This is a genomic window from Caulobacter hibisci, assembly GCF_016135805.1.
GTDB classification, from domain to species: domain Bacteria; phylum Pseudomonadota; class Alphaproteobacteria; order Caulobacterales; family Caulobacteraceae; genus Caulobacter; species Caulobacter hibisci.
Genome location: NZ_JADWOX010000002.1, coordinates 227591 through 339796 on the forward strand (window position 1 = coordinate 227591; position 112206 = coordinate 339796).

100 protein-coding genes, 2 tRNA genes, 2 pseudogenes and 1 riboswitch (1 of these 105 running past the window's edge) are annotated in these 112206 nt (G+C 68.8%); of the genes and pseudogenes, 44 read left to right on the forward strand and 60 right to left on the reverse strand.

Annotated elements, in window-relative coordinates; genetic code table 11:
• The 4 genes in view from I4Q42_RS04165 to I4Q42_RS26300 are tightly spaced (at most 10 nt apart) and all read right to left on the reverse strand, a layout consistent with a single transcriptional unit that may run on beyond the window.
• Positions 1–1456, reverse strand: the 5' portion of a protein-coding gene (locus tag I4Q42_RS04165; protein WP_198574805.1) for a VirB4 family type IV secretion/conjugal transfer ATPase. Its footprint begins 1010 nt before the window's first position; the window shows 1456 of its 2466 coding nt (coding positions 1–1456); the start codon lies at positions 1454–1456; its stop codon lies beyond the left edge, outside the window.
• A gap of 10 nt (positions 1457–1466) precedes the next feature.
• Positions 1467–1751, reverse strand: coding sequence for a type IV secretion system protein VirB3 (locus tag I4Q42_RS04170; protein ID WP_198574806.1), 285 nt, complete (start codon positions 1749–1751; stop codon positions 1467–1469).
• A gap of 8 nt (positions 1752–1759) precedes the next feature.
• Positions 1760–2056, reverse strand: a complete 297-nt coding sequence (locus I4Q42_RS04175) for a TrbC/VirB2 family protein (protein WP_198574807.1) — start codon at positions 2054–2056, stop codon at positions 1760–1762.
• The gene (locus I4Q42_RS26300; RefSeq protein ID WP_269816448.1) at positions 2053–2592 is read right to left on the reverse strand and encodes a lytic transglycosylase domain-containing protein; all 540 of its coding nucleotides are present in this window, start codon (positions 2590–2592) and stop codon (positions 2053–2055) included. Before I4Q42_RS26300 ends, I4Q42_RS04175 begins: the two co-directional genes overlap by 4 nt.
• Before the next feature lie 270 nt (positions 2593–2862).
• On the opposite strand from I4Q42_RS26300, the gene I4Q42_RS04185 reads away from it, so the two are divergent.
• The 8 genes from I4Q42_RS04185 (at position 2863) to I4Q42_RS04220 (ending at position 14948) form a co-directional block, all read left to right on the forward strand.
• Complete coding sequence (locus I4Q42_RS04185) at positions 2863–3795, forward strand: intradiol ring-cleavage dioxygenase (RefSeq protein ID WP_232792847.1); 933 nt, start codon at positions 2863–2865, stop codon at positions 3793–3795.
• 42 nt (positions 3796–3837) lie between these two features.
• Positions 3838–5250 (forward strand): phospholipid carrier-dependent glycosyltransferase, encoded by a 1413-nt coding sequence (locus I4Q42_RS04190; protein ID WP_198574809.1) that lies wholly within the window; start codon positions 3838–3840, stop codon positions 5248–5250.
• Positions 5251–5336: 86 nt separating this feature from the next.
• On the forward strand, positions 5337–6362 hold the full coding sequence (locus I4Q42_RS04195; protein WP_198574810.1) for a LacI family DNA-binding transcriptional regulator: 1026 nt from the start codon (positions 5337–5339) through the stop codon (positions 6360–6362).
• A gap of 322 nt (positions 6363–6684) precedes the next feature.
• Positions 6685–8877: a TonB-dependent receptor gene (locus tag I4Q42_RS04200; RefSeq protein ID WP_198574811.1), complete on the forward strand. Its 2193-nt coding sequence runs from the start codon at positions 6685–6687 to the stop codon at positions 8875–8877.
• Positions 8878–8960: 83 nt separating this feature from the next.
• A complete protein-coding gene (locus I4Q42_RS04205) occupies positions 8961–10937 on the forward strand; it encodes a glycoside hydrolase family 3 protein (protein ID WP_198574812.1) in 1977 nt (658 codons plus the stop codon).
• A 12-nt stretch (positions 10938–10949) separates the two neighbouring features.
• On the forward strand, positions 10950–13142 hold the full coding sequence (locus tag I4Q42_RS04210; RefSeq protein ID WP_198574813.1) for a beta-glucosidase family protein: 2193 nt from the start codon (positions 10950–10952) through the stop codon (positions 13140–13142).
• 14 nt (positions 13143–13156) lie between these two features.
• Positions 13157–14722: a carboxylesterase/lipase family protein gene (locus tag I4Q42_RS04215; RefSeq protein ID WP_232792848.1), complete on the forward strand. Its 1566-nt coding sequence runs from the start codon at positions 13157–13159 to the stop codon at positions 14720–14722.
• A 1-nt stretch (position 14723) separates the two neighbouring features.
• Positions 14724–14948 carry a hypothetical protein gene (locus tag I4Q42_RS04220; RefSeq protein ID WP_198574815.1) on the forward strand — a complete coding sequence of 75 codons (225 nt, stop codon included), beginning with the start codon at positions 14724–14726 and terminating at the stop codon, positions 14946–14948.
• On the opposite strand, the gene pip is transcribed toward I4Q42_RS04220, so the two are convergent.
• The 19 genes and pseudogenes from pip to I4Q42_RS04310 all read right to left on the reverse strand — a co-directional run bounded on the left by pip (position 14945) and on the right by I4Q42_RS04310 (position 41028).
• A complete protein-coding gene (gene pip, locus I4Q42_RS04225; protein WP_198574816.1) occupies positions 14945–16030 on the reverse strand; it encodes a prolyl aminopeptidase in 1086 nt (361 codons plus the stop codon). The genes I4Q42_RS04220 and pip overlap by 4 nt on opposite strands.
• A 110-nt stretch (positions 16031–16140) precedes the next feature.
• Entirely contained in the window at positions 16141–19290 is a 3150-nt protein-coding gene (locus tag I4Q42_RS04230; protein ID WP_198574817.1) for a TonB-dependent receptor, read from the reverse strand.
• A 588-nt stretch (positions 19291–19878) separates the two neighbouring features.
• Complete coding sequence (locus I4Q42_RS04235) at positions 19879–20718, reverse strand: nitroreductase family protein (protein ID WP_198574818.1); 840 nt, start codon at positions 20716–20718, stop codon at positions 19879–19881.
• 8 nt (positions 20719–20726) lie between these two features.
• Positions 20727–21167 (reverse strand): 4Fe-4S dicluster domain-containing protein, encoded by a 441-nt coding sequence (locus I4Q42_RS04240; RefSeq protein ID WP_198574819.1) that lies wholly within the window; start codon positions 21165–21167, stop codon positions 20727–20729.
• A complete protein-coding gene (locus I4Q42_RS04245) occupies positions 21164–22756 on the reverse strand; it encodes an FAD-binding protein (protein WP_198574820.1) in 1593 nt (530 codons plus the stop codon). Before I4Q42_RS04245 ends, I4Q42_RS04240 begins: the two co-directional genes overlap by 4 nt.
• Positions 22757–22931: 175 nt before the next feature.
• Positions 22932–24356, reverse strand: coding sequence for an MFS transporter (locus tag I4Q42_RS04250; protein ID WP_198574821.1), 1425 nt, complete (start codon positions 24354–24356; stop codon positions 22932–22934).
• A gap of 210 nt (positions 24357–24566) precedes the next feature.
• A complete protein-coding gene (locus I4Q42_RS04255; protein WP_198574822.1) occupies positions 24567–25436 on the reverse strand; it encodes a TauD/TfdA dioxygenase family protein in 870 nt (289 codons plus the stop codon).
• 228 nt (positions 25437–25664) lie between these two features.
• Complete coding sequence (locus I4Q42_RS04260; RefSeq protein ID WP_198574823.1) at positions 25665–26732, reverse strand: aliphatic sulfonate ABC transporter substrate-binding protein; 1068 nt, start codon at positions 26730–26732, stop codon at positions 25665–25667.
• Positions 26733–27130: 398 nt separating this feature from the next.
• Positions 27131–28057 (reverse strand): ABC transporter substrate-binding protein, encoded by a 927-nt coding sequence (locus I4Q42_RS04265; RefSeq protein WP_198574824.1) that lies wholly within the window; start codon positions 28055–28057, stop codon positions 27131–27133.
• On the reverse strand, positions 28057–29058 hold the full coding sequence (locus I4Q42_RS04270; protein ID WP_198574825.1) for a zinc-binding dehydrogenase: 1002 nt from the start codon (positions 29056–29058) through the stop codon (positions 28057–28059). The genes I4Q42_RS04265 and I4Q42_RS04270 overlap by 1 nt, the downstream gene beginning before the upstream one ends.
• Positions 29059–29148: 90 nt before the next feature.
• Positions 29149–31455 (reverse strand): TonB-dependent receptor, encoded by a 2307-nt coding sequence (locus I4Q42_RS04275; protein WP_198574826.1) that lies wholly within the window; start codon positions 31453–31455, stop codon positions 29149–29151.
• 176 nt (positions 31456–31631) lie between these two features.
• Positions 31632–32297: an LLM class flavin-dependent oxidoreductase gene (locus I4Q42_RS04280; RefSeq protein WP_408611055.1), complete on the reverse strand. Its 666-nt coding sequence runs from the start codon at positions 32295–32297 to the stop codon at positions 31632–31634.
• Between the two features lie 61 nt (positions 32298–32358).
• Positions 32359–32979, reverse strand: a pseudogene (locus I4Q42_RS26545) (LLM class flavin-dependent oxidoreductase); the annotation flags it as partial.
• A gap of 100 nt (positions 32980–33079) precedes the next feature.
• Positions 33080–33997: a LysR family transcriptional regulator gene (locus I4Q42_RS04285; protein ID WP_332873018.1), complete on the reverse strand. Its 918-nt coding sequence runs from the start codon at positions 33995–33997 to the stop codon at positions 33080–33082.
• Positions 33998–34290: 293 nt separating this feature from the next.
• Complete coding sequence (locus I4Q42_RS04290) at positions 34291–34623, reverse strand: hypothetical protein (RefSeq protein ID WP_198574829.1); 333 nt, start codon at positions 34621–34623, stop codon at positions 34291–34293.
• Between the two features lie 75 nt (positions 34624–34698).
• A complete protein-coding gene (locus I4Q42_RS04295) occupies positions 34699–36975 on the reverse strand; it encodes a PAS domain S-box protein (protein WP_198574830.1) in 2277 nt (758 codons plus the stop codon).
• A gap of 314 nt (positions 36976–37289) precedes the next feature.
• Entirely contained in the window at positions 37290–39524 is a 2235-nt protein-coding gene (locus I4Q42_RS04300) for a xanthine dehydrogenase family protein molybdopterin-binding subunit (RefSeq protein WP_198574831.1), read from the reverse strand.
• Positions 39524–40537, reverse strand: a complete 1014-nt coding sequence (locus I4Q42_RS26465) for an FAD binding domain-containing protein (RefSeq protein WP_198574832.1) — start codon at positions 40535–40537, stop codon at positions 39524–39526. Before I4Q42_RS26465 ends, I4Q42_RS04300 begins: the two co-directional genes overlap by 1 nt.
• Positions 40534–41028 (reverse strand): (2Fe-2S)-binding protein, encoded by a 495-nt coding sequence (locus tag I4Q42_RS04310; protein ID WP_198574833.1) that lies wholly within the window; start codon positions 41026–41028, stop codon positions 40534–40536. Before I4Q42_RS04310 ends, I4Q42_RS26465 begins: the two co-directional genes overlap by 4 nt.
• A gap of 119 nt (positions 41029–41147) precedes the next feature.
• On the opposite strand from I4Q42_RS04310, the gene I4Q42_RS04315 reads away from it, so the two are divergent.
• On the forward strand, positions 41148–42251 hold the full coding sequence (locus I4Q42_RS04315; protein ID WP_198574834.1) for a catalase family protein: 1104 nt from the start codon (positions 41148–41150) through the stop codon (positions 42249–42251).
• 2 nt (positions 42252–42253) lie between these two features.
• On the opposite strand, the gene I4Q42_RS04320 is transcribed toward I4Q42_RS04315, so the two are convergent.
• Complete coding sequence (locus I4Q42_RS04320) at positions 42254–44554, reverse strand: FdhF/YdeP family oxidoreductase (protein WP_198574835.1); 2301 nt, start codon at positions 44552–44554, stop codon at positions 42254–42256.
• A 92-nt stretch (positions 44555–44646) separates the two neighbouring features.
• On the reverse strand, positions 44647–47994 hold the full coding sequence (locus I4Q42_RS04325; RefSeq protein ID WP_198574836.1) for a DEAD/DEAH box helicase: 3348 nt from the start codon (positions 47992–47994) through the stop codon (positions 44647–44649).
• A gap of 180 nt (positions 47995–48174) precedes the next feature.
• On the opposite strand from I4Q42_RS04325, the gene I4Q42_RS04330 reads away from it, so the two are divergent.
• The 4 genes from I4Q42_RS04330 to I4Q42_RS04345 all read left to right on the forward strand — a co-directional run bounded on the left by I4Q42_RS04330 (position 48175) and on the right by I4Q42_RS04345 (position 53459).
• Complete coding sequence (locus I4Q42_RS04330; protein ID WP_198574837.1) at positions 48175–49407, forward strand: DUF2252 family protein; 1233 nt, start codon at positions 48175–48177, stop codon at positions 49405–49407.
• Positions 49408–49474: 67 nt separating this feature from the next.
• Complete coding sequence (locus I4Q42_RS04335) at positions 49475–49732, forward strand: GlsB/YeaQ/YmgE family stress response membrane protein (RefSeq protein ID WP_198574838.1); 258 nt, start codon at positions 49475–49477, stop codon at positions 49730–49732.
• Positions 49733–49900: 168 nt separating this feature from the next.
• Positions 49901–51415, forward strand: a complete 1515-nt coding sequence (locus tag I4Q42_RS04340) for an ATPase domain-containing protein (protein ID WP_198574839.1) — start codon at positions 49901–49903, stop codon at positions 51413–51415.
• The gene (locus I4Q42_RS04345; RefSeq protein WP_198574840.1) at positions 51408–53459 is read left to right on the forward strand and encodes a hybrid sensor histidine kinase/response regulator; all 2052 of its coding nucleotides are present in this window, start codon (positions 51408–51410) and stop codon (positions 53457–53459) included. The genes I4Q42_RS04340 and I4Q42_RS04345 overlap by 8 nt, the downstream gene beginning before the upstream one ends.
• Positions 53460–53772: 313 nt before the next feature.
• On the opposite strand, the gene I4Q42_RS04350 is transcribed toward I4Q42_RS04345, so the two are convergent.
• Complete coding sequence (locus I4Q42_RS04350; protein ID WP_198574841.1) at positions 53773–54045, reverse strand: hypothetical protein; 273 nt, start codon at positions 54043–54045, stop codon at positions 53773–53775.
• Positions 54046–54360: 315 nt separating this feature from the next.
• On the opposite strand from I4Q42_RS04350, the gene I4Q42_RS04355 reads away from it, so the two are divergent.
• Both I4Q42_RS04355 and I4Q42_RS04360 read left to right on the forward strand, forming a co-directional pair.
• The gene (locus I4Q42_RS04355; protein WP_198574842.1) at positions 54361–54651 is read left to right on the forward strand and encodes a hypothetical protein; all 291 of its coding nucleotides are present in this window, start codon (positions 54361–54363) and stop codon (positions 54649–54651) included.
• A 96-nt stretch (positions 54652–54747) separates the two neighbouring features.
• Complete coding sequence (locus I4Q42_RS04360) at positions 54748–55092, forward strand: CsbD family protein (RefSeq protein ID WP_198574843.1); 345 nt, start codon at positions 54748–54750, stop codon at positions 55090–55092.
• A gap of 51 nt (positions 55093–55143) precedes the next feature.
• Here I4Q42_RS04360 and I4Q42_RS04365 read toward each other — a convergent pair whose 3' ends face one another.
• On the reverse strand, positions 55144–56061 hold the full coding sequence (locus I4Q42_RS04365) for an NAD(P)/FAD-dependent oxidoreductase (protein ID WP_198574844.1): 918 nt from the start codon (positions 56059–56061) through the stop codon (positions 55144–55146).
• Positions 56062–56074: 13 nt separating this feature from the next.
• Positions 56075–58276, reverse strand: a complete 2202-nt coding sequence (locus I4Q42_RS04370) for a catalase (protein WP_198574845.1) — start codon at positions 58274–58276, stop codon at positions 56075–56077.
• A 240-nt stretch (positions 58277–58516) separates the two neighbouring features.
• On the opposite strand from I4Q42_RS04370, the gene I4Q42_RS04375 reads away from it, so the two are divergent.
• A complete protein-coding gene (locus tag I4Q42_RS04375; RefSeq protein WP_198574846.1) occupies positions 58517–59410 on the forward strand; it encodes a glycosyltransferase in 894 nt (297 codons plus the stop codon).
• Here the strand turns inward: I4Q42_RS04375 and I4Q42_RS25870 are convergent.
• From I4Q42_RS25870 to I4Q42_RS04390, 4 genes are read right to left on the reverse strand one after another with little or no spacing between them, the layout of a single operon-like run.
• Positions 59407–59988: a class I SAM-dependent DNA methyltransferase gene (locus I4Q42_RS25870; protein WP_232792850.1), complete on the reverse strand. Its 582-nt coding sequence runs from the start codon at positions 59986–59988 to the stop codon at positions 59407–59409. The genes I4Q42_RS04375 and I4Q42_RS25870 overlap by 4 nt on opposite strands.
• On the reverse strand, positions 59985–60743 hold the full coding sequence (locus tag I4Q42_RS25875) for a PIG-L deacetylase family protein (RefSeq protein ID WP_332873019.1): 759 nt from the start codon (positions 60741–60743) through the stop codon (positions 59985–59987). Before I4Q42_RS25875 ends, I4Q42_RS25870 begins: the two co-directional genes overlap by 4 nt.
• Positions 60737–61840: an acyl-CoA/acyl-ACP dehydrogenase gene (locus tag I4Q42_RS04385; protein ID WP_198574848.1), complete on the reverse strand. Its 1104-nt coding sequence runs from the start codon at positions 61838–61840 to the stop codon at positions 60737–60739. The genes I4Q42_RS25875 and I4Q42_RS04385 overlap by 7 nt, the downstream gene beginning before the upstream one ends.
• A 1-nt stretch (position 61841) precedes the next feature.
• Positions 61842–62414, reverse strand: coding sequence for a ferritin-like domain-containing protein (locus I4Q42_RS04390; RefSeq protein WP_198574849.1), 573 nt, complete (start codon positions 62412–62414; stop codon positions 61842–61844).
• A gap of 314 nt (positions 62415–62728) precedes the next feature.
• Between I4Q42_RS04390 and I4Q42_RS04395 the strand changes: the two genes are divergently transcribed.
• The 5 genes from I4Q42_RS04395 to I4Q42_RS04415 all read left to right on the forward strand — a co-directional run bounded on the left by I4Q42_RS04395 (position 62729) and on the right by I4Q42_RS04415 (position 66587).
• A complete protein-coding gene (locus I4Q42_RS04395) occupies positions 62729–63073 on the forward strand; it encodes a hypothetical protein (RefSeq protein ID WP_198574850.1) in 345 nt (114 codons plus the stop codon).
• A 51-nt stretch (positions 63074–63124) separates the two neighbouring features.
• Entirely contained in the window at positions 63125–63868 is a 744-nt protein-coding gene (locus I4Q42_RS04400) for a hypothetical protein (protein ID WP_198574851.1), read from the forward strand.
• A gap of 146 nt (positions 63869–64014) precedes the next feature.
• Positions 64015–65166: an extracellular catalytic domain type 1 short-chain-length polyhydroxyalkanoate depolymerase gene (locus I4Q42_RS04405; protein WP_198574852.1), complete on the forward strand. Its 1152-nt coding sequence runs from the start codon at positions 64015–64017 to the stop codon at positions 65164–65166.
• Between the two features lie 156 nt (positions 65167–65322).
• Positions 65323–66138, forward strand: coding sequence for a TIGR02587 family membrane protein (locus I4Q42_RS04410; RefSeq protein ID WP_198574853.1), 816 nt, complete (start codon positions 65323–65325; stop codon positions 66136–66138).
• Positions 66138–66587 (forward strand): hypothetical protein, encoded by a 450-nt coding sequence (locus I4Q42_RS04415; protein WP_198574854.1) that lies wholly within the window; start codon positions 66138–66140, stop codon positions 66585–66587. Before I4Q42_RS04410 ends, I4Q42_RS04415 begins: the two co-directional genes overlap by 1 nt.
• 12 nt (positions 66588–66599) lie before the next feature.
• Here I4Q42_RS04415 and I4Q42_RS04420 read toward each other — a convergent pair whose 3' ends face one another.
• Genes I4Q42_RS04420 through I4Q42_RS04435 form a run of 4 tightly spaced genes read right to left on the reverse strand, consistent with a single transcriptional unit; the run spans position 66600 to position 70786 of the window.
• Positions 66600–66905: a hypothetical protein gene (locus tag I4Q42_RS04420; protein ID WP_198574855.1), complete on the reverse strand. Its 306-nt coding sequence runs from the start codon at positions 66903–66905 to the stop codon at positions 66600–66602.
• On the reverse strand, positions 66902–69445 hold the full coding sequence (locus I4Q42_RS04425) for a cbb3-type cytochrome c oxidase subunit I (RefSeq protein ID WP_198574856.1): 2544 nt from the start codon (positions 69443–69445) through the stop codon (positions 66902–66904). The genes I4Q42_RS04420 and I4Q42_RS04425 overlap by 4 nt, the downstream gene beginning before the upstream one ends.
• Complete coding sequence (coxB, locus tag I4Q42_RS04430; protein ID WP_198574857.1) at positions 69442–70407, reverse strand: cytochrome c oxidase subunit II; 966 nt, start codon at positions 70405–70407, stop codon at positions 69442–69444. The genes I4Q42_RS04425 and coxB overlap by 4 nt, the downstream gene beginning before the upstream one ends.
• Positions 70397–70786 carry a c-type cytochrome gene (locus tag I4Q42_RS04435; protein ID WP_232792851.1) on the reverse strand — a complete coding sequence of 130 codons (390 nt, stop codon included), beginning with the start codon at positions 70784–70786 and terminating at the stop codon, positions 70397–70399. The genes coxB and I4Q42_RS04435 overlap by 11 nt, the downstream gene beginning before the upstream one ends.
• Positions 70787–70972: 186 nt before the next feature.
• On the opposite strand from I4Q42_RS04435, the pseudogene I4Q42_RS26470 reads away from it, so the two are divergent.
• Positions 70973–71419: pseudogene (locus I4Q42_RS26470) on the forward strand (c-type cytochrome); the annotation flags it as partial.
• Positions 71420–71444: 25 nt separating this feature from the next.
• Here the strand turns inward: I4Q42_RS26470 and I4Q42_RS04445 are convergent.
• The 3 genes from I4Q42_RS04445 to I4Q42_RS04455 are packed head-to-tail and all read right to left on the reverse strand — an operon-like array spanning position 71445 to position 75226.
• The gene (locus I4Q42_RS04445) at positions 71445–72155 is read right to left on the reverse strand and encodes a cytochrome b (RefSeq protein ID WP_232792852.1); all 711 of its coding nucleotides are present in this window, start codon (positions 72153–72155) and stop codon (positions 71445–71447) included.
• Positions 72152–72874 carry a cytochrome c oxidase assembly protein gene (locus I4Q42_RS04450; protein ID WP_198574859.1) on the reverse strand — a complete coding sequence of 241 codons (723 nt, stop codon included), beginning with the start codon at positions 72872–72874 and terminating at the stop codon, positions 72152–72154. Before I4Q42_RS04450 ends, I4Q42_RS04445 begins: the two co-directional genes overlap by 4 nt.
• A gap of 3 nt (positions 72875–72877) precedes the next feature.
• Positions 72878–75226: a membrane-bound PQQ-dependent dehydrogenase, glucose/quinate/shikimate family gene (locus I4Q42_RS04455; RefSeq protein WP_198574860.1), complete on the reverse strand. Its 2349-nt coding sequence runs from the start codon at positions 75224–75226 to the stop codon at positions 72878–72880.
• Positions 75227–75394: 168 nt separating this feature from the next.
• Between I4Q42_RS04455 and I4Q42_RS26315 the strand changes: the two genes are divergently transcribed.
• Positions 75395–75523: a hypothetical protein gene (locus tag I4Q42_RS26315; RefSeq protein ID WP_269816449.1), complete on the forward strand. Its 129-nt coding sequence runs from the start codon at positions 75395–75397 to the stop codon at positions 75521–75523.
• A 151-nt stretch (positions 75524–75674) separates the two neighbouring features.
• Here I4Q42_RS26315 and yghU read toward each other — a convergent pair whose 3' ends face one another.
• The 3 genes from yghU to gph form a co-directional block, all read right to left on the reverse strand.
• The gene (gene yghU / locus I4Q42_RS04465) at positions 75675–76532 is read right to left on the reverse strand and encodes a glutathione-dependent disulfide-bond oxidoreductase (protein ID WP_198574861.1); all 858 of its coding nucleotides are present in this window, start codon (positions 76530–76532) and stop codon (positions 75675–75677) included.
• A 592-nt stretch (positions 76533–77124) separates the two neighbouring features.
• Positions 77125–77199 (reverse strand) — tRNA-Val (locus I4Q42_RS04470).
• A 51-nt stretch (positions 77200–77250) separates the two neighbouring features.
• Positions 77251–77976 (reverse strand): phosphoglycolate phosphatase, encoded by a 726-nt coding sequence (gph, locus tag I4Q42_RS04475; RefSeq protein WP_198574862.1) that lies wholly within the window; start codon positions 77974–77976, stop codon positions 77251–77253.
• A gap of 65 nt (positions 77977–78041) precedes the next feature.
• Between gph and glmU the strand changes: the two genes are divergently transcribed.
• The 7 genes from glmU (at position 78042) to I4Q42_RS04510 (ending at position 87305) form a co-directional block, all read left to right on the forward strand.
• Positions 78042–79424, forward strand: a complete 1383-nt coding sequence (glmU, locus tag I4Q42_RS04480) for a bifunctional UDP-N-acetylglucosamine diphosphorylase/glucosamine-1-phosphate N-acetyltransferase GlmU (RefSeq protein ID WP_198574863.1) — start codon at positions 78042–78044, stop codon at positions 79422–79424.
• A complete protein-coding gene (rpiA, locus tag I4Q42_RS04485) occupies positions 79421–80101 on the forward strand; it encodes a ribose-5-phosphate isomerase RpiA (protein ID WP_198574864.1) in 681 nt (226 codons plus the stop codon). The genes glmU and rpiA overlap by 4 nt, the downstream gene beginning before the upstream one ends.
• A gap of 51 nt (positions 80102–80152) precedes the next feature.
• A complete protein-coding gene (gene gor / locus I4Q42_RS04490) occupies positions 80153–81550 on the forward strand; it encodes a glutathione-disulfide reductase (RefSeq protein WP_198574865.1) in 1398 nt (465 codons plus the stop codon).
• A complete protein-coding gene (locus I4Q42_RS04495; protein WP_198574866.1) occupies positions 81547–82809 on the forward strand; it encodes an O-antigen ligase family protein in 1263 nt (420 codons plus the stop codon). Before gor ends, I4Q42_RS04495 begins: the two co-directional genes overlap by 4 nt.
• 83 nt (positions 82810–82892) lie before the next feature.
• Positions 82893–84272, forward strand: a complete 1380-nt coding sequence (locus tag I4Q42_RS04500) for a class II 3-deoxy-7-phosphoheptulonate synthase (protein WP_198574867.1) — start codon at positions 82893–82895, stop codon at positions 84270–84272.
• A gap of 216 nt (positions 84273–84488) precedes the next feature.
• Positions 84489–86279: a long-chain-acyl-CoA synthetase gene (locus tag I4Q42_RS04505; RefSeq protein ID WP_198574868.1), complete on the forward strand. Its 1791-nt coding sequence runs from the start codon at positions 84489–84491 to the stop codon at positions 86277–86279.
• 171 nt (positions 86280–86450) lie between these two features.
• Entirely contained in the window at positions 86451–87305 is an 855-nt protein-coding gene (locus tag I4Q42_RS04510) for an alpha/beta hydrolase (protein WP_198574869.1), read from the forward strand.
• Here I4Q42_RS04510 and I4Q42_RS04515 read toward each other — a convergent pair.
• Positions 87302–88189, reverse strand: coding sequence for a M23 family metallopeptidase (locus tag I4Q42_RS04515; RefSeq protein WP_198574870.1), 888 nt, complete (start codon positions 88187–88189; stop codon positions 87302–87304). The genes I4Q42_RS04510 and I4Q42_RS04515 overlap by 4 nt on opposite strands.
• Positions 88190–88194: 5 nt before the next feature.
• Complete coding sequence (locus tag I4Q42_RS26320) at positions 88195–88821, reverse strand: hypothetical protein (protein WP_198574871.1); 627 nt, start codon at positions 88819–88821, stop codon at positions 88195–88197.
• A 189-nt stretch (positions 88822–89010) separates the two neighbouring features.
• Here I4Q42_RS26320 and panD point away from each other — a divergent pair, with 189 nt between their 5' ends.
• Both panD and I4Q42_RS04530 read left to right on the forward strand, forming a co-directional pair.
• The gene (gene panD, locus I4Q42_RS04525; protein ID WP_198574872.1) at positions 89011–89367 is read left to right on the forward strand and encodes an aspartate 1-decarboxylase; all 357 of its coding nucleotides are present in this window, start codon (positions 89011–89013) and stop codon (positions 89365–89367) included.
• On the forward strand, positions 89367–89828 hold the full coding sequence (locus tag I4Q42_RS04530; RefSeq protein ID WP_198574873.1) for a hypothetical protein: 462 nt from the start codon (positions 89367–89369) through the stop codon (positions 89826–89828). The genes panD and I4Q42_RS04530 overlap by 1 nt, the downstream gene beginning before the upstream one ends.
• Positions 89829–89939: 111 nt before the next feature.
• Here I4Q42_RS04530 and I4Q42_RS04535 read toward each other — a convergent pair whose 3' ends face one another.
• Positions 89940–90680 carry an SIMPL domain-containing protein gene (locus tag I4Q42_RS04535; RefSeq protein WP_198574874.1) on the reverse strand — a complete coding sequence of 247 codons (741 nt, stop codon included), beginning with the start codon at positions 90678–90680 and terminating at the stop codon, positions 89940–89942.
• Positions 90681–90840: 160 nt separating this feature from the next.
• On the opposite strand from I4Q42_RS04535, the gene I4Q42_RS04540 reads away from it, so the two are divergent.
• Positions 90841–90916 (forward strand) — tRNA-Ile (locus tag I4Q42_RS04540).
• A 6-nt stretch (positions 90917–90922) separates the two neighbouring features.
• Here the strand turns inward: I4Q42_RS04540 and I4Q42_RS04545 are convergent.
• A complete protein-coding gene (locus I4Q42_RS04545) occupies positions 90923–91156 on the reverse strand; it encodes a DUF3606 domain-containing protein (RefSeq protein ID WP_198574875.1) in 234 nt (77 codons plus the stop codon).
• Between the two features lie 644 nt (positions 91157–91800).
• On the opposite strand from I4Q42_RS04545, the gene I4Q42_RS04550 reads away from it, so the two are divergent.
• The 4 genes from I4Q42_RS04550 to I4Q42_RS04565 all read left to right on the forward strand — a co-directional run bounded on the left by I4Q42_RS04550 (position 91801) and on the right by I4Q42_RS04565 (position 96301).
• Entirely contained in the window at positions 91801–92247 is a 447-nt protein-coding gene (locus I4Q42_RS04550) for a Csu type fimbrial protein (protein ID WP_232792853.1), read from the forward strand.
• Complete coding sequence (locus I4Q42_RS04555) at positions 92247–92954, forward strand: fimbrial biogenesis chaperone (protein ID WP_198574877.1); 708 nt, start codon at positions 92247–92249, stop codon at positions 92952–92954. The genes I4Q42_RS04550 and I4Q42_RS04555 overlap by 1 nt, the downstream gene beginning before the upstream one ends.
• A gap of 64 nt (positions 92955–93018) precedes the next feature.
• On the forward strand, positions 93019–95331 hold the full coding sequence (locus tag I4Q42_RS04560) for a fimbria/pilus outer membrane usher protein (protein WP_198574878.1): 2313 nt from the start codon (positions 93019–93021) through the stop codon (positions 95329–95331).
• Positions 95306–96301: a Csu type fimbrial protein gene (locus tag I4Q42_RS04565; protein ID WP_198574879.1), complete on the forward strand. Its 996-nt coding sequence runs from the start codon at positions 95306–95308 to the stop codon at positions 96299–96301. The genes I4Q42_RS04560 and I4Q42_RS04565 overlap by 26 nt, the downstream gene beginning before the upstream one ends.
• Here the strand turns inward: I4Q42_RS04565 and I4Q42_RS04570 are convergent.
• Genes I4Q42_RS04570 through I4Q42_RS04615 form a run of 10 tightly spaced genes read right to left on the reverse strand, consistent with a single transcriptional unit; the run spans position 96291 to position 105634 of the window.
• Positions 96291–96752: a tyrosine phosphatase family protein gene (locus tag I4Q42_RS04570; protein ID WP_232792854.1), complete on the reverse strand. Its 462-nt coding sequence runs from the start codon at positions 96750–96752 to the stop codon at positions 96291–96293. The two genes, I4Q42_RS04565 and I4Q42_RS04570, sit on opposite strands and share 11 nt — an antisense overlap.
• 38 nt (positions 96753–96790) lie before the next feature.
• A complete protein-coding gene (cobS, locus tag I4Q42_RS04575) occupies positions 96791–97549 on the reverse strand; it encodes an adenosylcobinamide-GDP ribazoletransferase (RefSeq protein ID WP_232792855.1) in 759 nt (252 codons plus the stop codon).
• The gene (gene cobT / locus I4Q42_RS04580) at positions 97546–98571 is read right to left on the reverse strand and encodes a nicotinate-nucleotide--dimethylbenzimidazole phosphoribosyltransferase (RefSeq protein ID WP_198574881.1); all 1026 of its coding nucleotides are present in this window, start codon (positions 98569–98571) and stop codon (positions 97546–97548) included. Before cobT ends, cobS begins: the two co-directional genes overlap by 4 nt.
• On the reverse strand, positions 98568–99524 hold the full coding sequence (gene cbiB / locus I4Q42_RS04585) for an adenosylcobinamide-phosphate synthase CbiB (protein ID WP_198574882.1): 957 nt from the start codon (positions 99522–99524) through the stop codon (positions 98568–98570). Before cbiB ends, cobT begins: the two co-directional genes overlap by 4 nt.
• Positions 99517–100299 carry an ABC transporter ATP-binding protein gene (locus I4Q42_RS04590; protein WP_198574883.1) on the reverse strand — a complete coding sequence of 261 codons (783 nt, stop codon included), beginning with the start codon at positions 100297–100299 and terminating at the stop codon, positions 99517–99519. Before I4Q42_RS04590 ends, cbiB begins: the two co-directional genes overlap by 8 nt.
• Positions 100296–101282: a FecCD family ABC transporter permease gene (locus I4Q42_RS04595; RefSeq protein ID WP_198574884.1), complete on the reverse strand. Its 987-nt coding sequence runs from the start codon at positions 101280–101282 to the stop codon at positions 100296–100298. The genes I4Q42_RS04590 and I4Q42_RS04595 overlap by 4 nt, the downstream gene beginning before the upstream one ends.
• The gene (locus I4Q42_RS04600; RefSeq protein ID WP_198574885.1) at positions 101279–102136 is read right to left on the reverse strand and encodes an ABC transporter substrate-binding protein; all 858 of its coding nucleotides are present in this window, start codon (positions 102134–102136) and stop codon (positions 101279–101281) included. Before I4Q42_RS04600 ends, I4Q42_RS04595 begins: the two co-directional genes overlap by 4 nt.
• Positions 102133–102738: a cob(I)yrinic acid a,c-diamide adenosyltransferase gene (gene cobO / locus I4Q42_RS04605; protein WP_198574886.1), complete on the reverse strand. Its 606-nt coding sequence runs from the start codon at positions 102736–102738 to the stop codon at positions 102133–102135. The genes I4Q42_RS04600 and cobO overlap by 4 nt, the downstream gene beginning before the upstream one ends.
• Positions 102735–103721 carry a threonine-phosphate decarboxylase CobD gene (gene cobD / locus I4Q42_RS04610; protein ID WP_198574887.1) on the reverse strand — a complete coding sequence of 329 codons (987 nt, stop codon included), beginning with the start codon at positions 103719–103721 and terminating at the stop codon, positions 102735–102737. The genes cobO and cobD overlap by 4 nt, the downstream gene beginning before the upstream one ends.
• Positions 103721–105634 carry a TonB-dependent receptor plug domain-containing protein gene (locus I4Q42_RS04615; protein WP_198574888.1) on the reverse strand — a complete coding sequence of 638 codons (1914 nt, stop codon included), beginning with the start codon at positions 105632–105634 and terminating at the stop codon, positions 103721–103723. Before I4Q42_RS04615 ends, cobD begins: the two co-directional genes overlap by 1 nt.
• A gap of 106 nt (positions 105635–105740) precedes the next feature.
• Positions 105741–105941: riboswitch (cobalamin riboswitch) on the reverse strand.
• Between the two features lie 37 nt (positions 105942–105978).
• On the opposite strand from I4Q42_RS04615, the gene cobU reads away from it, so the two are divergent.
• On the forward strand, positions 105979–106494 hold the full coding sequence (gene cobU, locus I4Q42_RS04620) for a bifunctional adenosylcobinamide kinase/adenosylcobinamide-phosphate guanylyltransferase (protein WP_198574889.1): 516 nt from the start codon (positions 105979–105981) through the stop codon (positions 106492–106494).
• 136 nt (positions 106495–106630) lie between these two features.
• A complete protein-coding gene (locus I4Q42_RS04625) occupies positions 106631–106999 on the forward strand; it encodes a response regulator (protein WP_198574890.1) in 369 nt (122 codons plus the stop codon).
• Here I4Q42_RS04625 and I4Q42_RS04630 read toward each other — a convergent pair.
• From I4Q42_RS04630 to I4Q42_RS04645, 4 genes are read right to left on the reverse strand one after another with little or no spacing between them, the layout of a single operon-like run.
• On the reverse strand, positions 106984–107124 hold the full coding sequence (locus I4Q42_RS04630) for a hypothetical protein (RefSeq protein WP_198574891.1): 141 nt from the start codon (positions 107122–107124) through the stop codon (positions 106984–106986). The genes I4Q42_RS04625 and I4Q42_RS04630 overlap by 16 nt on opposite strands.
• 59 nt (positions 107125–107183) lie before the next feature.
• Complete coding sequence (locus I4Q42_RS04635) at positions 107184–107828, reverse strand: DUF1190 domain-containing protein (protein WP_198574892.1); 645 nt, start codon at positions 107826–107828, stop codon at positions 107184–107186.
• Between the two features lie 8 nt (positions 107829–107836).
• Complete coding sequence (locus I4Q42_RS04640; RefSeq protein WP_198574893.1) at positions 107837–108250, reverse strand: DUF350 domain-containing protein; 414 nt, start codon at positions 108248–108250, stop codon at positions 107837–107839.
• A gap of 28 nt (positions 108251–108278) precedes the next feature.
• Positions 108279–108917: a DUF2491 family protein gene (locus I4Q42_RS04645; protein ID WP_198574894.1), complete on the reverse strand. Its 639-nt coding sequence runs from the start codon at positions 108915–108917 to the stop codon at positions 108279–108281.
• A gap of 145 nt (positions 108918–109062) precedes the next feature.
• Here I4Q42_RS04645 and I4Q42_RS04650 point away from each other — a divergent pair, with 145 nt between their 5' ends.
• The 5 genes from I4Q42_RS04650 (at position 109063) to I4Q42_RS04670 (ending at position 111958) form a co-directional block, all read left to right on the forward strand.
• Complete coding sequence (locus I4Q42_RS04650; RefSeq protein WP_198574895.1) at positions 109063–109500, forward strand: YjfI family protein; 438 nt, start codon at positions 109063–109065, stop codon at positions 109498–109500.
• A gap of 29 nt (positions 109501–109529) precedes the next feature.
• Positions 109530–110264 carry a PspA/IM30 family protein gene (locus tag I4Q42_RS04655; RefSeq protein ID WP_198574896.1) on the forward strand — a complete coding sequence of 245 codons (735 nt, stop codon included), beginning with the start codon at positions 109530–109532 and terminating at the stop codon, positions 110262–110264.
• Positions 110265–110273: 9 nt separating this feature from the next.
• On the forward strand, positions 110274–111434 hold the full coding sequence (locus tag I4Q42_RS04660; protein ID WP_198574897.1) for a glutathionylspermidine synthase family protein: 1161 nt from the start codon (positions 110274–110276) through the stop codon (positions 111432–111434).
• Positions 111435–111605: 171 nt separating this feature from the next.
• Entirely contained in the window at positions 111606–111776 is a 171-nt protein-coding gene (locus I4Q42_RS04665) for a hypothetical protein (protein WP_198574898.1), read from the forward strand.
• The gene (locus I4Q42_RS04670; protein ID WP_198574899.1) at positions 111776–111958 is read left to right on the forward strand and encodes a DUF3606 domain-containing protein; all 183 of its coding nucleotides are present in this window, start codon (positions 111776–111778) and stop codon (positions 111956–111958) included. The genes I4Q42_RS04665 and I4Q42_RS04670 overlap by 1 nt, the downstream gene beginning before the upstream one ends.
• Positions 111959–112206 lie beyond the last annotated feature (248 nt).

Consider the following 112206-nt stretch of genomic DNA (forward strand, 5'->3'; position numbering starts at 1 on the left):
CGAAGATCTCGGCCCCGCGATCCTTGTCGAAGATCACGGTGCGCGGCCGCACCTTCTGGGCCTGGGCGGCCAGGAAGTTCATCACCACCGTCTTGCCCGAGCCCGACGGGCCGATGACCGTAAAGTTGCCGAGGTCGGCGGCGTGGAAGTTGAAGAAATAGGGCGTGGCCGAGGTGGTCTCGAGCACGGTGATCGCCTGGCCCCAGTGCACGCCCTTGGCGCGGCCGGTGGGGAAGCTGTGCAGCGACGCCAGGCTGGCGAAGGCCCCGGTCGAGATCAGCGCCCGGCGCGCGCCATAGGCTTCGTTGCCGGGGAACTGCGCCCAGAACGCCGGCTCCAGGCCCAGGTCCTCGCGCACGGCTACGGCGCCGAGATCGGCCAGGGTGGACTGGCAGGCGGCCGCCGCGCCGTTCAGGCTGGCCAGGTCCGGCGCGCGGACCAGCAGGCTCATCTGGTGCTCGCCCAGGGCCGAGCGGCCGGAGGACAGGTCGTCCTTGGCCTCCACCAGGCCCTGGCGCAGGCTCGCGCCATCGTCGTCGGCAGCGCGGAAGCGGCGCAGGGCGGTGTCGACCCGCTCGAGCCCGATCTGCCGGTCGACGAAGGCGAAGCTCTCCGACAGGGTCATCTCGAAGGGCAGGCGAAGCAGGGCGTCCAGCATCCCCGGCGTGGCGTGGGGCGGGTAGTCCTTCAGCGACAGGATCGCAGAATAGTCCTTGCCCTCGCCGACGTCCGAGCGCTCCAGGGCGTCGAGGCCGAAGCTGACCCGGCGATAGGGCAGGTGCTGGCCGACGTCGCCGGCCGGCCACAGCATCGGCCGCAGCTCGCCGTTGAACAGGGCCGACAGGAACTCCAGCGGCTCCGAGCAGCGCCCGGCCGGGGTCTCATAGCTGGCCAGCACCTTGGGGCCGTAGGCCTGCAGGGCGGCGTTCAGGGCCTCGCGGGCGGCGTCGAGGTCGCGTAGGTCGCGGGCCTCCTGCGCCTGGCGGGCGGTGTCGCCCATGCCGGCGTTCAGCAGGCGGGCGGCGCGGTCCACCAGGCCCGCCTTGCCCCGCGCCGGACGGTGCAGGATGGTCAGGAACAGGTCGTTGACGAACAGGCTGCGGCCGGCCATCCGCGCCTGCCAGCGCTGGTCGATCATCCGGCAGACCGGATCGGAGAAGCTGGCCGTCAGTCCCGCCTGCACCCGCCGGCGCAGGATGTGATGACGGACCACGAAGCGAGAGCCGCCGATCGCCCGCAGCGCCGCCTCGCGCAGGGCCTGGCGATGGTTCAGCTCGTCGGTGTCGGCGGTCTCGAAGGCGAAGCCTTCCAGGTGCAGCACCTGCATCAGCGACCCGTCGCGCAGGCGCACCGTGCGCTCGTCGATCAGGCCGTCATAGGGCAGGCGGTCGCCGGCGCGCTGCTCGCCTTGCGTCCAGGCGGCGAAACCGGTCCAGCGGGGCTTTTCGCGGGTCATGGCCAGGCTCTCAGGGGGCGTAGCTGTTGCAGCGCCAGCGGCGCCAGTTTCCGGCGCGCGGGCACTTGCTCACCCGCGTCAGCCACAGGTCGAAGATCCGCGGCTCCTTCAGGCAGGCGACGTAGCCGACGCCGTGCACCACGACCGCCAGGATCAGCGCCCAGAACGAGCGGGTCACCAGGAAGGCTTCGGTCGTCACGATCCCGTTGATCACGAAGAAGCTGTAGGTGACGCCGGCGAACATCTGTGGCTGGGTCAAGGCGCGAAAGATCGGGGTGCGGGCGAGCTCGGCCATGGCGCGCCTCAGCCCGCCGCGGCGCGGATGCCCGCGACGATGGTGCCGGCCCCGAACAGGATGAAGCAGCCCATCACCACGGTGGCCCCGAACCGCCAGTTCATCCGGCCGGTCAGCATCAGGAAGCCGACCATGGCCACGGCGATCACCGCCACGGCCGTGGCGACATTGCCCAGCATCGTGCCCTGCACCCAGGCCACGGCGTTGGCGATCGGCTGCGAGCCTTGCGGGCTGGCGAAAGCCGGGGCCGAGCCGGCCAGGGCGGCGGCCGTGACGCCGGCGAAGGTGAGGCGGCGGGCGGTCATGGAGCGTCTCCGGAGAAGGCGGCGGCCTTGGCCAGCCGGTCGAGATTGGTCGCCACGTAGGCGCGGGTTTCCTTGAAGGGCGGCACGCCGCCGTACCGGACCACCCGACCGCCGCCGGCGTTGTAGGCGGCCAGGGCCAGGTCCACGGCGCCGTCGAAGCGGTCGAGCTGGGCGCGCAGGTGGGCCGCGCCGCCCATGATGTTCTGCGTGGGATCGGCCGGATCGACGCCCAGCGATCGGGCCGTGGCCGGCATCAGCTGCATCACGCCGATCGCGCCGGCCGGCGACACCGCCATGGCGTCGTAGCCCGACTCCGAGCGGGCCACCGCGTCGATCAGGGCCGGGCTGAGGTCGTAACGTGCGGCCGCGGCCAGTACGGCGTCGCGATAGGGGGCGGGGATGAGAGGCGCCGCGACGCTCGATGCTGGGGCGGTTTCGAACGCCTCCGGCCAGCCGCCGCCGACGCGGCGCACTGCGCCGTCATCCTCGATCTGCAACACCTGGGCGTGGACCGTTCCGGCCATCGCCAGGGTCAAGCCTAGGGCCGTCGCCAACCTGAGCGATTGCTGCTGAAAAGTACGGAATCTTTGCGGTTCCCAGCCCATGAAACCAGTATTGGGAGGTCAAGGCGTCCGCAATTTGTCGTTATGTATTGGTTTTGTATCGCCTTTCGGGGTGCTGATACGCCCGAAATACCCTCCTGGCATATTTCCAGCGAAATACACTGTTTCAAAGGCAGGACGCCGGAGACCGGCCCGAGCAACGCGGGTCGGCGACACCGGGCGCATGGAGGAAACAGCGACATCATGCACGACGACCATCCGATCGAAGAGCACGACCTGGGTCTTCAGCACGACCTGGCGACCATGACCGCCCGCATCGTCGAGCGGCGCCGCATGCTGGCCTGGCTGGCCACCGGCGGCACGGCCGCCCTGGTCGCCGCCTGCGGCGGGGGCGGTGGTGGTTCCAGCTCGGGCGGCTCATCCTCGTCGTCTTCGAGCAGCAGCTCGAGCTCCAGCTCGTCGAGTTCTTCGAGCAGCAGCTCCAGCAGTTCGTCCAGCTCGACCTCGGTCAGCAGCTGTATCGCCGATCCGACCGAGACCAACGGGCCCTATCCCAGCGACGGCTCCAACAGCGTCAACGGCGTGGTGTCGAACATCCTGGCCGCCAGCGGCGTGGTGCGCAGCGACATCCGCTCCAGCTTTGGCTCGTCGACCCACACGGCGCCGGGCGTGCAACTGACCCTGACCATCACCCTGGTCAACACCAACAACAGCTGCGCGGCGCTGTCGGGCTACGCCATCTACATCTGGCACTGCACCCGCGACGGCAACTATTCGCTCTATTCCAGCGGCATCACCGGCGAGAACTATTTGCGCGGCGTGCAGGTGACAGACGCCAACGGCCAGGTGACCTTCACCACCATCTATCCGGGCGCCTATTCGGGCCGCTGGCCGCACATCCACTTCGAGGTCTATCCGAGCCTGGCCACGGCCACGGGCTACGCCAACCGCGTGCTGGTCTCGCAGTTCGCCATGCCCAGTGCGGTCAGCGACACGGTCTATGCCGGCGCCACCGGCTACAGCGCCAGCGTCACCAACAAGGCGGCGATCACCATCGCCAGCGACAACGTCTTCGGCGACAACACCAGCGCCCAGATCGCCGCCCAGACGCCGACGATCACCGGCAGCATCTCGGCCGGCTATACCGGCACGGTCGTCGTCGGCCTGGCGGTCTGACGGATGCAGGCGGGGGCGAGGGAGCGGTGGCTGGCGACCCTGATGGTCGCCGTGCTGTCGGCGCTCGTCCTCGTCCCGCGCCTCGGCCAACCGGCCCAGCCGATCTGGGACGAGGCCTACTACCTGACCTCGACCCAGCGCTATCTGGAGCGCACCGCCCAGTTCGCCTCGCATCCGCCGCTGGGCCTGATGCTGATCGCGGCGGGGGCGCTGGTCGTCGACGGCAACCGCGACCTGCCGACCCATCGCTTGGCCGAGACCAAGTCGGTCAAGGGCGAGGACGTGTCGGTCGGATACAGCTACTGGGGCCTGCGCGCGGCTTCGGTCGTGTTCGGGATCCTGGGCGCGGCGCTGTTCTTCCGTCTGGCCCTGGTCCTCAATGGCGGGCGTCTGGGCGCGGCCCAGGCCTTCGCCAACCTCTACATCTTCGACAACGCCCTGGCCGTGCAGTTCCGGGCCGGGCATCTGGACGCCTTCCAGTCGGTCTTCCTGCTGGCGGCGCTGCTGGTTCTGGCCGTCGCGTCGCGGCGTGTGAAGCCCCGGATTGCCGACGCTCTGGCCTTCGGCGTCTTGATCGGCCTGGCCGCCATGGTTCGGTTGAACGCGGTGGTTCTGGCTCCGATCGGCCTGCTGCTGCCGATCTTGGCGTGGCGCGGACCAAAGCCGTGGCGCGCCGCGGGAGCGCGGGTGCTCGCGCTCGTTGGCGGCGGTCTTGCGGCGGTCGCAGTGGTGATGACGATCCATGTGGCAGTCGCGCCCCTGCCGCCGATGCGCGGCGAGCCGGCCGGCGCGCGGGACACGGCCTTCGTCTCGCCAACCTATCGCGACTTCCTGGAGGGCAAGCGGTCCCTGTCGCCAGCCGTGGTCTGGGCGGCCGGATCCGACTACCGCCGCTTTATCGCCGCCGACTTCGCCGGCACGCCCAAGGCCGATCCCAACGGCTCCTCGCCCCTCGGCTGGCCGTTATCCGTCGGCGCGATCAACTACCGCTGGGACTCGGATGGCCGCACCACGCGCTACCTGCAACTGGTCGGCAATCCGGCGGGCTGGGCGATCGGCCTGCTGGGGATGCTGTTGGCGGCGGGGCTCGTCTGCCTGCGCCGAGGTCTCGACGACGATGCGGTGCTCCGCCGCCGGCTGATGCTGACCCTGCTGGCCGGCTGGACCATGTTCATGACCGCGCACCTGCTGCTGGCCCAGCAGCGGGTCCTGTACCTCTATCATTACTTCCCGGGGCTTCTGATCAGCTGGGCCCTGGCGATCCTGGCCTTCGAGGAGGCCTGCGCCCGCTGGCCAGCCGTCGCGCGCCGCCGCATGCCGTTGCTGGCGGCCGCGACGGGGGCGGTGCTGCTGGGCTTCCTGGCCTATGCGCCTTTCACCTATCACCGCCCCCTGACCCACGCCGGCTGCGCGGTTAGGACCCTGCTGGGGCCGCATGTAGCGGATTGCCGCTAGGGCAGGCGCTCAACGGGCTTGCGAGAGGCTCGTCTCGCCCGCTACCACAGGTCCCGCGGTGGTCCGCGAACGGCCGAGCGGAGCGCATGAGCGACATCACCATCGTCGATATCGCCAAGCAGGCGGGGGTCTCGATCAAGACCGTCTCGCGGGTGATCAATCGCGAGGAGGGCGTCGGCCCCGAGACCCGCGCGCGGGTCGAGGACCTGGTCGCCAAGCTCGGCTACCGCCCCAATGTCTCGGCCCGCTCGCTGTCGAGCCGTCGCAGCTACCTGATCGGCGTGGTCTTCATGCGGGTCGGCGCCTACCACTATGTCGGCGAGGTCCAGGTCGGCGCCATGCGCGCCTGCCGCCGGGCCGGCTATCATATGGTCATCGAGCAGGTCGACGACCTGGGGCAGGGCAGGGGGCCGACCTTCGGCGAGGCGCTGAAGGCGGGACGGTTCGACGGCTTGGTCCTGACGCCGCCGGTCTGCGACGACCCGGAGATCCTGGCGATCATCGAGGCGCAGGGCCTGGCCTATGTCCGCGTCGCGCCGGGGCGCGACTTCGGCCGCTCGCCCTATGTCTTCATGGACGACCAGCAGGCCGCCCACGACATGACCGCCCGGCTGTGGGACCTGGGGCACCGCCGCATCGGCTTCATCGACGGTCCCGCCGACCACGGCTCGGCCCGCCGCCGGCGCGAAGGCTACATGACCGCCATGGCCGAGCGTGGAGCGCGCGTGCGGCCCGAATGGATCGCGGGCGGCGACTTCATGCCGCTGTCGGGCCTGGAGGCCGGCGACCGGCTGCTGGCGCTGTCCGAGCCGCCGACGGCGATCTTCGCCGCCAACGACGCCATGGCCCTGGGCGTGCTGTCGGCGGCGTCGAAGCGGGGTGTTTCCGTGCCGGGCGAGCTGACGGTGGTCGGCTTCGACGATGGTCCGCTGGCCGAGTCGTCCTGGCCCAGTCTGACCACCGTGCACCAGCCGATCGCCGAAATGGCGGAGGCCGCCGCCGAGATGCTGATCGAAGGATTCGGCGACCCGCGCTTCCGCAACCGCACCGCCGCCCGGCAACTCGACTACCACCTCGTCGAACGCGGCTCGTCGTCCAGGCCGGCGTCCTGATCTCGCGCGAGTTGCGGGAATTTATTCCGGTTATGTACTGAAATAGGGGATCATGAATCCCTGGTAAAATCGGTATAGGCGATCAAAATTCCAGACAGCGGTGTCTTCTGAAAATGACGTAGACAACGTTGTCGTATCGTGGTGTCAATCTACGACAACGTTGTCGTCATCGGGACATCCCGCCAGGGCAGCGTTGCTCAAACCCCGGGACAAGGGGTGGAGGAAACATAGCCCGGACGTCCAAAGCGGCGCCGGGACCTGGCTGGAGCCGGCGGCGCGAGAGCGTCGATCCGTCCCCGGCTGCGCAGGAAAGGGGACAGACATGCGCACCATGCTCTTCGCTTCGGCCGCCCTGGCGGTCGTTTGCTTCAACGCGCCCGCCGCCTTCGCCCAAGAGGGCGAGGCCGTGCAGCTCGACGAGGTCGTCATCACCGCCCAGCGGCGTAGTGAAAACCTGCAGAAGACCCCGCTGACCGTTTCGGCGGTCACCGGCGACAAGCTGGAATCGCAGGGGATCAAGACCGTGGTCGACCTGGCCAGCCAGGTTCCGGCTCTGCAGATCACCTCCAGCGGCGCCGGTACGGCCCAGGTCTTCCTGCGCGGCATCGGCAGCACCAACACCACCGAGGTCGGCGACCCGGCGGTGGCCTACCATATCGACGGCATCTATCAGGCCCGCTCCAGCTCGCTGGGCGCGCTGTTCTACGACGTCGACCGGGTGGAAGTGCTGCGCGGCCCGCAGGGCACGCTCTACGGCCGCAACGCCACGGCCGGCGCCATCAACGTCATCACCAAGAAGCCGGTGCTGGGCGAGTATGAAGGCTCGGGCCTGCTCGACGTCGGCAACTACGCCGCCCTCACCACCTCGGGCATGGTCAACGTGCCGATCGGCGACACCCTGGCCGTCCGCGCCTCGTTCCAGCAGAGCCGCCACGACGGCTATGTGAAGTCGATCAAGAACGGCTCGGGGACCGGAGGTAACGATCGCTACGACCAGGACGACAAGTCGGCCCGCCTGCGGGTCTTGTGGAAGCCGACCGACGCCTTCTCGCTGCTGGTCAACGCCGATCACCTGCATCAGGGCGGGGCCGGCGGCGGCGACGGAACCTACGGCACCACCAGGGTCACCGGCGATCCGTGGACCTGCAACTGCTCGACCAATCTCTATCGCGACAACCGCTTCTTCAGCACCAGCGCCGAGGCCAACTGGGACCTGGGTTTCGCCAACCTGACCTACCTGGTCGGCTACAACTATTCGGAGCTGGACCGCACCGGCGAGAACGCCAGCAGCGGTGCGCCCAACTACTTCTGGGGCGAGGATCACACCTGGTCGCACGAGTTGCGCCTGGGCGGCGACACCGGCAAGCTTAAGTGGGTGGTCGGTCTCTATCGCTTCACCGAGAACAACGACGTCGACTTCCGCGTCTTCCTGGCGACCAACTCGTACCTGTCGTTCATCCAGCCCGAGGTCACCGCCGAAAGCATCGCCGTCTTCGGCCAGACCACCTACGAGGTCACCGACCGGCTGCGCGTCACCGGCGGCCTGCGCTATACCGAGGATCAGAAGGGCCGCACCGGCGGCACCTACATCACCAATTCCAGCGGGGCCATCGTCTCGACCGTGGTGGCCAATATCGCCAGCGCCAAGTGGGACGCCACCAACTGGAAGCTGGGCGCCGACTTCGACCTGACCTCGACGTCGATGCTCTATGCGAACATCGCCACGGGCTACAAGGCGGGCGGCTACTACGACGGGGTCACCGACAACGTCTATGCGCCGGAGAAGATCACCTCCTACGAGGCGGGGGTGAAGAACCGCTTCCTCGACAACCGCCTGCAGGTGAACGCGACGGCGTTCCTCTACGACTATCGCGACTTCCAGGTCAGCGCCCTGGGCACGATCGGCGGGCAGGACGCAACGGTCACCCTCAACGCTGACAAGGCCAAGATCTACGGCCTGGAGTTCGAGACCAACCTGGCGATCACCGAGCACGACCGCATCGACGCCACCCTGGGCTGGCTGCACGCCGAATATACCGACTTCGTGCTGCCGCGCGGGGACTCGTTCTCGAACAACGACGCCAACGCCGCGATCGCCGCCTGCTATACGGCCAACTACTCGGCGGCCGCGCCGCGCTCGACCGACTTCTCCGGTTGCCGCATGGCCCGCACGCCGGAATGGAGCGTCAATGTCGGCTACCAGCACATCTGGGAGCCGAGCTTCGGCGGCACGCTCACCGGCCGGGTCCAGAGCCACTACGAAAGCGCCAAGAACCTAGAATATCACGGCTTCGCCCAGAACCGGGAAGGGGCCTTCACCAAGACCGACGTCAGCCTGACCTACGCCAGCGCCGACGACCGGTGGACCCTGCAAGGCTATGTCCGCAACCTCGAGGACGACGCGGTCCGCACCGCTTCGTCGCCCAACTCGACGACGGGCCTGGCCAGCAACGGCGGCGGGGAATTCTACGCGCCGCCGCGCACCTACGGTCTGCGCCTGGGCGTGACCTTCTAGCCTTCCTTGCTTCCCCCTCGCGCCCGGCGGACCCTGCCCGCCGGGCGCGCTTTGTTTTTCGAATTGCCAAGCGAGTTTAGCCGATGATCCTCGACCGCCGCCTCCTGCTCCTGGCCGCTTCGGCCGCGATCCTCGGCGGGCCGGCCTCCGCCGCGCCCAAGCAACCTGAACTGGGCGTTCGCGACGGCAAGGTCATCACCGTCGACGGCCTGAAGTTCCGCGACCTCGATCGCGACGGCAAGCTGGCGCCCTACGAGGACTGGCGGCTGTCGCCCGAAGCACGCGCCGCCGATCTCAGCCAGCGCATGACGCTGGACGAGAAGGCCGGACAGATGATGCACGGCACTCTGCCGGCGACCGGACCGATGGGCGTGGCCGGCATGGGCTCGGGCTACGACATGGCCAAGGCGACGCCGCTGGTCATCGACCGTCACGTCACCACCTTCATCACCCGCCTGGCGGGCGCACCGGCCTTCCTGGCCGAGCAGAACAACGCCATCCAGGCCGTCGCCGAGAAGGGACGCCTCGGCGTGCCGGCGACGATCAGCACCGATCCGCGCCACCACTTCCAGTTCACGGCCGGCGCCAGCGTCGAGGCCGGCGGCTTCTCCAAGTGGCCGGAGGCCCCGGGCCTGGCCGCCATCGGCGACGCCAAGCTGGTCAAGCGCTTCGGGGAGATCGCCCGCCAGGAATACCGAGCCGTCGGCATCCACCAGGCCCTGTCGCCGATGGCCGACCTGTCGACCGAACCGCGCTGGCCGCGCACCAGCGGCACCTTCGGCGAGGACGTCGACCTCGTCGGCAAGATGACCAAGGCCTATATCCAGGGCTTCCAGGGCTCGGACACCGGTTTGGCCAGCAACGGCGTCTCGGCCGTGGTCAAGCACTGGGTCGGCTACGGCGCGTCGGCCAAGGGCTTCGACGGCCACAACAGCTACGGCCGCTACGCCGTCTTTCCCAAGGGCCAGTTCGACCTGCACGTGAAGCCGTTCGACGAGGCGTTCGCGGCCGGTGTCGTCGGCGTGATGCCGACCTACGCCATCCTCCAGGGCGTGGCGCTCGAAGGCACGCCGCTGGAGCCCGTGGCGGCCGGCTTCTCCAAGCAGTTGCTGACCTACCTGCTGCGCGGCAAGCACGGCTTCAAGGGCATCGTGCTGTCGGACTGGGCGATCACCAACGACTGCGGCGAGACCTGCCGCAACGGCTTCCCGGCCGGGGTGCGTCCCAGCTTCGAGGGCTTCTCCACCGCCTGGGGCGTCGAGGACCTGGCCAAGGTCGATCGCTACGCCAAGGGCGTCAATGCGGGCCTCGACCAGTTCGGCGGCGTCGAGGACACGGCCGAACTGGTGGCCGCGGTGAAGGCGGGCAAGATCACGGAAGCGCGGATCGACGAGTCTGTGAAGCGCATCCTGGTGGTGAAGTTCGCGCAGGGCCTGTTCGAGAACCCCTATGTCGACCCCAAGGCCGCCACGGCCGTGGTCGGCTCCAAGACCTTCGTCGCCGAGGGCCAGGCGGCCCAGAGCGCGGCCCTGACGGTGCTGGAGAACAAGAACGGCCTGCTGCCGCTGAAGGCCGCCGGCCGCAAGGTGTGGCTGAAGGGCGTGTCGCCCGAGGCGGCCAAGGCCCATGGCCTGACGCCGGTCGACGACCTGGCCCAGGCCGATCTGGCCATCATCCGCGCGGCGACGCCGTTCGAGACCCTGCACCCCAACTACACCTTCGGCAGCTTCCAGCACGAGGGCGACCTGTCGTTCAAGGACGGCAACGCCGACTACGAGGCCATCAAGGCCGCCTCGGCCAAGGTCCCGACGATCGTCAGCGTCTATCTCGACCGCCCGGCGATCCTGACCAATGTCCGCGACAAGGCCGCCGTGCTGGTCGGCGACTTCGGGGCCAGCGACGAGGCCTTCCTCGACGCCGTCACCGGCAAGGCCAAGGCCCATGGCAAGCTGCCCTTCGAGCTGCCCTCGTCGATGGCCGCCGTCGAAGCCCAGGCCGAAGACGCCCCGCACGACAGCGAAAAGCCGCTCTATCCGATCCACTACGGCCTGACCTACTGAGGACCCGCGACCATGATCCGTCTGACGACCGCCGCCAGCATCGCGGCCCTCTCGCTGGCCTCCGCCGCCTCCGCCCAAACCGCCCAGCCATGGATGAACACCAAGCTCTCGCCCGACGAGCGCGCGGCCCTGCTGGAGAAGGAGCTGACCCTCGACGAGCGCATCGGCCTGGTCCACGGCCCGATGTCGATGCCGATCTTCGGCATAAAGAAGCCCGAGGGCGCGATCGGCTCGGCCGGCTACATCCCCGGCATCTCGCGCCTGGGCGTGCCGGCGCTGGAGGAAAGCGACGCCAGCCTCGGCGTCACCAACCCGCTCGGCGTGCGCCCGGGCGACGGCGCCACGGCGCTGGCTTCGGGTCTGTCGCTGGCGGCGACCTTCAACACCAAGCTGGCCTATGAGGGCGGGGCGGTGGTCGGTCGTGAAGCGCGGGCGAAGGGCTTCAACGTCCAGCTGGCCGGCGGCGTCAACCTGGCCCGCGACCCACGCAACGGCCGCAACTTCGAATATCTCGGCGAGGACCCGTGGCTGGCCGCCAACCTGGCCGCCGCCCAGATCCGGGGCATCCAGGATCAGGGCATCGTCTCGACGATCAAGCACTTCTCGCTGAACGGCCAGGAGACCAGCCGCCACTTCGCCAATTCGGTGATCGACGAGGCCGCCCATCGCGAGAGCGACCTGCTGGCCTTCCAGATCGCCATCGAGAAGGGCCAGCCCGGCTCGGTGATGTGCGCCTACAACCTCGTCAACGGCGACTACAGCTGCGGCAATCCCCACCTGCTCAAGGACGTCCTGAAGGGCGACTGGGGCTACAAGGGCTGGGTGATGTCGGACTGGGGAGCAGTCCACGCCACCGACTACATCCTCAAGGGTCTCGACCAGCAGTCGGGCGAGCAGCTCGACGCCAAGATCTGGTTCGGCGAGCCGCTGAAGGCCGCCGTCGAGAAGGGCGAGGTCCCGGCCGCGCGCCTGGCCGACGCCAGCCGCCGCATCCTGCGCTCGATGTTCGCCGCCGGCCTGTTCGACAAGCCGGTGACGCCGGGCGGCGCCATCGACTACGACGCCAATGCGCAGATCGCCCGTGCCGCGGCCACCGAAGGCGTGGTGCTGCTGAAGAACCGCGAGGGCCTGCTGCCGCTGGCCAAGACCGCCAAGACCATCGCCGTGATCGGCGGCCACGCCGACGCCGGCGTGCTGTCGGGCGGCGGTTCGTCCCAGGTCGTGCCGCCAGGCGGGGCCAAGCGTGTCGTGCCGCTGGGCGGCGAGGGCATGATGGGCCCGTTCCGCAGCCAGTACTTCAACGGCTCCTCGCCGCTGGCCGCCATCCGCAAGGCCGCGCCGGACGCCAAGGTCACCTTCGACGACGGCCGCTACGTCGCCTCGGCCGTGGCCGCCGCAAAGGCCGCCGATATCGTCGTGGTGTTCGGCAACCAGTGGATGGGCGAGGGCGAGGACGCCTTCGACCTGTCGCTGCCCAACGGTCAGGACGAGCTGATCGCCGCGGTCACCGCCGCCAATCCCAACGCCGTGGTCGTGCTGCAGACGGGCGGTCCGGTCGCCATGCCGTGGCTGAACGACGCCGGCGCGGTGGTCGAGGCCTGGTACTCGGGCGCCAAGGGCGGCGAAGCCATCGCCGACGTGCTGTTCGGCGCGGTCAATCCATCGGGCCGCCTGCCGATGACCTTCCCGGCCTCGCTCAGCCAGTATCCGCGCGAAGCCCTACCGGGCCGAGGCCTGCCTGAGAAGACCCAGTTCGACGTGCCCTACATCGAGGGCGCCGACGTCGGTTATCGCCGCTTCGCCGTCACCGGTGACAAGCCGCTGTTCCCGTTCGGCTACGGCCTGTCCTACACGACCTTCGCCTATTCGAACCTTAAGCTGGAGGGCGGCGCGAGCGTGACCGTCAGCTTCGACGTCGCCAACACCGGCCGGCGTGAAGGCAAGGACGTCCCACAGGTCTATCTGACCGGCGCGGCCGGCAAGCCGTTGCAGCGCTTGATCGGCTTCGACAAGGTGTCGCTGAAACCGGGTGAGACCCGTCGCGTCACCGTGACCGCCGATCCGCGCCTGTTGGCCAGCTTCGACGCCAAGGGCCGTCGCTGGGTGGTCACGGGCGGCGACTATCAGGTGGCCGTCGGCGCCTCGGCGGCCGACCTCGCCCTCAAGGGCGGGGCCAAGGTCAAGGCGCGGACGCTGAAGCCGTAAGGGGAGGGATGTCGATGAAGTCCGTTTCGATCCTGGCGCTCGCCGTCAGCCTGGCGGCCGGCGCCGCCCTGGCCGCCGGCCCGGTGGTCAAGACCACCTCCGGCCCGGTCGAGGGCGTGGAGGCCGGTTCGGTCGCCGCCTTCAAGGGCGTGCCGTTCGCCGCGCCGCCGGTCGGCCCGCTGCGCTGGCGCGCCCCCCAGGCGCCCAAGGCCTGGACCGCCGTCCGCCCGGCCGCCGACTACGGCCCCGACTGCGCCCAGAATCCGTTCCCGGGCGACGCCGCGCCGCTGGGCGTCAAGCCGGCCGAGGACTGCCTCTATGTCAACGTCTGGACGCCGAAAGAGGCGATCAAGGCCAAGGCCAGGAAGCCGGTGATGGTCTGGATCTACGGCGGCGGCTTCGTCAACGGCGGCTCCTCGCCGGCGGTCTATGCCGGCGACCGCTTCGCCCGCGACGGCGTGGTTCTGGTCAGCTTCAACTACCGGATCGGCCGCTTCGGCTTCTTCGCTCATCCTGCCCTCAGCGCCGAGAACGCCGACGGCGGCCTGCTGGGCAACTACGCCTTCATGGACCAGATCGCGGCCCTGAAATGGGTGCAGGCCAATATCGCGTCCTTTGGGGGCGATCCTGACAACGTCACGATCTTCGGGGAGTCGGCTGGCGGCATGTCGGTCAACGCCCTGCTGACCACGCCGCTGGCCAAGGGGCTGTTCCACAAGGCCATCATCCAGTCCGGCGGCGGCCGGCCGCGCCTGTTGCCCTCGCTGCCGATCAAGGCTGCGCCGGGCGAGCGTTCGGCCGAGAGCGTCGGCGTGGCCTTCGCCACGAAGGCCGGCGTGACCGGGGAGGGACCTGAGGCTCTGGCCGCCCTGCGCGCTCTGTCGGCGGACGCCGTGGTCGATGGCCTGAACATGGCGACCTCCGGCGTGCCCACCTGGAACGGCGGGCCGATGGTCGACGGCAAGCTGGTCTCCAAGCCGGTGCTCGACGCTTACGCCGCCGGCGAGTGGACCAAGACGCCCGTGCTGGTCGGCGCGACCGGGGCCGACGGCTTCTTCTTCGGCGGCACGCGCGATCAGGTCTTCGCCCCGTTCGGCGACCGGCGCGCCGAGGCTGAAAAGCTTTACGACCCGACCGGAGGCGGCGACATCAAGGTCTATGGCTGGAAGGCCGCCGGCGACCGGATGTTCATCGAGCCCGCCCGCGAGGTCGCTCGCACGCTGTCGGCTCAGGGTGCGCCGGTGTGGTCGTTCCGCTTCTCCTACGTGGCCGAAAGCCAGCGCAAGGACTGGTGGGCCGCCCCGCACGCCACCGAGATCCCGTTCGTCTTCGACACCGTCGACGCCCGCTATGGCGCGGCCCTGACGCCGGCCGACGCGGCCGCCGCCAAGGCCGCCCACGCCTACTGGATCGCCTTCGCCAGCAAGGGCGCGCCCGAGGCCGCCGGTTTGCCGGCCTGGCCGAGGTACGACGCGAAGGGCGATGCGATCATCGATTTCACCAATGACGGCGTGAAGGTCGGACCCGATGCGTCGAAGGCGCGCCTGGACCTCGTCCAGGCCACGACCGCGGGGAAGTGAGATGGCCGCGCGGCTGGCCGACGCGGTGATCGACCGCGACACCTTCCACGCCCTGCGCCGTGTCCTGCCGGCGGCCACCAAGGCCTGCCTGCAGGACACCTTCGGCATCAGCGAGACCACCTGGGTCAAGCTGCGCGACGGCCGCCCGGTCAAGCGGGCGACCCTGGAGCGGCTGCTGGAGCGCTATCGGCGGATGTGTGGGGAGACCAGCCGCAGGGCGGCCTAGATTCTCGGCAACCCGTCCATGATCGCCGTCAGGGCCAGCACCGTCTGGCCCTCCATGGCGCTGTGGCCCGCGTCCGTCTTCACGTAGCTGGCTGGCGGCGCGCCGACCTCTTCCAGCGCCGCGACCAGGCGCGAGGCCTGCGACAGCGGACAGACCTGGTCGAAGCGGCCGTGGACGATATGGATGTCCAGGCCCTTCAGCTTGTCGGCGTTGCGGACGATGTAGTCCGGCTCCAGGAACAGGCCGTTGGCGAAGAAGTGGGCCTCGATCTGGGCGAAGCACAGGGCGAAGTCGGCCTCGCCGAACTTGCCGGCGTCGGCCGTGTCCGGGATCATGTTCGAGATCGTGCCTTCCCAGACCGACCAGGCCACGGCGGCCTCCAGCTGGCGCTGACGCTCGGCGTTGGTCGTCGGGACCATGTCGAAGATCGCCTTGTAGGCGCCCATGATGTCGCCTCGGTCCTCCGGCGCGATTACCTCGACGAAGGCCTTCCACTCGTCCGGATAGGCGATGTAGGCGCCGGGCTCGGTCAGGGCATAGGGTGTCTGGGTGAAGGCCGCGGCGTTGCCCTGGTACATGTAGAGCAGGTCTTCGGTCGCCCCCAGGAAGATGCCGCGCAGGATCAGCGAGGCCACCTTGTCGGCATGACGGATGGCATAGGTCAGGGCCAGGGTGCTGCCCCAGCTGCCGCCGAACACATGCATGCGGCCGGTGATGCCGAGCGCGTCGCGTAGCTTGTTGATGTCGTCGACCAGGTGATCGGTGGTGTTGTGGGTCAGGGCGACCTGAGGACCGGCCGAGGCGACGGTCGGCTGGCTCTTGCCGCAGCCGCGCTGGTCGAACAGGATGACGCGATAGCGCTGCGGATCGAAGAACCGGGCCATCGGCGGGGCGCAGGCGCCGCCCGGGCCGCCGTGCAGGAACATCACCGGCTCACCGTCCGGATTGCCGTATTCTTCCCAGTAGAGCTTGTGGTCGGGCGCTGTGTCGACCTGCAGCAACCCGCTCTTGTTGGCGGTCGGCTGGCCGTACTTCCACTCGGTGGTGACCTTGCTGGTCGTGCGCAGGTTCGAGAAATTCATGACCGGCCCTTCCGTAAGCGACTCCGTTCGAGCGGCTTACCAAATCGGTCGCGGGGACGCTTGCAGCAAATGACCTCGGCCGCGCGCAGGCGCGGCCGAGGCTCTTGGTTCTAGTACTTGTAGGTGAAGCCCATGAAGAAGCGGCGGCCGAAGTAGCCTTGCTCGATCAGCCGGATGTCGCCGGCGGTCGAGATTTCCTCTTCCTTGGTCAGGTTCTTGCCTTCGACGAACAGCTGCAGGCCCTGCGGACCCGGCTTCCAGCTGATCTTGCCGTCGAGATAGCCGGTCGGCTCCTTGAAGACCGGCTGGCCCGAGGTGTCGGCGGCGGAGGACAGGTACTTGGAGCGATAGTTGTAGGCCAGGCGAGCGTTGACGCCGCGCTTGTCGTACCAGAGCGTCAGGTTGGCGCTGTTGTTGGACAGGCCCGGGAAGGGCAGGGGCGAGCCGTCGAGCGTGGAATAGAGCTCGACGTCCTTGGCCTTCTGATAGGTGTAGTTGGCGTCGACGCCGAAGCCCGACAGCAGCCCCGGCAGCCACGTGAACGCGGTCTTGCTGGTGACCTCGACGCCCGAGATCTTGGCGCCGTCGCCGTTGATGTAGGTGTTGTAGTTGTAGAGCGTGCCGTCGCCATAGACGTCGACCTTGCCGATCAGGGTCTTCGACGACAGGTAGAACGACTTGATGTCCTTGTAGAACAGCCCGACCGAGATCTGGGTGTCGTTGTTGGGGTAGTACTCGAACGACAGGTCGTACTGGTTGGCGCGATAGGGCTTCAGGTTCGGGTTGCCGGCCGAGCAGCTGGGCTCGTCGTAGTCGCCGTTGGCGTCAGGCGAGTTGTCGGTGGTGCAGGTGACCGCCGGGATCAGGAAGTCGATCCGCGGACGGGCCATCAGCTGGGCGAAGCCGAAACGAGCCGACAGCTTGTTCGGGATCGCCCACAGGCCGACGTTGAAGCTCGGCAGCCAGGCCGTGTACTCCTTGTTCATCGTGACCTGTTCGTTGCTCAGCACGTAGGTCGTCGAGGTGCCGCCGTTGGTGGTGGCGTAGGTCTCGCTGCGCGTCGAGGAGCCGGTGGCCGTGGTCTTGGTGTGCGCCCGGCGCCAGCCGAAGTTGCCGTTCACATCATAGCCGAACACCGGGAAGGCGTAGTTGAACTTCAGGTACAGGGCGTCGGTCTGTTCCTGGATCCGGTAGGACGGGATCTGGGTGTAGGCGTTGCCGTCGCTGCCGACGGTGGACACTAGGTTGTTCAGGTTGAAGTGCGACGTGTCGAGGTACTGGGTGACCGAGCTGTAGTTCGGATAGAGCCAGGTCGAGGGCAGCGAGCCGCCGCCGTAGTAGAAATTGGAGGGCAGGCTGGTCATGGCGTCGGCGAACACGGCGTTCGAGAACGCCCGCGACCAGCTTTCCGTCGTCGACCAGTAACCGGTGGTGGAGGCGGCCGAGGCGTTGGTCGCGGCGGTCTGGTCGGCGGTTTGGGTGTTGCTGACCGTCGCGGTCGAATTGACGGCGTTGGTGTAGAGCACCAGGTCGTCGGCGGTCGAGTACGCGTTGGAGCCGCCGTCGAGGATGTAGCCGCCGTAGCCGTAGCCCTGGGTCTGGTAGTCGGTGGCGCGGCCGCCGAACTCGATCTTCGGCAGGAACGACCAGCGCGTGTCGTAGTCGAAATCGAGCTTGTACTGCTTTTCCTTGGTCCCCGAATTCGAGGGGCGGTACTGGATCTGCCACTGACGGATCGCCGAGGCGTCCGACGGGCTGTAGCCGGTCGCGAAGGTGAAGGACGGCCTGCCGGTGGTCGGGTCGAGCGTGACCGTCAGGCCGGGGGTGTCGAAGCTGACGCTGACATTGTTGGTCTGGGAAACCGTCGAGGTGTCGGCGTTGGAGCCTTGGAACTGGATGTCCAGGCGGTCGCCCCGATAGTTGGCGCCGAAGTTGTAGTAGTTGCTCTTGCTGTCGTACTGGAAGTCGCGCGACGAGATGCCGAAGCCGTTGTAACCGCCTGCGCCCGAGGTGGTGAGGCAGTTGCCCAGGGTGTACTGGATGACGTTGTGGTTGGCGTCGACCTTGACCGAGCTGGCCGTCGTGTTGCTCGACGAGCATGCGGTGGCGCTGGCGGCGTTGCGCAGGCGGGTCGTCGAGGTGAAGTCGGTGCCGTAGTTGATGTCGTTCAGCGTCTGCGACTGCTCGTTGCGATTATAGCTGCCCCAGATGTCGATCCGGTCGGACACCTTGTACTGCGCCGTGAATTCGGCCGAGAGGCGCTCGTTGTTACGGGTCCAGACGCCATAGCGGGCGACGCGCGGGGAATAGTCGTACCACTGGCTCTGGCAAGCCGTGCGCAGGTTGGTGGTCGAGATCTGGCTGGAGTCCGGCGTCGTCAGGCTGGAGCAGCCGGCATAGGTGGTGACGCCGCTGGCCAGGGCGTTGATCTGCTGGCTGTAGGCGGTGTTGTAATAGCTGACGGTCTTGTCGGCCGACCCGTCGAAGTCGGCGAGGCGGGCCCAGGACGAGTTGCGGACATAGTCGCCGCGGGTGGTGACGTCGTCGTAGGTGACGTTGGCCATCAGGCCCAGGCGCCCGTCGAACAGCTGGGTGGCGGCGAACAGGTTGCCGCGCGGCTTCCAGCCCTTGGTCGTGTCGAGGTTCTGCAGCGAGCCGGTGAGCGACAGGGTCGGCTTCTTGAAGTCGAGCGGCTTGCGGGTGGTGACGCTGACCGTGCCGCCGACGCCGCCTTCGGTCATGTCGGCGGTGAAGCCCTTGAAGACGTCGATCGACTTGACCAGTTCGGAGGCCAGCTCACGGAAGTCGTTGGCCCGGCCGCCGCCGCCGTAGACCGACAGGTTGCCGGCGGTCGACAGGGTGCTCATGCCGTTGATCTCGACCCGGTTCAGGTCGGGCTCGACGCCGCGGATCGACACCGCGTTGCCTTCGCCGAAGTCACGGGCCAGCTGCACGCCGGTCACCCGGCCGAGCGCCTCGCCGACGTTCTTGTCGGGAAACTGGCTGATGTCCTCGGCGACGATGGAGTCGGAGACGGTGCCGGCGCGCTTCTTGCGGCCCATGGCGCTCTGAAGGCTGGCGCGGGTGCCGACGACGACGATTTCGTCGACCTTGTTCTCGACCGTGGTTTCGGGCGCTGCGGCGGGCGCCTGGGCGGCTTGCGCCAGGGCGATCGACGAGCTCGACCCCAGGATGGCGGCTGCCAGGCCCGCGGTGGTCAGCAACTTGGTGTCGAGGCGTGATCTGCGGACGTTCTTCATAACTTCCCTCCGAGAGTGTGGGCGGTGACCGCCCTTGTTCGCGCGGGCTCTTCAGGGCGCCGCGGCGTGTTGGCCGAAAACGAAGACGCGCCAGAGCGTGCGCAGGCCGCTGTGGTCGCGGTCTTGGCGCATGGATCGAAGCTGGCGTGCGGAAACACCGGGCCCGGGCGAACATTGCGCCGACGCGACTTGGCGACGGCGAGGGGGTGGTTCGCGAGCAAAGACAAGCGCGCCGAAGTCTCGGCGTTCATGCCTCGGTGTGTTTGCGATCGTGCGCAGGGGTTATTGCGACGTCGCGTGCGTGAGCGGTCTTTACGTTCGTCGCGGATCTTTTGATCTCTCCGGCGATGCTGGCAATTTTATAGAAGCCGCTGGTTTGTCAATTCATAAGTGGCCGCATAATGACAATATAACGCCATGTTTCATGGTGTCTGTATTTTGGGACGATCTATGGAAATCTATTCGTAATCTATATTGCAAAGTAGAAATGATTTCTGATCTTCGTGCGAGCCACGGTGGCGTCCGTGGAGGTTGCACGACGGGTTCGCCGGGCGGCCTTCTCGATCGGGATCACAGTTGCCGCGGCGCTCAGCGCAATGGGAATCCGAAGCCTTCCAGGGCCTGGCGCAGGCGTTCGCGGCCGTTCAGGGCCTTGGCGTTGCCGACCCGATTGACGATCGCTGCGCTCCAGCCCGTCGCCGCCAGGCCCTGCGAGGTCTGGAAGGCGCCGAGGGTCTCGTCATAAGCCCGCACCGGTGCGTCCTGGGCCGCCAGGTCATAGGTTTCCCGATGCAGCACCGCCGCCTGCGACAGCCTCGGCTTGATAGCGGCCGGGGCGGCGGGGTCGGGATGGCCCACCACGAGGCCGAACACCGGCAGCACCAGCGGCGGCAGGCCGAGCTCCGCCGCCACCGCCTCGGGGCGGTTGCGGAGCGCGCCGATATAGACGGACCCCAGGCCCAGGGACTCCAGAGCCGCCACGGCGGCCTGGGCCGCCAGCGCCGCATCGACCGCGGCCACCAGGAAGCTCTCCAGGTAGTCGAGCGCTTCCTTGCCTTGGCCAGCCTGACGGGTGATGCGCTCGGCCCTGGCCAGGTCGGCCAGCCATACCAGCAGCAGCGGAGCCTGGCGGATATGGGCCTGACCGCCGGCCAGGTCCGCCAGCCGCGCCTTGCGTTCCGGGTCCTCGACCGCGACGACGCTCCACAGTTGAAGGTTCGACGAGGTCGCCGCCGACTGGGCGCTGGCGACCAGGGTCTCCACCACCCCCTCGGCCAGCGGATCGGGCAGATAGGCTCGCACCGACCTGTGGGCCAGCAGGCCCTCGATGGTCGGGTTGAGCAACGCCCCGATCGCGGGGGCTGACTGGCCGTAGCGGGCGCTCAGCAGCGGATGGTCGGTGGGTTGGCGCGCGAGCGAAGCGGGCATGGATTGTCCTAACGCGAAGAGGCGGTGGCGGGGGCCTTGTCCGGCGAGGCGGGCTCGGCGGCGGGCTCGATAGGCGGATGCTTCAGCGCGTAGCGGCGGGCCGAGATCTGGGCGCCTTCCATCAGCAGCGGGCCCAGGCGCCAATACTCGGCGAGCGGTTCCTGGTCTCCCGGCGGCGCGTTCCAGATGTGGTCGCGGCGCATCTGGCCCAGCGCGCCCGAGGCCCTGACCGTCTCAGGATCGACGATCTCGGGCCCTCTCTGGTCGGGTCCGACGTAGATGGCGTCGGAGGCGCAGTAGAGCTCGCACATGAAGCAGGTCTGGCATTGGTCCAGGCGGGCGATCACCGGCGGCCCGCCGGCCGGCGACGGGTCCAGCACATGGGTGGGGCAGGCGTTGACGCAGGACCCGCAGCCGTTGCACAGGTCTTCGAAGATATGGGCGATCATGCCGCGACCTCCACGGCGGTTTGTGGCTTGTCCGCCTCCGGACGGGTCCAGACCTCGTCCAGACCGCCGACCAGCAGGCGTTTGCCGCCGTCGGGCGACAGGTCCGGCGCGTCGGCCCGGGCGTGCAGGCCTCGCGTCTCGTTGCGGTCGAGCGCCGCGCGGGTCGACCAGCGGGCGCTGGCCACCAGGGCGGCCGTTTCGCGGGCCGCGACCTGGTCGAGGCCCTCGGCTTGCCTGTGGGTCGCAACGTCATTCCAGGCGTCGTCGAGCCGGACCAGCGACGCCTGCAGCGTCTCCCGGCGGCGCCACAGGGCCTTGTCGTAGCTCAGCATCTCGTCCCGCACCGTCTGGATGGCCGCGCGCTCGTCGACCGGCGCGATAGCGCCCGCCGGCCTCAGGCCGGCGCGGCCAGCCGGCGTGGCCCGCTCGCCCGCGCGCACGCCGTCGGCCTTGGCCAGCCTGGCGCCGGCGATCCCGGCGATCTGGCCCGAGGTCAGGGCCCAGGCCGAGTTGGGCGAGCCGCCGCCGCTGCTGGCGCCGACGATCAGCTCGCGCGTCGCCGTGTCGCCGGCCGCGAACAGGCCGCGCACCGTCGTCTGGCAGTCCTCGTCAACGATCCGCAGGCCGCCGGTGCCGCGAATGGTGCCCTCGCCAAACAGCTTCACCTCGAAGCGCTCGTCGAACAGTCGCACGCCCTTGCGCTGGAACGGCGCGACGGTGGCCGGCTGGATGCGGTGCAGGATCGGCCGCAGGGCCGGGGGCGCTTCGCTCAGGTCGGCGAACACCGGCCCTTCCAGCATCGCCTTGGCCAGGGCGCGATGGTGGTCGCGATCGGCCAGGGCGGGCGGGATGTCCAGCTCTTCGCCGGCCGCGTCGAAGAAGCGCGAGGCGGTGTAGGGCAGGGTTCGGGTCGAGCACCAGGCGGGTGAAAGGGTGTAGATGCTGGAAAATTCCATCCCCGACAGCTCGGCGCCGGCCTCAGCCGCCATCAGGTGCCCGTCGCCGGTGTTGGTGTGGCTGCCGATCAGGCCGGAACGGAAGGCGCAGCCGCCGGTGGCCAGGATCACCGCCCCGGCGCGGATGGTCCACGCCCGGCGGTCCAGCCGCGCATAGCCGGCCGCTCCGGCGACCGAACCGTCCTGGTGCAGCAGCAGTTCCAGCGCCGGATGGTGGTCGAGCACCCGCACGCCGCTGTCGAGGGCGTAGGCGCGCAAGGCCCGCAGGTATTCGGGGCCGCGCACGCCCGGATAGTAGGTGTTTCCGTCGCCGTCCTTGCCGAAGGCGTAGTAGGGCGCAAGCTGCGGCAGGGTCCGCCAGGTGACGTCGATCACCCGCTCCATCCACGCCTTTTCGGCCAGGCCGTAGCTGCTGGGATAGCGCTTCTCGATGGTCGCCTGGCGCTGCTTGGGATCCGGCGGAACCCACCAGTGGCCGGGACCGGCCGTCGCGGTGACGCCGCTGGTCCCGACAAAGCCCTTGTCGACCAGCGTCACCGACGCGCCTTGCTGCGCCGCCGCGATGGCCGCCCAGGCCGCCGCCATGCCGCCGCCGATGACCAGCACCTCGGTCGACAGATCCAAACCGCTCATGCGTCCCCGTAAGTCTTCGCCGGCGTCTCTTGGCCCCCGTGGGCGACGACCGACGTCCGTTTCATGTCGAGGGCGAACCTAGGTCTTCGCCGCCGCCAGGGATAACGAGGCGTTCTCATGCCGAATATTCAGCGGCGTCATGGATGCGCGGCGCTTCTGACTTGGTCGACGGGGTTCAGGCTGTCGCGGGGCGGGGCGATCGCCCGCTCAGCAGGTCGCCCGCGCCCGCCGGCAGCCGTTGGAACAGCGGCAGCGACAGCAGCGATAGCCCGCCCATCACGAAGAAGCCGATTGAGATGTCCTGGGTGGTGAAGGCGTCGCCGTGGCGCAGGGCCAGCAGGCTTTGCAGGGTGGTCGCCGCCAGGGCCACGCCCAGGCTCTGGGCCAGTTCCTGGGTCATGCTGGCCAGGGCGCTGGCGCCGCCCAGCGACCGGTCGGGCACGTCGGCGTAGCAGAGCGCCGACAGGGCGGTGAACTGCAGCGAGCGCAGGAACCCGCCGAGCAGCAGCAGGGCGAAGATCAGCGCGTGCGGTGTCGAGGCCTGGAACAGGCCGATGCCCGCCAGCAGCAGGCCGGTCAGGGCGCCGTTGACGATCAGCACCCGGCGAAAGCCGTAGCGTCGCAGCAGCGCCGTTGCCGGGGCCTTCATCAGCAGCGCGCCCATGGCCCCGGCGAACGAGATGACGCCCGAGCGCAGGGGCGACATCCCGAAGCCGACCTGCAACAGCAGGACCAGCAGGATCGGCGAGGCGCCCATGGCCACCCGCCACACGCCGCCGCCGAAGATGGCCACGTTCATCGGCGGGATGCGCAGCAGCGACAGGTCCAGGATCGGCGAGGGCGCCGACTTGGCGTGCCGGGCGTAGGCCGCCAGCGACAGGGCGCCCAGCGCCGCGAGGCCGGCGATCGCGGCCGGCGGCCAGCTGGGCCGCCCGACTTCGCCGAGCGCCGTCACCAGGGCCGCGACGCCGCTTCCGGCCAGCACGAAGCCCCAGAGGTCGAGGCGGCCGCCGGCCTCGCCGCGCAGGTCCGGAATGACCAGCAGCGCGGCGACCAGCCCCATCAGCCCGATGGGCGCGCTGAGCAGGAAGATCCACCGCCACGAGGCGGCCTCGACGATGACGCCGCCGATCAGCGGGCCGAGGATCGGCCCCAGCACCGCCGGAACGGTCAGGATCGACATGGCCTTGACGATCTGGTCGCGCGGCGTGGCCCGCAGGATCACGACCCGCCCCACCGGGGTCATCAGGGCGCCGGCCACGCCTTGCAGCACCCGCGCGGCCAGCAGTTGCGTCAGGTCGGTGGCCAGGCCGCATAGGGCCGAGGACAGGGCGAACAGGGCCATCGCCGCGCAGAACACGTTGCGGGCCCCGAAGCGATTGGCCGTCCAGTCGCTGAGCGGGATGCAGACGGCGACACTGAGCATGTAGGCGCTGATCGCCAGATTGAGCCGGACGGGGCTTTCGCCCAGAGCCTGGGCCATGGTCGGCAGGGCCGTGGCGATGGCCGTGCCCTCCAGTCCCTGCATCAGCAGGCCGCAGCCGACGACCAGCGGGATCAGGACGGAGGACGCGTCGGGGCGCTCGGAAAGGCGTGGCAAGCGGGATCGATCTTCGGAAGGCGCGTCCGCCCGAGCGCGAGGCGCGGCGTCGGCGGAGGCGCGTGAGAGTGTGCGCCCGGCAAACTAGGGAGCGCCGCCGCGCGAAACACGCGAGTTTCGCCAATAGGTCGGATGAGCCGCCGCAATGAAGCTTGGGCGCAAGGCGCGATGGGCCGCTCCCTTCGGCGGAAGCGGCCCTGGTCGAAAGCGCTAGAGGTCGGTCCAGAGCGGTTCGTCGGCGATCAGCACGCGGTCCAGCAGGCGAGGGAAGTCGCCGTAGTTGCGGATGGCGATGTGCACGGCGGCGCGATTGTCCCAGAAGGCCACCGAGCCGGGGCGCCACTTGAAGCGTACCTGGTATTCGGGCTTGCGGTACTGGTCGAGAATCTCGGTCAGCAGCGCGTTGCTTTCGGCCCGGTCCAGTCCGATGATCTGCGGCTTCTGGGTGAAGTTCACCCACAAGATCGAGGCGCCGGTCTCGCGGTGCTTGCGGACGATCGGATGGGCCACGATCGGATAGTCATGACCGGCCGCCAGCAGGGCGTCGCGGAAATCGTGGGTGACGTGCAGGCCTTCCAGCCGCGCCTTGGTCTCGGGCTTCAGGCCTTCATAGGCCGCGCCGGCGTCCACCCACACGGTGTCGCCGCCGACCTCGGGCAGGTCGATCGCCCGCAGCACCGCGCCCCAGGTCGGCACCAGCCGCCAGCTGGTGTCGCTGTGGTAGCCGGCCTGCACCAGGCCCGCGCCCGCCGCCTTGCGGGCCTCGAACAGCTGCAGGTCCGGCGGCTCGATCTTGTGGATCGGCTTGTTGTCGACGTCCGAGCGCGTGGTGGGGTGGGTGTAGAGCGGGCCGAAATTGCCGGCGAAGGCGGCCTGGGTTTCGGCGGTCAGCGCGTGCTGGTCGCGGAAGAACACCACCTTGTAGCGTAGCAGCGCGGCCTTGATGAAATCCCGGTTCTCGAGGCTCAGCGGGCGGCTGAGATCGACGCCGCCGATCTCGGCGCCGATCGTCGGCTCGAGGGGCGAAAGCGTAAGGGGCGCAGCTTTGGTTTCGGGGCGTCGCTCAAGGGTGACCGTCATGGAAGTTCCTCCGCGCGGTCATCCATCGGCCGCCTGCAAAAGCTATGTCCGCGGAAGGCTTGAGGTCATGCGAGTTTGTAAAATAACGCTGGAGAATGTCGCTAATATATTGAGCTTAGTGCGTGGCTGAGTGTCGTGAATGTTGTTGAGTGGCGATCGTATGCTCGATCGCGCGTAATGTAATTTGAGCGAATTCGTCAATCGGTTTGACGAGTTTCTGGGCGACGCTCAAGCGCCTTGAGGGCGGGCGATGTCCGGCCACAGATCGTTGAAGCGCCGATCGTAGCCGCTGGCGTCCAGGGGCGGCAGGCGATCGATCACGCCGGCCTTGAGGTAGCGAGTAAGCGTTCGGCGCTGCTGGACCAGGATCTCGTCGTCGATCGGCGAGAAGCCGGCGGCCGTACTCGTTGCGGCGCTGTAGCGGGCGACCGAGAGCGGCACGCGGGTCGATGTCGCCAGCGATTGGGCGAAGGCCTCGGGATTGGCGCGCGCCCACTGGTTGGCCCGGACATAGCGCGCCAGGAAATCGCGCAACTGAGGCTCCTTGGCGTCCAGCGACTTGGCGTTGGCGGCCAGGAAGGACGAGATCGCGCCGACCTGCCGCAGTGAGCCGGCGTCCGCGAGAACGCGGTCGCCGTCTTCCTCGATCGCAATGCCGACATAGGATCCCCAGGTCGACCAAGCGTCGATCGATCCTGCCGCGAGGGCGGCCTTGGAGTCGTTGTTGTTCAGAAAGACGAAGTCGACCGCGCGGGCGTCTACGCCGGCCTTTTCGAGCAAGCGCAGGGCCGTGTCGTGGCCGGCGGATCCGCGAATAGTCGCCAGGCGTCGGCCCCTGAGGTCGGCCAGGCTTCGGAAGGGCGAGTCCTTGCGCACCACGATGGCGGCGCTGCGACCGGCGTCCTTGTCCAGCGAGACGATGCGCGAGGCCAGCGCCACCTTGATCGGCGCGCCATTGGCGTAGGCGAAGGCGAACGGGGCTGCGCCCACGCCGCCAAGGTCTATAGCCCCGGCCGACAGGGCTTCCAGCAGCGGCGCGGCGGCCGGCAGTTCGACCCATTCCAGCGTGTACGGAAGATCCTCGAGAACGCCCGCACCGCTGAGCAGGGCGTGGGCGTTGCCGCGCTGGTCGCCGATCTTGAGCACCGGCCGCCGGTCCGTGGCGCCGGCCTTGGGGCGTGTGGTGAGCGCCAGGCCGGTGGCGGCGACGCCGGCCGCGACGATCCCTCCGCCGATCAGCAGGTTGCGTCGGCTGAAGCGTGACGGCGTGTCTATTGGCTCTTGCTGGTCGGACATGTCCTTGATCCTCCGCGCTCGAGCTTATCCAGGATGAGAAAAGCCGAGCAAACGCGTGCTTCTCATCATCGGTATCAGTGGCGGTGAACAGCTCTGGCCAGCGTGGGAAATTCGCGGTCGCGTGCGGTTTATCTTCAGGGGCGCGCAGAATTATTGGGGCCGATTTGGCCTGTGGCGCGGCGCGGGATTGGCCTCGGAGGCGGCCCGCCGCCGCCGAGCAGGGCGTGACGCAGCGGCGCAGCTGGGCCTGTGCGGCGAGCGGTCGATCGATTTTGACTCCCTTCTGGCGAGTCGCTGGCAAGCACGAGGGGCCTTGGTGGATCAGTGCCGTATGGCTAGGAAGCCTGGCAGGCCACCCGTGTTCGAGCCAGTTTCCGGGCTGCACACGGCCCTATCAGTCAGAGCGCAGAAAAGGCGTGTGACACGGGGCGATCAGCGGCTAGGGAGCCGGCGTCGCGGAAGGTCGCGGCCAATCCCGACTGGTAGGCGACAAAGTCCGCGTCGAGCGGCGCTGGACGCCAATGCTGACGATCGACCGTGTAGCTGGCCACATCCTCCGGGGCGCCGGTGGTCTGGGCCAGAGCCTTGGCGGCGACGGTCGGGTGATCGTTGGTCCAGGCCGCAGCGTCTCTGACCCGCCTCAGATAGTCCTTCAGCAGCGGCCGGCGCTCGGCGATGGCCTGCTCGGAAGCGACCTGCAGCAGGTAGTTGCGCACGAGGCCCAACCCATCGACGCCCAGGCGGACCGGATCGTGCAGCAGGGCCGCGGCGATGAACGGCGGCCAGGTGGCCCAGCCATCGATCGCGCCGGCCCCCAGGGCCGCCTTGCCCTCTGCCGGCGACAGGAAGGCCCAGTCGACGTCGGCGGGCGTCAGGCCAGCCTTCGCCAGGGCCCGCAGCACCAGGAAGTGGCCGGCAGAGCCGCGCGGGACGGCGATCTTCTTGCCCTTGAGGTCGGCCGGACCACGGATGGCCGACGTTTTGGGGACCAGCACCCCGGAGGCGCCGGCGACGTCCTCGGCCCGCTGGGCCTGAACGGCCTTGATGGCCTTGCCGGCCTGGTAGGCGAACTGGAACGAGGCGTCGCCGGTGGTGGTGACGTCGACGGTGCCGGCGGCCATCGCCTCCAGCACTTCCTGGCCGGTGGCGAAACTGCTCCAGGCGATCTCGTAGGGCGCGCCGGCCAGGGCGCCGGACGCCTCCAGCGTCGCGCGCATCGGCCCCGTCAGCGCGCCGACCCGCAGAACAGCCAGGGGAGAACGCTTGCACGCCGCCAGCAGAAGGGGCGCGCTGAGGATCGAGCGGCGCGAGAGTTGGATGGTCATCAAAGCCTCACCACGGTTTTGCCCAGGCTCCTGCCGGCGATCAGATCGACGAAGGCCTGCGGGGTTGCATCGAGGCCATCGCGCACCTGGGTCTCGGTCCGGATCGCGCCGCGGCGCAGCCAGCCGCCGACGCTGCGTTGAAAGGCGGGCCACAGGCGCTGATAGTCACGCACGTGATAGGACCTGAGCCCGACCTGCGAGGTCATCATCCGCCAGGTCCAGGCGCCGGCCCGTTCCGAGAAGGGCGTGGCGCTGTCATAGGCCGAGACCATGCCGCACACCGCGACCCGGCCCTGGGGATTGATCAACGACAGGGCCGCGTCCAACTGGGCGCCGCCGACGTTGTCGAAATAGACGTCCAGGCCGTCGGGCAGGGCGGCCGCGAGGCGCTCGCGCCAGTCGGCCTGCTTGTAGTCGATCACGGTCTCGACGCCGGCGACGTCCGCCAGCCAGGCTTGCTTGTCCGCCGATCCGACGGTGGCCACCGTCCGGCAACCGATCAGCCGGGCCAACTGGACGGCGAGACTCCCCACCGACCCCGCGGCCGAGGAAACCAGGACGCTCTCGCCAGGCCGTGCCCGTGCGATCTCGATCAGGCCGACATAGGCGAAGAACCCGCCCACTCCCAGCGGCCCCATGTGCCATTCCAGCGGATACTCGCCGGCGACGATCTTTCGCGTTTCCTCGCCGCGACCGACGGCGAAATCGCGCAGGCCCTTGTAGTGCCCAACGAGTTCGCCGGGCGCATAGTCGGAGTGGCGGGACTCCACGACCTCGCCGATCGAGAAGCTGTGCAGCCCCGCGTTCAGAGGCGCGGTTCCGTTGGCGAAGAACATCCGCCGCACCGGGTCGATGGACAGCAGGCGGTTGGCGATCAGGAACTCGCCCGGCGCAAGGTCGGGCAGGGCGGCTTCGGCGATGGCGAAATCGGCGGTGCTCAAGGGGCCGGCCGGACGGCGGACGATGTGCACCTCTCTGGCGGTGCTGGGACTGGACGTCATGGCGGCTCTTCCAGGAAGTCGGGGAGGGGCGGTTCGACTGGGATAGGGGCAGGACGCCGCCGCCCGGGACGGCGGCATCCGAGTTCGGCGTCAGAAGCTGTGGCGGACCTCGAGATAGACCGTGCGCGGGTCCGTCCAACTGGCCGAATAGAAGGTGGCGTAGGCCGGCGAGCCGTTCGTCGTGCCCAGGCCCGACCAGACGAGATAGCGACGGTCGAGAAGGTTGCGGCCGCGCAGGGCCGCCCTCCAGGCGCCGTCGGGGCTTTTCCAGCGCAGGGCCGCGTCCAGGAAGGTCTGCGGCGGCATGCGGTTGTACGGGCTGTTGGCCGCGGTCAGGAAGGTGGCGCCCTGATAGGAAAGGTCGACGCCCAGCGTGAACTCGCCGGGGAGGCCGATGGGCAGGCGGTAGTCGCTTGCGACTTTTCCCTGGAACTTGGGCGCGTTGGGCAGGGGCGAGCCGGAGTGCGCCGAGGTCGGTACGATCGCGCCGCCGGCCAGCACCACCTGGCTGTAGGTCCCGCGATAGGTGTCGAGCTCCGTGTCCAGCCAGGAGGCGGTGGCGTCGAGACTCCAGTCGCTCGTGATCTGGGCCGCTGCCTCCAGCTCGATCCCCACCGAATGGCCGTCGCCGGCGTTGAATCGTCGGCTCATCGCCGTCAGTGGGTCGTAAGCGCTGATCTGGATGTCGGTGAAGTCGTTCCAGAACACCGCACCGTTCAGGCGCACACGCCCTCCCGATAGATCGCTCTTCACCCCCGCCTCGTAGGTGGTGACCTTCTCGGGCGCATAGGGTGTGACCGCCTGGCGCGAATTGCTGGGACTATTGGCGCGGAAGTCGAAGCCGCCCGACTTGGCGCCCTGGCTGATCGAGGCATAGGCCTTGACCCCCGGCGCGGCCTGGAAGGTGGCCGCCAGCCGCGGCAGCAGCTGGGTCCAGCTCTTGTGAGCCTTCACATGCCAAGCCGTCGCGGTCGGCGCGCCGTAGAGGATCGCCAGCTCGTCGGCGACCTGGGAGACGTCGGTGAGCGTGAAGGTGTGGTCGCCGCCAGCGATCAGCCAGCTCAGCGTCTCTTCGGTCGTATGGCGCTCGAGATTGTAGCGCAGGCCGCCGGTCAGGGTCAGGCGCGGGGTCAGGTCGTAGTCGGTCTGGACATAGGCGGCGGCGTTGTAGGTCTTCTGGTCGATGGCGGCGTGCACCGGCGTGAAGACGATCCGGTTGGGCGAGCCGTAGAAGGTGGTCGAGGCGTTGACGTTGCGCCGGGTGATCCAGTCCTCATAGAGCAGGTAGATCCCGGCCACGATGCGAGCCTTGCCCGCCATTCCGCTCAGCTTGAGGTCCTGGGACCAGGCGTTGTCGTAGTAGCGCAGCGGCGAGGAATTGCGGGCGAAGCGGTCGCCGGTGTTGTCGTAGTTGGCGTGGTCCTCGAACACTCGCCATGCTGTGACGCTGGACAGGCTCCAGTCCGGCGAAAGCCTGTAGAGCGTGGTCGCCGTCACGCCGGCCTGCCGATAGCGGTTCTTCGGGTAGATCGGTGAATTCAGCGCGTACTTGTCGGCGTTGAGCAGGTTGCCGTAGCCGCGATTGAGGCTGTCGTCGGCGGTGCCATCCAGGGCCAGGGTGAAGTCGAGGTCGGCGTTCGGCGTGAACCGCAGCTTGGCGCGGGCCTGGGTGAGGGCGATGTCGTTCTCGCGGCGGCCTAGGGTGCGGTTGTAGTCGGTCCCATCGCGCTGGTGGCGGCTGATGGCGAAGCTGCCATAGACCTTGTCCTCGACAATCGGACCGCTGACCAGGACGCCCAGCTTGATCTCGTCGAACGAGCCGTAGCCCGCCAGCAGTTCGCGCCGGACCTGGTTGTCGGGAACCACGGTGGTCAGCCGCACCGCGCCGCCCTCGACCTGGTGGCCCAGGTGGATCACCGGGCCGCGGTCGACCTGGATGTCGGCGACATCCAGAAGCTCCTGCATCGCGCCGAGATTGCGGGTGATGTAGACCCCGTCGACGAAGGTGCCGACCGAGGGCTCGCCCTGGGCGTCCAACTCGCCGATGCCGCGCAGGAAATACTGGGCGGCCGAGTAGCTCATCGTGTTGCGCGGCTGGTAGAGGTTGGGCGTCAGGTTGACGAGGTCCAGCGTGCTGGCCACGCCCCGGCGCTCCAGCACATCCGCCGTCAGCACCGAGATCGAGGCCGGGTCGCCCTGGGCCAGGGCCGCCTTTCGCTCGGTTTGCTTGGCGGCGGTCACGACCACGCGATCGACCTCGGCCGCCGAGGCGTCGGGCGCGTCCGCAAGGTCGGGGTCGGCCGCGTGGGCGGCCGAGAAGCTGACGAAGGCGAGCGCGACGCCCGCAATGAGGCGGCGTTTGAGGCGCGGACGCGCCGGCGTTTGGATCTGTCGCAAGGTGTCCCCCAGAACTGGTTTCGGCTTGCGGCAATTCCACGGTTGGGTGGGGCGATCAAACGATTATGTTGAATATAAGATATTGAATTATAAGTGAAAAATTCTGAATTGGCGTACGGGTGCGCTCCCGGCGCTGCGCGGCGGAAGGGCGTGACCAATGCGGCGGGTTCCATCGTTCAAGAGGCGGCGCTGATGGCGTCCGGCGGTCCGTGCGGCCAGGTCGGGCGGCCAAGGCCCAGACGCTCGCGCAAGCTGGTCGCGCGGCTTGCGGGTGTGATGCGACCACGCCGGACAAGTTCGGGCAGGACGAGATCGATGAAATCGGTGAGGCCGCCTGGAAGGGTGGCGGGCATGAGATTGAACCCGTCGCATCCGTAGGCCTCGAACATCGCCTCCAGCGCATCGGCGACGTCGATGGGATCGCCCACCACCTGCCAATGACCGCGACCGGGCGCCAGGCGCTGATAGAGCTGTCGAACGCTGAGCCCTTCGCGCCGGGCAAGGTCCAGCACCAGCGACTGTCGACCCTGGGCGGTCTGCGAGGGCGGCCGGGCCGGCAGGGGCGCGTCCAGATCCAGCGGCGGCAGCGGGTCCCCGCCGGAGAGGTTGCGCAGGAGGTCCAGGCCCACGATCGGATCGACGAGGGACTGCAGGGCTTCCAGTTTGGCCTGCGCCTCCTGCCGGGTCGGGGCGACGATCGGCACGACACCGGGCAGGATCTTGAGGTCGCCCGGGCGACGGCCGTGGGCGGGCAGGCGGCCCTTGAGGTCGGCATAGAAGGCCGCGGCGCTCTCGGGGCTGGATTGCGCGGTGAAGACCAGATCGGCGGTGCGGGCGGCCAAGGCCTTGCCGGGCTCGGAGCTTCCGGCCTGGACGATGATTGGCCGCCCCTGCGGCGGGCGGGGAATGTTCAGAGGGCCGCGAACCCGAAAGTGCTCTCCAGCATGGTCGAGGCGGTGGAGGCCGTTCGGATCGAAGAACCGGCCGCTGCTGGAAGGCGCTGTCGTCCCAGCTGTCCCAAAGCCCGCGGACGACATCGACGAATTCCTCGGCCCGGGCGTAGCGGTCGGCGTGCGGGATCGGCGCCTGGTGTCCGAAGTTGAAGGCCGCGCCGGGGTCGGCCGAAGTGACGGCGTTCCAGCCGGCCCGGCCATCGCTGAGATGGTCGAGGGAGGCGTACTGGCGGGCCAGGACGTACGGGTCCGAAAAGCTGGTCGAGGCGGTGGCGACGAGCCCGATCGTGCTGGTGGTCGCGGCCAGAGCCGAGAGCAGGGTGAGCGGCTCGAAGCCATAGACGCCGTTGTGGGCCTTGCGGCTGGCGGCCTCCGGCGACTCCAGTTGCACCTCCACGAAGTCGGCGAGGAAGTAGAGGTCAAAGCCCGCAGCCTCGGCCTGCCGCGCCAGAGCGACATGCTCGGACAGGCGGCGCAGGGTCCACGCAGTCGGATCGCGCCAGGCGGCCACGTGGTGGCCGGCCGGGTGCACGAACAAGCCCAGGATCATCTGTTCGCCGCGCCGGCGCATCTGCCCTCCTTGTCCTTTCGGACGGGAGGCGGACCCTAGGCGTCGGTGGCCTGGGCGATAATCCTGGCGATTGTCCGGTTATTGCGGACGAATTGGTCCGCTATGCCGCACTCAAACGCTGGGCCGAAGGTTGGGCGGGCAGCAGGGCGCCGGCCAGGAAATCGACGAACAGCTTGACTTTGGGCGAGTTGAACCGGCTCTGCGGCCACAGCGCCCGGAAGACGCCGCGATGGGCGACGTAGGGGTCCAGCACCGGGACCAGACGTCCGTCCTGCAGTTGGGCGTGCACGGCGTAGTCGGGCAAACAGGCAACGCCCATGCCCTGCTCGGCCATCTGCACCAGCGGCTCGATCGTGCTGGCGACCACGCTGCGCGGCAGGTCCAGAGACAGCTCCGCGCCGTCCCGCAGCAGCCGCCAGGGCGCCAGCTTGCCGGTCGCCGGATACTTGTGATGCAGGCAGGCGTGGCCGAGCAGGTCCTCGGGCGCCGCGGGAGCGCCGTGGCGCGCGAAATAGGCCGGCGCGCCGACCAGCCGGTGGCCGAACGTGCCCAGGGTGCGGGTGATCAGTTGGGAGTCGCTGGCCTCGCCGGTGCGCACCACCACGTCGAAACCCTCGTTGATCAGGTCGACGATCCGGTCGGTGAAGTCGAGATCCAGCTCGACGCAGGGATAGGCCCGCATGAAGCCGGTCAGGGCTGGCATCATCAGCATGCCCACCAGTGGCAGGCTGACACGCAGGCGCCCGCGCGGCGCGCCCTGGCCCTCCGTCAGCTCGGCCTCGGCCTGGGCGATCTCGCCCTGGATGCGCTGGCAACGCTCGAGAAAGACCTCGCCCTCCGGCGTCAGGGCGATGGAGCGGGTGCTGCGATGAAAGAGCCGCACCCCCAGCCGCTCCTCCAGCCTGGCCACGGCCTTGCCGACGCCCGACGACGAGATGCCGAGATTGCGTCCCGCCAAGGTGAAGTTGCGGGTCTCGGCGGCCTGGATGAACACATTGAGCTGGCCGAAATTATCCACGCGGGGGAGTCCTCTACGACTGTCTGCGACGGCCCTCGTCGCCATAGAGACGGGGACGCGCGTCCGTAGGCAAGTGAGGTTTGTTCAACACAAGATTGTGCGGCCTCAATGCTCGGTCCGATGGTCGCTTCGGACTCAGTGGTCCGCTCTCTGTGGACCCCAAGGCGTGACCCGCAAGGTCAAACCGCTGGGGCTGGATCGTTACGAGAACCCAGCCGAGCACGGCTGGCAGATGGCTTTGGCGGCCACCGATCCGGCAAGCAAAGCTCGACGGCGTGGCGACGATCGTCGTTCTATGGCGCGAGTCCATGACGCTGCACTGCGATCGTGATCCCATCTTTCGTCCCAGCGCCGAGGGCCACCTTGCCTTCGAAAGCTTTGTCGTCGGTCGGATCGACGCCGAGGACAGCGCGGTGGTAGTCGCCTTGCTCGGCGAACAGATCGTCGGCTACGGCATAGGCGGGCGCCGACCGGCCTATTTCGAGCCAGGCGAGCATGGCCTGATCACCGATCTGGATGTATCGGCCAGCCATCGCCGACGGCGGCGTCGGGGAACTGCTGCTCGGCGCGCTTTGCGATTGGTTCGCCGAGCGCGGCGTACGCCGGGTCGAGGCCGAGGTCGTCATGGCCGATGAACTGAGGTCCTCGGGGTAAAAGACGCAGCCGCGGGCTCGCGTCCTCACGGGACGAGCGTTTGGTCCCTATCGTCGCTTGGCGAACTCGTTGCCTGCGGACCGCGCATCCGTTCCGACGATTGACGCCGAGATGTGACAAACCAGGCCGGTTGGGGCGAAGTCGATGACGCAGGCGCCGCCGACCTCGGCGCCGATGCCGCGCTCGAGCAGCCGCGTGCCGAACCCGCGTCGCCTCGGCGCTGTAACGGGCGGGCCGCCGGTTTCCCGCCAGGTCATTTCCAGATGGTCCTGATCGGCGCCATCTAGGCGCCATGAGATTTCGACCACGCCCTCGGGCGCCGACCAGGCGCCGTGCTTGAGCGCGTTGGTCGCCAGTTCCTGCAAGGCCATCGCAAAACCCAGGGCGACCTGCGGCGGCAGTCCGACATCGGGACCGATGACGCGAAGGCGCGCGGCTTTGTCGACGACGTAGGGGGCAGCCGCCACCGAAACGATCTCCGCGAGGCTGGCGCTCTCCCAGTTCTGCCTAGTCAGTACGTCGTGAGCCTGGGAGAGCGCCACCAGCCGGCTCTCGATCGCCGCCTGAAGATCTGGTGGGGCGCCGTTATTCCGCAACGTCTGGAAAGTGATCGATTGGACGGTGGTGAGGGTATTCTTGACCCGATGGTTTAGCTCGTTGATCAACAGCGACTGCTGGCGCGCCCAACCTTTCTCCAGAGTGATATCGCGCACCACACGGACCCCGTAGGGCGGTCTGCCGTCGGCGCCATCGACCCTGGACGCCCTCAGTTCCACCCATGCCGCCTGGCCATCGCCGCGCACGAATGTCTTTTCGAGAGCGTAGCTATCAAGCTTGCCAGCCATCTGACGGCTGAACAGTTCACGCTCTTCGACCTGTTGCTCGGGGGCGCTGTCGTCCCAGATGGTCATATTCAGGAGTTCGGCGCGATCGCGGCCCGTTATCGTACACAGTTGCTCGTTGACCTTGAGGATCCGACCGTTCGGATCGACCTCGGCGATGCCGACCGAGGCGCGTTCATAGGTCGCCCGCAGCCTCTGATCCTGCTCGGCGAGACGCTCGCGCGCGTCGACCAGATCGGTGAGATCGCGCAGGTAGGCCGTGAAGTGAAGACCGTCTTCGAGGCCCACGACATTGATCGAGATTTCAACGGGGAATGCCTTTCCTTGACGCAGGGCATGCATCTCGAGCCTTCGACCCAGCACCGTCGAGCGGCCGGTTCGGACGTAATGTTCCAAGCCCCTGCGATGGGCGTCGCGAAAGGCTGCGGGAACGATCAGATCAGCAAGGTCGCGACCGACGGCTTGTGCACGGGGCAATCCGAACATCCGCTCGGCCTGGCCGTTCCAGTCCACCACACGGCCGTCGGCGGTCATGGTGACGATCGCGTCCAGTGCGGCGTCGAATACGGCGGCCTTCGTCGCCTGCGCTCGCGCGAGCGCCGACTGCGTGCGGCCTTCGTCCGTTGCGGCCGCTAGCAGCAACAGCGTTGCAGCCGTGATCGCTATGAAATCGGCCGCGTGCAGCGCCGGCGCGGACGAGCCCGCCGTCAGAGCGGCCAGCGGCCCTATGCCGAGGCTCACGCTGACGAGGGCCGCCACGGCGGTGGCCACGAGCGCCAGGCTTACCCCGCGAACCCGGGTTGCGATCGCCACCCAAGCCAGCACCGGGAACAGGTGCCAGGTGCGTAACGGCAACGGCGTGAGGTCGAGAAATACGAGGAACGGTGCGAGCGAACCTGCTGTAACGCCGGTGAGGAGTCGCCCTGATGGAAGGTTGGACTTGGTTCGGCTCCAAGACAAAATCAAAGGCGCGACCAGCAACGTGCCAGTGAAATGGCCCACGAACCAGGTGACGAGGGCCAAGCCACCTTTAGCTGCAGGGCTGACCTGGCTGGCCACTAGCGCCGCCACGCCGGGAACCGCCGAGATGGCTGCTCCGATCAAAGCGGCAAGGATGAAGATCACCGCGTCTCGCATACTGGCGAGGCTCGGATCGAACCGGATCTTGCGGTTCAAGACGCCGGCCGGGACAGCTGCGCTGAGCGCGCTAACCAGGGCGATTACAGCGTCTGCCCAGAAGGGAGGAGCGCTATCGACGATCAGGGCCGCGGCCAACCGGCCGAAAAATATCGCTGGCCAGAGCCGCGCGCCACCGAGCAGCAATGCTGCGAACGCCACGCCGGACGCCGGCCAAACCGCGGTGCTCGCGCCTCTGTAAGCGCCCCAATTCAGGCCGGCCAAGGCTAACGCAAGATAAGCAACCGCGAGAAACAGAAGCCGTGGGGCGTCGGTCCGCCGCGGAAGGAAGTCAAATGCGGTCAACACAGCCTCGAAAGACGACTTGGGCGAGCATGGCACGAGCGGTCTCAGAGTAGGACAGAAATTGTGTTGCTGTGCACGAGGAGGACCAGTCACAAGCCGGCTTCGCCTGAGTTTGCGTAGAGAACAGCGCAACCTCCGTTGAGCGTGATGGGTTTAAAAGGCCCATCCTACGGAGACGACATGACCACCAGGCCCGCCGCCGCTGAGGTGCAGCGATTGGGGAGCCGGGAGGCCGGCTGAGGCAAAGCTGATGAAGGAGATGCATGGGCGTCCCGGCAGGGCGGCGGCTTTCTCTGATCAAGGTGCGCGGGGCGCTATGCCGAGATCAGCTTGTCGATGGTGATCGGCGTGCTTCTGATCCGCTTGCCGGTGGCGTGGAAGACCGCGTTGGCGATTGCGGCAGTTACGCCCACGAGACCGATCTCGCCGACGCCCTTGACGCCCAGGGGGCTGACGTCGGGATCGTGTTCCTGGACGAAGATCACCTCGATGGCGCCGACGTCGGCGTTGGCGGGGATGTGGTAGTCCTGGAAGCTGTGGTTCATGACCTTGCCGAAGCGGTGGTCGGTCTGCGCCTCCTCGTGCAGCGCCTGGCCGATACCCATGACCACGCCGCCGATGATCTGGCTGCCGGCGGTCTTGGGATTGAGGATGCGGCCGGCGGCGATGGCGCTGACGATACGTTTCACCCGGATGACACCTAGGTCCTCGTCGACCCGCACCTCGGCGAACACCGCCGAGTGGACGTAGCTGGCGTGCTTCCGCTGTCCGGCGAGATCCGGAAGGGTCGTGCCGGTGGCGGTAATGTCCTGACCGGCGGCGGTCACAATCTCGTTCAATGATACGGCCCTGCTTGGGAGGGCTTCTCCGATCACGGCGTCGCGCGACACGCTCAAAGCGCCCTTGCGGCCTCGCAGCTTGAACTGCTTCCTGGCCGCCTTGACCAGCGCGACCTTCAGCTTGTCACAGGCCCTGGCCACAGCCGCTCCGGTGCTGGCCGCCATCCACGAGCCGCCTTCCACTGGGTTGAAGGGCAGGGTGGAGTCGCCCAGCCACACCTCGACCTGCTCGACCGGAACGCCGAAGGCCTCGGCCGCGATCTGGGCCAGGATGGTGTAGGTGCCGGTGCCGATGTCGCTGGCGGCGGCGGCGACCTCCAGCCGGCCGTCGCGCCGCCAGGTGACGCGGGCGCGGGTGGGGACGGGAGCCACGAAGGCGTCCCAGACGCCGCCGGCCATGCCCCAGCCGATCAGGTCTTGGCCGTCGCGCATCGTCCGCGGGCCAAAGCTGCGCTCGCTCCAGCCGAAGCGCTGGGCGGCCTGCGCATAGCAGGCTTTCTGGGCCTTGGAGGTCAGGGGTAGGTTGTCGTTCTGGTCGTGTTCGACCCAGTTGCGCAGACGCAGTTCCAGCGGATCGATGCCGGCGGCATAGGCCAGCTCGTCCATGGCGCATTCCAGCACATGCACGCCGACCGCCGCGCCGGGCGCGCGCATGTCGCCGGGCGTGGGGGTGTCGACCCGGGCCAGCTGGTAGTCGAAGGCGACGTTCTCGCAGGCATAGGCCAGGCCCGCCCAGTTGACGACCGTCTCCTGCTGGTCCTCGTTCTTGGAGGTCGCCGCCACGCAGGCGTGCCGAACCGCCAGCAGCCGGCCGTCGGCGTCGCAGGCCAGGGCGATCTCCTGGCGAGTGTCGGCGCGATAGGTGATCGAGAACATCTGGGCGCGGGTCAGCACCAGCCGCACCGAGCGCTTCAGGTGCTTGGCGGCCAGTGTGGCCAGGAAGGCTGAGTGAGCCGGCCGCAGCCCCGAGCCGAAGGCTCCGCCGACGAAGGCGTTGACCACCCGCACGTTCTTCAGTTTGAAGCCCAGCGCCTGCTTTAGATAGAGCTGTACGTTCTGCGAGCCCTGGGTCTTGTCGTAGACGGTGATCTTGTCTTCGCCCTCCCAGACCACGGTAGTGGCGAACAGCTCCATGGCGTTGTGGTGCTGGGCTGCGGTCTCGTACGCGGCCGAGATCTTGATCGCCGCGGCGGCGAAGGCGGCATCGAAGTCGCCTCGGCTCTTGGGCGCGGGCTTGACGCCGATGCGCGGCAGCTTGGGTTTGAAGGGCTCTGCCTTGGCGACGTCGAGATCGGTCTCGAAGGCCTCTTCCTCGTAGGTGATCCGCACCAGGGCGGCCCCGTCGCGGGCGGCTTCGTAGTTCTCGCCGATGACCACGGCCACGGGCTGGTCGGCGAAGCGGATCTTGCCGTCGTGCAGAGGCTTGAACGGACCGCCGGGCGGGCCGACCGTGTCCTTGTAGGCATAGCGGAAGGCAGCCACGTGCGGGCGGTTCTCATGGGTCAGCACGGCGATGACGCCGGGCAGGGCAAGGGCCTCGATCGCGTCGATGGCGATGATCTTTCCCTTGGCGATCCGTGACGACACCACGGCCGCATGCAGCAGGCCGGGCGCGTCGTATTCGGCGGCGTAGAGCGCCTGGCCGGTGACCTTCTTGGATCCGTCGATGCGGCTGATGGGCTTGCCGATCGCCATACCGCCGTCGGCCATCAGCGCACCTTCTTGTCGGATTGGGACTGCGGCGCGCCGGCCGCCGCCTGGGAAAGCGCGCGGACCACGGCGCGGCGGGCCAGCTCGATCTTGTAATCGTTGCCGCCACGACCGACAGCGGGGGCGAGAATGGCCCGGGCTGCGTGGTCGAAAGCTTCGCGATCGGGCGCGGAGCCGACCAGCAGGGCCTCGGCCTCTCGATCCCGCCAGGGCTTGTGTGCGACGCCGCCCAAGGCGATACGGGCCTCGACGATCACGCCGTCCTCCAGCCTCAAGCCTGCGGCGACCGAGACCAGCGCGAAGGCGTAGGACAGCCGGTCACGCAGCTTCAGATAGCTGTGGTGAGGTCCGAAGCGATCGGCCGGCAGGTCCACCGACGTTATGATTTCATCAGCTCCGAGTGTGCTGTCGGTCTGCGGCTGATCGCCGGGCAGGCGATGGAACTCCGCGATCGGGATCACGCGGGCGCCGCCTGGGCTCTCGACATTGATGCGGGCGTCCAGCGCCGCCAGGGCCACGCACATGTCTGAGGGGTGCACCGCAATGCAGGCCTCGCTCGTACCGAGGATGGCGTGCATGCGGTTGACGCCGCCTATGGCCGGGCAGCCCGAGCCCGGCTCGCGTTTGTTGCAGGGCATGCAGGGGTCGTAGAAATAGGCGCAGCGGGTGCGCTGAAGCAGGTTGCCGCCGGTGGTGGCGACGTTGCGCAGTTGGGCCGACGCCCCGGCGAGGATGGCGCTGGCCAGTAACGGCGCCCGAGCCTGGATGCGGGCGTCATAGGCGGTGTCGGCGTTCGGCGTCAGCGCGCCGAGCCGCAGGCCGCCGTCGTCCAGCGCCGTGATCCCGCCCAGCGGCAGGCGGCTGATATCGACCAGACGCGCCGGCTTGGCGACGTCGTACTTCATCAGGTCGACGAGATTGGTGCCGCCGGCCAGGATCGCCGCGCCGGGCACGGCCAGGGCGCTCAGCGCCTCGTCGAGACTGGTTGCGCGGACATAGGAAAAGCGGTTCACGCTGCGGCCTCGACCGCGCCGAGGCGCACCATCTCGATGGCGTCAACGATGTGCGTGTAGGCCCCGCAGCGGCAGAGATTGCCGCTCATCAGTTCGCGCACGTCGTCGCGGCAATGGGCGTTTCCTTCGGCGAGCAGGCCGACCGCCGAGCAGATCTGACCGGGCGTGCAATAGCCGCACTGCAGGGCGTCATGGTCGATGAAGGCCTGCTGCAGCGGGTGCAGCGTCCCGCCTTCGGCCAGGCCCTCGATGGTGACGACCTCGGCGCCGTCGCGGGTCACCGCCAGCACGAGGCAGCTGTTCACCCGTCGGCCGTCGATCATCACCGTGCAGGCGCCGCACTGGCCATGGTCGCAGCCCTTTTTCGAGCCGGTCAGCTTGAGGGTTTCGCGCAGCAGGTCGAGCAGGGTCACCCAGGGCGCGGCCCGCAGATCGCGCGCCTCGCCATTGACGGTCAGGTGCAGCGCGATGGCGGAGGGATCTTCGTACATGTCGGGCTCGCATCTGGGGCGCGAGGACAACACGGCCGGACGACCTTTGGTTCAGATCGTTCGGCGGAACGCTTGCACCGGCTGCCGGGTTGGCATGGGACGCCGACCCTGGAGCCGCCATGACCCTCGACCCCGCCATCCGCCCGCTGCCCTACGACCCGTCGATCGAGACCCCCGAAAAGGGCGAGGCCGAGACGACCCAGGGCCTGATCGAGCAGATGCGCAAGATCGCCGAGATTACCTACGAGGACGGCGGTCATGCCATGCGGGCGGTGCATGCCAAGCCGCACGGCCTCGTCCAGGGCCAGTTGATCGTGCCGCAGGACCTGCCGCCGGTGCTAGCCCAAGGTCTCTTCGCCCAGGCCGGCGCCCACGACGTGGTGATGCGGTTCTCGACCTCGCCGGGCGATATCCTTGACGACAAGGTCTCCACCCCGCGCGGCTTGGCGATCAAGGTGTTCGACGTCGAAGGCGAGCGCCTGCCGGGGTCCGAGGGCGCGACGACCCAGGACTTCCTGCTGGTCAATGGCAAGGCCTTCGCCACGCCCAACGCCAAGGCGTTCCTGGCCAATGTCAAGCTGCTGGCGGCCACCACCGACAAGGCCGAGGGCCTGAAGAAGGTGCTGTCGGCGGTGCTGGGCGGCGCCGAGACCCTGGTCGAGGCGGCGGGCGGGCAGAGCGCGACCCTGAAATCGCTGGGCGGCCATCCCAGGACGCATATCCTGGGCGAAAGCTTCTTCAGCATGGCCCCGATCCGGTTCGGCGATCATGTCGCCAAGCTCGGCGTGCGCCCAATCGCGCCGGCCCTGACGGCTCTGACCGACAAGCCGGTCGACCTCGACGGCAAGCCGGACGGCCTGCGCGAGGCGGTCGCCGAGTTCTTCGCTGGCCAGGGCGGGGAGTGGGAGGTCGTGGTCCAGCTGCGCACCAATGCCGACACCATGCCGATCGAGGACGCCCACGAGCCCTGGCCGGAAGACGAAAGCCCGTATCTGCCGGTCGCCCGTCTCGTGGTCGGCCCGCAGGCCAGCTGGGACGAGGCCCGCTCGCCGCGGATAAACGATGCGTCCGCCTTCAGCCCCTGGCACGGCTTGGCCGCCCACCAGCCGCTCGGTTCGATCATGCGCGTGCGCAAGGCCGTCTATCAGGCCTCGCAGGCGTTTCGCCTGACGCGCACCGGTTGCCCGCTGCACGAGCCCGCCGCTGTCGTGGACCTAGGCTGAGCCTATTCCGGCACGATCCGCACGGGCACACTCTTGGAGGCCGGGGTCATGCTGCCCTGGGCGTGGTGGCCCACCGGCACAAGGACGTTGCATTCGGGATAGTAGGTTCCCAGGCACCCGCGCGGAATGTCGTAGCCGGTGACGCGCAGGCCGCTCATCGTACGCTCGACCCCGTCCTCGGCGACGGTGGCGAGGCCGGCGCGCCGGCCTTCGACCAGGCCCAGCGAGCGCATGTCGTCGCGGTTGACGAACAGCACGTCACGGCCGCCGCTGACGCCTCGGAACCGGTCCTCGTAGCCGTAGACGGTGGTGTTGAACTGGTCGTTCGACCGCAGGGTCATCAGGCGGAAGATATCCGGGGCGTCCTCGAAGCCGGTGGCCGACAGGCTCGAAGGCTTGAGAAAATTGGCCTTGCCGCCGGTCGCTTCGGAGAAGTTGCGCAGCCGGGCCTTGTTGGGCCGGTGGAAGCCGCCGGGTTGGTGGAAGCGCTGGTTGAAGCCCTTGAACCAGTCGGGATAGGTCGCCTCGATGGCGTCGCGGACAAGCGCGTAGTCGCCTAGCCAGGCGTCCCAATCGAGCTTGGAGTTGGGCGGCAGAGTCGCCTTGGCGATGCCTGCGACGATCGCCGGTTCGGAGCGCAGGTTCGGGCCAGCAGGAGTCTTGTCGCCGAACGAGGCGTGGATGCAGCTGGAGCTGTCCTCCACCGAGACCGTCTGCGGGCCGGTCGCCTGCTCGTCGCGCTCGATGCGGGACAGGCATGGCAGCAGATAAGCGGTTTGGCCGCAGACCAGGTGGCTGCGATTGAGCTTGGTGGCGATCTGCACCGTCAGTCTCTGGCGACGCCAGGCGGCCTCGACGCGCGGGCTGTCGGGAACCGCGCGCAGGAAGTTGCCGCCCAGGCTCACGAAGCCCTCGGCCTCGCCTTTCAACACCGCCTCGCAGACCTCGACCGTGTTCCAGCCCTTCTCGCGCGGCGGCTCGAAGCCGTACTGCGCCTTGAGGATGTCGAGCGGCGCCAGCTCCGGCTTCTCGGTGATCCCGACCGTGCGCTGGCCCTGCACGTTGGAATGGCCGCGCACGGGGCAGGGGCCGGTCCCGGGCCGGCCGACATTGCCGCGCAGCAGCAGCAGGTTGCAGACCATGTGAACGTTCTCGACGCCGAGCACATGCTGGGTCAGCCCCATGCCGTAGACGCAGATCGCGGCGGGGGCGGCGGCGTAGACAGCCGCAGCGGCTTCGAGGTCGGCGCGGAGCAGGCCGCTGGCCGCCTCGATCTCGTCCCAGCCCGTGTCCCGGCAGAAGGCGGCGAAGGCCTCGAAACCCTGGGTGTGATCGGCGATGAAGCCGTGGTCGAGCACCGGCAGGCCGCCGGTCGCCTGGGCCGCCTCGTCGGCGGCGATCACGGCCTTGCACAGCCCGGTCAGCACCGCCAGGTCCCCGCCGGCGCGAGGCTGGTGATACTGGACGCTGATCTTGGTCGCCTGGCCGGTGACCATCTGGAACGACTGCGGGTTCTGGAACCGCTCCAGCCCCGCTTCCCTCAACGGGTTGAAGGTCACGATCGGCACGCCGCGCCGCACCGCTTTTTGCAGGTCGTGCAGCAGGCGCGGGCTGTTGGACCCGACGTTCTGACCGAAAAAGAAGATGGCGTCCGTGGCTTCGAAGTCCTCCAGCAGCACCGTGCCGACCGGCGAGCCGATGCTCTGCTTGAGGCCCACCGAGGTGGACTCGTGGCACATGTTGGAGCTGTCGGGCAGGTTCTGGCTGCCGTAGAGCCGCGCCATCAGCGCCCACATGTAGGACGTCTCCAGCGATGCGCGGCCCGAGGCGTAGAAGGTCACCTTGGTCGGGTCGAGCGCCTTTAGCTCGGCGCCGATCGTCGCGAACGCCTCGTCCCAGCGGCACGGAACGTAGCGATCGTTGGCGGCGTCGTAGCGCATAGGGTCGGTCAGGCGACCGGCCTGTTCGAGATCATAGTCGCTCCAGTCCAGCAGCTCCGTCAGCGTGTGGCGGGCGAAGAACTCCGGCGTGCAGCGCCGACGGGTCAGGTCCCAGGCCGTAGCCTTGGCGCCGTTTTCGCAGAATTCCGCCGGATGCGGCTTGGCGGGCTTGGGCCAGGCGCAGCTGACGCAGGCAAAGCCCTCGGCCTTGTTCTGCCGCAGCAGCTGCCGCCCCGTCTCGACCGGCGGCGGCGCGGCGTGCAAGGCCACCTTGGCCATGCCGTAGAGCGATCCGTAGCCGCCGGCCGGCCCCTCGTAGGGTTTGACGCGGACCTTGGGCTTCGACGGCGGGGAAGGGGGCATTGGCGTCCTACGGGCTAGGCTTTGGAAACAGCTTTGCGGGCCAGACGGTTCGATGAAATCGGCGGCCCTGCCGCGAAAGGACGGGCGCCGGATCAGCCGGCGAGCGCGAGGAGTAGGCGTTCGACCAAGTGTCGACGCCGATCAGCGTCGTCGAAGGCGCCGGCGATCAGCACTCTGTCCTCGTCCAGCCGGGCCTGGGGCGCGATGGACGCGACGCGGGCGAGCGCGCCTTTGGCGGCTTCGGGCGACATAGCCAGGGCCAAGCCCTTGGGGCCGGCGCTGACTTGGCGGACCTCGGCCGCGCGGGCCAGAAGCTGCAATCGGGCGAGGTCCAGCAGGCTGGCGGCGAGCTCCGGCGTTGGCCCAAACCGGTCGTCGAGCTCCTCCTCGAAGGCGTCGATCTCGGCCAGGTTCGCAAGGCGCGCCAGTCGGGCGTAGAGGTTGATCCTCGTGACCGGGTCGGGAACGTAGTCCAGCGGGATGGCGCCCGCTTGGCCCAGGTTCAGCACGGGCGTCCAATCGGCCGCCTCGACCTCGCCGCGCGCCACCCGCACTGCCCGCTCCAGCAGGCGCTGATACAGGGCCGCCCCGATCATCTTGATATGTCCGGCCTGGTCGTCGCCGACCAGGTCGCCGCCGCCGCGCAAATCCAGGTCTCGGGCGCTGATCGCCAGGCCCGAGCCCAGCCGATCGAAGGCCTCCAGTGTCGACAGGCGCGCGCGGGTGGCGTCGGACATGTCGTCGTCCGGATCGGCCAGCAGGTAGGCTATGCCCTGCACCCGTCCTCGGCCGACCCGACCCCGCAGCTGGTGCAGTTGCGACAGGCCAAAGCGGTCGGGGCGCCAGACCAGCATGGTGTTGGCCCTCGGCACGTCCAGCCCGCTCTCGATGATGTTGGTGGCCAGCAGCACGTCGCCGTCGCCATCGGCGAAGCCGACCATCACCGCGTCTGCCTCCTCGGCCGGCAGGGCCCCGTGAGCGATGCGCACGGAAAGCTCCGGCGCCAGCTCCGCCAACCGCTCGGCCAGGGGCGCGATGTCCTCGATGCGCGGCACGACGAAGAAGCTCTGACCGCCGCGCCGCTTCTCGCGCATAAGGGCGGTCCGCAGGCTGGCTGGATCGAACGGCGCCAGGAACGTGCGGATCGGCCGGCGCCGGGCCGGCGGGCTGGCGATCAGGCTGACGTCCTGGATGCCGACCATGGCCGCCTGCAAGGTGCGCGGGATCGGGGTGGCGGTCAGGGTCAAGAGGTGCCCGTCCTGGGCCAGGTCGCGCAGTTGCGCCTTCAGCGCCGCCCCGAACTTCTGCTCCTCGTCGATGATCATCAGGCCCAGGTTGTCGAAGGCCAAGTCCTTGCCGGCCAGGGCCTGGGTGCCGATGACGATACGGACCTCGCCGCTTTCCAGGCCCTGCCTGACAATACGGGCCTCGGCCGGCGTCACCAGCCGCGACAGGTGGGCGACGCCGATCCCCGTGCCGGCGAAACGCCGGCGGAAGGTGTCGTAGTGCTGGCGGGCCAGCACCGTGGTCGGGGCGGCGATGGCGACCTGCCGTCCGCTCAGGGCGACGGCGGCGGCGGCGCGCAGGGCGACCTCGGTCTTGCCAAAGCCGACGTCGCCGCACACCAGCCGATCCATCGGACGGCCGCTGGCCAGGTCGGCCAGCACGGCCTCGATGGCGGCCGACTGGTCGGGGGTCTCCGGATAGGCGAAGCGGGCGGCGAACTTGGCGTAGGCCGCCTTGGGCGGGACGATCGGTTCGCACGTCCTGGCCTGCCGCGCCTTGGCCAGGGCGACCAGTTGAACCGCGGTCTCGTCGACTTGGTGACTGACCTGCGCCCGGCGGGCCTGCCAGCCGTCGCCCTTCAGGCGGTCGAGAGTGACGGCCGAGGCTTCGGCGCCGTAACGCCAGATGCGGCCGATCTCCTCGATCGGGGCCAGGACGCTGGCCCCGCCGTGATACTCCAGCTGCAGGGTGTCGCGGTCCAAGCCGTCGATCTCGACCGTCTTGAGGTCACGCAGCACGCCGACGCCGTGGTCCTCGTGCAGCACCACGTCGCCGATCCGCAGGTCCGGCTCGCTCAGGATATCCGTTGCGCTCGCCGCGCTTTTGGCCGCGATCCGGCCGCCGACAACGTCGCTTGCGGCGATCACCGCCAGGCCGGCGGCTGCGTCGATGAAGCCGGCGTCGAAATCGACCTCCAGGGCGACCACTTCGCCGAGGTCGGCCGCCAAGGCGGCGGCCCAGTTCGCGACAGGTTTCGGCTTGAGGTCGAGGCCCCGCACCAGCGCCTTGGCCAGCGGCCGTTGCTCGTGCTTCAGGCCAGCCAGCACCACACGGTGGTGGGCTTGGCGCTGGTCCTCGACCAGATCGCAGAAGGCCCGTCCCGGATTGCGCTGGATCGCCAGGTTCGGGATCGGTGCGACACCCGCCAAGTCGAGATCGCGCGCCTTCCAGCCCGCCAGGCCGGCGGCGAGCGCCTCACCCAACAGGTAGAGGCCGTCGGGGGAGGGCGGCGACTGGCCGTCGATCCCGCCCAGGCTCTGCCGGGCCTCGAACGCCTCGATGACATGCAACTCGACATCCGCCAGGCGCTCGGCGGTCTTGCTGTCCTGGGAGACGCGCGCCTTGGGCAGCAAGTCGAACAGGGTTTCCAGCGCGCCGTAGCGATCGGCCAGGCTGTGCTCCAGGCCTTGCGGTCGGGGCGCGACCGGTTCGTCTTGGTCGGCGTCTCCATCCGCCGCATCTGCGATCCATTCGCTGGCGGGGCCGAGCAGCAGCGCCTCAACCTGTCCCTCCGTGCGCTGGCTCAGGGGATCGTAGAGGCGGATCTCGGCGACCTGTCCGGCCTCGTCGAGAATGATCCTAACCGGGCGCGCGGCGTCGGCGGGGAAGATGTCGGTCACCTCGCCCAGGAAGGCGATCTCGCCGGGCTCGTCGATGCGGTCGTCGACGACATAGCCCGTGCGCGCGGCGAACCGGGCCAGGTCCGCCAGGTCCAGTGGCTCGCCGCAGCGCAGCGTCATGAAAGCCGCCGTAAGGACGGTTCGCGGCGGCAGTTTCTGCACCAAGGCTTCGGGCGAGGCGATCAGGACGCGGGGACCGACCGCCTTGGTCGCCAAGGCCCGCAAGGTTCGCATGCGGCGGCCCATGACGTCGCGCGACGGCGAAGCGCGGTCGTAGGGCAGGCAGTCCCAAGGCGGCAGGATGAGCACCTCGATGTCGGCGGAAAGACCCGCCAGGGCGCGTCCGATTTCCTCGGCCCGCCGCTCGCTCGAGGCGATATGAACAGCGACGCCACGCGCGGCGTCGACCGCCAGGGCGGCGGCCACGGCCGCGGCCGGAGCCTGACCGGTGGTCCTGGCGACCGTCCGTTCGGGACGTGCGCCGGGCGTCAGGATCTCGCCGACCGGCGGCTCTGCGTCTTCGGTCCTGGGCATCGATACTCCCCCGCGCGGGCCCTTCAGATGGCCGCGCACGGAGCAAACACCGCCCGCTTGCAGGTCGTTGCACCGGCGAGACCGGGGAAACGGTCCGCGCTGGCGACCGGCGCAGGAACACGACATCCAAACCGCCGTTGTGGTCATCCGCGCCCGACCGGGCGCGTCGAGGGGCAGGGCATGGGCGAAGCGCGATTGGACAAGAGCCTGGCGGACAAGAGCAGCAGGGCGCCGCGACCCTCCGAACGCGGACCGATCCTGACCCGCACCCGTAATCTGAAGATGGCGCGCTCGGCCCACGCCTATGTGCGCGGCAGCACCGTCAAGTTCTACGAGTGGCTCGAGGCCAGCGGCGGCAAGCTGCCCAGCGGGCCGCCGGTCTGGATTTGCGGCGACTGCCATATCGGAAACATGGGGCCGCTGGCCGACGCCAAGGGCCGGGTCGATATCCAGATCCGCGATCTCGACCAGACGGTGATCGGCAATCCGGCCCACGACTTGATCCGGCTGGGCCTGTCGCTGGCCTCGGCCGCGCGTGGCTCCGACCTGCCGGGCGTGATCACCGCCCGGATGATTGAGGGCGTCGTCGAAGGCTACGAGGCGGCTCTGGCCGAGGACTTCGAGGCCAAGTCGCGCCATCCGCCGATGATCGGCGCGGTGCTGGGCGAGGCGACCAAGCGCACCTGGAAGCATCTGGCCGCCGAGCGCCTCAACGGCGACAGGCCCGAAATCCCGATCGGCAAGCGGTTCTGGCCGGTCAGCCGCGCCGAGCGGCGCGAGCTCGAAGAGCTGTGCCTCGGCCAACCGATCCGCAACCTGGTGACCGGCCTCAAGTCACGCGACCGCAAGAGCGAGATCCGCCTGCTCGACGCAGCCTACTGGATGAAGGGCTGCAGCTCGCTGGGGCGGCTGCGTTTCGCGGTTCTGCTGGAGGTCGATGGCGGCGAGGGCGATCGTGACATCTGCTTCCTGGACCTCAAGGAGGCGGTCAAGGCCGCTGCGCCGCGCGATCCGGGCGCGGTGATGCCGCGCGACAACGCCGAACGCATCGTCGCCGGTGCCCTGGCCCTGTCGCCGAACCTCGGTCATCGCATGGCCGCCTGCCGCCTGTTGGGCAAGTCGGTGATCGTGCGCGAGCTGATGCCGCAGGACATGAAGATCGAGCTGACGGGTCTGACGCCGGACGAGGCCATGGCCTCGGCGCGTTCGCTGGCCCGCGTTGTCGGCGACGCCCATGGCCGGCAGATGGAGCCGCAGACGCGACTGGCTTGGCTGACCGAACTGGCCCGCAATCGTTCGGGCCTGCTGGATGCGCCGTCCTGGCTGTGGTCGAGCGTGGTGGAACTGACGGCCGCCCACGAAGGGGCCTATCTCGAACACTGTCGGCGTCATGCATTGGGACTGGACGCCTGACGACGGAACGATCGGACTGAGCGCGGCTTAACCCTGCACGCGATCCTCGCGTCTGAAAGGTATTCCGATGTCAATTCTCGCGTGGCTCGTGGTCGGACTGATTGCAGGCTTCCTGGCCAGCAAGGTCATCAACAAGACGGGCTCAGGCATCGTCGTGGACATCGTGCTGGGCGTCGTCGGCGCGCTGGTCGGCGGCTTCGTCTTCAATTCTCTGGGCCATTCGGCCCCGACCGGCATCAATCTCTACAGCATCTTCGTCGCCTTCGTCGGGGCGGTGATCGTCCTGGTCGTCTACCACCTGATCTTCCGCCGCCGCGCGCTCTAGCGCGCTCGACTGAACGACGAGGCGACGGGAAACCGTCGCCTTATCCTTCTTGGGCGCTCCGGGTTGGGAACTCTGGGCGCTTACATCGCGCCACGTCCTGAAACTGAACCTTACGCCCGGTGTTTCATCGGGTACGCGCGCGGGTGGCGCGTCGTTTGCGGAGCCAGCATGTCGGAAGCCTCGGTCGAAAATCGTGACGTCCGGGTCAGCACCGGCGTGCCTGGCCTGGACGACATCCTCGGCGGCGGCCTGACGCGCGATCGCATCTATCTGGTGGAGGGCACGCCGGGGTCGGGCAAGACCACCCTGGCGTTGCAGTTCCTGCTAAAGGGCCGCGAGGTCGGCGAAAGCGGGCTCTACATCACCCTGTCCGAGACCGACGCCGAACTGCGCGCCGCGGCCGCCAGCCACGGCTGGTCGCTCGACGGGATCGCGCTGTTCGAACTGGTCAGCGAGGAAGGCCTGGATCCCGACAGCGAGCAGTCGGTTCTCCATCCTTCGGACGTAGAGCTTGGCGAGACGACACGCGGCGTGATGCGGCAGGTCGAGGAGACCAAGCCGATGCGGGTGGTCTTCGACAGCCTGTCGGAGATGCGGCTGCTGGCCCAGAATCCTTTGCGCCACCGTCGGCAGATCCTGGCGCTGAAGCACTTCTTCGCCACGCGAAAGTGCACCGTGCTGCTGCTCGACGACCAGACAGCCGAGGACGGCGACCTCCAACTGCACAGCATCGCCCACGGCGTCATCAGCCTGCAGCGGACGACCCAGGAATACGGCGCCCAGCGCCGCCGCCTGGAGGTCATCAAGATGCGCGGCATCAAGTATCGCGGTGGCTTTCACGACTTCGAACTGGATACCGGCGGCATCCGGGTGTTCGAGCGCCTGGTGGCGGCCAATCACCCGGCCCATTTCGACCAGCAGATGGTCTCGACCGGGTCGCCGGGCGTTGACGCCCTGATGGGCGGCGGCCTGGCTCGCGGCACCAACACCCTGATCAGCGGCCCCTCGGGCGTCGGCAAGACCACGACCTCGGTGCGTTGCGCCCTGACCGCCCTGGAGCGCGGCGAGACCGTCGCCTACTACCTGTTCGACGAAGGCCTGACGACGTTGCTGACGCGCTCGAAGGCTCTGGGCATGGACCTGCGGCCGCACCTGGAGGCGGGGCGGTTGCTGATCCGCGCCATCGATCCGGCGGAGCTGTCGCCCGGCGAGTTCGCCTTCCATGTGCGCGACGCCGTCGAGCGTCAGGGCGCGTTGACCGTCGTCATCGACAGCCTCAACGCCTATCTCCAGGCCATGCCGGGGCAGAAGTTCCTGTTCCTGCAGATGCACGAGCTGCTGACATACCTGAACCAGCAGGGCGTGGTGACGCTGCTGATCCTGGGCCAGCATGGCTTCATCGGCGAGGTGCGCAGCGATATCGACCTCAGCTATCTCAGCGACGGCATCTTGCTGTTCCGCTTCTTCGAGGCGGCTGGTTCGGTGCGCACGGCGATCTCGGCCGTCAAGAGCCGCACCGCCGCCCACGAGAAGACCATCCGCGAAATCCGCCTGACAGAAGGGGGGATCGAGGTCGGCGAAGCGCTGACCGACTTTCAGGGCGTGATGACGGGCTTGCCGTCCTACGAGGGCAAGGTCGGTATGCTCGGCGAGGGACGAGGCGATCGGCGCCCGGATGGATGAGCCTTTCCTGATCCTGGCGCCGCGAGGACGCGACGCGCCGGTGATCGCCGAAACCCTGGCCAATGTCGGCCACGCCTCGCGGATCTGTGCGGATCTCACGGCGCTGACGCGGGCGCTGGGAGACGAGGCCGGTGCGGCCGTGCTGACCGAGGAAGCCTTGGCCCAGGGGGCGACGGACGCCCTGACCGACTGGCTGGCCGGCCAGCCCGCCTGGTCCGACTTTCCCTTCATCGTGCTCGTCACCAAGCAGCCGGGAAAACGCACCCAGGCCGATGCTGCGCGCCTGCAGGCGATCGGCAACATCGTGCTCCTGGAGCGGCCGATCAACGCCGAAACCCTGGTCAGCGCCGCCCATTCGGCCATCCGCGCCCGCCACCGCCAATATCGGGCGCGCGATCATCTTTTCGCGCAGATGAAAGCCGAAGAGCAGCTGCGCTTCGCCCTCGAAGCGGGACGGCTAGGCGCATGGGATCTCGATCTAGACAGCGGATCGCTGACGATGTCCGAGACCGCTCGCGGGCATTTCGGGCGCGATGCCGACCGCATCCTTTCGCTCGCCGAGGTGGAAGCGGCCGTGCATCCGGATGATGCGGCCTCGCGCAAAGGCGCGTTGGAGGCGTCCGTCTCTGGCGGCGAGGACTACGACGCCGAATACCGCGTCGCCTGGCCCGACGGCGCCTGGCACTGGCTGCAGGTGAGGGGACGGCTGAATCGCCGGCATGCGGAAGAGCCGCGCCGTCTGTCCGGGGTCACGCTAGACATCACCGCTCGCAAGACCGTCGAGGCCGAGTTGCGGCTGCTGAACGAGACGCTGGAACAGCGCATCGCCGACAGCGTCCGCGATCTCCAGATCGCCAACGAGCGACTGCTGGCCGAGATCAGCGAGCGCGAGCAGGCCCAGGCCGCGCTCGTCCAGGCCCAGAAGATGGACGCCATCGGCCAGCTGACCGGCGGCATCGCCCACGACTTCAACAACCTCCTGACCGCCATCGTCGGCAATATCGACATGATCGAGCGGCGCAGTCAGGACGCCCGGATCCAGCGCATGGCGCTCAACGCCCGCGAAGGCGTCGAGCGCGCGACCAAGCTCACCGCCCAGCTCCTGGCGTTCTCGCGCAGCCAGCAACTGGACCTGCAGCCGATCGAGGTCGACGCCCTCATCGCCGGCATGGACGATCTCCTGACCCGAACCCTGGGCCACACGGTCGAGGTGCGGATGGCTCTGGACGCCGGAGACGCCCGGGCCAAGGCCGACGCCAACCAGCTCGAACTGGCCGTGCTCAACCTGGCCATCAACGCCCGCGACGCCATGGGCGAGGGCGGTAAGGTGACGATCTCGACCCGGCTGTCGGACGAATGGCGCGAGGGCCTCCAGCCGGGCGATCACGTCGTGGTGGCCGTCGGCGATACCGGTCACGGCATTCCGCCCGAGCTGTTGCAGAAGGTCTTCGATCCCTTCTTCACAACCAAGAGCGTCGGCAAGGGCACAGGCCTGGGCCTCAGCCAAGTCTACGGCATCGCCACCCAGTCGGGGGGCGCGGTCCGGGTCGACAGCACGGTCGGTATGGGAACCACGATCGAAATCTGGCTGCCCGTCACTGACGCGGCCGAGCGCGTGCGTCCCGGCGACCTGACGCCGGAGGAAACGCCGCTCAGCCAGGGCGAGCGCATATTGGTGATCGACGACGATCCCAGCGTTCGCCGCTTCATCGTCCAGTGCCTGCGCTCCCTTGGCTACGAAGTGACCGAGGCGGCCGGCGGGCAGGAGGGACTGCAGCGGCTCGCGAGCGACGCTCCGGACCTGCTGGTGGTGGACTTCGCCATGCCGGGCATGAATGGCGCGCAGGTGGCGACGCGCGCCAGGGGCGCTTTGCCGAACCTCGGCGTGCTTCTCGTCACCGGCTATGCCGACGCCGCGGCCATTCGCGATCTCGTCAATTCCGAAGCGGTTCTGCGCAAGCCGTTCAAGGTCAGCGACCTGGCGGTGGCCGTGCGCACCGCGCTCACAGGAATGAAGTCGAAGCCGGCTCCATCCATCGGATGACGGCGAAGGCGCTCGGTCGGAAGGCCCGGCGCATCCGCACAGTCTTCGGCCTTCGGATCAGCGTCGCCGGGCGGGCAGGTACTGGCCGCCGGCCAGCGTCAGTTTCCAGCCCGACCGGGTTCGCTCCGCCAAGCCTAGCGCCGTCAGGCTTTGGGCGTCGCCTATGTTGAGCTGAAGCTCCGCGCCCTTGGTGCGGCGGTCCAGCTCGCGGAGCGACTGGAGTTGACCGCTCGTCAGGTTGAGCGGGCCAGGATCGATCTCCTCGTCCGACCTGACCAGGCGCAGATGGGCGGGGACTTGGTCGAGAGGCCGCCTACTCCTGCTGTCGATGTTTGGATTTGAGGGTTTCAAGAGCGGTCTCCATCTTCTGCTGTCTATGGATCACCAGGCGCAGAAGCACGGCTCGCGCGGGGCTGGTGTCGGACTTGGCCAGTTCCTGGCGCGCGCCTTCGACGATGCGGCCGCGATGGAGATGACCCAGCCGCCAGCTTTCCATTCGGACTTCGCCAGGCGAGTACCAGATGAAGCGGCGCATCGCGGCGGCCAGGACGGGAAAGCGCTCGATTAGCCCAATCAGCGTTTTCATCCTGACGACACGCTCGGGCGAGCTGAGCCGATCTCTGGTCGTTCGGGCGCGCCCGCGCGGTCCCCGCACTGGTGACTCGGGATCTGGGGCATGGATTGTCCTGATCGACGCTCTAGAGGCGAGCTTCGCCGTTTTCAGTCACGGCGCGCGCCAGCAGCGTAATGTTGAGCATGCGCCCTGGAACCGTGAATAGCTATCTTAATCTCAAAAAGAAAAGCCCAAGCTCAGGTTCAATTTCTGGCGTCCCTGGATTGATCGATACATTTGGAGGCAATGAACACGCGGTCCGACGGGGCGATCATGTTAGGCTGCGAAATGAACGAGACCGAACGTGACAGACTGGCCCGCGATCGGGCCGAGGCCTATGCGCCACCGCCCGCTGGCGGCGCCTTGATGGCCGGCGTCTGCGGGGCGGCGCTCGCCCTGGTGGGCGTCATCGTCGCGGCGCGGTTCTATGGTTGGCTCGTGCGTGATCATATCGGCTTGGCTGCGATCCTGGTCGTTGGAGGCTTCGTCGTCGTCTGCGGAGGCTACCTTCAGCTGGCGCGCACGAACCGCAGGGCGCGCCGCGCCGAACGGCTCCTGATCGATCGGGAGCACCGATAGGCCTCCCGGCGCACAACCGTGAATATTCCCCGGAACACCCACCGGGCTCGCGGATTGGTGTCTCGCCGCGTTCAGCGGCAGGCAAAGGACAGACCGATGGACGACCAATTTACAGGCGCCGCCCGCGAGGGCGTCGGCCGGGTTCAGGACGCCGTCGGCGGGTTGACCGGCGATAGCGCCACCCAGATGAAGGGCAAGCTCAATCAAGCTGCCGGCAGCGCTCAGGAGACCTACGGCAAGCTGAGCGAAGGCGTACGGGACACGCTGGAGGGCGCTCTTGAGACGGTGCGCGGCGAGGTGCACGAGCGTCTCGACACCATCGAGACCTACGTGAAGGACAAGCCCCTTCCGGCCGTGGCGATCGCCGCGGTGGCCGGCATCGTGCTGGGGCTGCTCCTGCGCGGCGGCAGCAGGACCATCTATCTGCGCGATCCGCGCTAGGTCGCTGACGGGCGAGGTTCCAGGGCGCTCGTTCCTGGAGCCCCGCCCAGTTCAGCGCAGAAACGGCCCTCGCTTGGCCAGATCGTTTCGCAGGGCCGTGGCCGCGACGCCGGCCTCGCCCATGGCGTGGCTGATCTGGTCCAGGCCCAGTACGACGTCGCCGGCGGCGTAGAGGCCCTCAATGCTCGTGCGCTGATGGACGTCCACCTTGATGCATCCGTCTTCCGTGACCGCCGCGCCCAGGCCGCGAGCCAGGTCGGAATGAACCTCCGAACCCAGCGCGGGATAGACCGCATCGAAGCGCAGGCGTCCCCTGGAACAGGCCAGGCTGATACTGTCGTCCTCCAACGCGAAGTCCCCCGCAGGGCCGGCGATGCGCCTGACCCCGATCTCATCGAGCCGCCGACGTCGGCTCTCGTCGAGGCCGTCGTCGGCCTCCAGCGCGATCAGCGTGACGCTGGCGGTGTAGGCGCGCAGGAACTCCGCTTCGCCAGCGGCGCGGGCGCCGCCACCGATCACCGCCACCCTCTGGTCGGTCACTTCATAGCCGTCACAGACGGGGCAGTAGCGCAGGCGCCCCTGCGCGAGCGCCTGGGCGTGCAGCGTCTCGTCCATCGGCGGTCGGCGATTGGTCACCCCGGTCGCGAGCAGGACGGCGCGGGCTCGGAACGCGCCGGTCGAGCAGCGGACGAGGAAGTCCTCGGGCGCGATCTCCAGCGCCTCGACCCGCGACGAGATCATGCGCGCGCCGTAAAGCTCGGCCTGCTCGCGCATGCGCGCCAGCAGGACCTGGCCTGATATGCCTTCGGGAAAGCCCGCATGGTTGCGGGTCAGCGGGATCAGCGCGGCGCGGCTGTCGCCGGCGTCGACGACGACCACCGACAGCCGGAACCGCGAAAGATAGATCGCGGCGGTCAGGCCCGCGGGCCCGCCGCCGACGATCAGGCAGTCCATCCTTCCGTCACTCATGCAGGCCCATCGCTCATGCGGGATCGGCGACCAGCGGCTTGGGCGGCGGACGCACGAGAGGCTCGCGCGCCCAGACCCTGCCCGTCGAGGCCCTCGCGATGAAGTCGTCGACGCTGGCGGCGCTGACATCGATCAGGCCCTCGTCATCGTCCGGCCCGACGTCGGTGATGCCGCCCTTGGCGAACAAGGGGGCGGCCGAGGGCAGGTAGGCGATGACCTTCAGGTGGCCGTAGGCGTCGCGCAGGAAGTTCACAGCCGCCGCTTCCATCGCCAACTGCGCGCCGCCTTCTTCGGACGGCAGGATCGCCACCGCGTCGAACAGCACCGAGGGGCCGCCATCGATCTTGTGGTCGGCCGGCAGCAGGGCGCCGCCGGCGGTGGTCACGCCATAGATGGTCGGGGCGATGACCTGCAGCCGCGCCCCGGCCGCCTCGACGGCCGCCTTCAGCTTGGCCAGCAGCTTGTCGTCACTGCCGTCGCTAACCAGGACGCCGACCTTGCGTCCTTCCAGTGTCGGCTGCGCCTTGGCCAGCAGGCTGAGCATCGGCGAGGGTGTCATGTCCTGGGCCGGTATCGGCGCCGGGGCCGGAACGATCTTTCCCGGGAAGCCAAGGCCCTCGGCCACCGATTGGGCCAGGAACGCGTCGATGTGGATCAGGCGCGAGAGCACGGCCTCACGCACCCGCGGCGTCACGCACTTGCTGAGCTCGAACACCAGGGCCGCGACGATGTGGTCCTGCTCGGGCTTGGTCTGGCTGGCGAAGAACAATCGGGCCTGGGTGTAGTGGTCGGCGAAGGTCTCCGGCCGCAGGCGCAGCTGCTCGCCGGCCTCGGGGTTGGGGAAGGTCTTGAAGCCGCGCTCCAGAGACTCGCGCGCCACGTCCTGGCCCAGGCTCGACGGCTCGTAGTTCACCTGGCCCTTCGGAACGCCCATCTGCATGTGGCCGTCGCGCTGCAGGTTGTGGAACGGGCACTTTGGCTGGTTGATCGGGATCTGGTGGAAGTTGGGCGAGCCCAGGCGCTTGAGCTGGGTGTCTTGGTAGGAGAACAACCGGCCCTGCAGCAGCGGGTCGTTGGTGAAGTCGATGCCCGGCACCACGTGCGAGGCGCAGTAGGCGACCTGCTCGGTCTCGGCGAAGAAGTTGTCGGGGTTGCGATCCAGCACCATGCGCCCGACGACGCGTAGCGGCACGTCCTCCTCGGGGATCAGCTTGGTGGCGTCCAGCACGTCGAAGGCAAAGCCGTCGGCCTGTTCCTGGGTGAAGGTCTGCAGGCAGAACTCCCACTCGGGGAAATCCCCGCCCTCGATGGCTTCCCAGAGGTCGCGACGGTGGAAGTCCGGATCCGCGCCGTTGATCTTCAGGGCCTCGTCCCAGACCACCGATTGCGAGCCGAGCTTCGGCCGCCAGTGGAACTTCACGAAGGTGCTCGTCCCCGCCGCATTGACGAGCCGGAAGGTATGGACGCCGAAGCCCTCCATCATCCGCAGCGAGCGCGGAATGGCCCGGTCGCTCATCGCCCACATGATCATGTGCATGCTCTCGGGCGTCAGCGAGATGAAGTCCCAGAAGGTGTCGTGGGCGGTCTGGGCCTGCGGGAACTCGCGATCGGGATCCTGCTTGGCCGCGTGGATCAGGTCAGGGAACTTGATGGCGTCCTGGATGAAGAACACCGGGATGTTGTTGCCGACGAGATCGAAGTTGCCTTGTTGGGTGTAGAACTTCACCGCGAACCCGCGCACGTCGCGCGGCAGGTCGGCCGAGCCCTTGTTGCCGGCCACGGTCGAAAACCGCGTGAACACCGGAATGCGCTCGCCGGGCCTTTGCAGGAAGTCGGCGGCGGTGACGTCGGCGCAGGAATCCAGGCACTCGAAAAAGCCGTGCGCGGCTGAGCCGCGGGCGTGGACCACGCGCTCGGGGATGCGCTCATGGTCGAAATGCATGATCTTTTCGCGCAGGATGAAGTCCTGCAGCAGCACGGGGCCGCGGACCCCGGCCTTCAGCGAGTTCTGGTTATCGGCAATCGGCACGCCCTGATTGGTGGTCAGCTGCGTTTCCGGGCCATCGGCCTGCTGGTGGGTCTCGCCGCCGGGCGCGATCAGGGTCTCGCCTTCGGTCGAGGGACCCGCGGGCCTGGGGGGAGGGGCGTTGGTCGGCGGCGTGGAGCCGGCGCGTGCGCCCGCTGTCTTGGCCTTGGTCTTAGCCGGGGTGGCCATGGGGCGTCTTTCAATTTTGAGGTGTGGCGACCTAACGTTCGCGCGCAGTCGTGGTTGCTGTCGTCCAGCCGACATAAATCTCTGAAACATCGATTATTTTCGTGCGGGCCTCGCCTCGAACCTTCCTCCCTTCGGGGAGTTTGCATTCCGCTGCGGTTTCGTGGCCGGGCTTGGGAAGAGCAGGAACGTCATGCGCGCATCGATCATCCGTCGGCTGGGAATCTCGTCTTGAAGCGCTGCGTGGCGGTGGCCGTTCCGGCGCGAAACGAGGCCGCCTGGATAGAGACCTGCCTGACCCGCCTGCTGGCGATGGCACGCGACGATCGGGTCGCTTTGCTGCGCATCCTGGTATTGGCCAACAACTGCACCGACGACACCGCCGAGCGCGCCCGTCGCCTGGGCGACGACGTCGAGGTCGTCGAGATGCGGTTGGGTCCTGACCAGGCTCATGCCGGCGGCGCCCGGCGCGCGGCGTTCGAGGCCGCCGCGGCCCTTCTGCACTCGCCCGAAGACCTGTTGCTGACCACCGACGCCGACACCCATGTCGACGGCGACTGGCTGTTGCGTACGCTCGACCACGTCGACGCGGGCTACGACGCGGTAGCGGGGCTGGCGCGGCTCAAGGGCGCTGAACTGCGCGGCCTCGACCCGGCGCACCGCGCCCGGCTGGCCCTCCTGCGCCGCTACTACGCCGCCCTCGACGCTTTGCGGGCGGGGCGGAGCGACGAGGCCTGGCCGCACCACTTCTACGAAGGCGGCGCCAGTATGGCCCTGACCCTCGGCTGCTACGCCCGCATCGGCGGCGCGCCCGCCCCGCCGGTGGGCGAGGACAAGGCGCTGTTCCAGGCCGTGAGGGCGGCCGGCGGACGCGTGCGCCACCCCATCGACGTCAAGGTCTTCACCTCCTGCCGCCTGGCCGGTCGCGCCGTCGGTGGAACCTCCGACACCCTGGACCTCTGGGGGCGCCAGGCGATCGACGAGCCGATCCACGAGGCGCCGCCGCTCAATGTCGCCCTCGGTCTCGCGGCGTCGGGACCCGCCCTGACCTTCGCCGACCTTCCGGCCGAGATCGACAAGGCCCGCGCCTTGGTGCGTATCGGGCGCGAGCGGATGCTGCTGGCCCAGGCCGGTTAGACCCAACGCCACAGATCGAGGCGATAGTCGGCGTTGCGCTGGGCGGTCTCCACGCCGACGGCGTCGCCCAGGCTGGCGCGCAGGCCTTCGACGGCCTCGTCGGCGGTCTTGGGATAATCGGTCTCGCCCAGCCAGTGGACCAGCAGGATCCGTCCGCCGGAAACGCGTGCTGCCCTGAAGGCGTTGGCCGCCAAGGCGAGGTCCGCGTCGTCCCAGTAGTAGGCGACCTCCGACAGCACGATCAGGTCGAACGACCCGGGAACGGGATCGCGCGGAACCTGCAGCAGGGCGAACTCGACATTGGCCAGGTCGGCGCAGCGCTGGCGGGCCTGATCGAGGGCGGTCTCCGACACGTCCAGCCCCAGAAGGCGGTCGCAGCGTTCGGCCAACTGCCGGGTCAGGACGCCGATCGAACAGCCGACCTCCAGCGCACGGACGGCGCGCTCTTCGCCGAGGGCAGCGAGGGTGGCGGCGTACTTCCCTCGCTCGTAGTCGCTGGTCTCGAAGCCCCAGGGGTCGGGATTGGCGGTGTAAAGGCCTTCGAAATAGCCGGGCTCCAGCGAGCGGGTCTTTCTCAACGCCTGCACTCCAGGAAGATCTCGACCGGCCGGTCGGTCAGGGCCGCCAGGTCCGGCGGCACCTGGAAGGCCTCGGCGGCGTCCTGGATCATCGGGGTCATCTGGGTCGCATGGCAGGCCAGGGCCTTTCGGCGGCGCGTGATCTCGTCGCCGCACATCAAGCCCCAGACGCCCTTGGCGCCGTGGCGGTGCGCCAGGTCCGGGTCGGCCCAGCCCCAGACCAGATATTCCATCTTCACCGGCTCGCGGGTGTCGATTGAGGCGATGTAGTCCGACGCCAAAAGGTTGGCCGCGACATGGTCGCAGTGTCGTTCTTCGCGCCACGGGGCCCAGACGCTCCACGGCTTGAAGCCGTCGGACCATTCTCGCAGGTCTTCGAGCGAGGCGGCGTAGGCGGCGGCGTCACGAGGGATTGGCGAGCCGTCGGGCCAGCCCATGAAATGGACGTCCTCCGCCGGAACGCCCAGCACCTCGAGAGCCGCAAGTGCCTCCTGCCGCCTGGTGCGCGCCAGCCGCTTCGGCGGCCAGGTTGGCGATCCGGTGTGCGAGCCCGCGCCATCGGTGAGATAGGCCACCAGAGGTTTCAGGCCCAGCTTGCTGGCCGTGGCGATCAGGCCGCCGCAGCCCAGCGTCTCGTCGTCGGGATGCGGGGCCAGGATCAAGAGCGGCGACAGGCCGTCCAGCACCGTGGCGTCGAGGCTGAAGGCCTGATTGACCAGGGCCGCCCAGGCCGGCTCGCCGATCGCCGTCACCACAGGGGATCGTCCGCCCAGGCGTCCTTGGCCAGGAACGCCGCCGCCGCGCGGTCCAGCGCCTGGTCCGGCACGGGCTGGCGCAGATAGAGCGCCAGGTCGCGGCAGGCCTGGTCCAGGGGGTTGTCGACGAAGAAGGCCCGGGTGCCGACGCTGCGGGCCGCCGCTTCCATCACGGTCAAGCCGGCTTCCTCGACCACGCCCCGGGTCATCAGCACGAAGCTGATGGCCTCGGGTCCGGCGTTCGCCGCCGCGGCCCGCTCTGCCGCTTCCCGCACCCACAGATAGGCCGAGCGCGTCGCCGCCAGCGCCTTGCCGAAGCGGGCGCGATGGATCGGATCCTGGCCGGCGGGCGAGGCCGCCAGATGCTCTCGCAGCAGGGTCAGCACGTGCTCCACGCCGCCCAGCTGCACCGCCGTGAACCGCCAGGCTCCGGCCGAAAAACGCGGCTCGCGCTCATAGTCGCCGGACGCGCCCAACCGCGTCGCGGGATTCACAGGCAGGCCGGTAAGGTCATAGGTCCCGCTGACTGTCGCTTTCATGCCGCGTACCCGCCAGGCCGATGGATCGGCGCGGGCCGGATCGGCGGCGTCCGCCAGCACCATCTGCTTTTCGCCAGATGCGGTGGCGCCGGTGACCACGGCGATGTCGATATGGCCCGCGCCGGTGGCGTAGGACTTGGCGCCCCGCAGCCGCTCGCCGACGATGGTCACGCCTGGCGCCGGTTCGGTGTTCCAGACGCCCAGCACCTTGCCGGCGGCGAGATCGGCGTCCAGCGTCCGCCGCTGCTCGGCCGATCCGTACCAGGCGACCAGCCGCGCGCCGTTGACGTGACCTTCGAAGATCCGCCCCAGGCTGAGATTGGCGCGGCCGACTAGGCGCAGCGCCTCCATCAGCTCGCGCGGTGAGGGCGTGTCGCCGGCCATAACCTCAAGCGCGCCGATCGACGCGAGCAAAGCGACGTCCTCGGCGGGAAACTCGCCGCCCGCGTCGAGATCCGCGGCGCGGGCGCGAATGGCTGGCAAGGCATGGCGCAGGGCGGCCAGCACCGCCGTCACCGACGGCGGGGCCAGCGCTGGCGCAAACGCGACCTGCGCCAAGTCAGGCGTCCTCAAGCATCGGCGTGCCTTCGTGCGCGACCAGCAGGTCGTGCATGTCGTCGGCATGCTCCTCCTCGACGGTGAGAATGCCTTCCAGCATCACCCGCGTGGTCGGGTCGTCGTCGCCGAAATAGCGGATCAGTTCGCGATAGTGCTCCACCGCGATCCGTTCGGCGATCAGGTTTTCCTTGATCATGTCGACCAGGTTCTCGCCCTCGACATATTGCGAGGCCGAGCGGCTCGCGAGCCCTTCGGGGCTGAAGTTCGGCGTGCCGCCCAACTGGGTGATGCGCTCGGCCACGGCCAGGGCGTGAGCGTGCTCTTCCTTGGCGTGTTCGGCGAACTCCGCCTTCGGGCCCTGGCTGGAGATCCCCGAGGCGATGATCGAATGCAGGGTGTAGCGCAGCACGCAGACCAACTCGGTGGCCAGCACCGTCTGCAGAATCTCGATGGTCTTCTTGACGTCGCCGCCATAGGCGGGCGTCAGCGCGCCGTCCTCCAGGTGCTCGCGCGCCCTGGCGCGCAGGGTCTGCACGTCGCTGAGGAAGGGTTTGTCGCCGGCCTGATCGTTCATCTTGCGTCCCTCGATGATCCGAGCATGCAACGCGCCGTGGGCGGTCTCGATCCGGACGGGTGTGCAGCATCAGCGGCTTCCATCCGCTTCCATCCGTCGAAAACGAAGCGGAGAACGAAATATCGTCGCGGCGAATTCAGTGATGGTGATTTTACGCCGCCGCCGCGCGTGAATTATTTTCGCGATATCGGCAAGTATTATGCTCGTATTTTACTGCGACAAATTTCTGTCTTTCCGAGAATGAACTGCTGGTCACGGTGCAACCTTGTCGAGCCGGGAGGGCTTAACTCCGCACCTCTCGGAGATCCACGAACATGTTGAAGCCCATGATTGGCGTCGCGCTCGCCGCGGTGCTGCTGGCCGCCTGCGGCCAGAAGAACGCCGACCACGAAAAGGTCGAAGGGCCCGCCGTCTCCGCGCCGGCGGCTCCAGGTAACGCCGCCGTCGACACCGCCCCGACCACCGGCGAAACCGGCCCGACCCCGGGCGCCAGCTCCTACACCGCCGACCAGGCGCGCATGGCCATCGAGAAGGCCGGATACACCGCGCTGGGTCCGCTGAACCAGAACGCCAACGGTCTGTGGCAGGGCGAAGCCACCAAGGACGGCCGCAAGGTCAACGTCTCGATCGACTACAAGGGCGCGATCACCGAGCTCTAGGCTCGGTCGCCCTTGCTCGCCTCAAATCATAACCTTCCTGGGAAAAACCACATGAGCAAGACCATCACCCGGCTGTTCGACAGCCACACCGAGGCGCTTGGCGTCGTCTCGGACCTGGAAACCTACGGCGTCGATCACGACCGCATCAGCCTCGTTTCCGACAACACCGACAACTGGCACGACGGCGGCCGCAAGGCCGACGGTCCGCTGGGCGACCACAATGGCGACGGCGACAACGACGTCGCCGACGGGGCCGGCAAGGGCGCGACCACGGGGGGTCTGGTCGGCGGCGGGGCGGGCCTGCTGGCCGGTCTCGGCATGCTGGCCATTCCGGGCCTGGGTCCGGTCGTGGCGGCCGGATGGCTCGCGGCCACCGCGGTCGGCGCGGCGGTCGGTGCGGCCGCCGGCGGCGCCACGGGCGGCCTGCTGGGCGCCCTGAAGGAGGCTGGTCACAGCGACGACGAGGCCAATGTCTATTCCGAGGGGGTCCGTCGCGGCGGCGCCCTGGTCAGCGTCAAGGCGCATGACGACGAGATCCAGGCCGTCGAGCGGATCCTCGACGAGGGGCGCGGCGTGGACGCGACGACGCGCGGCGACGCCTATCGTCAGGACGGCTGGACCAGCTTCGATCCGGCCGCCACGCCCTACAGCGCCGAGCAGATCGGCCGTGAGCGCACCCTCTACGGCGAAAACCGCTCGTTCGAGGCGGCGCCGACCGACGATGTGCTGATCGACGATGACGCTGTTCGCCCCGAGGACCGCGACGTCGTTGACCCCGTCCGTCGCGACTATTGAGCCTTCGCCCCGACTCTGGAAACGCCTGGAGTCGGGGTATATTCGCGCGGCCCCAAAAGACGTGATCAAGCGTGATGGCGCCTTTGCTGCATTGCAGCATTCAGAGTGGGCGGCGGCTTTCCGTCTCGCTCTTTCAGGACATCACCATGCCGAGCCTCGGCGACACCACCGCGATGCTGGCGCGCCTGCGCCGTACGTCCTTCCCGACCTCGGACACGACGGGGCGCCTGACGCGCATCGACGACTTCGGCGCTAATCCCGGCCAGTTGACGATGCTCGGCTATCGCCCGGAAGGGCTGGCCCCTGGCTCGCCCCTGGTCGTGGTCCTGCACGGCTGCACCCAGACCGCCGCGGCCTATGCCGAAGGCGCCGGCTGGCTCGACCTGGCCGATCGGATGGGCTTCATGGTTGTCGCGCCCCAGCAACCACAGGCCAATAATGCCGGCCGTTGCTTCAACTGGTTCCTGCCGGGCGACATCCGGCGCGGCGAAGGCGAGGCGGCGTCGATCGCGGCGATGGTCGCCAGCGCCGTCGAGACCCATGATCTTGATCCAAGCCGGGTATTCATCACCGGCCTATCGGCGGGCGGGGCGATGACCGCGGTGATGCTGGCGGTCTATCCCGACCTCTTCGCCGGCGGCGCGGTGATCGCCGGTCTGCCTTACGGCGTGGCCAGCAACGTCCAGGGCGCGATGCAGGTGATGAACCATCCCACCGGCCGTTCGGGCGCGAACCTGGCCGCCCTGGTTCCGGCGTCCCGCGACGGCGGGCCTCGCCCGCGCCTCTCCGTCTGGCACGGCGACGCCGACGGCACGGTGCAGGTCAAGAACGGTCACGATCTGGCCCAGCAGTGGGTCGCCTTGAACGGCCTGCCCAGCGCGCCGCATCGGGTGGAGCCCCTGCCGCACGGAACGCGATCGATCTGGCGGTCCACCGACGGCGAGTCCCTCGTCGAGTTGAACGTCGTGCGCGGTCTCGGCCACGGAACGCCGCTTTCGACCAGGCGCGCGGACGATGTCGGCAGGGCTGGCCCCTTCATGCTCGAGGCCGGCGTCTCCTCGTCGCTGGAGATCGCCAGATTCTGGAACATCGACGGCGGCGAACGGGTCGAGTCCGCCGCCCTGGCGACGATCCCCGCGACCTCGCAGGCGGCGGGCGCGGCGAAGCATTCCGTCGATCCGGAATCCGTCGAGGCCATGGGCTTGGGGCAGGGCGTCATGCACGCCATCGGCCATGTGCCCGCCGGCGTCCAGGAGGTCATAGCCAAGGCGCTGCGGGCGGCCGGTCTGCTGAAATAGTTTTGTGACCTTTCGGGGCAATCTGGCCGGTCCGTTTCAGCCTCGGTTGTCCGGGCTCGGCTGTCCCGGCGTGCAAGCCAACATGCCGTCCTCTCGTCCCAAGGAACTAGCGGTCAAGCCAGACCGTTGGCACCCCGTAGGCTGGAGGACAGCGTCTTGGAAGCGAACGCGGGCTATGCTCGGGCCCTGAGCCGGGCCTTCGGCGGGGCGCTGCTGTTTTCGTTCCCGCTTCTGATGACCATGGAGATGTGGTCCCTGGGGATGGCGGTGGAGCGCTGGCGCCTGCTGGTCTTTTTGTTGCTCACCATGCCGATGCTGATCGGCCTGTCCTACTACGCCGGCTTTGAGCCGACTTTCAGGCTGAAGGACGAGGTGCTTGACGCGCTGGCCGCGTTCGGCGTCGGCTTCCTGCTGGCGGCGGTCTTGCTGTCCATCTTCGGCGTGCTGCGACGCGACGAAATCTTCACCCAGGCTGGTGTCGGCAAGATCGCGTTGTGCGCCGCGCCCGCCGCGGTGGGCGCGCTTCTGGCCGGCAAGCAACTGAGCGAGCAGGGGCCGGGCTCGCGCGAAAAGGAGAGGGCCGGCCCGCTCAGCGAACTTTTCCTGATGGCGGTGGGCGCGGCGTTCCTCGCTTTCAACGTCGCCCCGACCGAGGAGATGGTTCTGATCGCCTATCAGATGGGGCCTTGGGCGACATTGGTCCTGGTGGTTATTTCGATCCTGCTGCTGCACGTCTTCGTTTATCAGTTGGGCTTTCCGGGCGAGACGCGGCGCCGGCAAGCCGGCGACTTTCGCCGCACCTTCGTGGCCTTCACTTGCCCCGGATACGGCGTGGCCCTGCTGATGAGCCTCTATCTGCTCTGGACCTTCGGGCGCACCGATGGGGTCGCCGCGCACGAGATCGCCACCATGACCGTCGTCCTTGGCTTTCCGGCCGCCATCGGCGCGGCCACCGCGCGCCTGGTGATCTGATGGCCCAGAAACCCAAAACGGCCAGTCGATCGCCGAGCGCCAGGCCCACGGCAGCGGCCAAGCCGGCGCCGGCCAAGCAAACGCCGGCCCTGGAATGGGCTTCGGCCGTTGTTGGGCTGGTTCTCGCCGCCACCGCGATCGGCTTCACGGCCTGGGACGCCTTGTTCGGCGCCAGGGGACCGCCGGCCATCGAGGTGAGGCTGCAGCAGGTTACGCAGACGCCTCACGGCTATGTCGCGCAGGTGGAGGCGTTCAACCACGGCGGCGAGCCGGCGGCGCAGGTCCAGATCGAAGGCGTGCTCGTGAGCGGAGGCTCGCAGCAGACCTCCAGCTTCACGATCGACTATGTCGCCGAGGGCTCGAAGGCATCGGGCGGCCTGGTGTTCGACAGGGATCCGGGAGTTGGGCAACTGAAGTTGCGGGCGACAGGCTTCGCCGACGCGTCCTGACGGCGTTGAACGCTAGTGACGCCAGAGGAATGGCGCTGATTGCCAGATGATCGCGATGGTGGCGAGCGCCGAGGCGCACGCCGAAAGGCGCTGGACGAAAACTCCTCCGAGGCCGGGTCGCCTCGAAGCGCGCAAAGCCCTCAAAGCCAAGGTGGCCGCGGCGCCAGCGCAGGCGAGCGTCAGGATCGCGAGAAGCCAACCGAGCGGGGCGTGATGTTCAGGCTCGGTGATGTCGGCGAGGCTGGCGATCGCATAGGCGGCCAGGAAATGTCCTGCCCAAAGGATCAACCCGCCGAGCATTGAAAGCCAGGTGTTCATGCCAACCCTGCAGGGAAGAGGCGCATGACGCCCAGTCCGACCAGCCCCTGGCCAGCGGTATAGGCCAGGAGGAGGCCGACCAGCTCGATCGTGGCCGGCCGGCCCGGGCCCACATAGCCGTACAGCCGCCGCAACAGGACGTAGAGGCCCATGATCCCCGCCACCGCGACGAAGAAGCCCTGCCAGGCCAGGATCGCATGGACGATCGCCCCCTGGGCGTCGACCTGGGGCCTGAGGCCGGTCGCGCGCCAGGCCGACAGGTCGGTTCCTAAGGACAGTCCGAGCAGCCCGACGGCGGCCAGGATCATGATCGTGGCCAGCCAGGGTCTCGCCAGCGCTCGCCTGGCCGACAAGGCCAGGATTCCGGCAGCAAGGGCCGAGGCGGTCGCGACGACGAGCGAGGCGACGTCCGGCGCTGGTCGCCACGCGGCGGGATTGCGGCTCCACAGGAAGACGTAGGAGAACACCGACATCGCCAGCACCATGGCGCCGACCACCAAGGTGACGACCATCGCCCACCAGCCGGTGCTCGACGGGCCGCTGGCATAGGTCGGCAGCTCGATCCCGGCCCCGACGTCCACGCGCTTCTGCGGCAGCGGATGGTCGAGGAACCAGCACCAACGCATCACGCAGGCGATCGCCAGCACGCCGCTCAACACCGAGGCGGCGTAGGCCTGCACCGTCAGCAGCAGGAAGAATCCGGCCGTGAACACCGCAGCCCAGACGTGCCAGCCTGACGGGACAGGCATGGGCAGCAAGTGCTGCGGCTCGGCGTTTACGGGACTGGTCACCAGGGTCTCGCGCCCGCCGGTCGGCGCGCCGGGTAGGAAGTAGCGACCGGCCGCCACGTCGCGGGCCAGGGTCTTCTGGTCCCACAGGGGATAGAGCGAGGTCACGATCGGGATGCTGCGGGTCGAATAGAGATCCGACGGCAGCCACTCCAGCCCCCCGCCGTCATAGACGTTGCCGGCGTCCTTGCCGCCGAACGGGCGGAAGTTGCGGATCATGTCGATGACCCAGATCACCACCCCGGCGGCGAAGACGAAGGCGCCCAGCGTCGAGATCAGATTGGGCCACTCCCAGTCGCGGCCGGCGGCATAGGTGTAGACCCGCCGCGGCATGCCCATCAGGCCGGTCAGGTGCATGGGCAGGAAGGCCAAGTGCATGCCGGTGAACATCAGCCAGAAGGTCCAGCGGCCCAGGCGCTCGCTCAGCGGCTTGCTGCTGACCATCGGCGTCCAGAAATAGATCGCCGCGAACAGCGGGAACACCATGCCGCCGATCAGCACGTAGTGCAGGTGAGCGACGATGAAATAGGTGTCGTGGGCCTGCCAGTCGAACGGGACCATGGCCGCCATCACCCCGGTCAGACCGCCCATCACGAAGATCAGCAGCGACCCCAGCACGAACAGGCCCGGGGCGTTGAACCTCATCCGCCCCGAGGCGACGGTGGCGATCCAGGCGAACACCTGAACGCCGGCCGGCAGGCTGACGGCCATGGAGGCGGCCGAGAACATCCCGACCGACACGCCCGGCAGGCCCGTCGTGAACATGTGGTGGGCCCAGACCCCGAAGCTGATGAAGCCCGTGGCCAGAAAGGCCAGCACCACCAGCCAGTGCCCCACCAGCGGCGTGCGGGCCACGGCCGGCACGATGGTTGACATCGCCCCCGCGGCCGGCAGGAAGATGATGTAGACCTCCGGGTGGCCGAAGAACCAGAACAGGTGCTGCCACAGCATCGGATCGCCGCCCCGCGCGGCGTCGAAGAACGGCCAGCCCAGGGCCCGCTCCAGCTCCAGCAAGGTGGTGGCCAGGATCACCGACGGGAAGGCGATGATGATCATGCCGGCGAACACCAGCATGGCCCAGGCGAACACCGGCAGCTTGTCCAGCGTCATGCCCGGCGCGCGGGTCTTCAGCACACCGACGATGATCTCGATCGCCCCGGCGATGGCCGAGATCTCGATGAAGCCGATGCCCAGCAGCCAGAAGTCGGCGTTGATCCCCGGCGAGTAGGTGGTCGAGGTCAGGGGCGGGTACATGAACCAGCCGCCGTTGGGCGCCAGGCCGAAGAACAGCGAGCAGAAGAACGCCAGGCCGCCGATCAGATAGGCCCAGAAGGCGTAGGCCGACAGGCGCGGGAAGGGCAGGTCTCGCGCGCCCAGCATTTGCGGCAGCAGCAGCACCCCCAGCGCCTCGACCGCCGGCACCGCGAACAGGAACATCATCACCGTGCCGTGCATGGTGAAGATCTGATTGTAGGTCTCCTGCGCCAGCACGCCCTGCATCGGCAGCGCCAATTGGGTGCGCATCAGCAGCGCCAGCACCCCGGCCAGTACGAAGAACAACATGGCCGCGCCCACGTAGTAGACGCCGACATAGTTGTTGTTGATCACCGTGATCCACTGCCAGCCCTTGGGCGCGCACCAGATCTCTTCCAGCTGTTCCAGCTCGCCCTTGGGGCGGCGGCCCTTGGTCGGGAAGCGATCGTAGAGGGTGGTGTCGAAGCCGGTTTCGGACGGCGCGGGCGGGCCGCTCACTTCAGGCTCTCCAGATAGGCGGAAACATCGCGCAGTTCCTGGCCGCTGAGCACCGGATAGGCCGGCATGCGGTTGCCCGGCTTGATCGCCTGGCTGTCGCCGATCCAGCCGGCGAGGGTTCCCTGGTTGTTGGGCAGAACCCCAGCCCCCAGGGTGCGGCGCGCGCCGACGTGGGTGAGGTCCGGTCCCGCTAGGCCGTTGGCCTCGGTTCCCCGGATCGCATGACACGCCCCGCAACCGGCGCGGCCGAACACCGCCTGGCCGGCGGCGTGGCTCGGCGCTGGGACGGCGGGCGCGGCCTGCCTGGCGCGCCAGGCCTCGTAGTCGGCCGGCGCGTGGGCGACGACGACCAGGGCCATCAGGGCGTGCGGGCCGCCGCAGAACTCGGCGCACTGGGCGCCGTATTCGCCGGGCTGGTCGGCCTCGACGCGCAGGATGTTGCGACGTCCGGGGATCATGTCGAGCTTGCCGCCCAGCCGCGGAATCCACAGGCTATGGATGACGTCTGTGGACTCCAGCTCCAGAGCCACGGGACGGCCGGCGGGGATGTGGATCTCGTTGGCGTCCTGGAAGGCCTCGCGGCCGGCGGCGTCGAGATAGGCCACGCGCCACCACCACATCTCGCCCGCCACCCGGATGCGCAGTTCGCCGGGCCTGGGCGGTTCGCTAAGCTTGTGGGTCAAGGTCAGACCCCAGGCGAGCAGAGCGCTCAACACCACCACCGGGAAGGCGATGCCCGCGATCCAGACCAGGCGCTCGCCGCCCAGCTTCTGGCGCCAGGCGCGTGGCGCGAACAGGGCCAGGGCCAGGGCGATGACGACGATCGCCAGCACGGCGGCGGTCATCGCCAGCAGGCCCCAGGTCAGGCTGTTCAACGGCGCGGCGAACGGTCCGGCCGGGTCGAGCGCGGGCGGCGGCCAGCCCTTAAGGCTGTCGTGAGCGGGCGGCGCGTCAATCGGCATCGAGCGTATAGAGGTAGGCCGCGACGTCGCGGGCTTGGGCCTCGCTCAGCCCCGAAGCGGGCATGGCGGTGTCGGGGGCCATGGCCGGCGCGTCGCGCAGCCAGGCGACCAGCACGTCGGGACGGTTGGGAGAGCGGCCGGCGATCATCGCTTGGCTCGAAAAGCTATCCAGGGACCCGCCCACGCCGCCGCGCGGCCACTTCAGGCCCGGGACGCGATGACAGACGCCGCAGCCCTCGGCTTTGATCAGGGTCAGGCCTCTGGCTGGATCGGCGCCGACGATCTGCCGCTCGGGGATGGCCTTCTCGGCGCAGGCCACCAGCGTGGCGCCGGCCAGGCCGATCATCGCCGCATGGGCCGTTCTGGTTCCACCGCTCAAGCCTGCCCCTTCCGACGTTCCAGGGCTGAACCCTTTGGAACAGTAGCGGTTCCGCCGGGTTTAGGCGGGGTGGGCCATCAGACCGTGCTTTTCGCCATCCTTGCCGTCGTCGGCGCCGTGTCGGCCTGCGGTCGCGCGCCGGGCGAGACCGATCGCCGCCTGAGCCTCGACGGCCGGACCGTGGCCATGAGCGGCGGCGCGGGCGGAGCGGCCAAGGCCTGCTTTTCCTGCCATGGCCTCGACGGCATGGGCGACGGCGTCTCGGTCCCACGCCTGGCCGGCCTCGACGCCGGCTACCTGCAAAAGCAGATGGAGGACTATGCCTCGGGCATCCGGCCCGACAAGGTCATGGGCTCTGTCGCCAAGCCGCTGGATGATTGGTCTAGACGCGCCGTGGGGGCCTATTATGCCAGCCTGCCCGTCAGGTCGGGGCCGGCGTCGACGACGCCCCCGCCGATCCTCTGGACGCAGGGCGATCCCGAACGCGGCCTTGCGCCCTGCGCGGCCTGCCATGGCGCGGAAGGGCAGGGCGTCGGCGCGGGCCAGCCCGCCCTCGCCGGACAGCCGGCCGCCTACACCCTGGATCAGCTGCAGCGCTGGAAGCGCGCTGCGCGCCGCAACGATCCGCGCGGGGTGATGGCGACGATCGCCGCCCGCCTCACCGAAAGCGAAGCCGCCGCCTTAGCGGCCTGGTCAGAGACGCGACCCGCTTCTCCAGCGCCCGCCAGCGGCGCTGCCAGCGCGTCCGCCGTCGAGGCCGCTGCGGCAGGATCGGCAGCATCCCGTGAAGGACGTCGTCGCGATCGATGACGTGGTGCTTCAGCGCCGCGCCGACATGGATCGGGATCATCGCGACGAGGCTCAGCGCCAGGCCCCAGTGCAGCCATTCGGCGACGGCCTCAATGGCCCAACGCGTCGCGTGGGAAAGCTCGCCGAACGGCAGCAGCGGCCAGGGCGCTAGGTTGAGCAGGGTCAGTTCCGTCTCGCGGCTGGTGGCCGACACCATTGCCCAGCCGCTCAGCGGCAGGCCGAACAGGCAGGTGTAGAAGACGTAGTGGGTGATGTGGGCGGCGACGCTTTCCCAGCCGGGCTTGTCGGCGTCGTTGATCACCGCCGGGGCGAACAGCCGCCAGCCGACGCGGCCCAGCACCAGGACCAGCATCAGCACCCCAACCAGATAATGCAGCTCATAGGCCGCCTGCATCTCGCCGCCTGGCGCGGTGCGCCCCATCCACCAGCCCCAGCCGATCTGGAACATCACCAGCGCCGCCATGGTCCAATGGAAGACGATGGCCACCGGCGAATAGCGGCCCTCGTCGGCATGGCCGGCCGCCCATTCGAAGATGTTCTCGATCAGCCGGTCGATCATCGGGCGGCGACCGCCGCCATGCCGCGGAGCTGGCGACCCAGCAGCACGAGCGCCGCGGCCAGATAGGCGCCCGCGGCCGGGATCCACATCAGCAGGCCCGCCAACTGCTGGTCCTCCAGCGGCGACAGGCCCCAGGGGATAGTGGTCAGGGCGTGCGGCGCGTAGAGGGCGCGCGGCATGAACGTCAGCAGGGCGCCCAGCAACCCCATCTGCACGGTCGTCGCCAGCAGGGCCGCGACGCCGGCGGGGGCGGGCGCGCTTCGGACCGCGCGCCAGAACAGCGTCGCGCTCGACAGCAGGCTGGCTTGCATCAACCAATAGACGCCGTCGCTCGACAGTGCCGCGCCGTAGGCCGCCGGAGCATGCCAGATCCAGAACACCGCCGCGAAGGCGAGGGTGGTCGCGCCGAGGCCCTTGGCCGCTTCGGCGCGCGGCAAGGCCCAGGCCAGCACCGGCGCGGCCAGGCTGGTCAGCAGCACGTGATGCAGCGTGCGGGCGCAGAACAGAGCCGAGCTCAGGGCGCACAGCGGCGAGACGAAGCTCAGGGCCAGCACCGCCAAGGCCGCCATGACCAGTCCCCGCCGATTGGGAGCCGCGACCAACAGCAGGCCGGCCGCGATCGCCAGAGCGCCCAGCAGCAGCGGATCGAGGTTCCACCGGCCCCAGGCCTCGGCGGGCGAGGGGCCGGCTCCGCAATAGGGCGTCCAGGCCGGCTCCACGGCTCAGCCTTTCGGCAGGGCGTAGGCGATCAGGTAGTCGCCTTCGGGCGTTTCCATGAAGTGATGCCCGCCGGCCATGATCACCACGTACTGGCGGCCATCCTGCTCGTAGACCATCGGATTGGCCTGGCCGCCGGCCGGCAGCACGTCGCTCCACACCGTCTTGCCGGTCTCGATATCGATGGCGCGGAACAGGTTGTCGGTCGCCGCGGCGATGAACACCAGGCCGCCGGCCGTCGCCACCGAGCCGCCGTTGTTGGGCGTGCCGATGTCGATCGGCAGCATCGACGGGATCCCGAACGGGCCGTTGCGCCGCGCCGTGCCGAACGGGCGGTCCCACAGGGTCGCGCCGCTCTTCAGGTCGATGGCCCGGATGCCGCCATAGGGCGGACGCTTGCACAGCATGCCCGTGCCCGGCAGGCGCCAGCCGGCGTTGACGTCGATGGCGTAGGGCACGCCCGTCTGCGGATCGCCCGCGCCTTCCGCGCCGCCGGCCTTGGTCTTCTCGCGTGGGTCGCCGCGCGGGAACCAGCCCTTGGCGTCGGCCTCGGCGCGCGGGACCAGCCGGTTGTAGTTGGGCATGTCGTTGTAGTTGGCGACGATCACGCCGCGCCGCGGGTCCAGCGCGATCCCGCCCCAATCCGAACCGCCGTTGTAGCCGGGATACTGGATCCAGCGGCTCTTGGCCTCGGGCGGCGTGTAGGGGCCCTTGTAGACCGCGCGCTTGAACTGAATGCGGCAGATCATCTGGTCGATCGGCGACATGCCCCACATGTCCTTCTCAGTCAGCGGGGGCTTGGCCAGGGTGTGGTAGAGCGAGAACGGCTGGGTTTTAGACCGCTCGGCTGGCTCGACGCCGCCGCCGGCCACCGCGCGCTCCTGCACGCCGGTCAGCGGCGCGCCGGTGCGCCGGTCGAGCACATAGATCTCGCCCTGCTTGCTGGGCAGGATAATCGCCGGCGTCTTGCCGGCCGTCGTGGGAAAATCGACCAGTGTCGCCTGCGAGCCCAGGTCGTAGTCCCAGACGTCGTTGTGCGCGGTCTGGAACTTCCAGCGCGGCTTGCCGGTAGCCACGTCCAGAGCCACCAGGGCCGAGGACCATGCCTTCTCGGCCGGGCGGCGTAGTGAGCTGTAGTAATCCGCCGCCGAGTTGCCCATCGGCAGATAGACCAGGCCCTGGGCCTCGTCACCGGTGGCGGTGGTCCACATGTTCGGCGTGCCCGGCGTGTAGGTGCGCCCCTGCGGCGGCACGCCGGTGAGGTCCGGCGCCATCATGTCCCAGGCGAAGCGCATCTGGCCGGTGACGGCGTCGTAGCCCTGGATGACGCCAGACGGCGCCCAGCGCTTCTGGCCGTCCAGCACCTGATGGCCCGTCACGATGACGCCGCGCACGATGGCCGGAGCCGAGGTGATCGACACCATGCCCGGCGTGACCTGGCCCATGCCGAGCTTGATATCGACCTGGCCGCCCTGGCCGAAGCCGGCGCAGGGCCTGCCGGTGCGGGCGTCGACGGCGATCAGCCGGCCGTCAAGCGTGCCCTCGATGATCCGCGTGGCGCAGGCGGCGTCGGGCGCCGCGCCGGGTTGTGCGAACCAGGTCACGCCTCGGCAGGCGGCAGTGTAGGGAATGGCGTCCTTGGACACCTTCGGATCGTAGGACCACCGCGGCTTGCCGTCGCGGGCGTCCAGCGCGAACAGCTTGTTCATCGCCGAGCACAGATAGACTGTGTCGCCGATCTTCAGCGGCGTGGTCTCGGCCCCGAACTTCTCGGGCAGGTCGCCGGTGCGGAAGGTCCAGGCGCGCTCCAACTCGCCGACATTGGCCTTGGTGATCTGGCCGGCGGCGGAGAAGCGCTGGGCCTCGCGCGAGCCGCCATAGGCGATCCAGTCGCCGCCCATGGCCGCGCCAGGACCGGCGAGCGCCGCCGGCAGCGGCTTGGCCGGCATAGGGCGATTGGCAAGGGCGACGATCGCGCCGCCAATCCCTACGAGCACGACGAACGCCGCCAGCCCCACCAGCATCGACTTGCTCCCCCGCCGGGTAAGTATCGGCAGCGACAGCACGACCAGCAGCAGGATCACCAGCGGCGCGACGAGACGCGGCACGAGGGCCCAGCCGTCCAGGCCTGCCTCCCACAGCGCCCAGACCAGGGTCAGCGCAAAGACGACGAAGTAGATGATCGCGCCGGCCGGCTTCAGTCGAGCGATCAGCACGCCGGCGACCAGCAAGCCAAGGCCGACCAGGACATAGTAGGGCGACCCGCCCAGGACGGCGAGCCAGGCGCCGCCAACGCCCAGCACCAGACCGATCAGAACTAGGAGAGCGCCCAGCAGGCGGACCAAGACCGACATCCAACTCTCCACCAACGCTTGGTGCGACAACACCGGCGGGGGAGGGGGCGTTCCGTGGCTCGGCTCTGAACCTCGCGGCTAATGGGGTGTTCAGCCGACACGACCAACACAGCCCTGATCCCTTCCGCCCTCATCGGCGCCGTCGCCAGCGCCCGGTCGATGACGCCGATGGCCACCATCGCCGCGGCCCGTTTCGCGGGACGCGACACACCCGGCCTGCTGGTTCTGCTCGACCATCCGCTGTTCAAGTCCGGCGCCTGGCCATGGGGATCGGCGAGTTGCTGGGTGACAAGATGAAGACCGCGCCGGGCCGGACGGTGTTCTTGGGCCTGCTCGTCCGTCCCGCCGCGTTTGAATTCTTCGATCGTGATCTGCGTAGCTTCACCGATCAGCGAGGCGAGCCCTTCAGCTCTGCAAGCCTTCCTCCGCGACGGGGACTAGAGTGGAACTAGATGATTGCGTCGAGGTCCGCCGCGTCGTGACGCTCAGGAACACCCCCCGACACCTTGTTGACGAGCTTGCCGCGACGCACGCCCGGACGGCGCTCGAGGAGATCGACCCATCGCCTAATGTTGGCGTAGTCCGCTGCCGACAGGAATTCTGCGGCGGAGTAGGCGTCGTTGAGAAGCCCGCCGTACCAGGGATAGATCGCCATGTCGGCAATCGTGTATTCGTCGCCTGCGACGTATTCGGTCTTGCTCAGCTGAGTATCGAGGACATGGAGCTGGCGCTTGGTTTCCATGGCGTAGCGATCGATGGCGTATTCGATCTTGAACGGCGCATAAGCGTAGAAATGCCCAAAGCCGCCGCCGACGAATGGCGCCGAGCCCATCTGCCACATAAGCCAGTTCATCGTCTCGGCGCGCCTATAGTGCTCCGTTGGCAGGAACACCCCGAATTTTTCGGCCAGGTAGAAGAGGATCGACCCGCTTTCGAATAGGCGCGTGTGAGGATTGGTGGATCGGTCCAGGAGGGCGGGGATCTTGGAATTGGGATTGATCGACACGAAGTCGCTGCCGAACTGATGGCCCTCGCCGATCTTGATGAGCCAAGCGTCATACTCGGCTTGTGCATGGCCAGCAGCGAGCAACTCCTCAAGCAAGATTGTGACCTTCACGCCGTTGGGCGTCCCCAGCGAATAGAGCTGGAACGGGTGCCGGCCGACGGGGAGTGTTTGATCATGCGTAGCGCCCGAGATCGGACGGTTGATGTTGGTGAACTGACCGCCGCTCTGGCTGTTCCAGGTCCAGACCTTGGGAGGTGAGTAGCCGCTGGGTTGGTTCTCGAGCGGGATTGTGGCGTTCATGAGTGACCTTGTTGGATATGCGCTGCGTTGTCAGCGCCTCACTTAGTGAACTGGCGCTGGATCTAAAGTCCGACCGGCGAGGAAACCTCTCCATCGCTCGGACAGGATGTGATGGCGAACGTCCAGATCTCTTGAGGTGCGTGATTGTCGGCAATTGGCGTAGCTGGCTGCCGCCGCTCAATGGCTTACCCGGGGGGCCGTTGGTCAAAGCGGAATGAACGCTTGTTGGACAGGGTGATCGGCCGCCAGATATCCTGCGTGCGGAAGGTCGCCTATGGAAGTGGCAAGGGTCCCGCCAAGGTTGAATTCGCACGGTGGGCCGACCCTGGCTTGGCCATGGCCAGCAGGGCGAAGTCGTCAGAGGGCGCGAGGTTATCCATCTGCACTCTGGCCAAGCTGGTTGCCAGAAAAGCCTTCCTCACTCCAGGTCACTGCGATCCCGCCGCTACCGGCGCTCAGAGCGACGCCTATCGCGCCATCCGTGACCAGACATGCCAGTTTCTGAGGGAGTTTCTGGGAAGTGAACTGCAAGAGACGCAGTTCCGAGACTGGCTCGCTTCACATAAGCGACTGAAGATATTGGATAAGTGAATGGTGGATGCTGCAGGGATTGAACCTGCGACCCCCTCGGTGTGAACGAGGTGCTCTCCCGCTGAGCTAAGCATCCGCCGGGTGGGCCGGGCCTTCCGAAGAAGTCCCCGCCGCGAGAGGAAGGGGGCTATAGACCGCTCTTTTCTGCGCCGCAAGAGCCCAGGAGCGAAATTACGGCCTGCGGCACCTCGGAAAAGCGATCTATCAACAGATCTCCGCCCAGGGTCTCGACCGGGGCTTCGGTGTAGCCGAACGAGACCAGCAGGGCCGGGACCTTGGCGTTCTTGGCGGCCAGGACGTCGTTGATGCTGTCGCCGACCATGACCGCGCGGGCCGGATCGCCGCCGACCGCGGCGATGGCCGCCAGCACGTGGCGCGGGTCGGGCTTGGGCGCGGGGGCGTCGTCGGCGCCGACCACGGCGTCGAAAAATCGGGTCAGGTCCACGGCGTCCAGCAGGGCCACCGACAGGTGGGTCAGCTTGTTGGTGCAGACCACCAGCCGCGCGCCGGCCGCCTTCAACTCGGTGAGCACCTCGACCACGCCCTCGAACGGCGCGCTCTCGTGAGCGATGCGGCCCAGATAGATGGCGATAAAGCGTTCGACCAGCCGGGGCGCGCGCTCGGCGTCCAGCGGCGCGCCGGCGGCGGCGAAGCCGCGCTCCAGCAGGGCCTTGGCGCCGCGACCGACCATCTTGCGCACGTCGTCGAAGGGCAGGGCGGGCAGGCCCTCCTCGGCGAGGATGGTGTTCAGCGCGCCCACGAGGTCGGGCGCTGTGTCGACCAGGGTGCCGTCGAGGTCGAAGGCGATCGTCGTGTCCCGAAGGGTGGTTTCATGGGCGTGCGAAAGAGACATGCTCTGGCCTTTCGGCTAAAGGCGCGGCTAATGCAACTTTGGTCCGCTTCGGAGTCGCTCTGGTCATGACTACGACCGCCCCCTCTCGCCCCCGCGCCGCCGTGATCCTGGCCGCCGGCCAGGGCACGCGGATGAAGTCGCCCACGCCCAAGGTGCTGCACAAGGTTGGCGGCCGCCCGATGCTCGATCACGCCATCGACGCGGCCGAGGCCCTGGGCTGCGAACGCATCGTGGTGGTGGTCGGCGCGCACAGCCCGCAGGTCGGCGAGCACGCCCGCGAGCGCCTGGGGCCGAACGCGACCGTCGTGCAGGATCCGCCGCTGGGCACCGGCCACGCCGTGCTGGCCGCCAAGGACGCCCTGGCCGATTTCGACGGCGACGTGGTCGTCACCTATGCCGACTGCCCGCTGCTCAATGCTCCGGTGATCGCGCCTCTGTTCGACCTGCGCGCCGCCGGGACCGAGGTCGCCGTGCTGGGTTTCGAGGCCGCTGATCCCGGCGCCTATGGCCGCCTGGTGCTAGCCCCTGGCCATGTGCTGCTGCGCATCGTCGAGGCCAAGGACGCCGAGCCCGCCGTCCTGGCGCTCAAGCACTGCAATTCCGGCGTCCTGGCCGCTGACCGCGCCCAGCTGTTCGACCTGCTGGCCGCCGTCGGCAACGACAACTCAAAGGGCGAATACTACCTCACCGACATCGTCGGCATCGCCCACGACCGCAAGCTGGCCACCCGCTCCGCCTTCGCGCCGGAGGCTTCGGTGCAGGGCGTCAATTCTCAGGCCGAGCTCGCCGCCGCCGAGGCCGTCTGGCAGGCTGGCCGCCGCGCCGTGCTGATGGCGCAGGGCGTGACCATGCCCGCGCCCGAGAGCGTCCACCTGTCGTGGGACACCAGGATCGCCGCCGGCGTCACGGTCGAACCGTTCGTGGTATTCGGCGAGGGCGTCGACGTCGCATCTGGCGCGGTGATCAAGGCGTTCAGCCACCTGGAAGGCGCGTCGGTGGGGGAAGGGGCCTTGATCGGTCCCTATGCCCGCCTGCGTCCCGGCGCCGAGATCGGCCCGGAGGCCCACATCGGCAACTTCGTCGAGGTCAAGAAGGTCAAGGTCGGGGCCGGCGCCAAGGCCAACCACCTGAGCTATCTGGGCGACGGCACGGTCGGCCCGAAGGCCAACATCGGGGCCGGTACGATCTTCTGCAATTACGACGGCTTCGAGAAGTTCGAGACCCATGTCGGCGCGGGCGCCTTCATCGGCTCCAACTCGGCCCTGGTCGCCCCAGTGCGGATCGGCGACGGGGCCATGACCGGCTCGGGCTCGGTGATCACCGCCGACGTCCCCGCCGGCGACCTGGCTCTGAGCCGCGCCCCGCAAGCCAACAAGACCGGGTGGGCGGCCAGGTTCCGCGCCCTCAAGCAGGCCCAAAAGCAGGCCAAGAAGGACAAGAAGGCATGAGCGCCGACGACCAGAAGAGAATTTCGGGCGAAGCGGCCGCGCAGCTCGTTGAAGCCGGCATGGTCGTGGGTCTGGGCACCGGCTCAACCGCCGCCTGGTTCGTCAAGGCCCTGGCCGCCCGCAAGCTCGACATCCGTGGCGTGCCGACCTCGGAAGCCACCGCCAGCCTCGCCCGCGAGCTGGGCATCCCGCTGGTGGCGCTGGACGACGTCAAGACGATCGACCTGACCGTCGACGGCGCCGACGAGATCGGTCCGGGCCTGTCGCTGATCAAGGGCGGCGGCGCGGCCCTGCTGCGCGAGAAGCTGGTCTGGGAAGCCTCCAACCGCTGCGTGGTCATCGCCGACGCCGCCAAGCACGTGAAGGTGCTGGGCAAGTTCCCGCTGCCGATCGAGGTGGTGCGCTTTGGCCATCCCCACACCGGCTATCGCCTGGCCGACATCGCCGCCGAGTTCGACCTGCCGCCGCCGCGCCTGCGCATGGCCGACCGCGGCGTCGTCGCCACCGACGGCGGCAACGTGATCTACGACATGGCCTCGGGCGCGATTCCCGACCCGGCGGCCCTGGCGGCGGCGCTGAAGACCGTCACCGGCGTCGTCGATCACGGCCTGTTCCTCGACCTCGCCGACGAGGCCCTGGTCGGAACCGAAGAGGGGGTGGTCAAGCTTCTGCCTTGATCCCATATCCCGATCCCGCTGTTTCCAGTTCGCTTTGATCCGGAGCCGATGATGGCTGAGTACGACTTCGACCTCTTCGTCATCGGCGCCGGTTCGGGCGGCGTGCGCGCCGCGCGGCTGGCGGCCCTGTCGGGCGCCAAGGTGGCCGTGGCCGAGGAATACCGGGTCGGCGGCACCTGCGTGGTGCGCGGCTGCGTGCCCAAGAAGTTCATGGTTTACGCCAGCGAGGTCTCCAGCCAGCTGAAGACCGCCAAGGGCTATGGCTGGACGATCGGCGAGGCCAGCTTCGACTGGAAGACCTTCCTGCACGACAAGGACGTCGAGATCGCGCGCCTGTCGGGCATCTACGTCACCAACCTGCGCAAGGCCGGCGCCCATCTGCTGCACGGCAAGGCCCGCATCATCGACGCCCACACCGTCGAGGTGCTGCCCAAGGAGGGTTCGGAAGGCGACGCTGGCCGCTACACCGCCAGGCGCATCCTGGTGGCCACCGGCGGTCGTCCGGTGCGGCCGGCGTTCGAAGGCGCCGAACACGGCATCACCTCGGACGAGGCCTTCCATCTGCCGACCCTGCCCAAGCGGGTGCTGGTGGTCGGCGGCGGCTATATCGCCGTCGAGTTCGCCGGCATCTATGCCGGGCTCGGCGTCGAGACCACGCTCTGCTACCGCGGCTCCAACATCCTGCGCGGCTTCGACGACGACGTTCGCGCCCACCTCGCCGACGAGATGGAAAAGCGCGGCGTAAAGGTCGTGCTGGGCTGCTCGCACAAGTCGATCGAAAAGACCGAGACCGGTCTGGTCAGCACCTTCAACAACGCCTTGACCTTCGAGAGCGACGTCGTCCTGTTCGCCACCGGCCGCGACCCCTATGTCGAGGGCCTGGGCCTCGAAAACGCCGGGGTGAAGCTGAACGAGAAGGGCGCCATCGCCGTGGACGCTCACTCCAGGACCAATGTTGACAGCATCTGGGCCGTCGGCGACGTCACCGACCGCATCAACCTGACGCCGGTGGCGATCCGCGAGGGCGCGGCCTTCGCCCAGACCGAGTTCTACGGCAACCCGACGAGCTTCGATCACGACCTCGTCGCCTCGGCGGTGTTCTCGCAACCGCCGATCGGCGCGGTGGGCATGAGCGAGGCCGAGGCCCGTCACGCCTTCGGCAAGGTCGACGTCTATCGCTCGGTCTTCCGGCCCATGAAGGTCACCTTCTACGGCGGCCAGGAGCGGGCCCTGATCAAGCTGGTCGTCCGTCAGGACAACGATCAGGTCGTCGGCGTCCACGTGGTCGGTCCCGACGCGCCCGAGATCATCCAGATGGCCGCCATCGCCGTGAAGATGGGCGTGACCAAGCCGCAGTGGGACAGCACCTGCGCCGTCCACCCGACCCTGGCCGAGGAACTGGTGACCATGCGCGAGAAATACGTGCCGGCCGAGGTCGGCGGCGTATGAGCGAGCCGACCTTCCGCCAGAACCTGCCCGACAGCGGGAAGGCGACGCCCTGGCTGGGCGGCGTGATGATCTTGCTGTTCGTTATGACCCCGGTGCTGGGCTATTTCGCGCAGCTTGGGTTCGCGCCGCTGCTGGCGCTGGTCGGTCTTCTGGCCCTGCCGGTCATGGGGCGTCCGCGAGCGCCTGTCGCCCCGGCCCTGATCCTGCTGTTGCTGGCCCTGTGGGGCGCCTGGAGCATGACCTGGAGCCCGGCCGCGCCGCCGCCAGGCTCGTTGAAGGCCTATGACGACATTGAGAAGCTGACCGCGGCCAAGCTGCTGCTGCAACTGGCGCTCTACGGGGCGGCCGTGGCCGCGGCCCTGCGGCTGTCGACGCGGGCGGCCGACCGGGCCTCGACCTTCATTGGTTTCGGGGTTCTGGCCTTGGCGATCCTGGTCGGCGGCGACGCCCTGATCGGGGCGAAGATCTTTCAGAAGCTTCGGGAGCTGACCGGCGATCCCGTTCGCCCCGACATCGCCAAGGTGAAGATCGGCATCGGCTGCTACGTGCTGGCGGTGTTGTTCTGGCCGGCCGCTGCCGCCCTGGCGCGGCGGGGCAAGCACCCCGCGGTGGTGCTGCTGCTGGCCGGGGTGATCGCCGCCTCGGTGCTGGCGAGTGCGGACTCCTGCCTGGTCGCGCTCGGCGTCGGCCTGCTGGTCTGGGCGCTGATCAAGTTCGGCGGAAAGGCCGGCGGGGGCGTGCTGACCCTGGCCGTGGCCGTACCCTTCGTCGTGGCGCCGATCGCGGTGCTGGCCGCTATCCAGACCGGCTTCTGGGCCTGGCTGCATGGCCTGGTTCCGCCGTCCTGGGATGCGCGCCTGAACATCTGGGCCTTCGCGGCCGATCACGTGCAGACCCATCCGTTCCGGGGCTGGGGGCTGGACGCCAGTCGCACCTTCGGTGACGCCATCCCTCTCCACACCCACAACGCCCAGCTCCAGCTGTGGCTCGAGCTTGGCGCGGTCGGCGCGGCCCTGGCCGGCGCTTTCTTTTGCTGGCTGGCCTATGGCGTCACCCGCACGGCCGAGACCGATCGCGGCTCGGCGGCGACGGCGGGCGCGGCCCTGACCAGCTACCTCGTCATCGGCGCGCTCAGCTTCGGCGTCTGGCAGGAGTGGTGGATCGCGATAGGGGCCCTGGCCATCGTCGCCTGCGTGGCGCTGCGGCGGTCGAGCAGCGAATACGGCGACGAGTTGGTCGAAATTTCCCCGCTGGGTTAAATTACAGTCGTTTGCCGCACGATTTTTGCTTTTGTCCCCGGGGTGCGCTATGAGCGCTCCCCTTTAGAACCTTCGAGATCATCATGACCACCCGGTGGACCCCCGCGACCTGGAGAGCCAAGCCCGCCAAGCACGTGCCGACGGATTATCCGGACGCCGGCGCTGTCGAGCGGGTCGAGCAGACCCTGCGCCAGATGCCGCCGCTGGTGTTCGCCGGCGAGGCGCGCCGGCTGAAGAGCCTGTTGGGCGACGTGGCCGAGGGCCGGGCCTTCCTGCTGCAGGGCGGCGACTGCGCCGAGAGCTTCAAGGAATTCCACGCCGACAACATCCGCGACACCTTCCGCCTGATCCTGCAGATGGCGGTGGTGCTGACCTTCGCCGGCGGCAAGCCGGTGGTGAAGGTGGGCCGTATCGCGGGCCAGTTCGCCAAGCCGCGCTCCGAACCGATCGAGACGATCGACGGCGTGACCCTGCCGTCCTATCGGGGCGACATCATCAACGGCATGGACTTCAACGAGGGCGAGCGCCTGCCCGACCCGGACCGTCTGCTGAAGGCCTATGGCCAGTCGGCGGCGACCCTGAACCTGCTGCGCGCCTTCGCCAGTGGCGGCTACGCCGATCTCTACAACATCCACCGCTGGACCCTCGGCTTCGTCGGCGACAGCCCGCAGGGCGCGCGCTATCGCGAACTGTCGGAGAAAATCTCCGAGGCCCTGACCTTCATGTCGGCCGTCGGCGTCACCCCCGACACCCAGCCCGACCTGAAGCGCGTGGAGTTCTTCACCAGCCACGAGGCCCTGCTGCTGGGCTTCGAGGAAGCCATGACCCGCGTCGATAGCACCTCGGGCGACTGGTACGACACCAGCGCCCACCTGCTGTGGATCGGCGAGCGCACCCGCCAGTTGGACGGCGCCCACATCGAGTTCATGCGCGGCGTGAAGAACCCGATCGGCCTCAAGTGCGGTCCGACCATGGAGGGCGACGACCTCCTGCGCCTGATCGACGTACTGAACCCCAACAACGAGCCGGGCCGCCTGACCCTGTACGGCCGCTTCGGCTCAGACAAGATCGCCGACCGTTTGCCGCGCCTGATGAAGGCCACCAAGGCCGCCGGCCGCTCGGTGGTCTGGGCCACCGATCCGATGCACGGCAACACGCTGAAGGCCTCGACCGGCTACAAGACCCGTCCGTTCGACCGCATCCTCTCCGAAGTGAAGACCTTCGTGGAAGTGGCCCATTCGGAAGGCGTCCATCCGGGCGGCGTGCACCTGGAGATGACCGGCCAGAACGTCACCGAATGCCTGGGCGGCGCCCGCGCCGTGTCGGAGACCGACCTCGCCGACCGTTACCACACCCATTGCGACCCGCGCCTCAACGGCGAGCAGGCGCTGGAGCTCGCCTTCCTGGTGGCCGAGAAGCTGAAGGCCGCCCGCGACGACCAGCGCAAGGCCGCCAACGGCTAGGCATAGATCAGGCTGACCTTAAGGTAAGCCTCGAATCCGAGACCAAAGGGGCCGCGTGGATCAGTTCCACGCGGCCCTTTCAATAGTGCCCCTACGGCATGGGAGACGATTTCGCCACTGCGAGCGATTGCGTTTCGCAGATGCACACGCAAGACCTTCCAACGACTTGACCGCTCGCCCGGCGCTCTCCAATGGTTGTTTGAAGGGAGTGAATATATGCGTCTGCAGGCCAAGTTGAAGCGGGAGTGGCGGTTCCTCAAGGGGCTGACCCGTACCCTCAAGCGCGTGAAGTCGATTGCGCCCGACAGCGACAACCTGATCTGCGACGACCTCGAGGCGGCGGTGGACAAGTGGCGTTCGAGCCCGGCAATCACCTTCGAAGGCAAGACGATCACCTATGCCGAGCTGGACGCGATCGCCAACCGCTACGCCCATTGGGCCAAGGGCCAAGGGATCACCCGCGGCCAGACCGTCGCCCTGTTCATGCCCAACCGCGCCGAGTACCTGGCCATCTGGTACGGCCTTTCGAAGGTCGGCGTCGCGACCGCTCTCATCAATAACCAACTGACGGGCGCCGCGCTGGCGCACTGCCTCAACATCTCCCAGGCGCTGCACTGCATCGTCGACCCGGAGACCTCGCCCTGCTTCGAGCAGGTCAAGGAGCAGCTGGGCCGTCATATTCAGCAGTGGATCCTGGGCCCGGCCCACGGCGACCAGCGCGACCTCGTCAACGCCCTGAAGAGCTGCAGCCAGCTGCGCCCCGATCGCCTGACGGCCCGCGACGGCCTGACCGCCAAGGACACGGCCCTCTTCATCTTCACCAGCGGCACCACCGGCCTGCCCAAGGCCGCGCGCATCACCCACATGCGCGCCCAGCTCTACATGCGCGGCTTCGCCGGCTCGACGGGCTCGCGGCCGACCGACCGCATCTACGTCACCCTGCCGCTCTACCACGCCACCGGCGGCCTCTGCGCCATGGGCGCGGCCCTGCTGAACGGCGGCAGCGTCGTGCTGCGCAAGAAGTTCTCGGCCACCTCCTTCTGGAGCGACATCGTCGCCGAGAAGTGCACCATGTTCGTCTATATCGGCGAGCTGTGCCGCTACCTCGCCAACCAGCCCGAGAACGAGCACGAGCGCGCCCACAAGATCCGCCTGATCTTCGGCAACGGCCTGCGCCCCGACGTCTGGGACGACATGCTCGACCGCTTCAAGGTCGGCGGCGTGCTGGAGTTCTACGGCGCGACCGAAGGCAACGTCTCGCTGTTCAACTTCGACGGCCGCCGCGGCGCCATCGGCCGCGTCCCGGGTTACCTGCGCAAGAAGTTCAACATCCGCATCGTCAAGTTCGACGTCGAGACCGAGACCCCGGTGCGCGGCCCCAACGGCTGCTGCGTCGAGGTCAAGCCCGGCGAGATCGGCGAGTGCATCGGCCATATCGCCAGCGACGCCCGCTCCAACTTCACCGGCTACGCCGACAAGGCCGCCACCGAGAAGAAGGTGCTGCACGACGTCTTCGAGAAGGGCGACGCCTGGTTCCGCACCGGCGACCTGATGCGCCAGGACAGCGAAGGCTACATCTACTTCGTCGACCGCATCGGCGACACCTTCCGCTGGAAGGGCGAGAACGTCGCCACCAGCGAGGTCTCCGAGCGCCTGGCCGGGTTCCCGGGCGTGAAAGAGATCAACGTCTATGGCGTGCCGGTGGGCGACCTCGACGGCAAGGCCGGCATGGCCTCGCTGGTCGTCGGCCTCGAGTTCGAGATCGACAAGCTGGCCGAGTATGTCGACCGCGAGATGCCGGCCTACGCCCGTCCGGTGTTCGTACGCCTGCAGCCCGAGATCGAGACCACCGGCACCTTCAAGTACCGCAAGATCGATCTGGTCCAGGAAGGCTTCGATCCGGCCAAGATCAAGGATCCGCTGTACTTCCGCGAGCCCGGCAAGGGCTATGTGAAGATCACCAAGACGGTCCACGCCAAGATCGTCGCGGGCGGGTTCAAGCTCTAGCTACAGCGTGACCCTCGTCCTTCGACAAGCTCAGGATGAGGGCCATGGTTTAGGCCGCGCATTAGAAAACCTCATCCTGAGCCTGTCGAAGGACGAGGTTTTCGCATCCAGAGCGGTCGTGGCGTCCGTACCTTGCCTATTGAGGGAACGGACCTACGCATGGATCTTCGAATGACGCGCCGGACGGGTCTGGCGACCCTGGCGGCGGGCCTGGCTTCGGCCTGCTCGCCGCTGGGCCTTTTCGCCACCTTGACGCCCAAGGATACGGCCGCATCGCCGTTGCGCGGCGAGGCCTACGGCGAGCATCCGCGCCAGCGGCTGGACGTCTACGCACCGCCCGGCGAGGCGAGGGGCGCGCCGGTGCTGGTGTTCTTCTACGGCGGCGCCTGGAATTCCGGCCGCCGGGCCGACTACGGCTGGGTGGGGCGAGCGCTGGCCGCCCAGGGCTTCCTGGTCGTCGTGCCCGACTACCGGCTCTATCCCGAGGTGCGGTTCCCCAGCTTCCTGGAAGACGCAGCCCTGGCCGTGCGCTGGGCCGTCGATCACGCCGCCGGCCTGGGTGGAGATCCGTCCCGGCTGCTGTTGGCCGGTCATTCGGCAGGGGCCTATATCGCCGCCATGCTGGCGCTCGATACGCGTTACCTGCGGGCCGCCGGCGTCGATCCTGGCGCGGTGAAGGCGTTCGCGGGGCTGTCGGGCCCCTATGCCTTCCTGCCGCTGGACGGCGAGATCACCACCCGCACCTTCGGCGACGCCCCCGACCTGCCGGCCACCCAGCCGATCAGCTTCGTCCGTCCCGACGCCCCGGCCGCCTTCCTGGCCACGGGCGAGGCAGACACCACGGTCCGGCCTCGCAACACCCGCAAGCTGGCCCAGGCCCTGCGCGAAGCCGGCCCGACCGTCGAGGAGCAGGTCTATCCCGGCCTCGACCACGCCGCGCCGCTGCTGGCCCTGTCGCGGCCCTTCCGAGGCAAGGCGCCGGTGCTGGCGCAGATGACGGCGTTCCTGAAGACGGCGGCCGCCTAGCTCCCGCAGGTCCCCCCGTTCAGCTTGCGCTGATGGGCCTGGGCCAGGCTCAAATACGGCGGCAGGAAGGTGTTCAGCGTCACCGGCTTGCCGTCTGTCGTCACCCCCGCCAGGCCGGCGCGAATCTCGAAGTGCAGGTGAATCGTCGTGGCCGCGCCGCCGAAGTCGTTGGCCACCTTGCCCAGCTTCTGGCCGGCGACGACGCTGTCGCCTTCCTTCACCGCCAGGGCCGCCATCTGCATGTGCAGGTAGCGATAGGTGCGGTGCGGGGCTGCCGAGCCGACCAGGGTGACGGTGTAGCTGCCGATGTCGGTGACGATCCCCGGCTCGGCCGCGACGGCCCAGTGCTGGTTCTTCTTGCAGGTGGCCGGGCGGATGTCCTGGCCCTGGTGGCCGGTCCCAGAGCCGCCGCACAGCGGATTGGCCCGCGAGCGCGCCTCGCAGAAGTTGTCGCGCCAGGGCAGGGCGTAGTTCACCCCGTCGCATTGACCGCCGCCCGGACCCATGCCGCCGCCGTGGCCATAGACCTGCGAGTTCGGATAACCGGCCTCCTGCAAGGGCCAGCACATGGCCGGCGCCCAGACCGTGCGGTCGAGATAGCCCGCGCCCTGGCCGGCCGGCAGCACGCCCGGCGGCTGGTGGCCGAAGGAGAGGCCGGCGTCCGGCTCGGCCGGGCCGGGCGGCGTAGTCTCGCCCGGCGGCAGCGGCTCGTCGGCCGATTGCTCAGCGCCGCCGTCGGCAGGGGCGTCGTCCGGCGTCGGCGATGACGGTGCCGTCGAGGCTGGGGTCTTCACCTCTCCTCCGGTTCCAGCGGGGGGCGGATCGTCGTTGCAGGCCGCCAGCAGCAGGACGGCCAGGAGCGGCAGGAGCGGGGAGGGGCGCATGGCCGTCAGCCTCCCAGCCCGGCTTCGGCCCGGGCGGCCGCGCCCAGCACCACGGCCGTGGTCTTGCCGACCAGGCCCAGCACGTAGTTGTCGTCGGCGCAGCGCAGGTCGCCCGGCGCGTCGCAGCGCACCTCGACCGTGTAGAGCACGCCGTAGCGCACGAAGCTGGCCAGCTGGCCGTCCACCGTGCGCTGCACCGTCAGGCTTTCGGGACCGACCTCGACCTTCAGGGGCTTGGCGGTCGGGATCACCGCCGTCGTGCCGCTGAGCGACACCCCCGCGCCCTTGGCGTCGGCGGTGATCGTGTAGTAGTCGCCGAAGGAATAGATCCGGGCCCCGGCCGTCAGCTTGGCGTCGACCGGCAGCAGGATCGGCAAGCGGGTGCGGTCCACCGCCGCCCGGTCGAGATTGGCCGCCAGATTGTCGCCTGCGCCTCCAGAGCGCCGCAGCCCGCCGACCGCGCCCTGCCAGTCCACCGCCGATCGCGGACGCGCCACGGCCGCCGCGACGGCGACCGGCGCCCGCGTCGCCGGGCCCGTCGCCGGATCCACCCTGGTCTGGGAAAACGCCACCCCCAGACCGGCCGCCGCGACCATTCCGGCCGCCAACGCCAACCCCATCCAAGTCCGCATGAACGCCCACTCGCATCACGCCGTTACGCGACCTTAGCCGAGAGCGGGGCGACTGTTAACCTTTCCCGTGCTGCGCTGCGATTGAACCCAAGCCCCTTCCTGTCTATATGGCCGTGACTGAACGCGGGTCATGTGTGTGGCGACCTTGCGAAATCCCAGTAGTTCAACGAGATAAGAAGGGGCGTCGCCATGTTTCTGACCATGATGAAGGCCAAGCTGCACCGCGCCACGGTGACCCAGGCCGACCTCGATTACGAAGGTTCGATCGCCATCGACCGCGATCTGCTGGACGCTTCGGGCATCCTGCCCAACGAACAGGTCGACGTGCTCAACATCACCACCGGCGCGCGCTTCACCACCTACGCCATCGAGGCCCCGCGCGGCTCGAAGGTGATCGGCGTCAACGGCGCCGCCGCCCGCCTGGTGCAGAAGAACGACACCGTCATCGTCGTCACCTACTGCCAGATGCCGGCCGAGGAGGCGCGCAACTACGCTCCGACCGTCGTGCTGCTGGACGAAGGCAACGTCGTCAAGAAGGCCGCCTGATGCGATCCGGTGCCGTCCTGGTTCTGCTGGCCGGCGCCGTGGCGCTGGCCGGTTGCGGCCCCAAGCTGCCCAAGACCGTGGACCAGGGCGCCCTTACCGAGCAGGTCGGCCGGGCCATCGGCTCGGCCTCGACCTGCGTGCTGATCGCCGACGCCAAGGGCAAGACGGTCTGGACCGGCGGCGGCTACATCACCTGCTCGCGCAACCTGCCGACCTGCGAAGGCCAGGTCACGACGGCGCAGGAGGTGCTGAAGGCCAACCTCTCCACGCCCGCCAGGTTCATCAGCTGCGACAGCGCCGGCGCCAACACTGTCGGCTGGGCCATGGGCCCGGTCCCGGCGGGCAAGGGCCGCGCCGTCTCCGGCCTGCGCTACGTCGCCGTCATGGAAGGCGAGCGCGCCCTGCCGGGCATCGAGGTCCAGGACCGCGTCGAACGGGCCTTCGTCCGCGCCGGGTTCTGAGACGCGAAAACCTCTCCCTTCGACAAGCTCAGGGTGAGGTTTTCTGATGTACCGGCCGTGCAATGGTCCTCATCCTGAGCTCGTCGAAGGACGAGGACCACGCACCAGGCCTTACTGACGCGCCTCGTAGGTCGCGCTGACCTCGATCCGCACCTTCAGCTCGCCGCCCGAGATCGACGTGGAATCGGCCATCTCGCGCTTGGCCATGGCGAACATCGGCATGGGCGGCTGGACGGGCGTATAGCCGCCAGCCTCGTTCAGGCTGACCAGGCGCACCACCTTGTAACCGGTGGCCCGGGCATAGAGCTCGGACTTGGCCTTCAAGGCCTCGACCGCTTTCACGCGCGCGGCGTCCTCGGCCTTCTGCGGATCCTGCAGGCCGAAGCTGATCCCGCCGACGGTATTGGCGCCGGCCGAGGCGGCCGCGTCGATCGTCTGGCCCAGCTTGGCGAGATCCCGCGCCAGGATCGTCACCTGGTTGCTGGCCTGGTAGCCGGTCAGGCGCGGCGGCTGGTTCTGCTCGTAGACGTACTGCGGGTTGACGTTGAGGTTCGAGGTCTGGATGTCGCGCTCGGCGATCCCGGCCTTCTTCAGCGCTGCGACCACCTTGTTCATTGCCGCGCCGTTGGCCGACAGGGCCGCCTGGGCGCTGGCGCCGTCGGTCTGGACGCCCAGGGTGATGGTCGCCATGTCCGGTGCGATCACCGTCTCGCCCGAGGCCGAGAGGTTGAAGGTGGTGGCGCGGAAGGCCGCGTCATTGGCGCTCTGGGCGCTCGCCGGCAGCGCCGACAGGGCCAGGACGGCGGCGCCGAAGGAAGCCATGGCCAGGGCGGTCTTGCGGGTCGGGGTCATGCTCGTTCTCCAAGCGCGGGACAGGACGCCACAGTGCGCCGCCCAGCGGTTGGTTCCCGTGTCGCAAACTCAACCTGAACCGCACCTTTAAGCCGCGTGCAGCCCATGCTAATCGAGCCGTCCTCGCCCACGCCGACTCTCCTGTCCGCGCGGTCCATGGGGGCCTGTAGCTCAATGGTTAGAGCCGACCGCTCATAACGGTCTGGTTGGGGGTTCAAGTCCCTCCGGGCCTACCAAACCTTTCAGCTGTGACTGCCGAGGTATTTCCGCACCTCTTCAACCGATGCGCCGGCGTGCTCCACCGCCGTGTGCAGTTGCTCTTCGCTGACGCCCAGGGTCTCGGTCCAGTAGCGGACCGTGCGGGGCTCCTGCAGGTCGATGCTGTCGTCGCCCTGGCCGGCGGCGATGTCGCCCTGGTCGGTCAGGTCGGGCTTGCGGGCGGTAGGGATGATCTTCATCGGGTCGGCGTCGGGCATGGCGATCTCCTTTCAGCAAGGAAGGCGCGGCGCGCACGGGCGTTCCCGCCTGCGGCCGCCGCCTCGCCAGGGTCGGGGGAGGGGGCGAGGCGACGGCCGGCGGCCTATCTGGGGGAGAGGCGAGGCCGCGGGGATCGGACGGCGCTGCGGTGATGCGCCTTTCGAGCGTCCTGATCTTGCCCGTGGGCGCTCGCCTCGGCTTGGAGCGGCGCTCCCGCTTTTGTCGAAACCAGGCGTCGAGACGTCATCTCCCGCGATATTCCTGCGGTTGCGGGGTGCGACAAGTTGCCTCTGCGACAAGGGCCGGCCTTGCCGAGATGGTCATTTTTCGGGTGCGCGGCCAAGCTTTTATAATCTTGCTCGAAAACCGACGTTTCCTTTTGCGGCTCAATCTTTCCGCGTCCCGAAAATGGACTTTCCACCACTTTTGAGGGAAGCCGAGAGCGCCTATCGCTGTCAGGGAGAGCGCAACCTGTGCGACCGGCCGTCGCAGTCCACCCCTAATGCTCGTTAATCACTCGGCAAGGGCGAGCAGCGCAATCCTTGGGCGAGTGAAATGTTGTTCGAATTTCCAGAAGGGGCGGCCGGACATGAAAAAAATAGCGACTTCAGTTTTCGTCATCGGAACGATGACGTTGATGGCGATGTCTGGTTCAGCGACCGCCGCGACGGCGTCCAGTTCTTTTCAGGTCAACTTGACCATTCAAGGCGAATGCAAGGTGCAGTCGGCCTCTAACCTGAGTTTCGGGTCGCACGGCGTCATCGACGCCAATATCGACACCACCAGCACCATCGGCGTTCAGTGCACCAACTCCACCCCCTACACGGTCGCCCTGAGCGCCGGGGCGGGCACGGGCGCCTCGGTGGCCGCGCGCAAGATGACCAGCGCCGCCAACGACACCGTCAACTACGGCCTCTACCGAGACGCGAGCCGCACCCAGGTCTGGGGCGTGACCCAGAACGTCGACACCCAGGCCGGCACCGGCAACGGCGCCGTGCAGTCCTACACCGCCTATGGCCGCGTCGCGGCCCAGTCCACCCCGGCCCAGGGCGCGTACAGCGACCTCGTCGCGGTGACGATCACCTACTGATGCGCGCGGCCGCCCTCCTGGCCGGTCTGGCCCTGGCCGCGCTTGGCGGCGCGCAAGCGACCGCCGCGTCGCTGCGCGTCAGCCCGGTGAGCCTGGACCTGCCCGCAGGCCAGAACGCGACCACCCTGACGCTGCAGAACGACGACGCCGCCGCCCTGAACGTCCAGATCCGGGTGTTCCGCTGGACCCAGGCCAATGGCCGAGACGTGCTGGTGCCCGCCAACGGCGTCGTCGCCAGCCCGCCGATCGCCAAGGTCGAGGCCGGCGCCAGCCGCACGGTTCGGGTCGTGCGCCTCGACGGCCGCCCGCCCGAGGCCGAGGAATCCTACCGCCTGATCGTCGATGAACTGCCGCCGCCGCTCAGCGAAGCCGGCCGGCAGGTCACCCTGCTGATGCGCCACTCGATCCCGCTGTTCTTCGGCTCGGGCCGTGAGCGGCCCAAGATCGAATGGAAACTGCGGCCGTCGGAGGACGGCGGCGCGGCCCTGGTCGGCCGCAACACGGGCGCCCGTCGCCTGCGCCTGGCCAACCTGCGCATCGGCGACGCCTCCGGAGCGGTCCTCGCCGAACGCAAGGGCCTTGTGGGTTATGTTCTGCCTGGAGCGGAAGTCTCCTGGCCCGCGGGCGCGTTTCAGCCCGCCGCCGGCGCGCGGCTGATCGCCGACACCGACACCGGGCCGATCGATGCGCCGCTCAAGAGCGACTGAAGCAGCGCTCCTCAGCTTCGCTTTCACCGCTTTCGGAGCGCCGGCCCTGGCCCAGGACCTGCCGATGCCCGACCTGAAGGCGGTCGAGACCATGCGCGAAGACCTTCAGCTGGAAGTCTGGATCAACGGCCGCAACACCGGTCTCGTCGCCGCCGTCGCGCGCGAGAGCGACGCCCGGCTGGAGATGCGCGCCGACGAGATGCGGGCCGTGGGCCTGGCCGCCGCGGGCACGGGTTATGTCGATCTTTCCACCGTAGAGGGCCTGTCGGCCGCCTATGACGACATCGGCCAGCGCCTGATGGTCACGGCCGATGTCGAGCGCCTGGTCGTCCAGCGCTTCGACCTGGCCGTCCGTCATGCCCGGGCGGGGGCCCCGCGCCAGGACCTGGGCGCGGTGCTGAACTACGTCTTCTCCGCCGACGGAGGCCAGACCGGCGCGGACGACGACCTGGGCGTGGAGTCTCTGGGGCTGGCGCTCGACGCCCGCGTCTTCGGCCGTTTCGGAACCTTCGCCAGCAGCCTCTCGGCCAGCCAGGCCGGGGGCAGTTCGAACATGGTGCGCCTCGACACCACCTGGTCCTGGTACGATCCGCGCCGCATGCTCGGCGTCCGGGGCGGCGACTACATCAACGGCGGTTTCGCCTGGACGCGCCCGATCCGCATGGCCGGCATTCAGCTGCGCCGCGACTTCGCCACCCGGCCCGACATCGTCACCATGCCGTCGCCGCGCCTTGCCGCCACGGCCGCCGCGCCCTCGACGCTGGAGCTCTACGTCAACAACACCCGCATCCTGACCCGTCCGGTGGGGGCGGGGCCGATCGAGATCGAGGGCCTGCCGTCGGGCCAGGGTTACAGCAACGTGCGCCTGGTGCTGGCCGACGCCGCGGGGCGCCAGGTCGCCGTCAACGCGCCGTTCTTCGCCACGCCGCTGCTGCTGCGCAAGGGACTGGCCGATTTCTCGGCCGAGGCCGGCTTCGCCCGTCGCGGCTATGGCGTCGAATCCGCCGACTACGCCGCCTCGCCGATCGCCTCGACCAGCCTGCGCTACGGCCTGCTCGACGCCTTGACGGTCGAGGCCCATGCCGAGGCCGGCGCTGGCCTCGTCCAGGCGGGAGGCGGACTGACGGCCCAGGTTGGCGGGCTGGGCGTGGTGTCGGCCTCGGCGGCGGCCAGTCACGCCGACGACCGGACAGGCGCCCTGGCCGCCGTGGTCTTCGACAGCCGTTTCGCCGGCTTCTACGTCTCGGGCATGAGCATGCGCGCCTCGGCCGGCTATCGCGATCTCGCCGCCGTGACCTCGCGCCCGTCCTACTATCGCAACTGGAAGATGGGCGGCGACGATCCGCCGCGCGCCATCGACCAACTGACTGTTTCGGCGCCGTTGCGCCTGGCCCTGCTGATGCGCCAGGGCGACGCGCCGGTGGCCAGCGTATCCTACAGCGCCCAGACCGCAGCCTCGGGACCGCGTCGTCAGGTGTGGAGCGGCTCCTTGCGCCACAGCTTCGGCGAGCGCCTGACGGCCTATGTCACCGGCTATGTCAGCAAGGGCGAGCGACGCGACGCCGGCGCCTTTCTGGGCCTGTCGGTGCCGCTGGGCTCGCGCGGCTCGTCCACCGCAGGCGTCCAGGTGCAGGGCGGCGACACGACGGCCTTCGTCGAGGCCAGCCGAGCCGAGACCCAGGCCGACGGCACCTATGGCTGGCGGGCCCGCCTCGAGCAGGGCGCCCGCCAGGGCCTGGAGGTCCAGGCGGCCTATCGCGGTCGCGGGGCGCGCGCCTCGGTCGCCGGCCAATATGCCCATGGCGCCGTGCGCGGCCAGTTGCAGGTGGACGGCGCTGTGGCCTGGCTCGGCGGCGCGGTCGCCCCCACCAACCGGCTGGAGGGCTCCTTTGCTCTGGTCGAGGTCGGCGCGCCCGACGTGCCGGTGCTCTACCAGAACCAGAAGGTCGGCCGCAGCGACCGCAACGGCCGCCTGCTGGTGCGCAATCTCGAAGCCTTCGACGTCAACCGCCTGTCGATCGACAGCCAGGACCTGCCGCTTGAGCTGGAAGCGGCCCAGACCGAGCGTTCCGTCGTCCCGATGGCCAATGGCGGCGCGATCGTCCGCTTCGGCGTCGCCAAGAGCCTGCCGGCCGTCCTGCTGACCCTGCGCCGTCCGGACGGCAGCTTCATTTCGCCCGGCGCCGAGGTGATCCGCGCCGGCGTCGCCGAACGGGCCATCGTCGGCTACGACGGCCAGACCTTCCTGACCGGCGTCACCGAAGACGCCGACCTGCGCGTTGTCGTCGAGGACGGCGGCGAATGCGCCGCGCGCCTGGCCCTGGCCGGCGCCGTCAACGAGGGAGGCCGCCGTGTCGTCGACGCCGTCTGCCGCTAAGGTCCGGGGCTTGCGCCTGATGGCGCTGGCCGGGCTGCTGATCGCCGCCTTCGCCTGGTTCGGAGCCCCGTCCTCGGCCCGCGCCGCCGCCAGCTGCACGGCCTCGGTCTCCAGCGTCAATCTCGGCTCGACCCTCAGCCCGCTGACCGCTGGCACGGTCGACGCCACCGCCAACCTCAACTTCAGCTGCACGGGCCTCGGGTCGTTTCTGAGCTATTCGCTGTGTCCGAACCTGGACGCCGGCTCGGGCGGCAGCAACGGCTCGGGCCTGCGCTATATGGCCGGTCCCGGCGGCGCGACCATGGGCTTCCAGATCTATCAGGACGCTGGTCGCACCCAGAGTTGGGGATCGTCCAGCCTGCTGGCGTTCGGCGCCGTGCCCACCATCACCGCCAGTCCGGGCGCAGGGACGTCGATCAACGTCAACCAGACCGTCTATCTGCGGCTGACGACCACGACCACCACCGTGCCGGGCGCCTATTCGACCAGCTTCACCGGCCAGAACTTCTTCTGGGGTCTGAACCTCCTGAGCTGCGCGGGCGTGACCGTCGGCTACGCGGTCGTGCCGGCGACCTTCACCTTCAGCGCCACCCTGATCCCCGACTGCACGATCTCGACCGGCAACATCAACTTCGGCAACGCCGGGGTGCTCGCCGCCGACAAGGACGCCCAGAGCGCCATGTCGGTGACCTGCACCAAGGACACCCCCTACGCCATCGGCCTCGACAACGGCCAGCAGGGAACCTCGGCCACGGCGCGGCGCATGAAGGCCGGCGCCCAGTACGTCACCTACGGCATCTACAAGGACGAGCCGCGCAGCTCGCCCTGGGGATCGAGCGGCGGGCAGACGGTCGGCGGCACGGGCACCGGCGGGGCCCAGCCGCAGACCCTCTACGGCCGCGTGCCCGCCCAGACGACCCCGGCCCCGGGAACCTATGGCGACCAGGTGGTGGCGACGGTCACCTACTGAGGTCCCAGGCGAACGCCGCGCCTTCGAAGGCCTCGGCGCCTCGGCCGATGGCCCTCACGGCGGCGATCATCCGGCCATTTCGCACAAGCGCCGCGTCGGCCAGGGCGATCATCAACGCGTTGGGCGTGGCCGAAGGCGACAAGGCCCTCAGCGCCTGGGCAAGTTCCGCCTCGTCCCGCTCGGGCAACTGCTCGCAGGCCAGGATATAGGCCGCCGCCGTCGAGCGGCTGACCCCGGCGTAGCAGTGCAGCAGCAGCGACCGCGCGCCGTTCCAGGTCTCTGCGAAGGTCAGCAGTTGGGCGATCAGGGGAGCGTCGGGCGCGACGAGGCCGGCGCGGGGCTCGGCGATGTCGTGGAAGGACAGGTGCAGCCGCTCGACCGCCGCCACTTCAGGCGGCTCGGCGGTCGGCGACAGCAGGCTGACGACGTGCGACGGTTCGTGCGCGGCCAAGTGGTCCGCCAGGCGGCTCAGAGGGCAGACCGTCAGGATCACGCCAGCAACGCCGCCAAGCCCAGCAGTGCGCCCAGTTCGGCGACCTGCTCGATCCCGCCCAGCACGTCCCCGACATAGCCGCCGATCAGGCGGCGGGCGAGCAGGGCCAGCGCAAGCGCCAGGACGGCGGCAAGCGCCAAACTCGTCAGGGCGGCCAGAGGCGGCGCGAGTAACAGCGGCCACAGGCCCAGCAGCGCCGCGACCAGCACTTCCAGCGGCTTCACGCCGTCGGGCGCGGGCTTGTACTTGGCGTCGGTCCGGTCGCTGACATGGGGCAGGGCGGCCATGGCCATGACGGCCGCGACGCGTCCGACGCCGTGAGCCGCGAACAGGGCCAGCGCGGCCTGCATCGGCGTCAGGCTCGCCAGGGTTGCCGCCTTGCCGCCCAGCACCGTGACCAGGGCCAGCACGCCGTAGGTCCCGACCCGGCTGTCCTTCATGATCTCCAGCCGCCGCGCGGCGGTCTGGCCTCCGCCCAGGCCGTCGGCGGTGTCGGCCAGGCCGTCCTCATGGAAGCCGCCGGTCAGCAGGAAGCCCGCGCCCAGGGCCAGGATCGCCGGAACCCAGCCGCTCCAGACCTGGCTGGCGGCCAGCAGCACGAGCGCGCAGATCCCGCCCACCAGCAGCCCGACCAGCGGGAAATAGCGGGCCGAGCGGGTGATCCAGTCGGGTTCGAAACCGCGCAGAGCCGGGGTCGGCAGCCGGGTCAGGAACTGCACCGCGCAGAGCAGCAGGCTGACCTGCCGGGCGATCATCCCAGCACGTCGGCCAGATCGGCCACTTCGGTCAGCAGATTGGCGGCCGCCGCCAGCAGCGGGGCGGCCAGCGCAGCGCCCGTGCCTTCGCCGAGACGCAGGCCAAGGTCGAGCAGCGGCTCGACGCCCAGGGCGGCCAGCATGGCGCCATGGCCCTTCTCGGCCGAGCCATGGGCGAAGATGCAATAGTCCAGGGCCTCGGGGACCAGACGCACGGCCGCCAGGGCCGCCGCGGTGGCGATGAAGCCGTCCACCAGCACCGGCCGACGTCGCGCCGCCGCGCCCAGCACCGCGCCGGCCATCATGGCGATCTCGCAGCCGCCGAACTCGGCCAGCACCGCGAACGGTTCGCTCGCGTCGCTGCGGGCGGCGGCGCGGGCGATGGCGGCGGTCTTGCGGGCCAGACCGGCTTCGTCGTGGCCCGTGCCTAGGCCGACGCAGGCCTCCAGCGGGGCTGGCGCGAGGCGGTGCATAACGAGCGCGGCGGCCGAGCTGTTGCCGATGCCCATCTCGCCGATCGCCAGCACGTCGGCCGTCTCCAGGGCGCGGCCGGCGATCTCGATCCCGCGCGTGAGCGCCAGGGCGGCTTCGTCGGGCGTCAGCGCCGGTTCGCGCGCCGCGTTGCGCGCCCCCAGGCGGATCTTGGCGTCGATCAGGCCGGGATGGGCCGGCAGCGCCGCCGCGACTCCGGCGTCGACCACCTTCACCGAGACGCCTGTTGCCTTGGCGAAAGCGCTGACGCTGGACCGTCCCGCCAGGAACAGCCCGACCATCGCCACCGTCACGCTCGATGGATAGCTGGAGACGCCTTCCTCGGTCAGCCCATGGTCGCCGGCGAACACCACCAGGGCGGTCGTGGCGGCGCGGGGAGAGAGGCTGTTGTCGATAAGCCCCAGCCGCACCGCCAGATCCTCGATCCGGCCCAGAGAGCCCGGCGGCTTGGCCTTGCCGTCGAGCTTGCCGCGCAGTTCGACTTCCAGGCCGCGATCAACGGCGACGATGGGCGGCGGGACGAAGGTCATTGAACCAGTCTCCAGCCGCCCAGGCAGGCGAGGGCCGCCAGCAGCCACAGCAGGGCGCAGGCCCGGCGATAGATCCGCAGGCCCCGGCGCAGGTCGGTGAGGTCCGGCGCGCGGCCGTCGCCGAAACTCGGGCGGTCGGTCGTCTCGCCGTCATAGCGCGCCGGGCCGCCCAGGCGCACGCCCAAGGCCCCGGCCATGGCCGCTTCGGGCCAGCCGGCGTTGGGCGAGGCGTGCTTGCGGGCGTCGCGCCGCATGACGTCCCAGCCTTTCCAGCCGGCCCCGAGGCAGATCAGCAGGCCGGCGAGGCGCGCGGGGACCCAGTTCATCACGTCGTCGGTCTTGGCCGCCGCCCAGCCGAAGGCCCGCCAGCGCGGCTCCATGTGGCCGATCTGGCTGTCGGCGGTGTTGACCGCCTTGTAGGCGAACAGGCCCGGCAGGCCGAACAGGGTCAGCCACGAGGCCGGGGCCACGACCCCGTCGTTGAAGCTCTCGGCCAGGCTCTCCAGCGCCGCGGCCGTGACCCCGTGCAGGTCGAGGTCCTCGATGTCGCGACCGACGATCCGGCCGACGGCGACGCGCGCGGCGGGCAGGTCGCCGGCCTCCAGCGGGTCGAGCACGGCCATGACGTGCTGGTGCAGGCTGCGCTGGGCCAGGCCCAGGGTGGCGATCAGCGCCACCAGCAGCGTCGCGAGCAGGCCGCTGTCGAAGATCGACTCCACGAACCCGCCGATCAGCACCGCGCTCAGGATCAGGATCGCCACGGTGACGACGCCCAGCTCCTTGCGGCGGACCTCCGAGGTCTCCGGCAGGTTCCAGCGCCGCTCCATCGCCTCGATCGCCTTGCCGATCCAGGTCACCGGATGCGGCACGGCCGAATGCAGGGCCGCCGGATAGCCGACCAGGGCCTCGATCAGCAGAGCCAGCGGCGGCGCGAGCAGCAGGGGTTCAGCCATGGCGTCCCACGAGTTCGATCAGCGGACCGGTCTGGCCCTCGACCACCCTTGCCGTGACTCCGTAGGCCCTGGCCAGGACATCCGGGGTCAAGGCCTCGCGCGGCGGACCGTCGGCGATCAGCCGTCCGTCGACCAGCACCAGCACCCGGTCGGCCAGGCGCGCGGCCACGGCCAGGTCGTGCAGGGTCATGACCACGCCCTGGCCGTTCTTGGCCGCGAAGTCGCGCATCAGGTCCACGGCGTCCAGCTGGTGACCGGGATCCAAGCCCGCCAGCGGTTCGTCGGCCAGCAGCCAGGCGGGCTCGCCGGCCAGCACGCGGGCGAACAGGGCCCGGCCGCGCTCGCCGCCCGACAGGCTCTTGACCTCGCGCAGCGCCAGGTCCTCGAGGTGGGTCTGCTTGATGGCGTGCGCCACGGCCAGGCGGTCGGCTTCGGAGAGGCCCCGCGCCCCGCTGTGCGGCGTGCGGCCCAGGCCCACCAGGGTCTCGACATCCACCGACCAAGCCACTTCCGGCGTCTGCGGCAGGAAGCCGATGCGCCGGGCGCGCTCGCGATGGGAGAGGGAGGCGAGCGCCGCGTCGCCCAGGCTGACGCTTCCGGCGTCCGGCTTGCGCAGGCCGGCCAGGCAGGCCAGCAGGGTCGACTTGCCCGCGCCGTTGGGGCCGACCACGGCGGTCACCTCGCCGGGGCGGAACCGGGCGCTGAGCCCGTGCAGCACCGGGCGGCCGCCCAGGGTGACGGAAAGGTTCTCGGCCGAAAGCGTGGCGACGGTCATCCGATCCTCCGGCGCATGGTGATCAGCAGGACGAGGAAGAACGGCCCGCCGACGGCGGCGGTGGCCACGCCCAGGCGCATCTCGGCCGCCGAAGGCGTCAGCCGCACGACGATGTCGGCGGCCAGCACCAGGGCCGAGCCGGCCAGGGCCGCGGGTATCAGCAACGCCCCCGGTCTATGACCGACCAGCGGCCGCACCAGGTGCGGGGCGATCAGGCCGACGAAGCCGATCAGGCCGGTCACCGCCACGCTGGCCCCCGAGGCGACACCGACGCCGACAGCCAGCAGCACCCGAACCGCCGACAGGTTGACGCCCAGGGCCGCGGCGCCGGTCTCGCCCAGGGTCAGGGCGTCCAGCGACCGGCCCAGGGTCAGCAGTACGGCGAGGCCCGCGATGATCAGCGGCACGGCTAGCCGCACCTCGTCGACGCTGCGGTCGGCCAGGGAGCCCAGCAGCCAGCTGATGATCTCCTGCGCCGCCCAAGGATTGGGCGCGAGCGACAGGGCCAGAGCGACGCCGGCGCTGGCCACGGTGTTGAGGATCACGCCGGCCAGCAGGAAGGTCACTGTGCCGCCCGTCGTGCCGGCCAGGGCCAGCATCAGCACCACGCCGCCCGCCGCGCCCAGCACCGCGCAGGCCGGGAGCAGCCAGGTCGCCGTGAAGGCCAGGCCCAGATAGAGGCTCAGCACCGCCCCCAGCGCCGCCATCGACGAGACGCCCAATACGCCCGGATCGGCCAGCGGGTTGCGGGTGTAGCCCTGCATGGCCGCCCCCGACAGGCCCAGGGCCGCGCCGATGGCCACGGCCAGGATGGTGCGCGGCAGGCGCAGTTCGAAGATGATCGCCCAGCGCGGATCGGCGCGGTCGACCCAGGCGCTCCACGGCGCCCAGACCCGGCCGCTCATCAGCGACAGGCCGAAAAGAACCGTGACGGCGAGCAGCAGCCCGCCGATCAGCAGCCAGGAACGTCGAGTATGGCTCATGCGCGGGCCTTCAGCACTTGGCGGCGGGCGGCCGCCAGGGTCGCGGCGGTGTCGATCAGGGTCGGGCCGCCGCAATAGAGCAGCCGCTCGGGGAAGGTGGCGCGGGTCATCCGGTCGCTTACCGCCGCCAGGGCGGGGTGGTTCAGCATGCGCTCGGCCCAGGTCGGGGCGTCGGGGCGGGCCTGTCCGGCCAGCAGCACCTGCGGCGGATCGGCCAGCAGCCGCTCCAGCGGAACATTGCCCCATTTCTTCAGGCCATAGCGGCTGGCGACGTTCACGAATCCCGTGCGCTTGAGCATCTCGTCCACCAGCGTGCCTTCGCCGGCCGCGAAGCCGTTGGGCTGGAAGACCAGGGCCTCCAGCGGCTTGGATCCCGGCGGCGGAGCGGCGGCGGCTAGGGCCCTGTCGATGCGGGCGATCAGCACCTCGCCCCGTGCGACCTCGCCGGCGGCGGCGGCGATGCGGCGGATGTCTTCCTGGTTCTCGGCCCAGCTGTTGGGCACCTTGAACAGCTCGGCCCGCACGCCCAGCCGCTTCAGCGCCGCGCGGGTGGCGGGCGAGGAGTGGGCGGCGCTCAGCACCACGTCGGGCCGAAGCGCGATCACCTCCTCGGCGCTCTCGTAGGTCATCGGGTAGGACTTGGCGCGCTCGGCGATGCTCGACTGCTGCGGGTCGCGGGCGTAGTGGCTGAGGGCGGCGATCTGGTCGCGGTCGGCGATCTCGACCAGCACCCCGTCCAGGCACGGATTGAGCGAGACCAGGCGCGGCTTCTTCACCGGCGTCCAGGGCGTGGACGCCCCGAGGCCGACGGACAGGCCCGCGCCCAGAGCGACACGGCGACTGAAGCCCGTCAAAACTCCACCCCGCGCTGGGCCTTGAAGCCCTGCTCGAACGGATGCTTGACCAGGGTCATCTCGGTGACCAGGTCGGCGATCTCCAGAAGCTGCGGCTTGGCGTTGCGGCCGGTCAGGCAGACGTGCTTGTCGTTGGGACGGGCCTTCAGAACCTCCACCACCTCGTCGATGTCGAGATAGTCGTAGCGCAGGGCGATGTTGATCTCGTCCAGCAGCACGAAGTCGAGCGTCGGATCGGCGATCATCGCCTTGCTCTCTTCCCAGGCGGCCCTGGCGGCGGCGATATCGCGCTCGCGGTCCTGGGTGTCCCAGGTGAAGCCCTCGCCCATGACGCGGTAGCGCACCTGGTCGGGAAAGCGGCTGAAGAACAGGCGCTCGCCGGTCTTCCACTTGCCCTTGATGAACTGCACCACGCCCACCTGCATGCCCCAGCCCAGCGAGCGGGCGACCATGCCGAAGCCGGCCGATGACTTGCCCTTGCCGTCGCCGGTGTGGACCAGCAGAAGACCCTTCTCCAGGGTCTTGGTCTCCATCAGCGCGTCGCGCTCGGCCTTGAGGGCGCGCATGGCTTCGGCGTGCTGGGTGTTGACGTCTTCACTCATCGCGGGGTCTCCAGGGCCGCCGTCAGGCGCGCCCAGTCGGCGTCGGTTCCGGGCAGGCCGAAGCGTAGCAGGCTCGGGTCGTGATCGAAGGGGCGGGTGAGGATCCCGGCGTGCGCCAGGGCCTCGAAGCGCGCTGGCGCATCGGTTGCCCGCGTCAGGCGGAACAGGCTCGTCCCGTCGATGATCTCGAAGCCGGCGCCGGCGAGCAAGGCGTCCAGGCGTGCGGCGTCTCCAGCCAGTCTGGTGCGCGTCGCGTCCGCCCAGGCCTTGTCGGGATAGGCCGCCAGGCCGGCGGCCAGGGCAGGCACGGAGAGGGGCCAGTCGCCCAGGGCCTCGCGCAACAGGCGGGCCACGGAAGGGCAGCAGATCACGAAGCCCAGGCGCAGGCCCGCCAGGCCATAGAACTTGCCGAACGAGCGCAGCACGATCAGCCGCTCATAGCCGGGCGCGCCGGCCTGGGCGGCGACCGACAGGGCCGGCTCGCACTCGACGAAGGCCTCGTCGACCACCAGCGGCGAGACCAGCAGCGCCAGCACGTGCTTGGCGGGCAGAGCCGCGCCGTCGGGATTGTTGGGATTGACCAGCACCCGCAGGTCGTCGGGGCCCGGATGGCCGACGATCTCCGTCCCCGCCGCGCGCCAGGCAGCGGCGTGGCTTGCGTAGGTCGGGGGCGCCAGGGCGACGCGATCGTGCGGCAGGAACCACGGCAGCAGCCGGATCGCCGCCTCGCTTCCCGCAACGGCGACGACCCGATCGGGATCGTCGACGCCGAAAGCCCCCGCCGCCAAGGTCTCCAATCGCGCCAGGTCGGTCGGGTCGGGCAGGCGGCCCCACTCCTCGAGGGCCGGCGGCGGGATCGGGTAGGGGCGGGGGTTGATCCCCGTCGACAGGTCGAGCCACGGCGCGGGCGCGTCCGGAAAACGCGCTCGCGCCGCCGCCAGGCGGCCGCCGTGTCCGGAAAGGGACGACGGCGCGCCGGTCATCAGAACTTCGCCCGCACGCCGGCGAACAGGCCACGGCCCACCGAGCCGTAGCGGTAGATGGTCTCGTATTCCTTGTCGAAGAGGTTCTCGACGCGGCCGAACACCTCGAAGGTGTCGTTGACCGGATAGGCGGCCCGCAGGTCGAAGAGAGCGTAGCTCTTCAGGCGACGGGTGTTGGTGGCGTTGTCGTAGCTTTCGCCCACGTACTGCACCGAGACGCCCGTGGTCAGGCCGCTCTTCCAGTCGTAGTCGGCGTTCAGGTTGGCCGTTTCGCCGGCCCGACGCGGAAGGCGCTTGCCGTTGTTGGTGGCCGAACGGTTGATCGGGTCCATGTTGGTGTAGTTGGCCGTCACCTTCAGCGACGAGGTCACCTCGATGGTGGTCTCCAGTTCCACGCCGCTGGTCTCCGTCTTGGCGAAGTTGGCGTAGCCGCCGTAGTTGGGCGGGGTGTTGTTGGAGACGTAGTCGATCTGGTTGGTGATGTCGCGGTGGAACCAGGTCAGGCCCGCGCGCACCCGGCCGTTCAGCACGCTGTGCTCGACGCCCAGGTCGACGCTCTCCGACTCCTCGGGCTGCAGGTTCTGGTCACCGTAGATGCTGTACAGCTGGTACAGCGACGGAGCCTTGAAGCCTTCGCCGTAGTTGGCGCGGAACACCGTGACGCCGCCGTTGGGCGAATAGGACGCGCCGGCCTGGTAGACCGTGGCGTCGCCGAAGGCCGAGTGGTCCTCCTGGCGCACGCCGCCCGTCAGGGTCAGGCCCTCGACCGGTTGGGCGCGCAGGTGCAGGTACAGGCTGTCGGTGCGCGCGGCGTGGCTGTCGGGCGTGGGGTTGGGGTCCCATTCCGCCGGCGAGGCGGTGCGGAACCACGAACGTTCGGTCTCGGCGCCAAAGGTCGCGCGAAGGATCTCGCTGACCTGCCAGGTGCCCTGGTACTCGAAGCGCTTGTTGGTGCCGCGCGCGTCGAAGGTCTTGGGAACCGACGAGCTGGGATCGAAGTTGTCGCGGTCGGTCTGGGTGTAGCCGAAGCCGAGGCGGTTCTTCAGCGCGCCGTCGAAGGCGCTCAGGCGCACGCCGGCGTAGCTGACCAGCTCCTTGGTCTTGCCGTACTCGGGGCTGTCGGCGAAGGCGTAGGTCGGGGCTGGGAAACCGTCGAACTCGTTCTTCGAGGCGGCATAGGAGGTGCGCAGGTCGATGGTGGCCCAGTCGGTGAGGTTCAGGTCCAGGCGGCCGCTGACGCCCGCGTTGCGGTAGCCGTCCTTCTCCTTGCCGCCGTACGACTTGCCGAAGGCCGAGACGCCGTCGGTGGTGTAGTAGGCGCCGGCGATGCGCCAGCCGCCCCAGTCGCCGCCGGCGCTGAGCGCGGCGTTGCCGTAGGCGGTGTCGCGCGAGCCGACCTCGGTCGCCAGTTGGGTGGTGAGCGGGCCGCTGGGCGTGGCGGTCAGCAGGTTGACGACGCCGCCGATGGCCTGGCTGCCCCACAGGGTCGACTGCGAGCCGCGCAGCACCTCGATGCGGTTGACGTTGCCGGCCAGCAGGGTGGCGAAGTTGTAGCCGCCGCCGGTCGAGGACGGATCGTTCAGCTTGACGCCGTCGATCAGCACCACGGTCTGGTCAGTCTCGGCGCCGCGGATGCGCAGCTGGGTCGTGCCGCCGACGCCGCCGTTGCGGGTGACGGTGACGCCCGGCGTACGCGAGAGCAGGTCGGAGATCACGACGGCCTGGGCCTTCTTGAGGGCCTCTGCGTCGATCACCGTCATGCTGGTCGAGACTTCCGACAGCTTTTCAGGCTCGCGGCCGGCGGTGACCACCACCTGGTCGACCTCGGCCACGGCCGTGTCGGCGAAAGCCAGGCCGGGCAGGGCCAGGGCGGGAACTGCGGCCGCCAGGGCCAGCAGGGAAACAGGGCGCATGTCATTCCTCCGTGCGCGACAAGAAGGAGCGTGTTCTCGTGAACACGCCCGGACCGAAGCGTCGCCATGCGGGAAGACCCGATCGTACGGCGCACCCCGGCCGGACGAAGGACGACCGCGACAGGCAGGTCTCCTGGCTCGCGGGTCATCGTTGCTGCGCGTCGCCTTCCCAGCTCTTTTCCGAAGAACAGATCCAGTGGCATGTGACGCGCGAACTCGCCGCTTACAGTTGCGGGGGCAGCCCGGGTTTCACACCCGAGTTCCCTTTTCATCCTCTTTGGGAGGAACCTGTCGCGCCGGCTGGACTATAGGGTGCGCCGCACACCGTCAATGTGGAGTTCCCCTTGTCTGTCACACTCGTTCTGGGCGGCGCGCGGTCGGGCAAGAGCGCTCACGCGCAACGGGCGGCCGAGGCTCGCGCCGCGGCGACGGGCTCGCGTCCGGTGATGATCGTCACCGCCCAGGCCTTCGACGCCGAGATGGAGGAGCGCATCGCCCGCCACCAGGCCGATCGCGGCGACGCCTGGACCACCCTGGAGGCGCCCTTCGACCTGGTTGGCGCCTTGCGCGGCCTGCCGCCGGGCGCCGTGGTGGTCGTCGATTGCCTGACCCTTTGGTTGACCAACCTGATGCTGGCGGAAAAAGATCTCTCCACCGCGGCGGGAGCGCTGGTCGAGGCGGTCTCCGCCTTCGACGGCGATCTGTGGCTGGTGTCCAACGAGGTCGGCTGGGGCGTGGTGCCCGACAATCCCTTGGCCCGCAGGTTCCGCGACGAGGCCGGCCGCCTGCATCAGGCGCTCGCGGCCGCCGCCGACGCCGTCGAACTGGTCGTGGCCGGACTAAGCCTGCGGATGAAGTGATTCTCGCCGCTACCGCTGAACTTGCTCAACTTTCGGCGATGCGACGATTGCGCACGCTGACACCGGGGGCGCCAGCGTGGTTAAGACCTGTTCACACATTTCGCGTTTAAATGTTTCGACGGGGCTAGGGCTGGCCATGCGACGGATCCTCATCGCCGAAGACGACATGCTGCTGGGCGGCGTCTACGAGATCCTGCTGGAAGAGGCGGGTTTCGAGGTCCTTTGGCGTCGCGACGGCCAGGAAGCCCTCGAAGCCTTCGACGACTTCGCCCCCGACCTGCTGATCACCGACAACTCCATGCCGCGCATGACCGGGGCGGAGCTGATGCGCGCCGTCGAAGGGCGGGGCGCGCGGGTGATGATGGTCTCGGCCAGCGATCCGCGCATGCTGCAGGTCGAACCCGACCTCTGGCTCGAAAAGCCGGTAACCCCGGCCCGCCTGCTGTCGGCGGTGCGGGCTATGGAACGGTCGATCGACTCCGTAGGCGCTCAGGTCGCCGCCTGAAACGCGACCACCAGAACCGCCGCGAGCAGTCCCAGACCACCGGCCCACACGGCGCAGAAGGCCAGGGTGGGATGGCGTTGCCACCATCGCGGATGGGGAACGCCGGTGATGGTCTTGTCGGTCATGCGCTCGCCTCGCGTGATCTTCGACAGATCAACGCGAGACGGCGCCCCCTTAGTTCCTTCTAGCCGCCAAAGCCGCGCGAGCCGCCGCCGAAACCGCCGCGCGAAATGACGCTGCTGCGGCTCTGCACGCGGGTAGGGGCCTCGTAGCGCGAGGGCGCGTCGAAGCTGTCGCTGCGCACCCGGCTGCGGCCCGACAGGTAGTCGCGCGACACCGGATAGCCTGAGCCGCTGTAATAGGTGCCGTCGCGATCGCGGTACATCGGCGCGCCGCGATAGCCGCGGTTGCTCATGCCCTCCAGCGCCTGGCCGATGATGAAGCCGGTCAGCAGCGGGGTGAAGAAGCTGCCGCCGCCATTGGCCTGGCTGCGCGGCACGCACCGGTCGACGCCGTAGCGCTCCTCGCAGCTCTGCTGGTCGGAGAACTTCGGGGCGTTCTCGGCGCTGGCCTTCTGGGCCTCGTCATAGGCCGTCTTGCACTGGTCGGCCGTGAAGTCGCCCGAGGCCTTGCACTCGTCGAGATTGGCGAAGCTGGAGGCGTCGACCTTCTGGCCCGAGACGGCCGCCGGCGGGTCGCCCCATTGCGTGGCCGAGCCGGGATCGTCGCAGGCCGACAGCGTGAAGGCCGAGCCGGCCATCAGGCTGGTCAACGCCACCGCGCTCGAGCGTTTGCGGCGGCGCGAGAGGGAAGGGGAGATCGCGTTCATCGTCAGCCTCACGAAGTCATGCAGGCGGCGTTCAGCAGGCCGACGGCCAGCGAGATCGAGGCCAGATAGACGCCGGCGGCCAGCTCGGCCTTCTCGATCCGGTCGATCAGGTCCTTGAGCACGGTGAACCGCACCAGGGTGAAGGCGGCGATCTGGATGACGCCGGCCAGCAGGGCCCAGGCGGCGAATTCCACCAGGCTGACGGTATGGCTCAGGGCGGAAGCCAGCGGCAGCACGTAGCCGACCACGGCGCCGCCCAGGGCGACGGCCGCGGCGACATTGCCCTCGCGGATCAGCTTGGCCTCGTTGTAGGGCGTCACCGCCTGGTAGACGATCTTGAACACCACGGTGAACACGCCGGCGGCGACGAAGGCCACCAGGAAGGCCAGGGCGCTTTCGCAGAAGGCTTGGACGTCGAACATCTCGGATTTCCCCCTTTAGGGCCTTGGTTCAGGCTTTGAATTCGCCGACTTCGAGCGGCATGCCGATCATGGTTTCGAACGAGACCTCGCGGTCTTCCGTCTCCATCTCGATGGCCAGCAGCAGTTCGCGGCCCTCGCCCGGCAGGTCGCGGGCGAACAGCATGCAGGTCTGGAAGATCCGCCGGTCGGTGATGCCGTCGCGGTCGTCGTGCAGGTCTTCCCAGAAGGTCACGGGCTCCTGGCTCTCGGCCTCGTCGCCGAACCAGGAGCGTTGGTATTCCGGCAGGCCCTCGGCGGTGAAGGTGCGGGCGCGCAGGCGCTTGCCCCAGGCGTCGCGATCGGCGCGGCTGCCCGGATAGGCGCTGTCCCAGGGCATGAAGATCGTCACGTCGGTCAGGCGCTGGCCCTCGCGATCGTCCGAGACGGCCTGAAACATCACGTGGTCGTCGGTGTAGAACCGGTGCACGAAACCGCCGTCCTTGAGATCCACCAGGCCCTGGGCGGTGATCTCCAGCGTGTCGCGGTCGAGCGGAAACTTGGTGTCGGCGCCGAAGCGCTTCCACGCCAGCGGATCCAGCCAGACGGTCCGCCCCAGCGTGACGTTGCGGATGGCGGGCAGGGCCGAGTCGGGAGCGGACTCCTTGCGGCCGAATAAGCGACTGAACATGGCGGGTCCCTGAGAGAGCGCTCCTTCATGTACGGCGCCAGCCTGCGCTGTAAAAGGGGCGATGCTCGCTCTCGACGACTGGCGTTCGGGCTCCCATCTTGTATGAAACGGTCAAGCCGACCGATCAAAGAGGACCAAGACCCCGATGAGTCAGACGCCCTGGACTGTCCGCTCCCTGAAGGCGGCCCTGGACGAAGCGCCCGGCGTGGGCGCCGACGAACTGAGCGTGCGGGTGCTGGAAGGCTCCGATCCGATCCTGCTGGTCACCATGCACTGGCAGGGCGATCTCGAGATCTACGTCAGCGTCAGCGACCAGCAGGTCGCCGCCTCGGCCCTGCTGTGGCCCGTCGACGAGCAGGAAGATCGCAACGCCTTCAACGAATTCCTGCTGAAGGCCCAGAAGCTGGTGCCGCTGTCGAACTTCGGCATCAGCGCCGTCGGCGGCCGCGACTATTACGAGCTGTTCGGCGAGCTTTCGACGACCACCTCGATCGAGGATATCGTCATCGAGCTGCGCACCCTCGCCGAGAACGCCATCGAGGCCGCCTCGGACCTGCGCGCCTCTTTCTCCACCGCCGCCTGACCCTAACCGAAGTTTCCCGGAGCCCTCCGATGTCCATCTGGCGCAAGCTGTTCACCCTGGGTCGCGCCGGCGCGCACGAAGCCTCGTCCGCCGTCGTCGACGCCAACGCCATCCGCATCCTCGACCAGGAGATTCGCGACGCCGACTCGGCCCAGGCCAAGGCGCGCGACAACCTGGCCACCCTGGTCGCCCGCCGGCGCATCCAGGAGAACGACGTCAAGAGCCTGCGCGAGCAGGTCGCCAAGTACGAAAACTCCGCCCGCGCCGCCGTCACCAAGGGTGACATGGATCTCGCCCGCCAGGTGGCCCAGCGCATCGCCGACATCGAAAGCGAAATTTCGCTGAAGGAGCCGCAGATCGCCGGCATGCGCGAGGCCGAGGATCAGCTGCACACCGCCATCGCCGCCACCGACCGCCGCATCGACACGCTCAAGCGCGAGGTCGACGTCGTGAAGGTCAATGAGTCGGTCCAGAAGGCCCAGGCCGCCGTCACCGCCCGCGGCGCGGGCGCCGGCGCGTCGCTCGGCTCGGCCGCCGACAGCCTGGCGCGCATCAAGGAACGCCAGATGGTCCGCGGCGAGAAGATCAAGGCCGCCGGCGAACTGGAAGACCGTCGCACCGGCGCCGATCTCGACGAGAAGCTGCGCGTGGCCGGCATCCTGCCGGGCCAGTCCTCGGCCGACGACATCCTGGCGCGCCTGGCCCCGGCCGCCCCGCCGCTGCAGATCGAGCAGAAATCCGCCGACGGTTCGAAGTCGGAATAAGGGACCCGCGTGCGCCGTCTTACCCTGACCCCGCGCCCCGACTGGCGCGACAAGGCCGAAGCCGTCGGCTTCGTCTACCACCACACCGGCGGACAGGCCTATTGGGACGAGGGGACGGCGTACGCCTTCACCCTGAAAGAGATCGAGGAGCACCTGGAGCCGGCCGCCGCCGAGCTTCATGACCTGTGCCTGGATCTGGTCGACGAGGCCGTCGCCAGCGAAGAGGTGCTGGAAAAGCTGGCGATCCCGCGCGAGCACTGGGATTTCGTCGCCGCCTCCTGGCGCGCCAAGGAGCCGTCCCTCTACGGACGGTTCGACTTCGGCTACGACGGTTCGGCCCCGCCCAAGCTCTACGAATACAACGCCGACACCCCCACCAGCCTGTTCGAAGCCGCCACTTTCCAGTGGCTGTGGCTCGAAGACCTGCTGGCGCAAGGCGCGCTGCCGGCCGGGACCGACCAGTTCAACAGCCTGTTCGAGGCCATGCGCGAGCGCTTCGGCGTGCTGTTCCCCAAGGGCGGCTTCGTGCACTTCGCCAGCGACGCCGACGCCGTCGAGGACCGCCAGACCGTGCGCTTCCTCGAAGACCTCGCCACCCAGGCGGGCCTGGATCCCAAGTTCGTGGCCATGGACGCCATCGGCCTGAACGAGGAAGGCCAGTTCGTCGACACCGAGGGCTATCTGCTGCAGGCGGCTTTCAAGCTCTATCCCTGGGAAGACATGCTGCGCGAGCCCTATGCCGCCAACCTGGCCACGGCCAAGGTTCGCTGGCTGGAGCCGCCGTGGAAGGCGATCCTGTCCAACAAGGCGATCCTGCCGCTGCTGTGGGAGCGCCACAAGGGCCACCCCAACCTGCTGGAAGCCTATTTCGAAGGCGACCCTGCCGCCTCGAACCTCGGCGCGAACTACGTGCGCAAGCCGCTGTTCTCGCGTGAAGGGGCCAATGTCGAGATCGTCGGCGCCAACGCCGAGCCCGTGCTCGACCAGGGCTACGGGGCCGAGGGCGCGATCGTCCAGGCCTTCCACCCGCCGCCCAGCTTCGACGACAAGCATCCGGTCGTCGGCGCCTGGATCGTCGGGGCCGAGCCGGTCGGCATGGGCATCCGCGAGGACGACAGCCAGGTGACCAAGAACCTGGCGCGGTTCGTGCCGCATATCATCGAAGGGTGATTTCTCTTCCTGATCGTGCGCTGACCCTTTCTCCGTAAAATCCCCGCGAAAGCGGGGGCCCAGGCTTTTTCTGCAACCCGCCGCGCTCGACGATAAAACACCTGGGCCCCCGCTTTCGCGGGGGTTTTACGGTTTAGGAAAACGGTCCCAGCTCATGCTAACTTCACCCCCATGAGCGACTCCAACGACGACGGCCCGCCGGGCGAAACCCCGATCCAGCGGGCGCTGCGCCTCAAGCAGGCGGCGCTGGCCGCGCGTCCCAAACCGCCGCGGGGCGGTCGTTTTCAACGGGAGCAGGCCAACCGCATCGCGGCCGGCTCCTCCAAGCCCTGGAACAGCTGATGGCCGGTCTCAAGGACAAGCGCGGATTCATCGACAAGGAGCGTCTGGACCTCTCCGAGCGCCAGGCCGTCGAATATTGGATGAAGCGCTGGGGCGTCACCCGCGACCAGATCACCGCCGCCCACCGCAAGGTCGGCAAGATGACCAAGGACATCGCCGCCGAGCTCGGCAAGAAGCGCTGAGCGGACCCGCTTTGGGGCTAGGGCTTTTGCTCGCCCTGCGCGCAACAGTTTAGCCGGCGCCCGACTGTGCGCCGGCGGCGGTAGAAATCGACCGCACAGCGATCATATTTCAGTCGCGGGACCCCAGCGATTTCGCGTTCCCCAGTGCGGATTTGTGCCTAGCAGTCGCGCGCATCTGTCAGAACCCGATCAAGACAACGTTGTCATAGCAATGATTTGCTGAATTCTTGGCAAACCTGCCGGAACGC

Excerpts from the sequence above, each read along its gene's own strand:
- I4Q42_RS04170 (WP_198574806.1), bottom strand. The coding sequence starts at position 1,751 with ATGGCCGAGCTCGCCCGCACCCCGATCTTTCGCGCCTTGACCCAGCCA.
- I4Q42_RS04175 (WP_198574807.1), bottom strand. The coding sequence starts at position 2,056 with ATGACCGCCCGCCGCCTCACCTTCGCCGGCGTCACGGCCGCCGCCCTG.
- I4Q42_RS04185 (WP_232792847.1), top strand. The coding sequence starts at position 2,863 with ATGCACGACGACCATCCGATCGAAGAGCACGACCTGGGTCTTCAGCAC.
- I4Q42_RS04190 (WP_198574809.1), top strand. The coding sequence starts at position 3,838 with ATGGTCGCCGTGCTGTCGGCGCTCGTCCTCGTCCCGCGCCTCGGCCAA.
- I4Q42_RS04195 (WP_198574810.1), top strand. The coding sequence starts at position 5,337 with ATGAGCGACATCACCATCGTCGATATCGCCAAGCAGGCGGGGGTCTCG.
- I4Q42_RS04200 (WP_198574811.1), top strand. The coding sequence starts at position 6,685 with ATGCGCACCATGCTCTTCGCTTCGGCCGCCCTGGCGGTCGTTTGCTTC.
- I4Q42_RS04205 (WP_198574812.1), top strand. The coding sequence starts at position 8,961 with ATGATCCTCGACCGCCGCCTCCTGCTCCTGGCCGCTTCGGCCGCGATC.
- I4Q42_RS04210 (WP_198574813.1), top strand. The coding sequence starts at position 10,950 with ATGATCCGTCTGACGACCGCCGCCAGCATCGCGGCCCTCTCGCTGGCC.
- I4Q42_RS04215 (WP_232792848.1), top strand. The coding sequence starts at position 13,157 with ATGAAGTCCGTTTCGATCCTGGCGCTCGCCGTCAGCCTGGCGGCCGGC.
- I4Q42_RS04220 (WP_198574815.1), top strand. The coding sequence starts at position 14,724 with ATGGCCGCGCGGCTGGCCGACGCGGTGATCGACCGCGACACCTTCCAC.
- pip (WP_198574816.1), bottom strand. The coding sequence starts at position 16,030 with ATGAATTTCTCGAACCTGCGCACGACCAGCAAGGTCACCACCGAGTGG.
- I4Q42_RS04230 (WP_198574817.1), bottom strand. The coding sequence starts at position 19,290 with ATGAAGAACGTCCGCAGATCACGCCTCGACACCAAGTTGCTGACCACC.
- I4Q42_RS04235 (WP_198574818.1), bottom strand. The coding sequence starts at position 20,718 with ATGCCCGCTTCGCTCGCGCGCCAACCCACCGACCATCCGCTGCTGAGC.
- I4Q42_RS04240 (WP_198574819.1), bottom strand. The coding sequence starts at position 21,167 with ATGATCGCCCATATCTTCGAAGACCTGTGCAACGGCTGCGGGTCCTGC.
- I4Q42_RS04245 (WP_198574820.1), bottom strand. The coding sequence starts at position 22,756 with ATGAGCGGTTTGGATCTGTCGACCGAGGTGCTGGTCATCGGCGGCGGC.
- I4Q42_RS04255 (WP_198574822.1), bottom strand. The coding sequence starts at position 25,436 with ATGACGGTCACCCTTGAGCGACGCCCCGAAACCAAAGCTGCGCCCCTT.
- I4Q42_RS04260 (WP_198574823.1), bottom strand. The coding sequence starts at position 26,732 with ATGTCCGACCAGCAAGAGCCAATAGACACGCCGTCACGCTTCAGCCGA.
- I4Q42_RS04265 (WP_198574824.1), bottom strand. The coding sequence starts at position 28,057 with ATGACCATCCAACTCTCGCGCCGCTCGATCCTCAGCGCGCCCCTTCTG.
- I4Q42_RS04270 (WP_198574825.1), bottom strand. The coding sequence starts at position 29,058 with ATGACGTCCAGTCCCAGCACCGCCAGAGAGGTGCACATCGTCCGCCGT.
- I4Q42_RS04290 (WP_198574829.1), bottom strand. The coding sequence starts at position 34,623 with ATGACGACCTCGGCCTCGACCCGGCGTACGCCGCGCTCGGCGAACCAA.
- I4Q42_RS04300 (WP_198574831.1), bottom strand. The coding sequence starts at position 39,524 with ATGGCCGACGGCGGTATGGCGATCGGCAAGCCCATCAGCCGCATCGAC.
- I4Q42_RS04310 (WP_198574833.1), bottom strand. The coding sequence starts at position 41,028 with ATGTACGAAGATCCCTCCGCCATCGCGCTGCACCTGACCGTCAATGGC.
- I4Q42_RS04315 (WP_198574834.1), top strand. The coding sequence starts at position 41,148 with ATGACCCTCGACCCCGCCATCCGCCCGCTGCCCTACGACCCGTCGATC.
- I4Q42_RS04320 (WP_198574835.1), bottom strand. The coding sequence starts at position 44,554 with ATGCCCCCTTCCCCGCCGTCGAAGCCCAAGGTCCGCGTCAAACCCTAC.
- I4Q42_RS04325 (WP_198574836.1), bottom strand. The coding sequence starts at position 47,994 with ATGCCCAGGACCGAAGACGCAGAGCCGCCGGTCGGCGAGATCCTGACG.
- I4Q42_RS04330 (WP_198574837.1), top strand. The coding sequence starts at position 48,175 with ATGGGCGAAGCGCGATTGGACAAGAGCCTGGCGGACAAGAGCAGCAGG.
- I4Q42_RS04335 (WP_198574838.1), top strand. The coding sequence starts at position 49,475 with ATGTCAATTCTCGCGTGGCTCGTGGTCGGACTGATTGCAGGCTTCCTG.
- I4Q42_RS04340 (WP_198574839.1), top strand. The coding sequence starts at position 49,901 with ATGTCGGAAGCCTCGGTCGAAAATCGTGACGTCCGGGTCAGCACCGGC.
- I4Q42_RS04345 (WP_198574840.1), top strand. The coding sequence starts at position 51,408 with ATGGATGAGCCTTTCCTGATCCTGGCGCCGCGAGGACGCGACGCGCCG.
- I4Q42_RS04350 (WP_198574841.1), bottom strand. The coding sequence starts at position 54,045 with ATGAAAACGCTGATTGGGCTAATCGAGCGCTTTCCCGTCCTGGCCGCC.
- I4Q42_RS04355 (WP_198574842.1), top strand. The coding sequence starts at position 54,361 with ATGAACGAGACCGAACGTGACAGACTGGCCCGCGATCGGGCCGAGGCC.
- I4Q42_RS04360 (WP_198574843.1), top strand. The coding sequence starts at position 54,748 with ATGGACGACCAATTTACAGGCGCCGCCCGCGAGGGCGTCGGCCGGGTT.
- I4Q42_RS04365 (WP_198574844.1), bottom strand. The coding sequence starts at position 56,061 with ATGAGTGACGGAAGGATGGACTGCCTGATCGTCGGCGGCGGGCCCGCG.
- I4Q42_RS04370 (WP_198574845.1), bottom strand. The coding sequence starts at position 58,276 with ATGGCCACCCCGGCTAAGACCAAGGCCAAGACAGCGGGCGCACGCGCC.
- I4Q42_RS04390 (WP_198574849.1), bottom strand. The coding sequence starts at position 62,414 with ATGAACGATCAGGCCGGCGACAAACCCTTCCTCAGCGACGTGCAGACC.
- I4Q42_RS04395 (WP_198574850.1), top strand. The coding sequence starts at position 62,729 with ATGTTGAAGCCCATGATTGGCGTCGCGCTCGCCGCGGTGCTGCTGGCC.
- I4Q42_RS04400 (WP_198574851.1), top strand. The coding sequence starts at position 63,125 with ATGAGCAAGACCATCACCCGGCTGTTCGACAGCCACACCGAGGCGCTT.
- I4Q42_RS04405 (WP_198574852.1), top strand. The coding sequence starts at position 64,015 with ATGCCGAGCCTCGGCGACACCACCGCGATGCTGGCGCGCCTGCGCCGT.
- I4Q42_RS04415 (WP_198574854.1), top strand. The coding sequence starts at position 66,138 with ATGGCCCAGAAACCCAAAACGGCCAGTCGATCGCCGAGCGCCAGGCCC.
- I4Q42_RS04420 (WP_198574855.1), bottom strand. The coding sequence starts at position 66,905 with ATGAACACCTGGCTTTCAATGCTCGGCGGGTTGATCCTTTGGGCAGGA.
- coxB (WP_198574857.1), bottom strand. The coding sequence starts at position 70,407 with ATGCCGATTGACGCGCCGCCCGCTCACGACAGCCTTAAGGGCTGGCCG.
- I4Q42_RS04445 (WP_232792852.1), bottom strand. The coding sequence starts at position 72,155 with ATGATCGACCGGCTGATCGAGAACATCTTCGAATGGGCGGCCGGCCAT.
- I4Q42_RS04455 (WP_198574860.1), bottom strand. The coding sequence starts at position 75,226 with ATGTCGGTCTTGGTCCGCCTGCTGGGCGCTCTCCTAGTTCTGATCGGT.
- I4Q42_RS26315 (WP_269816449.1), top strand. The coding sequence starts at position 75,395 with ATGGCCACCATCGCCGCGGCCCGTTTCGCGGGACGCGACACACCCGGC.
- yghU (WP_198574861.1), bottom strand. The coding sequence starts at position 76,532 with ATGAACGCCACAATCCCGCTCGAGAACCAACCCAGCGGCTACTCACCT.
- gph (WP_198574862.1), bottom strand. The coding sequence starts at position 77,976 with ATGTCTCTTTCGCACGCCCATGAAACCACCCTTCGGGACACGACGATC.
- glmU (WP_198574863.1), top strand. The coding sequence starts at position 78,042 with ATGACTACGACCGCCCCCTCTCGCCCCCGCGCCGCCGTGATCCTGGCC.
- rpiA (WP_198574864.1), top strand. The coding sequence starts at position 79,421 with ATGAGCGCCGACGACCAGAAGAGAATTTCGGGCGAAGCGGCCGCGCAG.
- gor (WP_198574865.1), top strand. The coding sequence starts at position 80,153 with ATGGCTGAGTACGACTTCGACCTCTTCGTCATCGGCGCCGGTTCGGGC.
- I4Q42_RS04495 (WP_198574866.1), top strand. The coding sequence starts at position 81,547 with ATGAGCGAGCCGACCTTCCGCCAGAACCTGCCCGACAGCGGGAAGGCG.
- I4Q42_RS04500 (WP_198574867.1), top strand. The coding sequence starts at position 82,893 with ATGACCACCCGGTGGACCCCCGCGACCTGGAGAGCCAAGCCCGCCAAG.
- I4Q42_RS04505 (WP_198574868.1), top strand. The coding sequence starts at position 84,489 with ATGCGTCTGCAGGCCAAGTTGAAGCGGGAGTGGCGGTTCCTCAAGGGG.
- I4Q42_RS04510 (WP_198574869.1), top strand. The coding sequence starts at position 86,451 with ATGACGCGCCGGACGGGTCTGGCGACCCTGGCGGCGGGCCTGGCTTCG.
- I4Q42_RS04515 (WP_198574870.1), bottom strand. The coding sequence starts at position 88,189 with ATGCGCCCCTCCCCGCTCCTGCCGCTCCTGGCCGTCCTGCTGCTGGCG.
- I4Q42_RS26320 (WP_198574871.1), bottom strand. The coding sequence starts at position 88,821 with ATGCGGACTTGGATGGGGTTGGCGTTGGCGGCCGGAATGGTCGCGGCG.
- panD (WP_198574872.1), top strand. The coding sequence starts at position 89,011 with ATGTTTCTGACCATGATGAAGGCCAAGCTGCACCGCGCCACGGTGACC.
- I4Q42_RS04530 (WP_198574873.1), top strand. The coding sequence starts at position 89,367 with ATGCGATCCGGTGCCGTCCTGGTTCTGCTGGCCGGCGCCGTGGCGCTG.
- I4Q42_RS04535 (WP_198574874.1), bottom strand. The coding sequence starts at position 90,680 with ATGACCCCGACCCGCAAGACCGCCCTGGCCATGGCTTCCTTCGGCGCC.
- I4Q42_RS04545 (WP_198574875.1), bottom strand. The coding sequence starts at position 91,156 with ATGCCCGACGCCGACCCGATGAAGATCATCCCTACCGCCCGCAAGCCC.
- I4Q42_RS04550 (WP_232792853.1), top strand. The coding sequence starts at position 91,801 with ATGTCTGGTTCAGCGACCGCCGCGACGGCGTCCAGTTCTTTTCAGGTC.
- I4Q42_RS04555 (WP_198574877.1), top strand. The coding sequence starts at position 92,247 with ATGCGCGCGGCCGCCCTCCTGGCCGGTCTGGCCCTGGCCGCGCTTGGC.
- I4Q42_RS04560 (WP_198574878.1), top strand. The coding sequence starts at position 93,019 with ATGCCCGACCTGAAGGCGGTCGAGACCATGCGCGAAGACCTTCAGCTG.
- cobS (WP_232792855.1), bottom strand. The coding sequence starts at position 97,549 with ATGATCGCCCGGCAGGTCAGCCTGCTGCTCTGCGCGGTGCAGTTCCTG.
- cobT (WP_198574881.1), bottom strand. The coding sequence starts at position 98,571 with ATGACCTTCGTCCCGCCGCCCATCGTCGCCGTTGATCGCGGCCTGGAA.
- cbiB (WP_198574882.1), bottom strand. The coding sequence starts at position 99,524 with ATGGCTGAACCCCTGCTGCTCGCGCCGCCGCTGGCTCTGCTGATCGAG.
- I4Q42_RS04590 (WP_198574883.1), bottom strand. The coding sequence starts at position 100,299 with ATGACCGTCGCCACGCTTTCGGCCGAGAACCTTTCCGTCACCCTGGGC.
- I4Q42_RS04595 (WP_198574884.1), bottom strand. The coding sequence starts at position 101,282 with ATGAGCCATACTCGACGTTCCTGGCTGCTGATCGGCGGGCTGCTGCTC.
- cobO (WP_198574886.1), bottom strand. The coding sequence starts at position 102,738 with ATGAGTGAAGACGTCAACACCCAGCACGCCGAAGCCATGCGCGCCCTC.
- cobD (WP_198574887.1), bottom strand. The coding sequence starts at position 103,721 with ATGACCGGCGCGCCGTCGTCCCTTTCCGGACACGGCGGCCGCCTGGCG.
- I4Q42_RS04615 (WP_198574888.1), bottom strand. The coding sequence starts at position 105,634 with ATGCGCCCTGTTTCCCTGCTGGCCCTGGCGGCCGCAGTTCCCGCCCTG.
- I4Q42_RS04625 (WP_198574890.1), top strand. The coding sequence starts at position 106,631 with ATGCGACGGATCCTCATCGCCGAAGACGACATGCTGCTGGGCGGCGTC.
- I4Q42_RS04630 (WP_198574891.1), bottom strand. The coding sequence starts at position 107,124 with ATGACCGACAAGACCATCACCGGCGTTCCCCATCCGCGATGGTGGCAA.
- I4Q42_RS04635 (WP_198574892.1), bottom strand. The coding sequence starts at position 107,828 with ATGAACGCGATCTCCCCTTCCCTCTCGCGCCGCCGCAAACGCTCGAGC.
- I4Q42_RS04640 (WP_198574893.1), bottom strand. The coding sequence starts at position 108,250 with ATGTTCGACGTCCAAGCCTTCTGCGAAAGCGCCCTGGCCTTCCTGGTG.
- I4Q42_RS04645 (WP_198574894.1), bottom strand. The coding sequence starts at position 108,917 with ATGTTCAGTCGCTTATTCGGCCGCAAGGAGTCCGCTCCCGACTCGGCC.
- I4Q42_RS04650 (WP_198574895.1), top strand. The coding sequence starts at position 109,063 with ATGAGTCAGACGCCCTGGACTGTCCGCTCCCTGAAGGCGGCCCTGGAC.
- I4Q42_RS04655 (WP_198574896.1), top strand. The coding sequence starts at position 109,530 with ATGTCCATCTGGCGCAAGCTGTTCACCCTGGGTCGCGCCGGCGCGCAC.
- I4Q42_RS04665 (WP_198574898.1), top strand. The coding sequence starts at position 111,606 with ATGAGCGACTCCAACGACGACGGCCCGCCGGGCGAAACCCCGATCCAG.
- I4Q42_RS04670 (WP_198574899.1), top strand. The coding sequence starts at position 111,776 with ATGGCCGGTCTCAAGGACAAGCGCGGATTCATCGACAAGGAGCGTCTG.